This is a genomic window from Gardnerella piotii, assembly GCF_003397585.1.
Taxonomy (GTDB): domain Bacteria; phylum Actinomycetota; class Actinomycetes; order Actinomycetales; family Bifidobacteriaceae; genus Bifidobacterium; species Bifidobacterium piotii.
In genome coordinates this window covers 1,268,770-1,384,112 of the sequence record NZ_QJUV01000001.1, presented here as the reverse complement: position 1 = coordinate 1,384,112, position 115,343 = coordinate 1,268,770, and the positions used below count along the sequence as shown (strand labels likewise).

The 115,343-nt window shown below is 45.1% G+C and carries 71 protein-coding genes and 4 tRNA genes (2 of these 75 only partly in view); 56 read left to right on the top strand and 19 right to left on the bottom strand.

Annotated elements, in window-relative coordinates:
* The 10 genes from D0T20_RS05870 to D0T20_RS05820 all read left to right on the top strand — a co-directional run.
* A protein-coding gene (locus D0T20_RS05870; protein WP_240320598.1) for an Rne/Rng family ribonuclease crosses the window boundary here: on the top strand, positions 1–3,264 show its 3' portion. It extends 96 nt beyond the left edge of the window; the window shows 3,264 of its 3,360 coding nt (coding positions 97–3,360); the start codon falls outside the window, past its left edge; its stop codon occupies positions 3,262–3,264.
* Between the two features lie 184 nt (positions 3,265–3,448).
* The gene (rplU, locus tag D0T20_RS05865) at positions 3,449–3,757 is read left to right on the top strand and encodes a 50S ribosomal protein L21 (RefSeq protein WP_004111933.1); all 309 of its coding nucleotides are present in this window, start codon (positions 3,449–3,451) and stop codon (positions 3,755–3,757) included.
* A gap of 33 nt (positions 3,758–3,790) precedes the next feature.
* Positions 3,791–4,042: a 50S ribosomal protein L27 gene (gene rpmA / locus D0T20_RS05860; RefSeq protein WP_004106248.1), complete on the top strand. Its 252-nt coding sequence runs from the start codon at positions 3,791–3,793 to the stop codon at positions 4,040–4,042.
* Positions 4,043–4,397: 355 nt separating this feature from the next.
* Entirely contained in the window at positions 4,398–6,062 is a 1,665-nt protein-coding gene (gene obgE / locus D0T20_RS05855) for a GTPase ObgE (RefSeq protein ID WP_115761708.1), read from the top strand.
* Positions 6,063–6,072: 10 nt separating this feature from the next.
* On the top strand, positions 6,073–7,218 hold the full coding sequence (gene proB / locus D0T20_RS05850; protein ID WP_016790710.1) for a glutamate 5-kinase: 1,146 nt from the start codon (positions 6,073–6,075) through the stop codon (positions 7,216–7,218).
* A gap of 610 nt (positions 7,219–7,828) precedes the next feature.
* Entirely contained in the window at positions 7,829–9,133 is a 1,305-nt protein-coding gene (locus D0T20_RS05840; RefSeq protein WP_116438678.1) for a pyridoxal phosphate-dependent aminotransferase, read from the top strand.
* A 135-nt stretch (positions 9,134–9,268) separates the two neighbouring features.
* A tRNA-Trp gene (locus tag D0T20_RS05835) sits at positions 9,269–9,344 on the top strand.
* A 38-nt stretch (positions 9,345–9,382) separates the two neighbouring features.
* Positions 9,383–9,598, top strand: coding sequence for a preprotein translocase subunit SecE (gene secE / locus D0T20_RS05830; RefSeq protein ID WP_004111941.1), 216 nt, complete (start codon positions 9,383–9,385; stop codon positions 9,596–9,598).
* A 28-nt stretch (positions 9,599–9,626) separates the two neighbouring features.
* Positions 9,627–10,448, top strand: coding sequence for a transcription termination/antitermination protein NusG (nusG, locus tag D0T20_RS05825; RefSeq protein ID WP_116438677.1), 822 nt, complete (start codon positions 9,627–9,629; stop codon positions 10,446–10,448).
* Between the two features lie 77 nt (positions 10,449–10,525).
* Complete coding sequence (locus tag D0T20_RS05820) at positions 10,526–11,416, top strand: biotin--[acetyl-CoA-carboxylase] ligase (RefSeq protein ID WP_116438676.1); 891 nt, start codon at positions 10,526–10,528, stop codon at positions 11,414–11,416.
* A 222-nt stretch (positions 11,417–11,638) separates the two neighbouring features.
* Here D0T20_RS05820 and D0T20_RS05810 read toward each other — a convergent pair whose 3' ends face one another.
* A complete protein-coding gene (locus tag D0T20_RS05810) occupies positions 11,639–12,304 on the bottom strand; it encodes a biotin transporter BioY (protein ID WP_162862701.1) in 666 nt (221 codons plus the stop codon).
* A gap of 150 nt (positions 12,305–12,454) precedes the next feature.
* Here D0T20_RS05810 and D0T20_RS05800 point away from each other — a divergent pair, with 150 nt between their 5' ends.
* The 7 genes from D0T20_RS05800 to D0T20_RS05765 all read left to right on the top strand — a co-directional run bounded on the left by D0T20_RS05800 (position 12,455) and on the right by D0T20_RS05765 (position 35,002).
* The gene (locus D0T20_RS05800; protein WP_116438673.1) at positions 12,455–14,302 is read left to right on the top strand and encodes an ATP-binding protein; all 1,848 of its coding nucleotides are present in this window, start codon (positions 12,455–12,457) and stop codon (positions 14,300–14,302) included.
* Positions 14,299–15,960: an acyl-CoA carboxylase subunit beta gene (locus D0T20_RS05795; protein WP_116438672.1), complete on the top strand. Its 1,662-nt coding sequence runs from the start codon at positions 14,299–14,301 to the stop codon at positions 15,958–15,960. Before D0T20_RS05800 ends, D0T20_RS05795 begins: the two co-directional genes overlap by 4 nt.
* A gap of 187 nt (positions 15,961–16,147) precedes the next feature.
* Entirely contained in the window at positions 16,148–25,741 is a 9,594-nt protein-coding gene (locus D0T20_RS05790; protein WP_116438671.1) for a type I polyketide synthase, read from the top strand.
* A gap of 325 nt (positions 25,742–26,066) precedes the next feature.
* Entirely contained in the window at positions 26,067–31,916 is a 5,850-nt protein-coding gene (gene pulA / locus D0T20_RS05780) for a type I pullulanase (protein ID WP_162862700.1), read from the top strand.
* A gap of 238 nt (positions 31,917–32,154) precedes the next feature.
* A complete protein-coding gene (locus D0T20_RS05775) occupies positions 32,155–32,628 on the top strand; it encodes a holo-ACP synthase (protein WP_116438669.1) in 474 nt (157 codons plus the stop codon).
* A 216-nt stretch (positions 32,629–32,844) separates the two neighbouring features.
* Positions 32,845–32,918: transfer RNA gene (locus D0T20_RS05770), tRNA-Gly, on the top strand.
* A 125-nt stretch (positions 32,919–33,043) separates the two neighbouring features.
* The gene (locus D0T20_RS05765) at positions 33,044–35,002 is read left to right on the top strand and encodes a GH25 family lysozyme (RefSeq protein ID WP_162862699.1); all 1,959 of its coding nucleotides are present in this window, start codon (positions 33,044–33,046) and stop codon (positions 35,000–35,002) included.
* A 114-nt stretch (positions 35,003–35,116) separates the two neighbouring features.
* Here D0T20_RS05765 and rfbA read toward each other — a convergent pair whose 3' ends face one another.
* The 5 genes from rfbA to D0T20_RS05740 all read right to left on the bottom strand — a co-directional run bounded on the left by rfbA (position 35,117) and on the right by D0T20_RS05740 (position 40,394).
* Positions 35,117–36,016 carry a glucose-1-phosphate thymidylyltransferase RfbA gene (gene rfbA, locus D0T20_RS05760; protein ID WP_016636204.1) on the bottom strand — a complete coding sequence of 300 codons (900 nt, stop codon included), beginning with the start codon at positions 36,014–36,016 and terminating at the stop codon, positions 35,117–35,119.
* A gap of 14 nt (positions 36,017–36,030) precedes the next feature.
* Positions 36,031–37,473, bottom strand: a complete 1,443-nt coding sequence (locus D0T20_RS05755; protein ID WP_116438667.1) for a sugar nucleotide-binding protein — start codon at positions 37,471–37,473, stop codon at positions 36,031–36,033.
* A gap of 118 nt (positions 37,474–37,591) precedes the next feature.
* Positions 37,592–38,626 (bottom strand): dTDP-glucose 4,6-dehydratase, encoded by a 1,035-nt coding sequence (gene rfbB / locus D0T20_RS05750; RefSeq protein WP_004129905.1) that lies wholly within the window; start codon positions 38,624–38,626, stop codon positions 37,592–37,594.
* 80 nt (positions 38,627–38,706) lie between these two features.
* Positions 38,707–39,378, bottom strand: coding sequence for an ABC transporter ATP-binding protein (locus D0T20_RS05745; protein WP_373271617.1), 672 nt, complete (start codon positions 39,376–39,378; stop codon positions 38,707–38,709).
* Between the two features lie 152 nt (positions 39,379–39,530).
* Complete coding sequence (locus D0T20_RS05740; protein ID WP_162862698.1) at positions 39,531–40,394, bottom strand: ABC transporter permease; 864 nt, start codon at positions 40,392–40,394, stop codon at positions 39,531–39,533.
* 177 nt (positions 40,395–40,571) lie between these two features.
* Here D0T20_RS05740 and D0T20_RS05735 point away from each other — a divergent pair, with 177 nt between their 5' ends.
* Positions 40,572–41,414, top strand: a complete 843-nt coding sequence (locus D0T20_RS05735; RefSeq protein ID WP_116438665.1) for an NAD-dependent epimerase/dehydratase family protein — start codon at positions 40,572–40,574, stop codon at positions 41,412–41,414.
* 65 nt (positions 41,415–41,479) lie between these two features.
* The gene (locus D0T20_RS05730; protein WP_116438664.1) at positions 41,480–42,451 is read left to right on the top strand and encodes a glycosyltransferase family 2 protein; all 972 of its coding nucleotides are present in this window, start codon (positions 41,480–41,482) and stop codon (positions 42,449–42,451) included.
* A 39-nt stretch (positions 42,452–42,490) separates the two neighbouring features.
* Here D0T20_RS05730 and D0T20_RS05725 read toward each other — a convergent pair whose 3' ends face one another.
* Positions 42,491–44,185, bottom strand: coding sequence for a glucosyltransferase domain-containing protein (locus D0T20_RS05725; protein ID WP_116438663.1), 1,695 nt, complete (start codon positions 44,183–44,185; stop codon positions 42,491–42,493).
* A gap of 154 nt (positions 44,186–44,339) precedes the next feature.
* Here D0T20_RS05725 and D0T20_RS05720 point away from each other — a divergent pair, with 154 nt between their 5' ends.
* The 6 genes from D0T20_RS05720 to glf all read left to right on the top strand — a co-directional run bounded on the left by D0T20_RS05720 (position 44,340) and on the right by glf (position 52,186).
* Complete coding sequence (locus D0T20_RS05720; protein WP_116438662.1) at positions 44,340–45,626, top strand: glycosyltransferase family 2 protein; 1,287 nt, start codon at positions 44,340–44,342, stop codon at positions 45,624–45,626.
* A gap of 92 nt (positions 45,627–45,718) precedes the next feature.
* Positions 45,719–47,653, top strand: a complete 1,935-nt coding sequence (locus D0T20_RS05715) for a rhamnan synthesis F family protein (protein WP_116438661.1) — start codon at positions 45,719–45,721, stop codon at positions 47,651–47,653.
* Entirely contained in the window at positions 47,646–48,791 is a 1,146-nt protein-coding gene (locus D0T20_RS05705) for an acyltransferase family protein (protein ID WP_162862697.1), read from the top strand. The genes D0T20_RS05715 and D0T20_RS05705 overlap by 8 nt, the downstream gene beginning before the upstream one ends.
* A 1-nt stretch (position 48,792) precedes the next feature.
* The gene (locus D0T20_RS05700; RefSeq protein ID WP_116438660.1) at positions 48,793–49,689 is read left to right on the top strand and encodes a glycosyltransferase; all 897 of its coding nucleotides are present in this window, start codon (positions 48,793–48,795) and stop codon (positions 49,687–49,689) included.
* 19 nt (positions 49,690–49,708) lie between these two features.
* On the top strand, positions 49,709–50,881 hold the full coding sequence (locus D0T20_RS05695) for a glycosyltransferase family 2 protein (RefSeq protein ID WP_116438747.1): 1,173 nt from the start codon (positions 49,709–49,711) through the stop codon (positions 50,879–50,881).
* A gap of 78 nt (positions 50,882–50,959) precedes the next feature.
* On the top strand, positions 50,960–52,186 hold the full coding sequence (gene glf / locus D0T20_RS05690; protein WP_116438659.1) for a UDP-galactopyranose mutase: 1,227 nt from the start codon (positions 50,960–50,962) through the stop codon (positions 52,184–52,186).
* Between the two features lie 89 nt (positions 52,187–52,275).
* Here the strand turns inward: glf and D0T20_RS05685 are convergent.
* Positions 52,276–52,360, bottom strand: a tRNA-Ser gene (locus D0T20_RS05685).
* Between the two features lie 228 nt (positions 52,361–52,588).
* Here D0T20_RS05685 and D0T20_RS05680 point away from each other — a divergent pair.
* The 9 genes from D0T20_RS05680 to D0T20_RS05635 all read left to right on the top strand — a co-directional run bounded on the left by D0T20_RS05680 (position 52,589) and on the right by D0T20_RS05635 (position 74,672).
* Positions 52,589–53,536: a DMT family transporter gene (locus D0T20_RS05680; protein ID WP_016786684.1), complete on the top strand. Its 948-nt coding sequence runs from the start codon at positions 52,589–52,591 to the stop codon at positions 53,534–53,536.
* 11 nt (positions 53,537–53,547) lie between these two features.
* A complete protein-coding gene (locus D0T20_RS05675) occupies positions 53,548–54,216 on the top strand; it encodes a tRNA (cytidine(34)-2'-O)-methyltransferase (protein ID WP_082258759.1) in 669 nt (222 codons plus the stop codon).
* A 64-nt stretch (positions 54,217–54,280) separates the two neighbouring features.
* Entirely contained in the window at positions 54,281–55,057 is a 777-nt protein-coding gene (locus tag D0T20_RS05670; RefSeq protein WP_116438658.1) for a peptide ABC transporter permease, read from the top strand.
* 200 nt (positions 55,058–55,257) lie between these two features.
* Complete coding sequence (rpoB, locus tag D0T20_RS05665) at positions 55,258–58,824, top strand: DNA-directed RNA polymerase subunit beta (RefSeq protein WP_060785614.1); 3,567 nt, start codon at positions 55,258–55,260, stop codon at positions 58,822–58,824.
* Positions 58,825–58,915: 91 nt separating this feature from the next.
* Entirely contained in the window at positions 58,916–62,935 is a 4,020-nt protein-coding gene (locus tag D0T20_RS05660; RefSeq protein ID WP_116438657.1) for a DNA-directed RNA polymerase subunit beta', read from the top strand.
* A gap of 616 nt (positions 62,936–63,551) precedes the next feature.
* Positions 63,552–64,319, top strand: coding sequence for a hypothetical protein (locus D0T20_RS05650; RefSeq protein ID WP_102704916.1), 768 nt, complete (start codon positions 63,552–63,554; stop codon positions 64,317–64,319).
* 419 nt (positions 64,320–64,738) lie between these two features.
* Positions 64,739–69,640 carry a PD-(D/E)XK nuclease family protein gene (locus tag D0T20_RS05645; protein ID WP_116438656.1) on the top strand — a complete coding sequence of 1,634 codons (4,902 nt, stop codon included), beginning with the start codon at positions 64,739–64,741 and terminating at the stop codon, positions 69,638–69,640.
* Positions 69,630–73,889 carry an ATP-dependent DNA helicase gene (locus tag D0T20_RS05640; protein WP_116438655.1) on the top strand — a complete coding sequence of 1,420 codons (4,260 nt, stop codon included), beginning with the start codon at positions 69,630–69,632 and terminating at the stop codon, positions 73,887–73,889. Before D0T20_RS05645 ends, D0T20_RS05640 begins: the two co-directional genes overlap by 11 nt.
* Positions 73,890–73,991: 102 nt before the next feature.
* The gene (locus D0T20_RS05635; RefSeq protein WP_116438654.1) at positions 73,992–74,672 is read left to right on the top strand and encodes a GNAT family N-acetyltransferase; all 681 of its coding nucleotides are present in this window, start codon (positions 73,992–73,994) and stop codon (positions 74,670–74,672) included.
* A 312-nt stretch (positions 74,673–74,984) separates the two neighbouring features.
* Here D0T20_RS05635 and D0T20_RS05630 read toward each other — a convergent pair whose 3' ends face one another.
* Complete coding sequence (locus D0T20_RS05630) at positions 74,985–76,376, bottom strand: MFS transporter (protein WP_116438653.1); 1,392 nt, start codon at positions 76,374–76,376, stop codon at positions 74,985–74,987.
* A 415-nt stretch (positions 76,377–76,791) separates the two neighbouring features.
* Here D0T20_RS05630 and D0T20_RS05625 point away from each other — a divergent pair, with 415 nt between their 5' ends.
* From D0T20_RS05625 to D0T20_RS06410, 6 genes are all read left to right on the top strand, one after another.
* Complete coding sequence (locus D0T20_RS05625) at positions 76,792–76,935, top strand: hypothetical protein (protein WP_020973320.1); 144 nt, start codon at positions 76,792–76,794, stop codon at positions 76,933–76,935.
* A gap of 208 nt (positions 76,936–77,143) precedes the next feature.
* Positions 77,144–79,099 carry a ribonuclease J gene (locus D0T20_RS05620; RefSeq protein ID WP_016636387.1) on the top strand — a complete coding sequence of 652 codons (1,956 nt, stop codon included), beginning with the start codon at positions 77,144–77,146 and terminating at the stop codon, positions 79,097–79,099.
* A 96-nt stretch (positions 79,100–79,195) separates the two neighbouring features.
* The gene (pepN, locus tag D0T20_RS05615; protein ID WP_116438652.1) at positions 79,196–81,808 is read left to right on the top strand and encodes an aminopeptidase N; all 2,613 of its coding nucleotides are present in this window, start codon (positions 79,196–79,198) and stop codon (positions 81,806–81,808) included.
* Positions 81,809–81,943: 135 nt separating this feature from the next.
* Positions 81,944–83,524: an aminopeptidase P family protein gene (locus D0T20_RS05610; RefSeq protein ID WP_409256832.1), complete on the top strand. Its 1,581-nt coding sequence runs from the start codon at positions 81,944–81,946 to the stop codon at positions 83,522–83,524.
* 276 nt (positions 83,525–83,800) lie between these two features.
* Positions 83,801–84,697, top strand: a complete 897-nt coding sequence (locus tag D0T20_RS05605) for a carbohydrate kinase family protein (protein WP_004132728.1) — start codon at positions 83,801–83,803, stop codon at positions 84,695–84,697.
* A 26-nt stretch (positions 84,698–84,723) separates the two neighbouring features.
* On the top strand, positions 84,724–84,900 hold the full coding sequence (locus D0T20_RS06410) for a hypothetical protein (RefSeq protein WP_155237437.1): 177 nt from the start codon (positions 84,724–84,726) through the stop codon (positions 84,898–84,900).
* A 287-nt stretch (positions 84,901–85,187) separates the two neighbouring features.
* Here the strand turns inward: D0T20_RS06410 and D0T20_RS05600 are convergent.
* Both D0T20_RS05600 and D0T20_RS05595 read right to left on the bottom strand, forming a co-directional pair.
* A tRNA-Ile gene (locus D0T20_RS05600) sits at positions 85,188–85,261 on the bottom strand.
* 147 nt (positions 85,262–85,408) lie between these two features.
* The gene (locus tag D0T20_RS05595; RefSeq protein WP_102704924.1) at positions 85,409–86,125 is read right to left on the bottom strand and encodes an ECF transporter S component; all 717 of its coding nucleotides are present in this window, start codon (positions 86,123–86,125) and stop codon (positions 85,409–85,411) included.
* A 459-nt stretch (positions 86,126–86,584) separates the two neighbouring features.
* On the opposite strand from D0T20_RS05595, the gene D0T20_RS05590 reads away from it, so the two are divergent.
* Positions 86,585–88,039 carry a bifunctional folylpolyglutamate synthase/dihydrofolate synthase gene (locus D0T20_RS05590; protein ID WP_032839658.1) on the top strand — a complete coding sequence of 485 codons (1,455 nt, stop codon included), beginning with the start codon at positions 86,585–86,587 and terminating at the stop codon, positions 88,037–88,039.
* 105 nt (positions 88,040–88,144) lie between these two features.
* Here the strand turns inward: D0T20_RS05590 and D0T20_RS05585 are convergent, their stop codons facing one another.
* The 6 genes from D0T20_RS05585 to D0T20_RS05560 form a co-directional block, all read right to left on the bottom strand.
* The gene (locus D0T20_RS05585; RefSeq protein WP_116438650.1) at positions 88,145–89,926 is read right to left on the bottom strand and encodes a UDP-N-acetylmuramoyl-L-alanyl-D-glutamate--2,6-diaminopimelate ligase; all 1,782 of its coding nucleotides are present in this window, start codon (positions 89,924–89,926) and stop codon (positions 88,145–88,147) included.
* Positions 89,927–90,061: 135 nt separating this feature from the next.
* Positions 90,062–90,832, bottom strand: a complete 771-nt coding sequence (locus D0T20_RS05575) for an exonuclease domain-containing protein (protein WP_116438648.1) — start codon at positions 90,830–90,832, stop codon at positions 90,062–90,064.
* A 155-nt stretch (positions 90,833–90,987) separates the two neighbouring features.
* On the bottom strand, positions 90,988–91,062 hold the full coding sequence (locus tag D0T20_RS06545; RefSeq protein WP_369803150.1) for a 50S ribosomal protein bL37: 75 nt from the start codon (positions 91,060–91,062) through the stop codon (positions 90,988–90,990).
* A 69-nt stretch (positions 91,063–91,131) separates the two neighbouring features.
* Positions 91,132–91,632 (bottom strand): Cys-tRNA(Pro) deacylase, encoded by a 501-nt coding sequence (gene ybaK, locus D0T20_RS05570; protein WP_004130002.1) that lies wholly within the window; start codon positions 91,630–91,632, stop codon positions 91,132–91,134.
* Positions 91,633–91,759: 127 nt separating this feature from the next.
* Complete coding sequence (gene gap, locus D0T20_RS05565; RefSeq protein WP_004130004.1) at positions 91,760–92,815, bottom strand: type I glyceraldehyde-3-phosphate dehydrogenase; 1,056 nt, start codon at positions 92,813–92,815, stop codon at positions 91,760–91,762.
* Positions 92,816–93,011: 196 nt separating this feature from the next.
* Entirely contained in the window at positions 93,012–93,749 is a 738-nt protein-coding gene (locus D0T20_RS05560) for a thiamine diphosphokinase (protein ID WP_116438745.1), read from the bottom strand.
* A 245-nt stretch (positions 93,750–93,994) separates the two neighbouring features.
* Here D0T20_RS05560 and infC point away from each other — a divergent pair, with 245 nt between their 5' ends.
* The 5 genes from infC to D0T20_RS05535 all read left to right on the top strand — a co-directional run bounded on the left by infC (position 93,995) and on the right by D0T20_RS05535 (position 97,956).
* Positions 93,995–94,762: a translation initiation factor IF-3 gene (gene infC / locus D0T20_RS05555; RefSeq protein WP_016636400.1), complete on the top strand. Its 768-nt coding sequence runs from the start codon at positions 93,995–93,997 to the stop codon at positions 94,760–94,762.
* Positions 94,743–94,937 (top strand): 50S ribosomal protein L35, encoded by a 195-nt coding sequence (rpmI, locus tag D0T20_RS05550; RefSeq protein WP_004132712.1) that lies wholly within the window; start codon positions 94,743–94,745, stop codon positions 94,935–94,937. The genes infC and rpmI overlap by 20 nt, the downstream gene beginning before the upstream one ends.
* Positions 94,938–94,991: 54 nt before the next feature.
* Complete coding sequence (gene rplT, locus D0T20_RS05545) at positions 94,992–95,375, top strand: 50S ribosomal protein L20 (RefSeq protein ID WP_004114536.1); 384 nt, start codon at positions 94,992–94,994, stop codon at positions 95,373–95,375.
* A 242-nt stretch (positions 95,376–95,617) separates the two neighbouring features.
* A complete protein-coding gene (gene glmM / locus D0T20_RS05540) occupies positions 95,618–97,030 on the top strand; it encodes a phosphoglucosamine mutase (RefSeq protein ID WP_116438647.1) in 1,413 nt (470 codons plus the stop codon).
* 272 nt (positions 97,031–97,302) lie between these two features.
* The gene (locus D0T20_RS05535; RefSeq protein ID WP_116438646.1) at positions 97,303–97,956 is read left to right on the top strand and encodes a peptide deformylase; all 654 of its coding nucleotides are present in this window, start codon (positions 97,303–97,305) and stop codon (positions 97,954–97,956) included.
* 100 nt (positions 97,957–98,056) lie between these two features.
* Here D0T20_RS05535 and glnA read toward each other — a convergent pair whose 3' ends face one another.
* Entirely contained in the window at positions 98,057–99,493 is a 1,437-nt protein-coding gene (gene glnA / locus D0T20_RS05530) for a type I glutamate--ammonia ligase (RefSeq protein WP_016819218.1), read from the bottom strand.
* Between the two features lie 144 nt (positions 99,494–99,637).
* Between glnA and D0T20_RS05525 the strand changes: the two genes are divergently transcribed.
* The 5 genes from D0T20_RS05525 to D0T20_RS05505 all read left to right on the top strand — a co-directional run bounded on the left by D0T20_RS05525 (position 99,638) and on the right by D0T20_RS05505 (position 107,161).
* Complete coding sequence (locus D0T20_RS05525) at positions 99,638–101,302, top strand: AI-2E family transporter (RefSeq protein WP_116438645.1); 1,665 nt, start codon at positions 99,638–99,640, stop codon at positions 101,300–101,302.
* Positions 101,299–102,525 carry a glycosyltransferase family 2 protein gene (locus D0T20_RS05520; RefSeq protein ID WP_004130024.1) on the top strand — a complete coding sequence of 409 codons (1,227 nt, stop codon included), beginning with the start codon at positions 101,299–101,301 and terminating at the stop codon, positions 102,523–102,525. Before D0T20_RS05525 ends, D0T20_RS05520 begins: the two co-directional genes overlap by 4 nt.
* Positions 102,526–102,831: 306 nt before the next feature.
* Positions 102,832–103,695, top strand: coding sequence for an ABC transporter ATP-binding protein (locus tag D0T20_RS05515; protein WP_116438644.1), 864 nt, complete (start codon positions 102,832–102,834; stop codon positions 103,693–103,695).
* 20 nt (positions 103,696–103,715) lie between these two features.
* The gene (locus D0T20_RS05510; RefSeq protein WP_162862696.1) at positions 103,716–105,368 is read left to right on the top strand and encodes a hypothetical protein; all 1,653 of its coding nucleotides are present in this window, start codon (positions 103,716–103,718) and stop codon (positions 105,366–105,368) included.
* A gap of 140 nt (positions 105,369–105,508) precedes the next feature.
* The gene (locus tag D0T20_RS05505) at positions 105,509–107,161 is read left to right on the top strand and encodes a D-alanyl-D-alanine carboxypeptidase/D-alanyl-D-alanine-endopeptidase (RefSeq protein ID WP_116438643.1); all 1,653 of its coding nucleotides are present in this window, start codon (positions 105,509–105,511) and stop codon (positions 107,159–107,161) included.
* A 189-nt stretch (positions 107,162–107,350) separates the two neighbouring features.
* Here D0T20_RS05505 and tilS read toward each other — a convergent pair whose 3' ends face one another.
* Positions 107,351–108,445 carry a tRNA lysidine(34) synthetase TilS gene (tilS, locus tag D0T20_RS05500; protein WP_116438642.1) on the bottom strand — a complete coding sequence of 365 codons (1,095 nt, stop codon included), beginning with the start codon at positions 108,443–108,445 and terminating at the stop codon, positions 107,351–107,353.
* Between the two features lie 69 nt (positions 108,446–108,514).
* Between tilS and hpt the strand changes: the two genes are divergently transcribed.
* The 5 genes from hpt to D0T20_RS05475 form a co-directional block, all read left to right on the top strand.
* On the top strand, positions 108,515–109,069 hold the full coding sequence (gene hpt / locus D0T20_RS05495) for a hypoxanthine phosphoribosyltransferase (RefSeq protein WP_116438641.1): 555 nt from the start codon (positions 108,515–108,517) through the stop codon (positions 109,067–109,069).
* Between the two features lie 233 nt (positions 109,070–109,302).
* Complete coding sequence (gene ftsH, locus D0T20_RS05490; RefSeq protein ID WP_116438640.1) at positions 109,303–112,155, top strand: ATP-dependent zinc metalloprotease FtsH; 2,853 nt, start codon at positions 109,303–109,305, stop codon at positions 112,153–112,155.
* Positions 112,155–112,664 (top strand): DUF3180 domain-containing protein, encoded by a 510-nt coding sequence (locus D0T20_RS05485; RefSeq protein WP_116438639.1) that lies wholly within the window; start codon positions 112,155–112,157, stop codon positions 112,662–112,664. The genes ftsH and D0T20_RS05485 overlap by 1 nt, the downstream gene beginning before the upstream one ends.
* 118 nt (positions 112,665–112,782) lie before the next feature.
* Positions 112,783–114,459, top strand: coding sequence for an energy-dependent translational throttle protein EttA (ettA, locus tag D0T20_RS05480; RefSeq protein ID WP_004130043.1), 1,677 nt, complete (start codon positions 112,783–112,785; stop codon positions 114,457–114,459).
* Between the two features lie 193 nt (positions 114,460–114,652).
* Positions 114,653–115,343: the 5' portion of a lipid II:glycine glycyltransferase FemX gene (locus tag D0T20_RS05475; RefSeq protein WP_116438638.1), read on the top strand. 398 nt of this gene lie beyond the right edge of the window; the window shows 691 of its 1,089 coding nt (coding positions 1–691); it begins with the start codon at positions 114,653–114,655; its stop codon lies off the right edge, out of view.

Below are 115,343 nucleotides of genomic sequence, written 5' to 3'. Positions count from 1 at the left end.
GCTGGTGCTAATGTTAGCGTAAATCCTAATGCTACTTCCGCTAGAGTTGGCGGCGTTGTTAATGTTGTTTCTGGCGCTAACGATGCTGCTAACGGAGTTCGTCGCAGGCGCACTGGAAGGCGTGTAGTCAGAGTTGCAGGAGCTGCTGGCGAATCGATGAAGTTGCACGTTGAAGGCGGAGATAATCAGGATTTGCGCAATGGCGTAGCGGCGGCGGATTCTGCTCCTTTTGTTGCGGATTCTGCGGCAGATAGTTCTTATGCGCAGCAGCAATCTCAAGCGCATTTACGCCCAATAACATCGCTTTTATTCCAAGAGCCAGTTTTGCCTCAGCGCGAGCATTCTGCTGAAAGCCGCGAGACGGATTCGGATTACGAAGATTCAAGCAGTAGTAAGCGCGATTCGCGCAGCCGTCGTGATTCTCGTGATTCTCGCGATTCGCGCGATTCGCGCAGCAAAGACGAGAGTAGGCGAAATAGCCGAGAGTCACGCAATAATCGCAAGTCAACAGACAACAGTTTAGACTTTAGCGAATCACTTGAAAACAAAGACGATTTTAGTGAAGACACAAATCGCAATTCTAAAAAATCGCGTAAAACTCGCTCGAACAAGTCTTATGCCAAAGCTAAAAGCGGCCGCGAAACTTTTGACGATAATTATGATTTGCAAGACGACGATACGCAATTGATTCGTGTGCGTTCTAGAGCAAATCGAGACGAGAAAAACGCGCAAATTGAGCGAGATAAAAATGCGAATCAAGATGAATCGCAAGCAAGTGAGCGCGGCGAGTATGGAAGCCAGAACGCCCGAAAATCGCGCAAAAATCGCAGACTTAACGCTGCAGAGCGCAGAGCTGCTGCCGAGGTTGAGCAAATCGAAGAAGACCTTGAATACGACGACATAACTTACGCGCCAATAGAAAATCGTAAAGCTGGAAAAGCCTCTAGAAGACTTGACTATAGCGATTTTGAGGATGATTTTAGTGGAGATTTTGCCCGAAATCGCGTTGATAACTTTGATAGCGTTGACGATGCTTATAGCGCAGATAACGCAGATAACGCAGATTCAAATGAAGTCTACGCAAAAGAATCCGATTTGCAAGACGACGAGGATGGCGTTGTAACAAGGCGCAGGCGTCGCAGGCGCTCCTCTAGAGTAGATAGGGCAGATAGAGCAGATAATGCCAATAAATCTGCCGAATCCGAAGAATCTTCTTCCTTTAATTCAACGTCTAGCAAGTACAGCGTAGACGAAATTGAGGTTTCTCAAGAAGACCGAGATTTGATTCCAGACCCAGAAGAATTGCGATCTCAAGACGAAGAAGTTTACACGCGTAGGCGCAGGCGTCGCAGATCCAAGATTGCAGATGACTCAAGCGCTAGTGAATCGCGATTTGACTCTGCAGAGACGGATTCGCAAAGTCGAAGGTCTAGAAAACAGCAATATATTGACGAAATCACAGATATTGAAGGCTCCACAAGGCTGGAAGCCAAAAAGCAGCGCCGCCGCGATAATCGCAGAGAGCGCAACCGCCAGAACTTGCTTATGGAGCAAGACTTTTTGGCAAGGCGAGAAAACGTTGACAGACTTATGGTTGTGCGCGAACGCGATCGTCACACGCAAATATCTGTAATCGAAGACAACATTCTTGTAGAGCATTACGTTTCCGACATTCAAGAAGTTGCAACCGTTGGGAACATTTACCTTGGCCGCGTGCAAAACGTGCTGCCAAGCATGGAGGCTGCGTTCGTAGACATTGGTCAGGCTAGAAACGGCGTGCTTTACGCTGGCGAAGTCAACTGGGATACAACCAGGCTAGAAGGTCAGCCGCGAAGAATGGAGCTTGCGTTTAAGGCGGGAGACCCTGTTCTAGTGCAAGTTACTAAGGACCCTATAGGCCATAAGGGTGCGCGACTAACATCGCAAGTAACGCTTGCTGGAAGGTTCTTGGTGCTGGTGCCGTCTGGAGCGATGACGGGTGTAAGTCGCAAGCTATCCGACCGCGAGCGAAGCCGACTTCGCGCAATCGTAAGCAAAATCGCGCCTAAAGACATGGGCATAATCATTAGAACTGCTGCCGATGGTGCTAGTGAAGATGCGATTGAAAAAGACCTTGAGTCGCTTGTAAAACAGTGGGATCGCATAGAAGCAAAGCGCCAGGAATTCTTGCATGGAAAGCGTCCAAAGCTGTTGCAAGGCGAGCCAGACGTGGCAATTCGCGTTGTTCGAGACATTTTTAACGACGACTTCCAAAAGATGATTGTGGAAGGCAAGGGCGCGTACGACCGCATTTGCGAATACTTGGAGATGATGGCGCCTGATTTGCAAAGCAAGATTGAGTACTGGGATCCTGCAGAGCATGAAGGTAAAGACGTGTTTGACAAGTGGCAAATCGACAGCCAGCTTAGAAAAGGCATGGAGCGCCAGGTTTATCTTCCTGCAGGCGGGTCGATTGTTATTGACCGAACGGAAGCAATGACAACGATTGACGTGAACACGGGTCGTTTTATTGGCCGCGGAAAGTCTTTGGAAGAGACTGTGACTCGTTGCAATTTGGAAGCTTCCGAAGAGATTGCGCGCCAGCTGCGACTTCGCGATATTGGCGGCATGGTTATGATCGACTACGTAGACATGGTTATGCCAGCAAACCGCGATCTTGTTTTGCGCCGTCTTGTTGAGTGTCTTGCGCGAGACCGCACAAAGCATCAGGTTGCGGAGGTTACCTCTCTTGGTCTTGTGCAAATGACGCGTAAGCGTGTTGGGCAGGGGCTTGTTGAAGCGTTTTCGGAGGAGTGCCCAACGTGCAAAGGCCGTGGGTTTATTCTTCACGACGAGCCGACTGTGTCTTCGGAATACGCCGATCCGTACGCGCTTAAGGGCGGAGATCCGTTTATTAAGACCAATAAGCACGGCCACGGAAGCATTGCAGACACTGCGCCTACAGTTAAGCAGGAGTCTAGTGCAGATGTTCGCGCTAAGTTGGCGAAGATTGCGGCTGCGGCTGCGTCTTCGGCGTTCTTTGAGGAGTCTTTGCGCAGAAGTTTGGACGGCGGTAAGGATGATGCGGATTCTGCGGATGTTGCTGATTCTGCGATTAGTGTGGATTCTGAGGGTGCTGCGAATGCGGCGTTTGCTGGCGATTTTTCAGTAGATGAGCCAGTAGATAAGCCAGCGGAAGAGTCGCAAGCAACCGTTGAATCGCAAGAAGCAACAGACGAGTCGCAAGAAAAAGACGAGTCGCAAGAAAAAACAGACGAATCATAAAACTAAAAACGCCCAAAGTATAAGGCTTGAGTACAATAGTTTCTACTGTTTAGCTCGACTTTATAGATTAGCTCTTGACGTTAGTACAGGGGTAGGTGTATTTTTGATAGTCGGTGTCTTGCCGCATGTTCAATGCTGCGCGCGAGGCAAAAGTAAAGCTTTCAATTTAGCTAAGGAACGAATTATGTACGCGATTGTGAAGGCCGGTGGCCATCAAGAGAAGGTTGAGGTTGGAGACGCCATCCTCGTAAACCGTCTCGATGCAAAGAAGGGCGATACCGTGGAATTCCCGGTCGCGCTCGTTGTTGACGGTGCTAAGGTGACCTTAAGCGCTAAGGATCTTGCAAAGATCACAGTTAAGGCAGAAGTTCTTAACGACGAAGCTAAGGGTCCAAAGATTAGCATTATGAAGTATAAGAACAAGACTGGCGTGGCTCGCCGCAAGGGTCATCGTCAGAAGTTGACTCTCGTCAAGATCACGGCCATCGCCTGATTGACGGTGTTATAAACCTGAAAGGACAGCAAGATGGCACATAAGAAGGGTGCGTCCAGCTCGCGCAACGGTCGCGATTCGCAGGCGCAATATCTTGGCGTTAAGAAGTTCGGTGGAGAAGCTGTTGTGGCTGGAAACATTATTGTTCGCCAGCGCGGCACCAAGTTCCATGCAGGACAGAACGTTGCTTTGGGCAAGGATCACACGCTGTATGCTTTGGTAGACGGCAATGTGAAGTTTGGCATTCGTCGCGATCGCAAGGTTGTAGACGTAGTTACCGCCTGAGTAACCAATAATCTTCTAGCCGCACCCCGTTCGGTGCGGCTTTTTTGTTTTTGCAAATCTGGCGAGTATTGACGCTTTTTGTTGTTGATTTTGGCGTTTTGAGCTACAAAGTGCGTAAGTGTTTTCCGCTTTTTGTACCAAATTTGGCCTAAATTACGTACAAAATGCGGAAAGGCAGGTCAAGACGTTCGCGCGTTACAACGCGCGAACGTCTTCGCCGCGCGTAAAGTCCACTGGACTTTACGCTTAAGCGGCTCAGCGCTTTGAAGGAGCTTGAAATGCGTTATGCAATTTCAAGCTCAGTCAAAGCGCAGGCAAATCTGGCGAGTATTGAGTATCAAGTAAGGTAAAAGTTATGAGCGATTTTGTAGATCGAGTAACAGTACATGTTAAAGGCGGCGACGGCGGCAACGGTTCCGCAGGCGTGCGTAGAGAAAAATACAAGCCACTTGCAGGGCCAAATGGCGGCAACGGCGGCAACGGCGGAAGCGTTATATTCGTAGCCGATCGCAATGCAAATAGCTTGCTTGATTACCGATTTATGCCACATCGAGTAGCGCAAAGTGGCACAATGGGCTTGGGAGATACAAAAGACGGCTCCAAAGGAGAAGACCTTATACTGCCAGTGCCAGTTGGAACCGTGATTTTTGAGGCAAAGGGCGCATCGGGCGCGCAAAAAAAGCCTGGCAACGTTTTGGCGGATTTGCAACACGTAGGAGACACTTTCGTAGTCGCAGCAGGAGGTGCTGGCGGCCTTGGAAACGCAGCTCTTGCAAACAAGGTGCGTCGCGCTCCAGGATTTGCGCTGCTTGGCGAGCCTGGCGAAGAGCGAGACGTAATCCTAGAGCTAAAGTCGATAGCAGACGTGGCGCTAGTTGGATTCCCATCTGCAGGAAAGTCAAGTCTTGTAGCATCAATCAGTGCTGCAAAGCCAAAAATCGCAGATTACCCGTTTACAACTCTTGTTCCAAATCTTGGTGTAGTCAGCTTTGGCGAATACCGCTACACAATCGCAGACGTGCCAGGATTGATTCCAGGTGCTTCCGAAGGAAAAGGACTTGGTCTAGAATTTTTGCGTCACATTGAGCGCACGGAAATAATCGCCCACGTAATCGACTGTGCAACGCTAGAGCCAAATCGCGACCCAATCAGCGATTATAAGGCTTTGGAACACGAGCTTTCGCAATACGCAAACAAGCTTGATTTGCCGCTTGGAGCGATTCCAATTCCCGAGCGTCCGCGAATTATTGTGCTCAACAAGATTGATGTGCCAGAAGCAAAAGAGTTGGCAGAATTTGTGCGAAGCGACTTTGAAAAAATGGGCATGCCAGTTTTTGAGATTTCTACTGCTTCTCACGAAGGCTTGAAAGAGCTTGGTTTTGCGCTTGGAAAGATGGTGGCTAGTATGCGCGAAAAGCTTGCCGAGCAAGAGGCTGCGCGAGAAGAAGAACGCGTTGTTATTCAGCCGCTTGAGCAGCCAGCATTACGACGCCGCAGAGATGATGGACGCGGAAGTGCTAGCGACTTTACAATCGAGCGCGAAGAAGACAAAAATGGCGACTTTTGGTTTACTGTTACGGGTGCTAAGCCAGAGCGTTGGGTTGTGCAAACAAACTTCGACAACGACGAGGCAGTGGGCTATTTGGCGGATCGCTTAGCGAAGCTTGGCGTAGAAGACGAGTTGCGCAAGAAGGGCGCGCGACCAGGAGACGAGATTAGGATTGGCCGCGGAAACCGCATGGTTTGCTTCGACTGGGATCCAAGCATTGCAGCAGGCGCGGAAGGTTTGGATGGCGCAAGCCTTGGTGCGCGCGGAAAAGACTTGCGACTTGAGGCAAATGACCCGCGTGGCGCAAGGCGCACTAATGCGGAGCGCCGCCGCGACTACCACACAATGATGGATGCAAAGAGTGCCGTGCGAGACGCTATGATGGCGGAACGCAAGCAAGGGCATTGGGCAGATCCATCGGTAGATGACGATAAACACGATGAGCAGAGCCTATTTGGGCGTGGAGAGTAATTGATTAATAATGGTTAATAAAGCAATTGAGCCTACCGAAAACGGGGTTCGGCGTTCAATTAGCAATGCGCGCACAATAGTCGTAAAAGTGGGGTCTAGCTCGCTAACTTCGCAAAATGGTCACTTAGATGTGCAAAAGTTGCGCTCGCTAGTAGATGCCATTAGTCGCACGCAAATTAACGGCGCGCATGTTGTGCTTGTGTCTTCTGGCGCAATCGCAGCAGGATTTGGGCTGCTCGGCTTTGATTCTAGGCCAAAAGACGTTCCAACGCAGCAAGCTACGGCTTCGGTTGGTCAGGGTTTGCTTATGGCGCAATACGAGCAAGCATTTGCAAAATATGGTCTAAAAGTAGGGCAAATGCTGCTAACGGCAGACGTTACTATAAGTCCTTCGCGCTACCGCAATGCTCAACGCACAATGCTTAGGCTGCTGGAATTAGGCGTTGTGCCAATCGTAAACGAAAACGATGCTTTGTCTAGTAACGAAATACGTTTTGGAGATAACGATAGGCTGGCGGCGCTTGTTGCAAACATTGTTCGCGCAGATGCGCTGGTGCTTTTAACAGACGTAGACGCGCTTTATACTGCTCCGCCCAGCGAGCCAGGTGCCAAGCGGATTAGCTTTGTTGCAGATGTTACGCGCGCGCTAGACGATATTAAAGTTGGCGAAAGCGGATCGGGCGTTGGTACAGGCGGAATGGTAACCAAGATGGATGCGGCGCATATTGCTGCTGTTTCTGGAATCCCAACGCTTTTGACATGTGCGAGTAGCGCGGAGAGTGCGCTAGCTGGCGATTCGGTTGGAACCGTTTTTGCGCCACTAAACTCGCGCGCGTCTTCTAGAAGACTTTGGATTGGTTTTGCGTCTAATCCGCATGGTGCGATTATTGTAGATTCTGGTGCTGCTGCAGCCGTTTGCGCAGGGCGAGCAAGCCTGTTGGCTGCTGGAATCGTAGGGGTTACTGGCGATTTTTGTGCGAGCGACCCAGTGTGGATTGATGATGAGCATGGAAACCACTTAGCCAAAGGGCTAGTTGCATTTGATTCAGACGAGATACCTCAGGTAATGGGTCTTACTACGGACGATTTAGAGGCCACTTTGGGGCGGCAATACGCGCATCCTGTGGTGCATCGCGACAATCTTGTGCTTTTATAGCATTTGCTTGCTTTTCTTCATGCTCCTTGTGTTTGTTGCGCGGCTTCCTATTTGGTGTTGCGCGAGGTTTGAGTATTTCTCTCCTCGCAGGCGCGCCAATCTGCCTTCGAGCTTAGAGCGTAGCGCGAGAAGGCAATTTGGAGCGCTGAGCAGCTCAAGGCAGAAGCACTGCTTCTGCGCTGCGAAGACGTGAGTGCGGCTAATCCGCGCGAGCGAAACACTTTTACGTATAGCTTATGAACGTTAATATTCTAAGGCCTCAGTATGGCGCTATTTATTGCTCGTAGAGAAATACATCAAACCTTCTGGATATCTAGAACTTTTGCGTATTGCTTAATCGCCGAGATTCTCGATTTTTCTTGCTACTTCAGCGAATCACCATCGGAGGACTGCGAATCGACTTGCATGAGCGCTTAAAGAGTAGCGCGCGAATGCACTTCGATTCGCTGAGCCGCTCAAACGTAAAGTCCAGTGGACTTTACGTGCGGCGAAGACGCGAGCGCGCTTAGACCGCGCGAGAGAAACGCTTCATCCGCTGCGAAAAATCTCGAATCTCTACCCAATTTATGCGCAAAATCGGGAAATAACGTGTAATGGTTAAACTGTAAGTATGGCAGAAAATATCGCAGCAAATATTGCAGAAAACGAATCGCAAGTCGCAGAAGGTTCGCAACAAATCGCAGCAAATACATCAAACTCCCAATGGCGCTCTATGAGCAATCGCATTAACAAAGTGGCACCGAGTGCAACGCTTGCTGTAGATGGCAAAGCAAAAGCGATGAAAGCCGCAGGAATCGACGTTATTAGCTTCGGCGCAGGCGAGCCTGATTTCCCAACGCCACTCTACATTGTTGAAGCCGCATCCGCCGCATGCAAAGACTCAAAAAACTACAAGTACACAGCTACGGCTGGCCTTCCAGAGCTGCGCGATGCGATTGCGCGCAAAGTTAAGCGCGATTCTGGCTACGATGTTTCCCCAAATCAAGTTGTTGTAACGAATGGCGGCAAACAGGCTGTTTACGAAGCATGCCAGATTTTGCTAAACGATGGCGACGAAGTTATAATTCCAGCGCCATATTGGACAAGCTACCCAGAGGCAGTAAAACTTGCAGGCGGCGTTCCTGTGCCTGTTATGTCTGGAGCGGATCGCGGTTTTGAGCCAGATATTGAGGCGATTGAGGCGGCTCGCACACCGCGCACGCGTGCGATTATTGTAACTTCGCCTTCTAATCCAACAGGCGCTATTTGGAGCGCGCAAACAATTCGCACGATTGGCGAATGGGCTGTAAAACACCACATTTGGGTGCTTTCCGACGAAATCTACGAGCATTTGCATTACGATGGCGTAAAAACTTCGTACATTGGCGTGGAAGTGCCAGAAGTGCGCGACCAGCTTCTTGTTTTGAATGGCGTTGCAAAAACGTACGCAATGCCAGGTTGGCGTGTTGGATGGATGGTTGCGCCGCTTGAGGCCGCAAAAGCCGCGATTAAGCTTCAAAGTCACATGACGTCTAACGTTTCTAATATTTCGCAGCGCGCAGCTCTTGCAGCAGTTGGCGGACCATTAGACGAAGTCGCAAAAATGCGTGATTCCTTCGACGCTCGTCGCAAGGCGATTGTGCAAGCGCTGAACAGCATGGAGGGCGTAACTTGCCCTCTTTCGCACGGAGCTTTCTACGCGTTTGCAAACGTTGAGGCGCTGCTTGAGCGCCCACTTGGCAAGGATTCTAAGATTCCAGGCACATCGTCTGTGTTCGCACAAATGCTTCTTGACGAAGCGCATGTTGCTGCTGTTCCTGGCGAGGCTTTTGGCGCGCCTGGTTACTTGCGATTCTCGTGCGCTTTGGCGGATAGTCAGCTTGCTGAGGGCATGAGGCGCATGAAGCAGTGGATTGAAGGCGGTAGCGCGCTTTAAAGTCGGAAGCTTCCGCGCGTTTAGCGACACTCGCTAATCATAATAAAACCCCTTAAATCTTGCCCTTCCGCTATCATGAATATTCGGCGGTTTTGCCAAGTCAATCTTTTTAAGGTATGATTAGCAAGTTCACCTAGGGATGTGGCGCAATTGGTAGCGCAACGGTCTCCAAAACCGTAGGTTGTGGGTTCGAGTCCCGCCGTCCCTGCCAGTTTTATTGTTAACAATTTTCAAACGAAGGATTCAAGCATGGCCAAGGCAAAAGAGAAGAAGCCAAATTTGTTCATGCGTATTGGCATGTTCATTAAGCAAACTATTGACGAAACGCGCAAAGTCGTAGCTCCACACGGCAAAGAGTTGTTTGCTTGGTCTGCTTCCGTGTTTATTTTTGTTATTTTCTTGATGGTTTTTGTCACTGTTATGGACTTCGGTTTAGGCAAGTCCGTTATGTGGCTGTTTGGCTGATTTAAACGAATTTTGAGGGTGTGCAAATATGACTGACGAGTTGAATCTCGAAAATGTTGAGTCTGTAGAGAATTTTGCTGATTTAGATGCAGCTTCTGCTGCTGCAGATGCGCCTGAGCAGGCTGAATCTACGGTTGCTGGCGATTCGCCAGTGGAAAATAGCGCTGATTCTGCCGACAATTCTGCTGATTCTGCTGAAGATTCCGAAGATTCTGCAGACGTAAATCCTACAGACGCTGGCGCCGCTGCAGTCGCCGAGTTTTCCAAGACTTTGCGAACTCTTGAAGGCAAGTGGTACGTTCTTCACACCTACTCTGGCTACGAGAAGCGCGTTAAAACTAACGTTGAATCTCGCGTTCAAAGCTTTGGTTTGGAAGATAAGATTTTCCAGATTGAAGTTCCAATGGAAGAGGTTGAAAAGCACACAGACAAGGGCAAGAAGGTTATTACCCGTGTGCGCGTTCCAGGATATGTGCTTATTCGCATGTGGCCAGACGAGAATGCTCGCCGCATTGTGCGCGAAACTGAAGGCGTTACTGGTTTTGTTGGCCCATCTAAGGATCCAGCGCCTCTTAGCCGCAAGGAAGTTATTGATATGATGGCTCCTATGATTGCGTCTGAGGCGTTGAAGAAGGCTGGAGATAAGCCAGCTGCTGCTCGCAAGCGCAAGGTGGAAGTTGCTTACAAGGTTGGCGATCAAGTTACAGTTACAGACGGCCCATTTGCAACTATGGCTGCTGTAGTTTCGGACGTAGATCCTACAACGCAAAAGCTTACAGTTCTTGTTTCTATCTTTGGCAGAGAGACCCCTGTGGAGCTTGGCTTTGACCAGGTAGAGCCTATTGTTTGATAGTTGTTGTTTAAATAGCTATTAAATAGGTTTAGGCTTTTAGGCGATTTTATGGATTTTAAGGGATTTAATTCTCGATGAATTTTATCTTTTTAGACTCTGTTGATTCTACGCAAAATATTGCGCGAAAAGAGCTTCTTAATTGCGATTTTGAAAGCTCTTCAATTTTGAATCCGCTTGTTTGTGCGATTATTGCAAACAATCAAAGTGCTGGCAGAGGCCGTCTTGGTCGCAAGTGGGTTAGCGAATCGGGGCAAAGCTTTCTAGCATCTTATGGTGCTATTTTGCCAAAAAGCGTTGTTATGGATTCAAAATACAACGGTTGGCTGCCTATGATTGCAGGGCTTTGCGCAAGAGACGCGTTGATTGGCGCGCTTAAAGAAGTTGGTGCGCGCAAAATCTGCGAAGTCGGCGAAATCGGCGATTGCGAAAATAAAATTTGCGATTTTGGTCAAGAAATAAAAATCAAATGGCCAAATGACATTTTTATTGGCGATTGCAAAGAAGGCGGAATTTTAACCGAAATCGCAGCTATTGCAAATCATAGCTCTTTACAACAAAATATTGGCGTGATTTTTGGAATCGGCCTTAATCTTAATGTGTCTAAAGAGTCGCTTCCAATTGAGCAGGCAACATCTTTACAAATGCATTACGCGAATCTTCCAGACGCTATGGAGTTAAGGGATATTATTGCTAAGCGTTTAGCGAAAAACTTAAACAATAGACTAGCGAGTTTTGTTCAAAATCCTGCGCAAAGCGCATTGTGCTTGCGTGAGGAAGTTAGCGCAGTTTGTTGGACTCTTGGGCGCAAAGTTAGCGTGTATGCGCCAGAAGTTAATAGTGAGCTAAATAACGGTGAATGCGTAGAAGGCGTTGCGCAGAGCATTAATGATGATGCTTCGCTTTTGATTCTTAAAGACTCGGGAGAATCTGCGATTGTGCACACGGGCGACGTTCACGCGCTTTGACCGCGCGAACGATATTTCCGCATTTTGTACGTGATTTAGGTCAAATGTGGTACAAAGTGCGGAAGTTTTTTCCCGAGTTTGTACCATTTTCGGGTCAAATTTGGTACAAAAAGCGGAAAGGCAGGTCGTCGCGCGGCAAAGTGATATTGATTTTGATACAAAAAAGACCGCAGTCTCGTCACTGCGGCCTTAGAATAGTTAGCGCGTTGCGCTTGCGATTAATCATGCATTGGTGTTGTGCTTAAACGCGCCATACAATCCTGCGTAAGCGGCGCTAGCGATTGCAGCTTTAATAATATCGCCCACAATAAAGCCAGTAGAAGCCACGGCGATTGCCCAAACAGGCAAGTGCATCATAAGCGATTGGCCTACAAATCCAAATGCGTAAATCACAAGAGAACCAACAACGGATGCTGCAAAATACGCGCCAAATCGTGCAAATTTCTTAGCAACAGAATCCTCTGGCATAGCAGCATTAACAACGCCTTCGAGCGCAGACTTTACAAGCGCAATCGCAGCTACACCGAACACGAATCCAACAAGGAATCCAACGCTAGGACCTGCAAAAGCCACAACGCCGCTCTTTCCGCCTGCAAACACTGGCATTCCAGCAGCACCAATCGCAAGGTACATAAGCACAGAGCTAACGGCTTGGCGCCAAGTCAAAGTAAGACCTGCCAAAGCCAAAACCAAAGTTTGCAAAGTTACAGGAACAGGAGTTCCAGGAATTGGCAATGCGCCAGCCATAGTGGCAGCGCTAATAAGAACAGTAAACAAAAACGCCTTAGCAAATGGAACAGCCAAACGATTAACATCAAAAGCCTTAGATGCAACTGCGCTAGAGCCTGCACCAGTGTTTGCACCAGAGTTAGATTCAAAATTAGCCACGATATCCTTCTTTCGTATTGTTTTTCGTTGCTGAATCAAAGATTAGACAAAAATCACCAGCCGCGCGTTGGAGAAGTTTACAAAAAATCGCATAATGTTTTGTTCAAATTCACGGATACTATAAGTCAAATTTCCTATAACTTGTAACGTATGGTTACGAATATCAAAAAAATACTTGTGGCAAATCGCGGCGAAATCGCGCTTAGAGTGATTCGCACTGCTCAAGAGATGGGAATACAAACTGTAGCTATTTATGCGGCATCCGACCGCCAAGCGCAGTATGTTGAGATGGCAAGCGAAGCGTACGCGCTTTCTGGAGACACGTACAGAGACACTTATTTAAACGAAGACGCGATTATAGACATTTTGCATAAAAGCGGCGCAGATGCTGTACACCCTGGTTACGGATTTTTATCGGAAGTAGCGAGTTTTGCGCAAAAGGTGATTTATGCTGGCGCTGTGTGGATTGGCCCGAAGCCAGAAGCGCTTATTGATTTGGGGGATAAAATAACCGCGCGGCGCGTTGCAACTCGCGCTAAAGTGCCGCCCGTGCCAGGCATATCGGAGCCTGTAAAAGACATTAGAGAATTGTTGACTTTTGCGCAAACACACGGCTACCCAGTTATGATGAAGCGCACAGATGGCGGCGGCGGCCGCGGAATAACCGTTGTGCACAACGATGACGAGCTTCGCGGATTCTACATGAACCACGACGCTTTGCAAGGCGGCGACCTTGACGAGTACTTTATTGAGCGTTTTATAGACAAGGCTAGGCATGTGGAAACGCAGGTTGGCCGCGATTCGCATGGAAACTTCACCATATATTCCACGCGCGATTGCTCGGTGCAGCGCCGAAACCAAAAGTTGGTTGAGGAAGCACCAGCGCCATTCCTTACCGATGACGAGAACGCGCAGCTTCACCGATATTCTCGTAACCTATTTGAAGCTGTTGACTACGTTGGTTTGGGCACGTGCGAATATATGGTGACATCTCAACACAAAGTTTACTTCTTGGAAGTGAATCCACGATTGCAAGTGGAGCACACGGTTAGTGAGGAAGTTAGCGGACTAGATCTTGTGCGCGAACAGCTTACGATTGCCGACGGCGGTGAGCTTACGCAAAATCACCCTTCGCGCGGGCATAGTTTTGAGCTTAGAATCACTTCGGAAGACCCAGCAACGAATCTTACGCCTAGCGCAGGCACGCTAACAAAAATAGAGTGGCCATCTGGTCCTGGAATTCGTGTGGATTCTGGCGTAGAAGTTGGAGATAGCGTGTCTCCAAAATTCGACTCCATGATGGGCAAGCTTATTGTTACGGCGCAAAATCGCGATGCGGCAATTGCTCGCGTAAGGCGTGCGCTTAAGGAGCTTTGCATTGAGGGCGTGCCTACTCCTGCTAAGCTTTTTGAGCAAATTTTTAACGACCCTGATTTTACGGCTCAAGATCACGATTTTGATATTTCTACAAAATGGCTTGAACGCAAGTATTTGAACCGCACTGCTGCAGCGGCAAATGGCGGACAGCCTGCTTCTTTGGATTCCAATAAGTATGGTGAAGACGCGCAAAATAAGCCAACTAAAATGGAGTCTTTTGTAATAGAAGTAGATAATAAGCGCGTAAAACTTACGATTCCGCAAGATATTGTAGACAATCTTACTGGCTCTGCACGAGTTAGAAGCACGGTTCGCGCATCGCAGCCGCTTAGAGGGCGAGGCTTAAGAGGAGATACTCACAAGTCGGAAATGCCAAAGGACGCTCCTGGCGTGATTTCTGCTCCAATGCAAGCTGTGATTACGCGCGTAAACGTTGCAGAAGGTCAGAGCGTAGCTAAAGGCGACCTACTTGCTGTTCTTGAATCCATGAAAATGGAAAACTACGTTTACGCACCTGCAGCTGGCGTAGTTACTGGCATTTTTGTAGGGCCTGGAGATGGTGTAGAAGCAGGCGAAAAGCTTGTAACAATTGACGTAACTAAAGGCGGTAGTGCAAAATGAGTGCGCTTACTAAAGATGCTACACAAGTTGCAAAAGATGTTAATAGAGATGATACGCAAGTTAATAAAAATGCGCAGTCTGCTCAGTCTACTCAAACTACGCAAAATACGCAGCCTCAGCGCGGAAAAGCAGCCGTAGAACACGCGGCTCGCCTTGCTAGAAACGCCGAGCAGAATGCGCTAGAACGCCAGCATGCAAAAGGAAAATCCACTGCCAGAGAGCGTTTGGATTTGCTTTTTGACACGGGTACGTTTGAAGAAATCGGCCGCTTTAACGGCGGAGACATAAATAACGATGTTGCAGGATGCGCTGTAATCACTGGCTTTGGCGAAGTGTACGGAAAAAAAGTGGCCGTGTATGCGCAGGATTTTTCCGTTCGTGGCGGCACGCTTGGACGCGCTGAAGGCCAGAAAATTTGCCATCTTCTAGACATGGCGTTGCAGCTTGCAGTTCCAGTTGTTGCGCTAATCGACTCGGGTGGCGCTCGCATTCAAGAAGGCGTTAACGCGCTTACGCAATATGGCAGAATCTTCAAAAAAACTTGTGAAGCAAGCGGTTTAATTCCGCAAATTTCCTTGATTTTAGGACCTTGTGCTGGTGGCGCAGTTTATTGCCCTGCTCTTACGGATTTTATAATCATGACTCGCGAGCATTCCAACATGTTTGTAACTGGTCCAGATGTTGTTAAGGCAGCTACAGGCGAATCGATTAGCATGGACGATTTGGGCGGTGGATATGTGCATAACTCCACTTCGGGCGTTGCTCACTATTTGGGCGAAGACGAGGCAGACGCCATTGACTACGCGCGCACAATCCTTGCTTATTTGCCGCAAAATTGCAATCAAAATCCGCCAACATTCGCATACGCTGCCACTCGCGCAGACAGAGAAACTGCTAAGCAGCTTGCGACTATTGTTCCGAGCAATGATCGCCAGCCGTACGACGTTTTAGACGTTATTCGCGCAATCGTAGATTATGGCGAATTTGTGCAAGTTCAGGAGCTTTATGCTGCATCCGCGGTTGTTGGTTTTGCGTGCATAGACGGACATCCTGTTGGAATAGTGGCAAATCAGCCTAAGGTAAACGCGGGAATTTTAGACGTTAATTCTTCCGAAAAAGTAGCGCGATTTGTGCGATTGTGCGACGCGTTTAATCTTCCTGTTGTAACTCTTGTAGACACTCCTGGATACAAGCCAGGATCGGACCAGGAGCATGCTGGAATTATTCGCAGAGGCGCAAAAGTGATTTACGCGTACGCAAACGCGCAAGTTCCGCTTGTTACCGTGATTTTACGCAAGGCTTTTGGTGGAGCATACATTGTAATGGGCTCAAAGTCTATGGGCGCAGACTTTAACTACGCTTGGCCTACCAGCCAGATAGCGGTTTTGGGCGCTCAAGGAGCTGTGAACATTATTCATCGCAAGGATTTGCAAAAAGCAAAAGAGCGCGGTCAAGATGTTGACGCTTTAAGAAAAAAGCTTGTTGAGAATTACGAAAATACCACTGTAAACGCGAATCTTTCGCTGGAAACTGGCCAGATTGACGCAATGATAGATCCGGAGCAAACAAGAGATGTTATTGCTAATTCTTTGAAGATTTTAAGAAGTAAAAAACGTGTTTCGAGAACGGGGAAGCATCATGGAAACCAGCCAATGTGATTTTAGGGTGATTTTAGGGTGATTTGAGAATGATTTGGCAGCCGCGCAAAAGTCGCAAGCAGCCGCGGACGCGACTAGCAACAAGTTCAAATAATCAAAGTCACAAATAATCAAAGTCACAAATAAATCAAAACACAAAACACAAATCTTAAAACTAAAACGTAAACCCACAAACAAAGGAAATAAAATGACAAAATACTTATTTGATGAGCTTGCACAAAATCCACATATTTTAGTTTTTGCAGGGCAATCCACGCCGTGGGTTCAAGCGTTAAAAGACGCGCAAAAAGATGAAGACTTAAACGCGCAGCTTCGCGAGTATAACAATTGCGCCAAAAAACTTCTAAACAACATATATGCGCAGCTTTTAGCAAACGCAGGAAAAGACATAAACGTATTCGACGCTTTAGAATCTGCAAACGAGCGCACGCAAGACGCGCAAATAAGCGTTCCAGGAATCGCCTTGGCGCAGCTTGCAGCTGTTAGTGATTTTACAAATCTTGGGTACAATTTTGAAGTTTGCAAGCCAATCGCAAGTCTTGGTCATTCTCAAGGCGTGATTGCTGCAAAAATGGTAGAAGCGCGATTAGAGGCTGGTTCTTGGCAGGCAGCGCAAGGCAAAATCGCGGAACTTTTGGCGATTGCATACATAATTGGAGCGGCTGCAGATCGCGAAGCGCGGCTTTTGGAAATAAGCGGAAACGGCTCTGCAACTCCAATGCTTTCGTTAAAAGGTGTAACTCAAAAACAGGCAGAAGTTTTGATTTCGCGCGTGGATCGTAAGCGTGCTGAAGTTTCGATAGCAGTTAAAAATTCGCGAAATCACATGGTGTTATCTGGCTATCCGCAAGACATGGAGGCCGTTTTAAGCGAAGCGCAAAAAGAAGCGGCTCATTCTAAAAAATTACGAGATATGAAGATGCGCGGCGGATCTGTTTTTGCGCCAATCGCAGAGTACTTAGACGTTACAGTGCCATTCCATTCGCCAATGATGAGCAAAGCGGTAGATAACGCTGAAAAATGGGCAAAAGAAGCTGGATTAAATGCCGAGCTTACTAGAAGTCTTGCAAATCAAGTTTTAGTAGAACAAGTGGATTGGGCAAGTCAAATCAAAAAAACTTTGGCAAATCTGGGCGAATCTGCTAAAGATTTGTGTATAATCGACATGGGCCCTGGAGAAGTGCTTGGAAAGCTTACAAGCGTGCTAGTTCAGGGAAGTGGCGCTGGAATTGTAGAAGCTGGAACAATGGCGTATCGCGCTAATGCGTCTACAATGGATGCTTCTTCCGCAAATTCTCTGCGAACGGGATGCTGGGCGGATTTTGCACCACGCGTAGTAGAAACGCCATTAGGGCGCAAAGTAGTTACAAAGTTTAGCAAGCTAACAGGCAAGGCTCCTGTTCTTCTTGCAGGCATGACTCCAACAACCGTAGACCCGCAAATCGTTGCGGCTGCTGCAAACGCGGGATACTGGGCGGAGCTTGCAGGCGGTGGCCAAGTAACAGAAGAAGTGTTTAACAAGCATGTTGAAATGCTCCAAAAGCAGCTAAAAGAGGGAGCAACTGTAGAATTCAACGCCATGTTTATGGACCGCTATTTGTGGAATTTGCAATTTGGCGCCAAGCGTATAGTTCCAAAAAAGCGCGCTTCGGGAGCGCCAATCGACGGCGTTGTTATATCTGCAGGAATCCCAGAGTTAGACGAAGCGAAGGAACTTGTTAAAACTCTTCAAGAAGATGGATTCCCGTATGTTGCTTTTAAGCCAGGAACAGTAGAGCAGATTCGTCAAGTTATTCGCATTGCAAAAGCTGTTAAGCCAGCAACGATTATTGCGCAAGTAGAAGGCGGATCTGCAGGCGGCCACCACTCTTGGGAGTCGCTAGACGATTTGCTTATTAGCACTTATGCTCAAGTGCGCGAATGCAATAATTTGGTGCTTGTAGCAGGTGGCGGAATCGGCACTCCTTCGCGCGCTGCCGACTACATTAGTGGCGAATGGTCCAATAAGTACGACTTGCCAAATATGCCAGTAGATGCTGTGATGATTGGCACGGCAGTAATGACAGCAAAGGAAGCGCACACAAGTCCGCAAGTTAAGCGCATGTTGGTGGAGACTCCTGGAATCACAGAAGCAAATGATGCATGCGTGGAAGGTCTTGGTGCGAGTGACGATCCGTTTGCTCCGATTGGCGAGCGCTGGGTGCCGTCTGGAAAGGTTGTTGGCGGAGTAACAAGCGGATTAAGCCATTTGCACGCAGATATTTACGAGATTGAGAATGCGTCTGCGCGCTGTGGAAGGCTTCTTGTGCATATAATGAAGCATCCAGAAGAGCTTGAGTCACGTAAAGACGAGGTTATTGCTGCTCTTAACACAACAGCAAAGCCATATTTTGGCAATGTTGAAAGCATGACATACAAGCAATTTGCTCAGCGATTCCTCGACTTATGCTACCCGTGGGCAGATTCCACGTATGCGGATCGATATGCTCATTTGCTTAAAAGAATCGAAGCGCGTTTTGCGTTGCAAGATTCTGGCGAATTTGAGTCAAGCTTGCCTTCTTCTAAAATCATTTTTGAAAATCCTCAAGAATCTTTGAACAATCTTATTGAAAAGTTCCCAGATGCAGCGCAAACAAACGTTATTCCAATGGATGCCGCATGGTTCCCAACTTTGGTGCGCGAATACCCTAAGCCAATGCCGTTTGTGCCAGTAATCGACAATGATTTGCTTCGCTGGTGGGGCCAAGATCAGCTTTGGCAGTCGGAAGATTCGCGCTACTCGGCAGACGCTGTTCGCGTAATTCCAGGACCGATTTCTGTTGCTGGAATAACAACAATGGACGAGCCAATCGCAGATATTTTGGGAAGATTTGAAGATGCGGTTATAAAACGTTCGGCTGCTGTCGATTCTAGAGTTTCTCTTGCGCAAAGCGCGTTTAGTCAAAGCGCGTTTAGTCAAATCGCGTGCGCAAAAAATGTTGAAGAATACGTGCGCGCATGCCCGAATATATCTTGGATTGGTCACCTAACTTCTAATCCTGCTTATAAAACGCAAAATAATAGCGAAAACTACGTTATAAGCGTTGTTAGTGAAGAAGATAGCGTAATTAAGCTTGATTTAGATATTAAATTAGACACATTCTGGGATGATTTAAGCGGCAATGATTCAAGTGCTAACGATTCAAGTGCTAACGATTCAAGTAAGGCTGATAATAGCAATAAGAATCACGCTGTGCGAAGCATTGTGATTCCGCTTATTGTAGATGCGAATCGCGCAGGGGGCGTGCCAGTAGTAGATAGAGATCGCTTGCCAAAGCACGTTTATAAGATGCTTGCAGCTACAGCAGGCATTGGAAACGTTGCGATTACGGGAGATGCTTTAAGCGAAATGCCTAAAGTAGATGAAAGCAGCAAATCGCAAGAAGCGCCATTTGGCGTAGTAAAGTCTTCGTACACGCTTTCTAGAAATCTTGGAATCGATCACGAATCTGCTACAGCTGGGCGACTTTCTGGCGGATTGCAGCCGTCTAGAATTGTTCCAGACGCGCTAGTTGGTCCTGCTTGGCCAACAATTTATTCTGCTTTGGGATCCGTAATGGTAAACGGGTACCCAGTAATCGAAGGCTTGCTTAACGCGGTTCATTTAGACCATTTAATAGAGTTAGATGTATCTACAGACGACCTGCAAAAATATGTTGGAACACGCATAAACCTCACTGGTTGGGCAGAAGATTATGCCGAATCAGCTTCTGGGCGAGTAGTGACAATACACATAATTCACAATGCGCAAGACGGAACGCATCTAGCTCACGAAACAGAACGATTTGCGATTCGCGGTCGCAGCTACAGTGCGGCGCTGCCAAAGCCTGCTGCGCAATACGGAGATGCAGCGGATTTGCACGAATATGATGTAGATGCAACTCCTAGAAGAATGCTTAGAAGAGTTGTTTTGAGCGCGCCTAAAGACATGACGGCGTTTGCGCGCACTTCTGGCGATTTTAACCCAATTCACACTTCTTACAGAGGCGCTGCAATATCTGGGCTTAAAGCGCCGCTTGTGCACGGAATGTGGCTTTCGGCAGCAGCTCAGCACGTTGCGCAAGCCTTGGATGAAAAAGGCGCGCGCTACGAGTTGATTGGCTGGACGTACAACATGTACGGCATGGTGCAGCTTAACGATAAGGTTGAGATAACTGTTGAGCGCGTAGGAAAAGTTCGACGCGCAGGACTTGCGCTAGAAGTAACATGCCGCGTAAATGGGCAAGTTGTTTCTAAGGCCAGCGCTCTTACAGGCTCGCCGCGCGCCGCCTTTGTATACCCAGGTCAGGGTATTCAAAAGCAAGGTATGTCGCTAGATGAGCGTGCAAAATCGCCAGCTGTGCGCGAAACTTGGCAGCGCGCCGATAAGCTTACTCGCGAAAAGCTCGGATTCTCAATTCTTGCTGTTGTTCGAGATAATCCTAAGGAACTAACAGCAAATGGCGTAACGTATCGTCACCCAGAAGGCTTGCTTAACTTAACGCAATTTACGCAAGTTGCGCTCGCTACTGTTGCTTTTGCACAAACTGCTCGCTTGCGTGAAGCTGGATGCGATATTTGGCCTGCCTACTTTGCTGGCCACTCGCTTGGTGAATACAATGCGCTAAGCTCTTTCGCTCAAATTATTCCGCTAGAAACCGTGTTGGAACTCGTGTTCCATCGCGGATCTACAATGCATCATTTGATTGAGCGAGATGCGCAAGGCCGATCCAACTATAGAATGGGAGCTTTGCGTCCAAACCAGTTTGGCGTAGGAGACGATGGAGTAAACGCGTATGTTGAAGGGATCTCTAAGCAAACTGGCGAATTCTTGCAAATCGTAAACTACAATTTGGCAGGTCAGCAGTATGCGATTGCAGGAACAATAAAAGGTCTTAAAGCTTTGGCCGAAGATTCCGCTAAGCGTGCTAAAGAATATGGTGGAAAGCCGCCGTTTATTTTGGTTCCAGGAATTGACGTGCCATTCCATTCCAAGCTGCTTAGAAAAGGTGTGCCAGAGTTCCGCGATAAGTTGGATTCGCTTCTTCCAAAGCATATTGATTACTCGGTGCTTGTTGGCCGCTACATTCCAAACTTGGTTGCGTGCCCGTTTGAGCTTACGCGCGAATTTGCGCAAAAGATTCTAGACGTTGTGCCTTCAGAGCGAATTGAAGCGGCTTTGCAAGATGATGCAACTTGGGATTCTTATGCTGCAGACGAGCAAAAGCTTGGCAGATTGCTTCTTACGGAGCTTCTTTCTTGGCAGTTTGCTTCCCCTGTTCGCTGGATTGAAACGCAAGCGCTTATGTTCTCTAGCACTTCTTGCGGCGGATTAGGTGTAGAAGAATACGTTGAAGTTGGTTTAGCGAATGCTCCAACTTTGGCAAATCTTGGCGCAAAAACGCTTGCATTGCCAGAGTTTAGTAGTCAGCGTGTTGCTGTTTATAACGTTGGACGAGACGAGAGTCGTGTTTATAAAACAGATACAGATTCGCTTGTGCCAGAAGTTTTTGAAGACGATGAAAGCGCGTCTAATGATGCGTCGGTTGCTGGCGATTCTTCCCAAGAGGCCGCACAAAAGTCGGAAGCTTCCGCAACGGCAAGTGCTGCGTCTGCTCAAATAAATGCAAATAATAATGCAAATAATTCTGTGCAAAATGTGCCATCTGATTCTGTTGAAGATATTGCATTTAAGGCGTCGGATGCTATTGAAATGCTGATTGCATACAGTGCTAAGATTCGCGCTGACCAAATTGGCGCTGCCGACACAACGGATACGTTAACAAACGGCGTATCTTCTAGGCGAAACCAGCTTTTAATGGACATAAGCTCCGAGCTTGGCGTGCCTAGCGTGGACGGCGCTGCGGAAGCTCCAATGAGTGCTCTTAGCAAGCTAGTAAACTCTGCAGCTCCTCGCTACAAGGCTTTTGGTGCCGTTCTTAGCGACATTGTAAGGCAAAGTTTGAGGTCGCTTTTTGGTGCAGCTGGTGTAAAGCCTGCTCAAGTAGATAAGCGAATTACGGAAGTCTATAAGCTTGGCGAAGGCTGGCGTGCGCACGTTTTGGCGGCGCTTGTTTTGCAAACGCGCTCTGGCGCAAGCGTTCGCGGAGGCGATTTGGCGCAGCTCTCTACGCAGCCAGCAAAGAACGCTTCTGCAGCTCAAGCGTTGATTGATTCTGCGATTAATCAAGTTGCTAAACAGCATGGAATTACTCTTGCTCAGCCAGGTTCTGCAGGATCTGGCACTGCAGGTGGCGCGGTTGTTGATTCTGCAGCGCTTGACGCTTTTGCGCAGCAGGTTGTTGGCGCGGATGGCGTTTTGGCTGCCACTGCTAAGTTTGTGCTAGCAAAGCTTGGTGTTGAGGCTCCTCAAGTAAAAGATGAAGCGGATGAAAATGCGGCTATTGTTGCAGCTGTAGAAGCTGAGCTTGGAGCAGATTGGCCAAAGCAAGTGGAGCCTCGATTTGATGAGCGCAAGGCGATTCTTTTCGATGACCGCTGGGCTAGCGCTCGCGAAGATTTGGCGCGTATCTACTACAATTCTGGGTATGATTCTTGCGCGAATAATTCCGAAGATCTTAAGCAAGTTAGCGAAATTTTGAACCGCTACGGTAGCTTTGTTGGATTAGGGATCGCAACCGCTCGCGAAGCTGAGTGGTTTGCTAAAAAGTGCAAAGATAATAAATTCAACGGTAATAATCGCAACGTATTGTCTTCTATTTTTGAGCAAGTTGCAAAAGATGCGCTAAAGTCTACTGGCGATTTGCCAAAGTCGCGTAATCATGAGCATTATGGAGACGATTCGCAAATCTTCTCAAATTGCTTTGAAGGAGATGTTGCTGTTGTAACAGGCGTTGCGCCAAATTCGATTGCAGCACGAGTTGTGACTGGTCTTCTAGAAGGCGGAGCTACGGTTATTTCCACTTCTCACAGCTTTAAGCCGAGTGTAAAAAAGTGGGCTAAAGAAGCTTACAGACTTCACGCAACAGCTTCGGCTAAATTGTGGCTTGTTCCAGCAAACTTGTCTAGTTATAGAGATGTTGACGCTCTTGTAAAGTGGGTTGGCACAGTTTCTAAGAAGGTTAGTGGCGCTACAACCACCATTTTGAAGCCTGCTTACAATCCAACTCTGTTCTTCCCATTTGCAGCTCCGCCAGTTAGTGGAACTTTGGCGGATTCTGGTGCGCTTTTTGAATCGCAATCCAGGCTTATGCTTTGGGGTGTTGAGCGCGCAATCGCAGGATTTGCGCAAATCGGAGCAGATACAGATGTAAAGCATTGTATGCACGTTGTGTTGCCAGGATCGCCTAATCGTGGTATTTTTGGCGGCGACGGAGCTTATGGCGAAGTCAAGAGCGCATTTGATGCCATTGTTAACCGCGCGCATGCAGAAAAAGTGTGGTCGAATCGCGTAACTTTTGCTCATCCAAAGATTGGCTGGGTGCGTGGAACTGGCTTAATGGGTGCAAATGATCCTCTTGTGGAGGCTGTTGAAAGCCGTGGCTTAAAAACCTTTACAACAAGCCAGATGGCAAATCTTTTGCTTGACTTGTGCACTAAAGATGCGCGCGAGCTTGCTGCAAAGGCGCCTCTAGACGTTGATTTAACAGGTGGATTAGGCTCGGAGCCTCTTGACTTGAACGAGCTTAAAGCTCAAGCTTTGCAAGAGAATAGTCGTAAGCAGGCTAATCAGAATGCTTCAAACGATTCTTCAATCAAGTCTGAAATCAAGTCTATTAACAAGGCGCTTCCGTCTCCAAATATTCCAACTCAAGCAATCGTTAACTTGGAAGATTGGAAGAACGTAACAGCAAAGCCTAAAGACCAAATCGTTATAGTTTCTGTTGGCGAGATTGGCCCGTGGGGCTCTGGTCGTACGCGCTTTAGTGCCGAGCAGTCAATCCAAGATGACGGAACGGTTTCGCTTTGTGCAGGCGCTGTTTTGGAATTGGCTTGGAGTATGGGCTTGCTCACTTGGCAAGATTCGCCAAAGCCAGGATGGTACGATGCGGAAGGCACGCTTGTGCCAGAAGAAGACATTGCAGAAAAGTATCGCGACGAAGTAGTGGCTCGCTCGGGAATAAGGCCGTTTGAGACTGGTATGGGCGGCGACTACAAAGACGGAGCAGACGAAGAAGAAGCCGAAATCTTCCTCGACCACGATGTATCTTTCAACGTTGCTACAGAGCAAATTGCGCGCGAATATGTGGCGCTAGACGAAGAGCACACCGAGATTTCTAGCGACCCAGAGTCTGGCGAATGGATTGTTACGCGCAAAGCTGGATCCATGATTCGCGTGCCAAGGCGAGCAGCCATGACGCGCACTGTTGGTGGGCAATTGCCTAAGGGCTTCGACCCATTAAAGTGGGGTATTCCAGCTTCGATGGTTGGAAGCGTAGATCCGATTGCGCTTTGGAACATAGTCTCTACTGTTGATGCCTACATTTGCGCAGGATTTACGCCTTCGGAAATTTTGCAAGCTGTGCATCCGTCTCTTGTTGCATCGACTCAAGGCACAGGATTTGGCGGAATGACGTCTATGCGAAAGCTGTATTTGGATAGATTCCTAAATCACGAAATTCCTACAGACGTGCTTCAAGAAGCGTTGCCAAATGTTGTTGCAGCTCACGTAATGCAAACGTACATTGGCGGCTATGGAAACATGATTCAGCCAGTATCGGCATGCGCCACTGCTGCAGTTTCGCTAGAAGAAGGCGTTGATAAGATTGCGCTTGGCAAAGCCGACTTTGTTGTAACAGGCGCGATTGACGATATTGGCGTTGAGTCCGTTGTTGGCTTTGGCAATATGAACGCTACTGCAAACAGCGAGGAAATGTACGAAAAGGGCATAAATCCGCGATTCTTCTCGCGTGCCAACGATCGCAGGCGCGGAGGATTCCTGGAAGCGCAAGGCGGCGGCACGATTCTTATTACGCGAGGAGATATTGCGCTTAAGCTTGGCTTGCCTGTTGCTGGCGTAGTTGGATTCATTCACTCATACGCGGATGGTATTCACACTTCGATTCCAGCTCCAGGATTGGGTGCGCTCGCTGCAGGATTGGGCGGCCGCGATTCCAAGCTTGTGCACGATTTGGCGGCTCTTGGTGTTACTCCAGACGATATTGCTGTTGTTTCTAAGCACGATACGTCTACAAATGCAAACGACCCGAACGAGTCTGAGTTGCACAATACGCTTGCACACGCGATTGGGCGCACAAGCGGAAATCCGCTATTTGTGATTAGCCAAAAGTCGCTTACTGGCCACGCAAAGGGTGGCGCATGCGTGTTCCAGATTAATGGCTTGACTCAGCTGTTTAGAAGTGGTTGGGTTCCAATCAACGCTTCGCTTGATTGCGTGGATCCTAAGCTTGCGCGCGACGACCACATGGTGTGGTTGCGAAAGAGGATTCACATTGGCTCTGTTAAAGCGGCTCTTGCTACATCGCTTGGATTCGGGCATGTTAGCGGATTTGTGGCGCTTGTGCATCCTGGCGCGTTTGAGGCGGCTGTAGCAGCTAGCGCTGGCGTGGATGCGCTTAACGAGTGGCGAGCAAAGGCAAATGCGCGTTTGGCTGCGGGTCATCGACTTTTGCAAGAGGGCATGATGGGTCATGTGCAACTGTTTGAGCCTGTGGAAAATCGCCGTTTGCTTAAAGACGGCACGCGCATGCCAGATGGATCGCGCTACGATGGGCATGAAGCAGAAAAAGCTATGCTGCTAAACCCAGATGCTCGCTTAGATGCAAGCGGCTATTATTGCTAACGCTCAGATAGAATCTTGAAGGTAGGTCGTGGCGTTCGCGCGCGACGACCTGCCTTCGCTCTTAGAGCGTAGCTAATATGGCAGTTATATTTTTGACTTTTGTAAAAATTGCAAAAGTGTTATAATGGCTCCTTACGTGCAAAATTGCGGAAAATTCAAGGTGCTTATGGCGATTTGCGTTCAAAATAAGCAATCTTATGCGTAAACCAAAGTTGGTTTGTAATAATAAGTGAAACATAGTTGTGTCACCATTAATTTTCATGTTTTGCATGGCAATAAAACAATATAGAAGCATGTTTGTGCCAACGGAGGAAAGGATATGCAGATGGTCGCTCATCGCCACCTTGCGTCGAAAATAGTTTCTATGATTGCAGCGAGTGCAATGTTAATAACAGGTTTTGCTGTTGTTGGCAATGCAAGCGCTAGTAGTGAGTCTAGTAATTCTCAATCTAGCAATCTAACTCTTAACCGTAAGGGTGTTATTGTTACTGCATTTCAGCAAAATTGGAAGAGTATTGCTCAAGAGTGCAAAACAACTTATGGTCCTGAGGGCGTGAGTTATGTGCAGGTGTCTCCTCCAAATGAGCATGTAAGTGGTACTCAGTGGTGGACTTCTTACCAGCCTGTGAGCTATAAATTAAAGTCAAAGCTTGGCGATGAATATGGCTTTAAGAAGATGATTACTGCTTGCAATGCTGCAGGTGTTGGGATCATTGCTGATGCTGTTATTAATCACATGACTGGTGCTGGTGACACTCATACAGAGGGTGTTGGTGGAAGTAAATATAGCGCTAAAGATCAGTCTTTCCCAGATGCTGGATATAAAAAGGATGATTTCCATAAGAGTACTGAAGATATTAAAGATTATACGAATGCTGAGGAAGTTTGGACTCACAGGCTTGTTGGTTTGCTCGATTTGGATACATCAAAGCAGAATGTGCGCGAGACTTTAGGTAAGTACTTTGCTTATTTGCTAGAGCTAGGTGTTGCTGGCTTCCGTATTGACGCAGTAAAACATATTTCTCCAACAGATATGGCTGCGATTAAAGCTGAAGCTGCAAAACAATCTGGTAAAAATGCGGATGAGATTTGGTGGATGCAGGAGACGATTGGTGATCCTTCTGAAGCTAAAGAAATACAGCCAGATCAGCATTTAAAGGAAGGCGAAGTTAACGAATTCCAATATTCGTACCGATTAAAGAGTGATTTTTATGGCTCAATATCGAATCTAAAGAATATTACTGATGGACTTGTTCCAAGCGATAAAGCTTCAATTTTTGTTACTAATTGGGATACTCCTCGAGAAAATTATGTGCGCACGCTTACCTATAAGGATGGTCCTCGCTACGAGCTTGCAAACGCGTTTATGCTTGGCTACCCGTATGGGAATCCAAACATTTACTCGGGGTATAGGTTTGAGAATGGTCGTAAGGATGATGGTGCGCCTGGAGCGACTGAAGATAAAGTTGAAGATGTAGATTGTTCCCCAACAACTGGTTGGCAGTGCACTCAGCGTTGGACTTCTATTCGCGGAATGATTGGATTCTTTAATGCTGTAAATGGTGCTCAAGTCACTAATTGGCAAGATGACGGCAATAATAACATTGCTTTTAGTCGTGCAGGCAAGGGATTCTTAGCAATAAACAATACGCCAAACGCAAAGAAAGTTTTGTATAATACTGATTTGCCAAATGGTGACTATTGCAACGTTTATGAGGCTGGAAATTGCTCTAAGACTGTTAAAGTTACAGATGGCAAAGTTGCTGCGACTATTGCTCCTTATTCTGCAATTGCTTTGCATGTGGATGCGCTTAAGGACAATATTTATGAAAAAGTAAAATCTAATACAGCACGTGATGAATCTGATACAAAATACAATGTTGACGATGCTAAAGACCAGTCAACAACTGTCTATTTTAATGCTAAAAATAAAGCAGGTAATCCAAGCTCAGTAAATATTCATTATCAAATCGGCAATGGATCTTGGACTGCAGTTCCTGGTAGACCAATGCGCAAAGTTTGCAATGATTGGTTTGCAAGAACAATTCCTAATAATGGCAAGCAAATTACTGCTGTATTTAATGACGGTGGAGATAAGTGGTATCACTTAAATAATTCAAATAATTCAAATAATGGTAATTTTACTATTCCAGCTGGCGCAAAGAATTATGTAGTAGATGCAGATTTGAAAGGTTCTGAATCTGCTGAAATTCCTTGCAAAGCAGAATCTTCAAAACCTTCTGCATTAAAGACGAAGATTGTTATTCACTACAATCAAAAAAACACGAATAAAGGTGTCTATATTTGGGGTCTTAAAGATGCTCAAGGTAATGAAATAGATGGTGCTTGGCATAAGTTCAATGGTCAAGACGCTTTTGGTAAGACTTACACAGTTGAGGCTGATGGCACTTACGAGGGTGGAAAAGTTGGATTTATTATTACCGCTGATCCAGGATCTGATAATAAAAATTGGCATAAAGACGGAAACAAAGATCGTTATATCTGGCAAATCGAAGATGGTGTTGGCGAAGCTTGGGTTATAAGCGGGAATGAAGATACTTTTGCTGAACCGCCATCTGAAGTTGCTGAAAAGCTTAACAAGATTCAAACCTTGAACGTTACTGTTCACTACCGCAGAACAAACAAGGATTACGCTGGTTGGAATCTTTGGACTTGGTATAGTGATAAGAGTGGTGTGAAGCAAGATTTTACGGCTCATGATGATTTCGGAAAGATTGCAGAATATACGTTCCACAATGATTCTGGTGTGAAAGATCCGAAGTTTATTGTGCGCTATTCCATGCAAGGAAACGATTGGGTTGCTAAAGATCCTGGCGAAGGCGATCGTTCGATTCCTGCAAAGGCAATCACTTTAAGCCAAGATGGTCAAACTGGTAACGCTGAAATTTGGCTTATGCAGGGAGATAGTAGAGTTTACTTAAGCCCAAACGTAATCAACACAAAGGCTAATGCTTTTAACGCTGATATTACGTCTTTTAAGGAATTTACTGTAAATGTGAGCGGCGACCCTTCAGAAGTAAAGAAGGAAAATGTTACTGTAACTGATGTTACAAGTAAAGATGCCAATAGCCACAAGCCAATAGATATTTCGCAAGTTGCTGTTGTGGATAATAGGATCGTAATCACTGCAAAGAACGAATTAGATCTTAAGAAAATGTATGAAATCAACATTAAGGGTGTTGGTGGAATGCCTAAGACAGTTTCTGCTTCAACTGTTAAAGGCTCTAAGATTGTTCGCACTGATGAGTTCGATCAAAAGTATGCGTACACAGGCGATGACTTGGGTGCTGTTGTAAATGGTAATTCTACGACTTTCAAGCTTTGGGCTCCAACTGCTACAAAAGTGGAGTTAGTAACTTATAAGTCAACTGATGAAAAAGCACAAGAAGATAAAACGCAAGATCTGACTCTTGGTACAGAAGCTGGAAAGCTTGGCGTGTGGAGTATTACTACAGGTGATGCAAAAGCTGGCACTGCTTACACATACAAGGTTCATTTTGCAGATGGCACTGTAAATAATTCTCCAGACCCTTATGCAAAAGCTGCCGTTAGAAACGGAATGAGATCCGTTGTATTCGGTGGCAATATGGCAACACCTGTATCTCGTAAGGCATCGTTTGATAAGCGCCCAACTGATGCGACTATTGCAGAGATGAATATTCGCGACTTCTCAATTCACGAAAGTTCTGGAGTAGATGTTGCAAAGCGCGGAAAGTATCTTGGTGTAATCCAATCTGACACTAAGAATGGGAACAAGCCAACTGGTTTGGATTATTTGAAGTCTCTCGGCATCACTCACGTGCAAATCATGCCAATGTATGATTTTGGTTCTGTGAATGAAGATTTTAAAGTTGACTATGTAGAGAAGAACGACAAAGATAATCCTCACCAAAACTGGGGCTATGATCCAATAAACTACAATGTTCCAGAAGGATCGTATGCATCTGATTCAGCAAATCCTGCTAAGCGCATTACGGAACTAAAGCAAATGGTTAAAGGCCTGCATGATGCTGGCTTGCGCGTGATTATGGACGTGGTTTATAACCATGTTTATAACGCGCAAAAGAACGCTTTTGGCCAAACTGTGCCAGGTTACTACTTCCGTTACAACGATGACGGCAGCTTGTCTAATAGATCTGGTTGCGGAAACGATACTGCTTCAGAGCGCAAAATGATGCGAAAGTATATTGTTGACTCTGTAAAGTATTGGGCTAAAGAGTACGGTATTGACGGCTTCCGTTTTGATTTGATGGGATTGATTGACCTTGAAACCATTAAGGAAGTGCGTGAAGCTGTTTATGCAATTGACCCGAACTCGATTATTCTTGGCGAAGGCTGGGATATGAGCCAATTGCCTTATGGAAACCGCACTATTCAGCCTAATGCGTATAAGCTTGCTGGCAATAATGGCGTTGCGTTCTTTAACGATTCCTTCCGTGATGTTGTAAAAGGCCAGGGAGATGATGGTGTTACTGGATTCGTGTCTGGAAACAGATATAGCGACAATCTGGTAATGCAAAATCTTTACGGCTGCCAGCCTGGAAATGCAAGCTGCACTGGTAGGCGCTACGCGAATTCTGGTCAGACTGTGCAATATGTTGAAGCTCACGACAATCTTAATCTTTACGATAAGTTGAAGAAATCCTTGCCTAATGAGACAGAAGAGAATCTTAAGAAGCGAGTAATGCTTGCTAATTCGCTTGTAATGTTTGCGCATGGTATGCCATTCTTCGAGCTTGGTCAAGAGTTCTTACGAAGCAAGAATGGTAATGCTAATAGTTACAATGCTGGCGACGGCGACAATTCCGTTAAGTGGGATTTGGTTAATAAGAATTCCGATGCTGTTGAGTACTTCAAAGAGTTGATAAAGCTAAGAAACGAGATTCCAGCGTTACGCGATTCCGAATATTCTGATGTTAATAAGAATATGCATTGGATTAAGAGCAGTGATGGAATTAATGCGTTTAGCGTTGATAGCAACAATAAAACGTATGTGTTTATTTTCAATGCTAATAGTAGTGAATCTACTGTGAATATTGGCAAAGGAAAGTATCGTGTGCGCATTGCCGATGGAAAAGCTAACAGCGATGAAGTATCAAAGTGTCCTGAAATTACTGTAGATGACAATGGAAATTACAAGGTTTCTGCTCTTTCGACTGCTGTGCTTGTGAAGGATGCTGAAAAGAAGGACGATAATCCTTTTGCAAATCTTAAGGCTGATGATGTTCTCAAATATAAGATGAATCCTTTAGATATTAATAAGTTGAAGGATAAATCTAAGCCTGGTACGCAGCCTGGTACGCAGAATCCAAATCCATCTGCGCCTGGGCATGGGCAAACGCCTGGTACTGTGACTCCAACTCCTGAGCCTGGTCCAAAGCCGGCTCCTCATCCAGCGCCAGCTCCGGCACCTGGGCATGGGCAAACGCCTGGTCAAGTGACGCCTGCTCCTGCTCCGTCTCCTTCACCAACGCCTCAGCACAATCCGTCTGAGCATGAAACTCCGACTAAGCCAGGTCAGACTAAGCCAGGTCAGTCTAAGACTGAAACTCCAGCTGAGCATTCTGCACCAGCTAAATCTGAACAGTCTGAGACAGCTAACTCAAAGCAAACTCGTCAAGATAAGCAAAATCATTCTGCACCAGCTAAACCAGCAGAATCTGCTCCAGTGCCTGTTGCTCCACGAACAGTTCAGCAGCTTAATCCAGAATTAAAGGGAACTCTTAGTGTTGGTAACAATAACGTTGCAACTGCTGGAGTTGTTAACAGTGTGAAAATTAAAGTTGTGAACAGCGAGTTTACTGAGCGTTTGAAGCGTGATGGAGTAGTTTATGCTTACGCGTACATTTACTCGTCTCCACGCTTGCTTAAGGGTGCCGATGGCTCAAAGTTTGTTGCTGTTCGCATGGTGAATGGCAAGCCTCAATTTGATGCTCAATTCCCATCTGGGTACTCTGGTAAACACACTGTTTTGCTTGTAGACGAACATGGAAAGCAGCTAGCATGGACGGATATTACTGTTGTTAACAATAGTGATTCGAGACGTGATAGTTTCCATTTGCAAACTGGCAGTAGTGTTATTGCTGTATTTGCGGTATTCATTGTGCTTGCTTTTGCTGCAATTATTGTTCGCTATAAAGTTGCATTTAGATAGATTTGTGACTTTGGGTTTTAGAGCAAAGCGCTTTGACTGCGTTTCCGCACTTTGTACCAAATTTAGGGCAAATTTGGTACAAAGTGCGTCACATCATTCGCGCTCTACGCTTGTGTTATATTTGTCTCAGCCGTGAGACGTTTGTAACGTTTTTTGGCCAAAATTCGTTATATTTGCATCATTGATGAGACAAATATAACGCAAGTGTAGTGCCCAGAGTAGTTAGGAAGTGAGTTCAATGATTGCAGGCATTGGTTGCGATGTTGTTAATGTTGCGGATTTTGCGCAGCAAATGCAAGATGGCAATGGGTGGCGCTCGCTATTTTCTACGCGTGAGCTTAGGCAGTGCGCTATGCGAGCACACTTAAAAAACGACGCTGAGGCGATTCATATTGCGGCTCGCTGGGCTGGTAAAGAGGCGGTTATAAAAGCGTGGTGCGAAGCGATGAGCACTCTTGGTTTGCAATATCCGTATACTTTAGACAACACTCCTTGGGCAAGTATTGAGATTTTAGATGATTCGCATGGATGCCCAAGCGTTCATCTTGATACTGCTGTTAACGAGAAGCTTATGCAATCTTTGAGCACGGTTCCTATGATTAAGACGCAGAATGGTCTTTCTATTAGATGGCATGTTTCTTTGAGTCACGATGGTTTGCTTGAAGACGCATCTGCAATCGCCTTTGCGTTTGTGATTCTAGAAATAGCTTAGATATTTTGCGATTTGCACTGCCTGGTTTTGTTTCTTTTCCCGCGTTTGTTCCTTTTTTGGGTCAAATGGTAAACAAAAGCAGGCATGTCATCGTGTGTTACAACGCTCTTGAGTATCTAAGTGGAGTGTCGAAAGTTGATTTAGGTCTAAGTAGTCTGTATAATTGTTCGAGTTGCTGTTTTGCAAGGTATTAATAGCTTGCAAAATTTGCATATTGCGGATGTAGCTCAATGGTAGAGTATCAGTCTTCCAAACTGATGACGCGGGTCCGATTCCCGTCATCCGCTCCACTTTTATTCTTACTTTTGTTCTTATTTGATTCCATTTTGTTTTCATACACACATGTTTTAAGCTGTTTGCGCATGTTGGTATTGTTGTAACAGTTAAACACGTAAAACATGTGTCTGGAGGGATTTTGGGACAGTTTATTGTACGTGTAATTGCAAGTTTAGTTTCTATAGCAACAGCTCTTGTTGTAAATTCTGCTCCTGCGTTTAAAGTAGAAAATCGTTTGGATTTTAAGAATGTTGCTTCCAAAGTCGCAGATGTCGCAGATGGTGAAAATAGTGCGGAATTGTCAGATAATGGCACTAACACTGTTGAAGAAGATCAATTAAATGCGTTTTCTAATGGCGATTCACGCAATGATTCTAAGTTGCCTAAAAAAGTGGCATCTTCCTTTACAAACAAAGACGAAGTTGTTTCTTCAAAGTATGCGATTGCAGATAATGGAGAATTAAAGTCACTTAAAACTGGCCAAACTGTTACCGACTCTAAGCTTGTTGGAACTAAAGATAAGCAGCCAGATCCACTAGCTAAAAGTAACGGTGAGCGCTTTACGCCTATAACTGTTGGCGATTTGCGAAAAGAGATAAAGCGCGAAAATTCGGGCAGCACTAATGCTGATTCTTCTACCACCAATAACACTCCGATTTCTAGCAAAAAGCGTGTTGAAAATAAGCGTTCTCTTAGAAGAAACAAGGTTGTTCTTATAAGCTCTAATCAAAAAAATCCCGAAGAAACTGACTCAAACGAAAAGAGCCAGGAGTCACAAGCTTTAGAATCTAGAACCTCCACGTATACAACTTATGGATCGGTGCGTAAGATTTCTTTGCCAACAAACGGCTTTGGCACTAGGTGGGGAGACTACAACGGAACTCAGGCATTCTATGATGGCAATGGAAGCCTGTTTGCATACAATGCTAGTGGCGTGATTGATGTTTCCGAACATCAAAAAGAAATTAACTGGGCTGCAGCTAAGGCAGCTGGCGTAGAAGGCGCGATTATACGTATTAGTTACGGCTGGGAAAACGGCTACGATAAATACGCTTTGCGAAATATTAGAGAGTGCAAGCGTTTAGGTATTCCATTTGGAATCTACATGTATTCTTACGCCGAAAAACCAGAAGATGGTGCTAACGAGGGCGCAGACGTTGCAAGTCTTCTTAGGCGTGCAGGCGTTAGCCCAGGCGACCTTTCTTATCCTGTTTACTACGATCTTGAAAAATGGGTTTGGGCTGGCCACACTGCTCCAACTAGCCCATACGTTTACCAAAACATTGTTTCGTCTTGGTGGAATCAGCTGTATAACGCAGGATACACAAATCTTGGCATTTACTCGTATGCAAACTATTTGAAAGGCCCGCTTAATTCTCAATACATTCACGATCGAGCAAGTTGGGTTGCTAGCTACGGCGCAACTCCGCTATTTAACATTAGAACGGCGTTGCGCGGATGGCAGTACACGTCTAAGGCTCGCATATCTGGTATTGATGGAAATGTTGATGTTAGCGCGTTTGGAACTGGTCCAAATTCTCCAGTAACGCAAACTAGCGTAGACTTTACGTGGATTATTCGCAATAACGATATTGCTGTTGGAGCTGCTGTTACAGGCAATTTGAATAGACGCTTGGAATATCGTTGGCTTTCTTACGATTTATCCACTAAGCAATGGAATACAATCTCTGATTGGAGTGTTGGCAATTGGGCATCTTGGGTAACAAGCAATGGCGATTATTGGCTTCATTGCGAAGTTCGCGATGCTTACACTTATAAGTCTCTTGGAACTAAAACAATTGCCTTCCACTACCAAGTAAATAATCCTGTTGAGCCTGAGTTTGTTGGAAAAACGATTGTTTCTGGAACTTACGCAGCTTGGCAAGGAAGTAGCGTTCTCTTAGGCGCTGTAACGAATAATCCTAGTGGATATACGATTATTAAGATTTACGATTACAACGCTAAGCAGTGGGTGAGCCAATTTAAGGGGCCATGGGCTTTGTGGAGTCCTCATCCTGGAATTTATTGGACTCATTTCGAAGCGTATTCAAAAGATGGTAAGCTTCAAGACACTAAGACTTATGCTTTTGGAGTGTGATTCTTAATCTTTATGTAACTTTATGTAAAGATAGAAAAAGTCAGTAAATAAAATAAAAAGACCGTGCGTAAACAGCTCGGTCTTTTTGTTAAATTAAGTTATTAATTTATTTTACTAATCTTCAAACAAATCTTTAGATATAATAATGCGATTTTCAGCAACCTGCTTTAAGTGCTTGCCATAGTTGCTTTTACCATATTTTTCTGCAGACTCAAGTAAACGCTCGCGACTAATCCACTGATTTTCGTACGCAATCTCCTCAAGCACTGCGATTGGCAGCCCTTGCGCTCGCTCTATTGTGCGCACAAATTCGCCCGCTTCGTAAAGCGAGTCCATTGTGCCAGTGTCTAGCCACGCGTATCCGCGGCCAAGAGTCATAACGTTTAGAGAGCCATTTTCTAAGTACATTTTGTTAAGGTCTGTAATTTCAAGTTCTCCGCGCGCGCTCGGCTTAACTTGTTTTGCAAACTCTGTAACTCTGGAATCGTAGAAGTATAAGCCTGTAACAGCATAATTCGATGCTGGATGTTCCGGTTTTTCTACTATGCTAACGGCCTTGTGATTTTCGTCAAATTCCACAACGCCGTATCTTTCTGGGTCGTCTACGTAGTAGCCGAATACTGTAGCGCCGTGTTCTACGTGTGCAGCGCGCTTTAGAATTGCTCCCAAGCCATTTCCGTAGAATATATTGTCTCCAAGAACAAGCGCGCAAGAATCGCCATTTATAAACTCTTCTCCGATTATAAATGCTTGAGCAAGTCCGTCTGGCGATGGCTGAACTTTGTAAGATAAGTTGATTCCAAATTGCTCTCCGCTTCCAAGCAGCCTTTCAAAATTCGGCAAGTCTTGAGGAGTGGAAATCACAAGAATATCTCGGATTCCAGCCATCATAAGCACGCTAAGAGGGTAATACACCATTGGCTTGTCGTAAACTGGCAAAAGCTGCTTAGACGTTACTGTAGTAAGTGGGTATAGGCGTGTGCCAGAACCGCCAGCAAGAATAATGCCTTTCATCTTTGAAACATCCTTTACTTGTTGTTTTGTTCAATTCTATTTACGTAAGATTCAAGCAAATCTTCCCAATCGCCTGGCGTAAATCCAGTGGACTCGATTTTTTGCAAGTCAAGTGCGCACTTGTGTGGTCTAGGAGAGCCATTAGATATGCGCGTGTAATCGTCTACGCGATTTGCTTCGATTTTGCTTGTGTCTACATTAAGTTGTGTAAACACTTTTTTAGCAATATCGTGCCAAGACGCGATTTTGCCAGATCCTGTAAGATTGTATGTTCCGTATTGTGCCTGAGTGTTTAGAAGATGGAACATGCCTTTTACTAAGTCGCTTGCAAAAGTGAGTCTGCCAGTTTGATCTATTGGTGCTTGAACACTAACAGATTCGCCATTTTTGCAACGGTTTGCAAAGTCAATCATTCGCGTTACAAAGTTTCGTCCTTGCCCAACAATCCAGCTTGAGCGAATAATATAATGCTGTGGAACATTTGCTACTAGAGAATCTGCTGCAGCTTTTGTTTCGCCGTACACGCCTAGTGGCGCAAAGTCTTCGTTTTCTTTGTGATTTTCTTGAGTGCCGTCAAAAACATAGTCGCTTGAAATATGCACAAGAGTAATGTGGTGTTCTTGCGCAATTTTTGCAAGATTTGCCACTCCTTTAACGTTGCTATTCCACGCGGCTCTTCGCCCTTGTGGCGTTTGCGCGCCATCTACAGACGTGTATGCTGCAGTGTTAATAATCGTTCCGTACAAATCCCAGTCGTAGCTGTTGTAATCGTCTTTATTTGCTATATCGAAGCTATCTAAGTCTACGTACTCAAATCCTTCTAAATCATGCTCTTTAGCATAGTTTTGTATTGCGCGACCAAGTTGACCATTGCATCCAGTTACAAGAGTGCGCTTTGGCGCCATTGGCTTTGCGTCTTTTAGCATTGGATGGTGTAAGTCTGCTTCGCTGCGCTCGGATTCTTCGAGCGGTATTGGCCAGTTAATGTGTAAATCTGGGTCTGCAAGGTTTACAAAAGTGTATGTTTTCTTTTGCTCTAGCGACCAATGTGCATTTACTAAATAAGTGTATGCTGTGCCGTCTTTCAAAGCTTGGAAGCTGTTTCCTACGCCTCTAGGCACGTAGATTGCTTTGCTTGGGTTTAGTGTGGTTGTGTACACTTGACCGAAGCTTTGCCCTGGTCTTAAATCTACCCATGCGCCAAATACTTCGCCAGTAGCAATGCTTATGTATTTATCCCATGGTTCTGCGTGGATGCCTCTGGTTACTCCGCGTTTTTCGTTGAACGAAATGTTGTTTTGCACAGGTCCAAAGTCGGGGAGACCTAGAGCCGTCATTTTGGCGCGCTGCCAGTTTTCTTTGAACCATCCGCGGTTGTCTCCGTGCACTGGAAGATCGAACACGATTAAACCTGGAATATTGGTTTTTGTAACGCTTAGTTCTTTTTCAAATTCCATAGCATCCTGCAAATTCTTTATTTTTATTAGATTTATGACTATTTTTGGCTAGATTTGCAAACTATTACATACAAGTTGCATGCAATCTTCGTACAAGCAAGCTTGACTTTTATGCGATTCACTGTCCTTGTGCTTTATATTTCGCTTCGGTTGCGCTTTTAGCGCCTTCCCACCATGCTCGATTTTCTGTGTACCATTTGATTGTTTGCTCTAAGCCTGTTGTAAAGTCTGTGTGCTTTGGCTTCCATCCAAGCTGCGTTTGCAATTTTGTGCTGTCGATTGCATAACGGCGATCGTGGCCTGGGCGATCTTTTACAAGGTCAAAGTCGTCTGCATCTTTGCCCATCATTTCTAGAATCATGCGCAAAACTGTTATATTGTTTTTCTCACCGTTCGCGCCAATCAGGTATGTGTTTCCAAGTTCTCCCTTTGTTAGGATTGTCCAAACAGCGCTGCTGTGGTCTTCAGTGTGAATCCAATCTCGCACGTTTAATCCTTGGCCGTATAGCTTTGGTCGAATACCCTCTAAAATATTTGTGATTTGTCGAGGAATAAACTTTTCAACATGCTGGTATGGTCCGTAGTTGTTTGAGCAGTTGCTGATTGTTGTGTGCAAACCGTATGTGCGGGTCCATGCGCGTACCAGCATATCGCTTGCAGCTTTTGTGGAGCTGTATGGGCTGGATGGGTGGTATGGCGTTTCCTCTGTGAATTTGGCTGGGTCATCTAATGCCAAATCTCCGTACACTTCATCTGTGGAAATGTGATGGTATCGAATGCCGTACTTTCTAACTGCTTCTAGAAGTCTAAAAGTGCCTTCAACGTTGGTTTTAAGGAATGGTTCAGGGTCTGCAATGCTGTTGTCATTATGCGATTCTGCAGCGTAGTGCACAATCGCGTCGTGCCCTGGAACAAGCTTATCTAAAAGCTCAGCATCGCAAATATTGCCGTGCACAAAATCAACTCTGTCTTCTGGCAATCCTGCAATATTTTCAATATTTCCAGCGTACGTTAACGCGTCTAATACTGTTACGTGCGTTTCTGGGTGATTGTTCACTACGTAGTGCACAAAATTAGACCCAATAAAGCCACATCCGCCAGTTACAATTATGTTTTTTGGCTCAAAGTTTGTTGTGTTACTCATGTTTTCCATAATATCCTCTTATATGCCTTTTGCTTTTTAGTTTTGATTATTGTTTATGTTTTTTAAGTTTTATTGCTTAAGATTTTCGTTTATGCTTTATTGTTTAAGCTTTCTCGCATTGCGTTAAATGCTGGCTCGGCTTCACCGTCGTAAATCATGTGTGAATGAGACAGCACTATGCAGCGAGAGCAAAGTTGCTTAATCTGATCTTCGCTGTGCGAAACAATTACCATTGTTTGCCCTCGTTTTTGCTGCTCTTTAAGCCTAGTAATGCACTTGTGTTGGAAAGCTTCGTCTCCAACTGCAAGAATTTCGTCGATTAAGAATATGTCTGGATCGCTGTGCGCTGCTACAGAAAACGCCAATCGTAAGAACATTCCAGAAGAGTAGAACTTAACTTCTGTGTCCATAAAAGGCTCTATTTCGCTAAAGTCTACTATTGATTGGTATTTATCGTCTATTTCTTCTTTTGTCATTCCAAGAATTGCGCCGTTAAGATACACGTTTTCGCGACCAGTTAAGTCGGCAGCAAATCCTGCTCCAACTTCGATTAGTCCTGCGATTCTTCCGCGCGCGCAAACTTCGCCTTCGTCTGGTTGCATAACTCCAGAAAGCATTTTAAGCATAGTGGACTTTCCAGAGCCATTCATGCCTATTAGTCCAACAGTTTCGCCGCGTTTAATAGTAAAACTAACATTGCTTAAAGCTGTAAAGTTTTGTGTCTCGTGCTTTTTAGACGGCGGTGTTAGCAAGTTTACAATCGACTCTTTAATCGAATGATTTGCTCGCAGCGAGAATCGTTTAGTAACGTTAGAAACGCTTAACACAACGTCTTCTGGAAGTGTGTTATAAGGCTTATTCATATATAACTCCTGCTGCTCTTAAAAGTAAAATCCACAAAATCTTAGTAAGCTTAAATTTCTTGAGCAAACTTGCCTTCAAGATGTCTAAATGTAACTTCGCCAATAAGTAGTACAGCAAATGCAACTACAAGGCTTTCGCAAAGTCTTAAAGACCAAGCTCCTGCAAATTGGAAAGTGCGATCTGTGGCATTTAGCCAGAATCCGCGGTGGAATGCTTCAACGCTTATTGCAATAGGATTTGCATAATACATCTCTAAAACCCATCGTGGTGCGTGAGCTGCAACCATCTGCCACGTGTAGAAGCACGGCGCAAGCCATACAGCAACCATTGCTACCAAGTCTGTAATGTTTTCTGCATCTCTATAAAAAACGTTTATTGCTCCAAAGAATAATCCAAGACCAAACGCAAACGTACACACGCTAATAAATCCGATTATTGCCACTATTACGCCTGCAAAATCTGGAATCCACCCCATGCATAATGCTCCGATTATAAGCACGATTACTTGTGGGAAAAAGTGTACAAAAGCAACTCGTAGCGATGCAAGTGGGAATAGTTCTCTAGGAAGATAGATTTTTTGTATTAAGCCAGCATTAGAAAGTATTGATCTTGTGCAATTAGAGAATGCTTCTACAAAAAAGTTTGTTACTATGATTCCGCTAAAAAGGTACAGTGGGTAGGCTTGAATGCCACCTCCGCGGCCAAGTCCTAAGAAAATTCCCATTGCAACGTAGAACACTACAAATTGTGTTATTGGCTTTACGTACGTCCAAGCCATACCGAGCCAAGAACCGCGATATCTTATGCGTACTTCTTTTTTTACAAGTAAGCCAAGCAAATAAAGGTATCTTGGAATGTCAATCAGACCTTTGCTTCTACCAGGGTGATAGATGGCGTCAGACTTTGTTGTCATCGCTGCCTTTCTTACAAAATTTGCAGTGTGCATGCACGTATAACTTTGTTAAGTTTACATTTGGGGATTGATTTGTGCTAATAACTATCACGTGTTTTGTGTTAGTTTGCTTTTGTTTATAGCTTTACTGTGCTTGGCATGTTTGAAAGTTTTTATACGCTGCTAAACTGAAAAATTATGAGTAAGCGAATTCTTGTTACTGGTGCTGGTGGATATATTGGTCGTCACGTTGTTAAAGCTCTTTTAGATGCAGGCGCTAGCGTAATTGCTTCCGACTTGCGTTTAGATGGTGTTGATGAGCGCGCAACGCGTATTGAAGCGAATATTTTTAGCGATGATGCTGATTTGTTTGCAAAGCTTGGGTCTCCAGACGTTTGCTTGCACATGGCTTGGCGCAACGGTTTTAAGCATGCTGCAGACACTCACATGGAAGATTTATCGAATCATTATCGATTTATTCGTCTTATGCTTTCGGGTGGCTTAAAGCAGATTGCTGTTATGGGTTCTATGCACGAAGTTGGCTACTGGGAGGGCGCTATTGACGAGAGCACGCCTTGCAAGCCAGCTTCTATGTATGGCATTTCTAAGAATGCTTTGCGTGAAGCTACTTTGCTTTTGGGCAAAGAGTATGATGCCACTGTTCAATGGATTCGTGCGTACTACATTGTTGGCGACGACGCTCGTGGAAACTCTATTTTCTCTAAGCTCCTTCAAGCGTCTCTTGAAGGAAAGAAGACTTTTCCGTTTACTACTGGAAAAAACAAGTACGATTTTATTAATGTAGACGTGTTGGCTAAGCAAATTGCTGCAACCGTTTTGCAAGATAAAGTAAATGGCGTAATTAATTGCTGCACGGGTGAGCCTGTTTCGCTTGCGGATCGCGTTGAGCGCTACATTCGCGAGAATAATCTTGATATTTCGCTTGAGTATGGCGCATTCCCAGATAGACCATACGATTCTCCAGCAGTTTGGGGAGATAATAGCAAAATCCAAAATATTATGAGTGATTTTCTAAAATAGTTATTGCAAATCGTAACTTTTCTGGATTTTTAATGCTAAATTATGGTTTTTAGAAAGGATTAACATTGCGTGAAACATTGCAAAACGTTAAGCGCCCATGCATATATTTTGTTCTTCCTTGCTACAACGAGGAGCCTGTTCTTCCGCAGACTTCTAGTATTCTTTTAAGCAAAGTTACTTTTCTTATTGAAAATAAGATTATTTCGGATTCTAGCCGTATTCTTTTTGTGGATGATGGTTCTAGAGATTCAACTTGGAATATTATTTGCGATTTACACCAGTCGAATCCTTCGCTTTTTGGCGGTGTAAAGCTTGCGCATAATCGCGGTCATCAAAATGCTTTGCTTGCTGGCTTAACTACAGCATATAAATCGGGTTGCGATGCTGCAATTTCCATGGACGCTGATTTGCAAGACGATGTTGATGTTGTTGATCAATTTATTGCAAAATATGTGGAAGGCTACGAGGTTGTGTATGGCGTTCGCTCGTCTAGAGAAACAGACACGTGGTTTAAGCGCAATACTGCATTAGCTTTTTACAGTGTTTTTAAGTGGATGGGCGCAGAAACCGTTCCAAATCATGCCGATTATAGACTTATGGGCAAGAATGCGTTGAAAGCTCTTTTGGAATACAAAGAAGTTAATCTTTTCTTGCGTGGCATAGTGCCGTCGATCGGCTTTAAGTCAACAAAAGTTGAGTATGTACGCGGTAAGCGCAAAGCTGGTGTGTCTAAGTATCCGCTTAAAAAGATGATTTCGTTTGCTGTAGACGGCATTACGTCTTTTTCTACTAAGCCTTTGAGTTTTGTAACATTTGCAGGATTCGCGTCTATTTTAGTTTCGCTATGCGTATTTGTTTACGTAATAGTTTCCGTTTTGCAAGGGAAAGCAGTTGCTGGTTGGGGCTCTGTTATGTTCTCAATGTGGTTTATTGGCGGATTGATTATGCTTTCAATCGGCATTGTGGGCGAATATATTGGAAAGATTTATATGGAATCTAAGCATCGCCCACGTTACGAGATTGAAACTACTATTTAGGTATTTAGGTATCTAGGTATCTAAATTCTTAACTTCTACTTAGTGCTTATTTTGCACTGGTTCAGAGAATTTTACGACTATATACTTGTTATCTAAAACAGTAGTGCATTTATTTGAAGGCCAAGAAGGCAGATTTTGTACGGCCTTTTCTGCGTTTATATAAGCGGATTCTAATACAGGAGTTTCCATCTTAAATCCAGTAGCTGAGCGTATAAAACCAGCTTTTACCCATGTGCCGTGAAGAGTTGAGAATCCAATCTCAAACATTGATCGCCCAATAAGTTCAAGCTGATCTGACTTAAATTCACTAGGATTGTAGTCTGCTATGTGATTGCCAACGAATACTACTTTAAGCGGATTTTTATGATTTGCTTGTATTGCTTCTATTCTTCTAGCAACATCTTGAGCAATGTAATAGTCTTGGTTGTAAGTCATGTATTCCGTGTAATACAAGCGATTTACTGTAAACGACTGACTTAATCCAATAATTGCAAGAAGAACGCACGCAATAATCGTTGTTAAAGTCTTTTTGCTAAATTGCATAATGTAATGCAACAAATACATGCATGCAAAAGCGCCAGCAAGAGGGTAGGTTAGTTCCGTTCGTGCTATTCCAGATGTGCCAAGTATTACGCTCATCATCATAGGGCTTGCAACTATAGCAATAGCAAAAATAATAGTAAAAGCGTTAAGCTCTTTACGAATCACTTGAACAATAGTTAATAACACTAAAGCGATTAATGCGATTGTTATAAATACGCTATGGAATATTGTTCTTCCTAGATACATGCTTTTTGCATGCGAAAGTATAGCATGAATGATTGTTGATATAGGGTCTTTACCCCAACGCATTTGTTCTTTAATGTACGGATCAACGAAGGTGTGGTTAGTGGCGATAACAATTTTGTTCAAAATCGCATAGCATGCATAGCTTGCTATAAACACGCAAATATATGTAAAAACGTAGGCTACTATGTTCTTGAATTTGCATGCATAGCTTCCTTTAACCATTAATGCAATCATTGCTGTTCCAGCAACAAAAACAGTAGTCATTGCTAAGTAGAGAGTAAAACCAAAAATTGCAAAAATAAGTGCCATTAATGTGTACGTTAAAAGAGTCTTAAGTTGCTTGCGATTTTGGTACGCGTTATGCGCACACATAAGCGATATGCTAACAAACATTAGCGCACAAGCTACGTCATCTCCCATAAGCAAGAATCCAAGCATTTCTGCAAGAATAGGAGCGCTTATAAACGGAATCATAAATAAAGCTGGGTGGAATTTTGTTCCTAAATTGTGCGCTTTGCTAAACAAATATGCCCATGTTGTTGCGGAGGCAAAAAGCGCAAGAATCATTAAGATTCCAGCTAATGAATTGTTATACCAGTATCTTCCTGTAACGTACTTAAAAGCTAGCAATCCAAAGCGTTCTAGGCGTATCCAAGAATTGTAAAGAGCCTTAGATCTAGAGATCATCTCTTCTGTGTCTATAGAAAAAGTATTAGAAAAAGCTTTTTGACCGTATGCAATAATCAAAAAAATTGCGCTTATTGCAAGTTCAACAACATTAGATTTACAAAAATAAATGAAGTCTTTAAAAGAATATGTTTTTTCTATAATTGCTCTAGTTGTGCTAGTTGAGTTGCTTTTTTTGCCGCATTTTGCAAGTGTAGCTGAATCTTGTAGTTGATTAGTGTTTAATTCTTTAATACAACTAGAGTCTGCTTGATTCATACTACAACCCTTCTATGCGTTTAATCTACATGCGCTACTTACAATTGTATTATAAGATTCTATACATGCTCAACAAGCTATAAGGATTACGTTTAGTAGTACAATAGACATGGTTTGTGCTGTTTTACTGATTAGTGTGCAATGGAGACGATTTATGAATCCTGCAATTTCCATAGTTGTTCCTGCGTATAACAAGGAGCCGTATATTAAGCAATGTATGGATTCACTTATTAATCAAACTCTTAAAGACATTGAGATTATTGTTGTTGACGACGCTAGTACAGATAATACTTTGCAAATTCTTCGCGATTACGAGAAAAAAGATTCTAGAGTAAAAATTATTGCTAAGGCTTTGAATGGCGGATTGCACATGGCTCGTAAAACCGCTGTTAAGGCAACTAGCGGAGATTACGTTCTTTTTGTTGACGCAGACGATGAGATTGAGCTTAAAACTTGCGAAGTTCTTTACTCGTACGTTAGTAGTCATCCCGCAGATATATTGCATTTTGGTGTTTCTATTCATCCAGAAGGCAAATCGGACGAAGATTTTGCATACAGTTACGATCAAATGTATGCGCAAACCAATGGGGATCAATCGGGAGACAATATTATAAAATCGTCGTTCTCTAGCGATTTTCCGCATTGGATGCCTTGGAATGTAATAACAGCACTTTTTAATGGCGATTTAATACGCGCTTCTTTTGAAAAAACAGTTTCTACTAGACTCACTAAAGTCGAAGACGCATACGAATACTTTGTAACGGCATCTTCTGCTAATACTTTGAAGGACTTAACGGCGTTCCGCGCGCTTAAATACCATATTGGCAGAGGAATTTCTGGAAGATCTAAAATAAGCGTTGAAAGATTTAGCACGGAACAGCAATACATTAAAGATGTTGTAAGCGCTGTTTACGATTTTGCTGGCGATTTTGCTAAAGAGTCTTCGATGAAAAGTCACAAGCAAACCGTTGAAGAAGCTGCAAAATGGTTTAATAATCGCGCTTTGAAAATAGTAAAAGATGAGTTCTTTACACGTCTAAAAGTCGAGGATTTTCAAGAAGCCATAAACGCTGTTATTGAAACATGGGGATTAGAGCGTGCGTGCTTGATTGTGCTCGAAGAGCTTGTGCACCTTATGAATCAAGTTGTAGAAGATGATTGCGTAATAAAACACGGCTCCGTTTGTGATGCTCTTCTTAACGTTTACCGAAACATTAAACCAGATAGTTTTAATGGTTCACAGAACGCAACTTATGCTGAGCAAGTAGACTTAATGTCTTTGCATATTATGCAGGTTCATAAGCAAAGATATGAAGAAGAACAAAAGCGTTTGCAAATTGAAGCGCAAAAACGTTACGATGCAATGCCAGCGTATAAGCGTTTTGCAAAAAAGATAAAAAAGTCAATTAAAAACTTAACTAAACCAAATAATGATAAGTAAAAGTTAAAAAATAAATAAATTTGCGATTAAACAAATTACAAAATTACACAATAGAATAATCAAGGATAATTAAAGGTAAATCGGGAGATAACATGATTTTGGAAAATCCAAAGCGCTTGGGCATTTTCTTCTTCTACGATGCGCAAGGTCACGCAGACCGTTATGTGTCTACGTTGCTTGATGGATTCAAACCATTCTTTAACGAGCTTGCGATTGTAGTAAACGGCAAAATCGACGAACCAAGCAAAGCAATGCTTAAAAGCTATGCGAATAAGTTTATTTTGCGCGAAAACAAGGGTTTTGACGTGTGGGCGTACAAAACTGCAATGGATTCTTACGGTTGGGAGAATCTGGAAAAGTTTGACGAAGTAGTGTTATTTAACGCTACGATTATGGGGCCAGTTTATCCGTTTAGCGAAATGTTTAACGCTATGAACGCAAAAGACCTTGATTTTTGGGGCATAACAAAGTTTCATAAGGTTAATGGAGACCCGTTTGGATACAGTCCGTACGGATATTTGCCAGAGCATATTCAATCGCATTTTCACGCATACAGAAAAAGCTTTGTTCAATCCAAAGATTTTCAGGATTATTGGAATAATCTTCCACCAATCAACAGCTACTTTGAGTCGGTTGGATTACATGAATCTGTGTTTACAAAGCGATTTGCAGATAAGGGTTACAAGTGGTCTGTATACGTTGATACGAGTGATTTAGAAGGCTACTCTTACGGTCCAATAACGTATGCTGCAAGGCAGATTGTGGAATATAAGCGTTGCCCGATTTTTAAGCGCAGGTCTTTCTTCCACGATTATTCCGATGTTTCTACGCAATCTGTTGGAAACCAAGCATTAGACTTATACGAGTATTTGCGGGATCACACCGATTACAACACGGATTTGATTTGGGAAAATGCTTTGCGAAGCATGAATATGGCAGATTTGATGAAGAATCTTCATTTGCGATACATTTTGCCGCAAAATCAGATTGTAGAAAACTCATCAACAGCTACATCAACATCTACTGCAACTGCTGCTAAGCCTACATCTAAGCCAAAAGTCGCGTTGTGTATGCATTTGTATTACATGGATTTGCTTGAAAAAACGATTCAATATGTGCAATCCATGCCAGAAGGATCGGATATTATCCTAACTGTAGGATCGAAAGAAAACCAGCAAATCGTGAAACAACGCGTGAAACAACTTCCGTATAACGTAGACGTGCGGTTGATTGAAAATCGCGGTAGAGATGTGAGCGCATTCTTAGTGGGCGGCGGCGCAGATCTTATGAAGTACGATTACGTATGCTTTGCTCACGATAAAAAAGTAACGCAATTATCTCCTCGAAGCATAGGCGACGGATTCGCATACAAGTGCTTTGAGAATATTCTTGCAAGTAAAGAGTATGTGCAAAACGTTATAAATCTATTTGAAACGCATCCGCGACTTGGAATGGCAATGCCAACGCCGCCAAATCACGCAGACTACTTCCCAGGATTTACATACACTTGGGGTCCAAACTTTGAAGGCACAAAGAAATTCCTAGAAAAAACGTTAGGAATTAGCGTTCCGTTAGACGAAAACAAAGACGCTATAGCTCCGCTTGGCACAATGTTTTGGTTCCGTACAAAAGCACTTCACGGGCTATTGGATAGAAAGTGGACTTACGAAGATTTCCCAGCAGAACCGCTAAAAATAGACGGAACGTTGTTGCACTTTATAGAGCGAGCATACGGGTATGTGCCGCAAGCCAACGGATATTACGACGCATACATATTCTCCGACCACTTTGCGCGAATAGAAATGACGAATCTAGAATTCGATGTTCGAGAACTATCAAAATCTGTTAGCACGCCGTGGATTAAGCACAATTTGGAAGAAACTTGTAGAGAAGTAATGCGCGGAAAGCGCTTCCGCTACACTGTTTTAAGAGTGCTAAAAAGTATTGCAAAACGCGTATTTTATAAGGCTTTGTACATAGCTCAAAGAATTGTACACATTGGTCGTAAAGGTAAAGAAGATGAGTGATATAAGCGTAGAAACATCGTTGCCAAAACTCGTGCGCGCAAAAAAACCGCGACTTTTCTATTTGGATTGGATTCGCGCAATAGCTGCGATTTTGATTGTTGTAACTCATTTTAACAATCCGTATTTGGAGCCTACGCGATTCTTTGTAAATAGGCCATTTGGAATTTACATTGGCGGATTAGGAGTATCGCTATTTTTGATTATTTCTGGCGCTGCTCTTATGTACAACTATGGCGATAGAGAAAGCCTGGATTTGCGCACATTCTACACAAAGCGCGCAAAAACGTTGTATCCAATGTTCTGGGTGGCATTTGTAGTGGCGAATATTTTACTGTTTATTCGCAATAATGGCTATATTTTTGTACCAAGGCATAAAATAACAGCAATTTTTTCGCTTTTTGGAATGGATGGCTACGCTTCTGCATTCGGTGTAGGCACTTTTTATGTTCTAGGCGAGTGGTTCTTAGGGTTCATAATACTGTTTTACATAGTGTTTCCACTTTTAAGAGTTGGCGTAAATAAAATGCCAATAGCAACTGTTTGCATTGTGTTGGCTCTATATGTTGTAACAGTTGTGTTCTTTATGTTTTACCAGATTCCGCGAGTGCCGTCCGACATTCTTTTAACAACAAGATTGCCAGAATTAGTATTTGGCATGATTTTTGTAAAGTTCATAAAGAAAGTGCCGCATTGGCTTGCTGCAGTATCTTTTGTGATTCTTGCAGCACAACAATTAACGCATGTTTTGCAAGGCAATATTGCCGTTACGATTGTAGGAATATTTGCATTCTTGTTGCTTTCTTATATTGGCGAACTTGTTAAAAGTTTTAAGCCACTAAGCGCGTGTACAAAGTTTATATCCGCATATTCGTACCCGATTTTTTTGGTTCACCACGTGTTAATAATGCAAGTGTTTACAGTAATATACCCTGTGTGGCTTAATCGCTGGCAAGCGTACGGATTGCTAATCGCAGAGTTTGTGGTGATTCTTGTGCTTTCTGTAATGCTCAAGCGTTTTACAAACTTGATTGTTGGTTTTGCGAGCAAATATTGCGTGAAAAGTAGTAGCAAGAATCGTGTTGAAAGTGCTGTGAGAAATCGCAGTGATAGTAGCAGCACGAATCGCAGTTTGGACTAAGATGCGTATTTGTTCTGGAATAATCACCTATAATCCAACTTTAACAGACGTAAGCACGTGTTTAGAAGCGCTATGCAATCAAGTAGAGCGCGTAATAATCGTAGACAATGCGTCTAAAAATGTTAAAAGTTTGCAGGAAGTTGTGAGCAAATACGCAAACGTGACTTTAGTTAAAAACAGTCAAAATATTGGTTTTGCAAAAGCATTGACGCAAGTGTTTGAATGGGCAAAATCGCAAGGTTTCAACTGGGTTCTAACGCTTAACGACGATTCTGTTGTGCCAAACAACATGATTAGCGAATACAAGAAAATCCTGGAAAATCAGGGAAGTCTTGTAAATCAAAAAAATGCAAAAAATGCAAAAATCGCAATTGTATGCTCTTTGCTAAAAAACCGTTTAGACGGCACGATTTTACACAGCAAGTGTCACGAAGACGAATGCATAACGTCTGGAAGCTTAACAAGCGTAGAAGCGTGGGCTAAGATCGGCGGATTTGACGAATGGTTGGAAATTGACGGAGTAGACTTCGACTTTTCAAGGCGACTAGTGCGCGCTGGGTGGAAAATCGTAGAGTGCCAAAACGTTATAATGGAACACCAAATCGGCAAAGCGCGCTCAATAAACTTGATTATAAAACACCCAATCGTGTGGAATCACAACGCAAATCGCAAGTACTACATAGCGCGAAATATGCAAGTAGTGGACTACAAAATGGGAACATACTCGTACGCTAAGTCGTTGCGTGCAGTTGTGCGAGATATGATTTTTGTTGCGCTGTGGGAAAAGAATAAATTTGCTAAGATTCACGCGATGATACGCGGATTTAAGGATGGGCAGCAAAAGATTCGTCAAATGCGCAAAATCTCATCTTGTAAAGCAGAGCAGAACGCGGTTTGAAAGGATAGCAATGATAGCAATGGAAAATTATGCTAAAAACGAAAATCCGCTAGTTTCTATAATCGTGCCAGTCTACAATTCTGCAAAATATTTGAGCGGATGCGTGGACTCGATTCTTGCGCAAACTTACAAAAACATAGAGCTGATTTTAGTAGACGACGGATCCAAAGACGACTCGGGTAAAATTTGCGATTCATACGCATCAAAAGATTCGCGAGTTAAAGTAATACACCAACAAAATGGCGGAATATCGCGCGCGCAAAACGCAGGGCTTGATGCAGCAAGTGGGGAATTTATAGCGTTTGCAGACAATGACGATATTCTAGATTGCAAAAATATTGAGATTTTGTTAAACGCGCTTTTGCAAAGCGGAGCTAGCATGAGCAAAGCAAAATGGCAGCAATTTGGGATAAGTAGCTTAGAGCAGATTAAAAGAGAAGCTGGCTTGGGTGCGCGTGGCTTGGGTGCGCGTGGATTGGGTGCGCGCGGTTTGAGCGCGAGCGGATTAGGTACGGAAAAATCGCAAGCAACCGCGCGTTTAGAGAGCGCGACTCAAATAAAAATCGTAGAAAATCCGCTAAAAGCGTATCAAACTGTATTTTGCAAAATATTTAGAATAATCGGAAACAAGCTGGGCAAAAACAGCGAAGCGCTCTACTTTAACGAAGCGAATTGGTGCAGGCTGTACAAGCGAGAGGTTTGGCAGGGAGTGCGATTCCCAGAAGGAAAGTTTGCGCAAGACACGGCGATGGCAAGCGTGCTGTACTCGCGCATGAATTGCGTGGCACATGTGGACGAAGTGCTGTATTACTGGCTGCAACGCACGGATTCCGTAACGCATAAAATGCGAGACGCGGGCTTTTACCACGATCATATAGACGCAGTTCGAGCAAATTGGGATTTGTGCTTAGAGCACAACGTTTTGCCAGCAAGAAGCTACTACACAATGGTTGGGAATTTGCGTTACGAGCGATGCGCGATGAAAAGCGGAGAAAATACGCTTAATGGCGGAAAAAATAGCGACGCAGAAATCCAAAAAATATACGAAAAAAATTATGCTAAAGACGTAGAATTTGCTAAATCAGCTGTTAAAAAGCTTACGATTTTACAGCGCGCGCAATGTTTTACGATGGCGTGTGTTAGGAATCTTGAAAAAATAATCTACGATTGCAAAATCAAAAATATGAAGTAATGCATTAAAAACATAAAGTAATGCAATTAAAAATCGAAGAGTAAAGTGTAAATCAGAAAGCAAGAAATGAGTGGGAAAATGAGCGAATACCCAGATTTAGTGGTTGTTGGAGCAGGATTATTCGGCTTAACTGTAGCTCAGCAGGCTGCAGAACGCGCTGGCGCTCGCGTTGAGATTATTGACGTGCGTAATCACATTGGCGGCAACGCTTACTCGTATTTTGACGAGCAAACGGGAATTGAAATTCACAAGTATGGTGCGCATCTTTTCCACACAAGCAATAAGCGCGTGTGGGATTATGTGAACCGCTTTACAACGTTTACTAACTACGTGCATCGCGTTTATGCAACGCATGATGGCGAAGTGTATTCGTTGCCAATCAACTTAGGTACAATTAACCAATTTTTCCACGCGCATTACACGCCAGAAGAAGCAAAGGCGCTTATTGCAAGTCAAGCAGGGGAGTTTGCTGGTAAAGATCCGCAAAATCTAAACGATAAGGGTATTAGCCTAATTGGGCGCCCGCTTTACGAGGCGTTTATTAAGAATTACACGGCAAAACAGTGGCAAACGGATCCTTCTAAGCTGCCTGCTGGAATTATTAAGCGCTTGCCTGTGCGATTTAACTACAATAATCGCTACTTTAAAGACACTTGGGAAGGATTGCCAACGGACGGATATACGGCTTGGATGCAGCGCATGATTGATAATCCGCTAATTCATGTTTCGCTTGGCGTGGACTTTTTCGACGAATCGCAGCCGTTTAACAAGTGCGCGCTGGCGGAAGCTGGAGTGCCAGTGGTTTATACGGGGCCAGTGGACAGGTATTTTGACTACGCGCTTGGCGAGTTAAAGTGGCGTACCGTTGATTTTAAGGAAGTGCGTTACCAGGAGAGCGACCACTTTGGCTGCCCAGTTATGAACTATTCGGATGCTGATGTTCCGTTTACGCGCGCGATTGAGTTTAAGAACTTTAATCCAGAGCGCGAGGAGGTTTCTACGGAGGCTAGCGGTGAAGCTAGCTGCGATGCTGATTTTGTGCCAGGTAAAAGCGTTAAAGCTGGGGAGACTGTTGTTTGGCAGGAGTATTCTCGCGCAGCCAGCCGCGAGGATGAGCCGTATTACCCTGTGAATACTGAGGAAGATAAAGCATTGTATGCGCGCTATGCGGAGCTTGCAGTGGCTGAGCCGAACACTGTTTTTGGTGGTCGATTGGGAACGTACAGTTACTACGATATGCACAATGTGATTGATATGGCTTTGCGCGCTTACGAATCGCAAGTAGCGCCACTTATTGCGCGTTAAGCGTAAGTAAAAGTCAGCGTAAGTAAGGCTGGCGCAAAGTATATAAGTATGAAAAAGGGCTTCTAGCGATTGGCTAGAAACCCTACTCGCGGAGAATACGAGATTCGAACTCGTGAGGCTGTCACACCAACACGCTTTCCAAGCGTGCGCCATAGACCACTAGGCGAATTCTCCACGTCAATCATTGTGCTAAATCGCATAACAAAAGACAACTTAAATAAGATAACATAGTGTGCGGATAATGCAAAATCGCGTGTTGTTGATTATGTGCGTGTTGTTGATTATATGATAGTGTAGATTTTTCATATGTAGTAAGCGATTTGCGATTTGCGACTTACTACAGATGCGCAAAACTACAGGATTATTAGCAAATACAGGATTTAAGTTTAGAAGGTGTTTAGCATGGATGTTGGTTTTGTAAAGAATATCCAAAAAATAAAACCTAAAAAACCGAATCCTGCAGTTGATCATAGTCCGCGCACAATGATGATTGGCATAATCTTAACAATTCTTGGCGGCGCGCTTTGGGGCACAAACGCTACTGTTTCTAAGATTCTAATGTCTAAATACCTTGTAAGTCCGCTGCAAATCGCGTGCGTTCGTCAGCTTGCTGCAGGCGTGCTATTCGTAATTGTTGCCTCAATTGTTAATCGCAAGCAACTCGTTGGCGCATTAAGCACAAAAAAATCATGGCCAATGCTAGTCGTAACAGGTATTGTGTGCGTGCTTTTAACGCAAGTTGCGTATCTTTTTACAATCGACTGGACTAACTCTGGAACAGCTACCGTTTTGCAAAGCCTCAATCTGCTTTTTGTTCTTGTTTACGTGTGTTTGCGGTCAAAAAGAACTCCGACTTTGCGCGAAAACATTGGTGTTTTGCTTGCGTTTGCAGGAACTGCGCTTATGGCAACGGGCGGCAATTTTAGCTCGCTTTCGCTGCCGTTGATGGGACTTTTGTGGGGATTAGCAGATGCTGCGAGTACGGCGGCGCTTGCGATTATGCCAGTTAAATTGATTGCAAAATGGGGAAATCTTACTGTAAACGGAATCACGTTTATTATTGCAGGTCTTATTATGCTGCCATTTGTGAAGCCATGGCAAACAATGCCTCCTTTAGATTTGAGCGCGTATTTGCTGTTTACTTTTACAATTGTTGGCGGAACTTTTGGCGCATATTGGATGTTTTTGGCTGGCATTATGCGAGTTGGATCTGTGCGCGGAACGCTTTTAGGCGCGAGCGAGCCTGTTATGGCTGCAATCACGGCTGTTGTGTTTACGGGAGCTGTGTTCTCGTGGGCTGATTTTGCAGGATTTGCGCTTATTTTTATTATGATGATTTTATTGAGGTGATTATGACGAATATGCAAGATGCACAAAACACGGATTTACAAAACCCAGATGCGCAAAACCCAGTCAATCGAGTAGAGCAGATGTATGAGTACGGCTACCGAAAGTCAAACTACGGCCCAGACGAGCTTGTAACAGACGCGCACGGAAATCCAATCAGCGTTATGGATGCCATGCTAAGCGCTCAAGATGCAAGCACTGCGCAAACTCAGACTCCGCACTTGTGCTTCTATTCGCCTAGAATCCCAGGGAATACAGGCTCTGCGATTCGCCTTTGCGCGGTAACTGGTACGATTTTGCATCTTGTAGAGCCGCTTGGATTTAATCTTCAAGACACAAAGCTTCGTCGCGCGGGTCTTGATTATCACGATATGGCACACGTTGTTATGCATCCGAATTTTGAAAACCTTGTTGAGTCAATGCCAAATTCTCGCATAATTGCGTTTACTGCAAACGCCACAAAACTTTACACAGATATTGAGTATAAGCCGAACGATATTTTGCTTTTTGGACCAGAACCAGGAGATATTCCAGATCCAATGGATATTATGGCAGGCCCGCATGTTGCGGAACAGGTTCGCTTGCCAATGCGACCTTCGCTTAGAAGCTTAAATCTTACGAATTGCGCATCAATCGCCATTTATGAGGCGTGGCGTCAGCTTGGATTTGAGGGCGGGAAGTAGTTATAAATAGCTAGAAATCGTCATAAATAGCCAAAAATAGTCTTAAAACTACTCATGCATTACAATGGTTAATATGCCTGTGTTAAAACGTAAACCGAAGCGGAAGATTAGTGCTGCGCGCCGCCGCATGTACATTCGCCGCCGAATCGTAGTTTGCGTGGGGCTGCTGGCTGTTTTAGTATTCTGCATTTTTTGCATAGTCAGCATTTTTAAGGGCATTAGCGCAATCGGAACCGCTATAAACAAACATTCAGACGTTACTCTATCTAAACAGCTTGTGCCAGATCCAAGGCCTGTTGGAGTCATAAAAAAATGCAGTGCAAAAGACGTTAGAATTGAGCTATCTTCTTCGTCTCAAGCTGTTCCAATGGGTGGAACTTTAGAGTTTAACGCTCACATTGTTTACGAAGGCGATGATTCATGCAGGATTGACGCTTCGAGCGGAAGAATGGTGTTGAATATAGGCCAAAGCGCAGGCGGTTCATCGCAAGCAGCTGGCGATTCTTCTGGCGCAAAAGGCGATAAGTCAAATAAGCAAAATAAGCAAAATAAGTCGAATCAGTCGAATAAGTCGAAAGACAAGTCTGCACAAGCAGTTGTTCCGCAATGGCAATCAGATATGTGCATAATTCCACTCAAGCCGCTACTTATGGCAAAAGGCGATTCGTACGATAAAAAGTTTACTTGGAATGCAAACGCTACGATTGGCACGCCAAGTGGAGAAAATTGCGCGAATGACTCCGATTTGCCTAAAGTTTCGCGCGGAACATACATTGCGCAAATCGAGCATAAAGACGTAGCAGGGTTGCAAAGCAATCCCGTGGTTATTTCTGTTCGCTAGTGCCTGCATAAATGACGCTAAAAAGTCGAAGCGAAGGGGTAAAATCGTTTCTTTGTACACGGTGTGTCATATAGCGGGCATACTCAAGGAACCGAAGAAGGCGCCCGCAAACCCAAAATCATTGATTTTAAGCGCGTTTGCTGCGATTTTCTAAAGCTCCCAAGGATTAATAAAACTAGCTAGCGATAAAGGAACGTCCATTGGCTGCTGAACAAGCTACGACGAACACCACCAAAGTCATCGCGCGTGCCGACGAGCACAGCATTAAGTTGCACAAAGCGTCGGATCGTGTGAATTTCGGCTCCATTTGTGAGCCAATCGATGTGCCATACCTCCTCGGTGTGCAAACCGACAGCTTTGACTGGCTGATCGGCTCCGAGCGTTGGAAGAAGCGCGTCGAAGAAGATGAGGCAAATGGCACTCACACTGTGCCACACGTCTCTGGTCTAGAAGAAGTGTTCCAAGAGATTTCTCCAATCGAGAATTTTGCTGAGACAATGAGCCTCACATTCTCGGATCCATATTTTGAAGAGCCACGTCACACTGTGCTTGAGTGCAAAGAGAAGGATTACACATATTCCGCTCCTTTGTACGTAAATGCAGAGTTTGAAAACGGCGAAACTGGCGAGATTAAAAGCCAGACTGTTTTTATGGGTGATTTCCCATTACAAACCCCACACGGAACATTCATTATTGGCGGCACTGAGCGCGTAATCGTGTCTCAGCTTGTGCGTTCCCCAGGCGTGTACTTCGATCGCACGCAAGATCGCACTTCCGATAAAGACGTTTTTGGCGCAAAAATCATTCCAAGTCGCGGAGCGTGGCTTGAGTTCGAGATTGATAAGCGCGATGTTCTTGGCGTGCGCGTAGATCGAAAGCGCAAGCAGTCTGCAATCGTATTCTTAATGGCAATCGGCATGACTAAGCCAGAAATTGCCGAAGCATTCCAGGGTTATCCTCTTGTTCTTGACGCTCTAGAAAAAGAGCCAATCGATACTCAAGACGATGCTCTTACAGACTTGTACAGAAAGATTCGTCCAGCAGATACCGCAACTGCCGACGCGGGTCGCAATTTGCTCGAATCCTTCTACTTCAACACAAAGCGCTACGATTTGGCGCGCGTTGGTCGCTACAAGATTAATCGCAAGCTTGGTTTGGAAGCGGATTACAACGATCGCAGCTTGAATCGCGAAGACATTATTGCCACAATCAAGTATTTGGTTACTTTGCATGCTGGCGAAAAGACCTTCCCAGGCAAGCGCGATGGCGAAGATGTGCAGTTGCGTGTAGACGTAGACGATATTGATCACTTTGGAAACCGCCGAATCCGCCAGGTTGGCGAGCTTGTACAGAATCAGATTCGTACTGGCTTAAGCCGCATGGAGCGCGTTGTGCGCGAGCGCATGACAACTCAAGACGCTGAGGCTATTACACCACAGTCATTGATTAACATTCGACCAGTTAACGCTACGATTAAGGAGTTCTTCGGAACTTCCCAGCTCAGCCAGTTTATGGATCAAAACAATCCTTTGGCAGGCGTTACGAACAAGCGTCGTCTTTCGGCTCTTGGTCCTGGTGGTCTTTCTAGAGACCGCGCATCTATGGAAGTTCGAGACGTGCACCCATCCCACTTTGGTCGTATGTGCCCAATCGAATCCCCAGAAGGTCCAAACATCGGTCTTATCGGTTCGCTTGCAACCTTTGGTCGCATTAATCCATTCGGCTTTATTGAAACGCCTTATCGTAAGGTTGTTAACGGTCATGTGACTAACGAAGTCGAATATATGACTGCAGACCGCGAAGCAGAGCATGTTATTGCTCAGGCAAACCAGGAACTCGACGAAAATGGCAACTTTGTTGGCACGCAGGCGCTTGCTCGCGTGGACGAAGAAGAGGCAGTCGATGTGCCTGTAAGCACTGTTGACTACATGGATGTTTCTCCACGTCAGATGGTTTCCCTTGGCGCAAGCTTGATTCCATTCTTGGAGCACGATGAAGGCCACCGTGCTTTGATGGGTACCAACATGCAGCGCCAGGCCGTGCCTCTTATTAAGTCGGAGCGTCCACTTGTTGGTACGGGTTCCGAATGGCGTGCTGCAGTTGATTCTGGAGACGTGATTCTTTCCGAAAAGCCAGGCGTTGTAACCTACGTTTCTGCGGATATTATTCGCGTTATGAACGATGACGGAACTCAATCTAGCTACAAGCTTTCTAAGTTCCAGCGCTCCAACCAGACTACTTGCTACAACCAGGTGCCGCTTATTAAAGATGGTGAGCGCGTGGAAGCAGGAACTGTTTTGGCTGATGGCCCTGCAACAGACAAGGGTGAGCTTGCACTCGGCAAGAATTTGCTCGTTGCGTTTATGCCTTGGAACGGCTACAACTACGAGGACGCTGTGATTATTTCTCAGCGACTCGTGCAAGACGATACGCTTTCTTCGATTCACATTGAAGAGTACGAGATTGATGCTCGCGAAACCAAGCTTGGTGCCGAAGAGATTACTCGCGACCTTCCAAACGTTGGCGAAGACGCTATTGCAAACCTCGACGAGCGCGGTATCATTCGCATTGGTGCCGAGGTGGAAGCTGGCGACATTTTGGTTGGTAAGGTAACACCTAAGGGCGAGACCGAGCTTACTCCAGAAGAGCGCTTGCTTCGCGCAATCTTTGGCGAAAAGAGCCGCGAAGTTCGAGACACTTCGCTTCGTGTGCCTCACGGCGAAACTGGTACTGTGATTGCTGTTAAGGAAATCACTCGTGAAGACGCTGAAGACGATGGCGATGAGCTTCCAAATGGCGTAAACCAAATGATTCGCGTGTACATTGCTCAGCATCGTAAGATTACGCAAGGCGATAAGCTTTCTGGTCGTCACGGTAATAAGGGTGTTATTTCTCGCATTTTGCCAGAAGAAGATATGCCATTCTTGGAGGATGGTACTCCAGTAGACATTATGCTTAACCCGCTGGGCGTGCCTTCTCGAATGAACCTGGGCCAGGTGCTCGAGCTTCACTTGGGTTGGATTGCTCACGCAGGCTGGGATATTAACTTGGATCCAGACCTTGAGGCCGCTTGGAAGAAGTACGTGCCAGAAGGCGCCGAGCACGGCGATCCATGCACTCCTGTTGCAACTCCAGTGTTCGACGGCGTGCGCCCAGAGACCTTGAAGGGTCTTTTGAGCACTACGCTTGCGGACCGCGATGGCAATAAGCTTGTTGGCTCCGACGGTAAGGCAACATTGTTTGACGGCCGCACTGGTGAACCATTCCCTAAGCCAATTTCTGTTGGTTACATGTACATCTTGAAGCTGCATCACTTGGTTGATGATAAGATTCACGCTCGTTCCACTGGTCCTTACTCTATGATTACCCAGCAGCCGTTGGGTGGTAAGGCTCAGTTCGGCGGCCAGCGCTTTGGTGAGATGGAAGTGTGGGCGCTTGAGGCTTATGGCGCTGCGTACACATTGCACGAAATGATGACCACAAAGTCTGATGACGTTGACGGTCGCGTGCGCGTGTATGGCGCTATTGTTAAGGGCGATAATCTTCCACCTGCTGGTATTCCTGAGTCCTTTAAGGTGTTGCTCAAGGAAATGCAGTCGCTCTCCTTGAATGTTGAGGTGCTTAACTCCGAAGGAGTGGCAATCGACATGAAGGATGAAGATGATGATCCGGTGTCGTCTTCTGAAAATTTGGGCTTTAATATTGGTGCACGACCAGATTCGTCTGCCAAAGAAGACCAAGTTATTCAAGAACCTGAATACCAGTGATACAAGTGTTACAAGTGTTTTAATCACTAATCACTAATCACTAATCATTAAGAAACTTAGAAAAACAATTTCATGAGACAGGACGATAATAGTGCTGGACGTCAACGCATTTGACAAACTGAGGATTGGACTGGCCACTGCCGAAGACATCCGTAGCTGGAGCCACGGCGAAGTTAAGAAGCCAGAAACCATTAATTACCGTACCCTTAAGCCAGAGAAGGATGGTCTGTTCGGTGAGCAGATTTTTGGTCCTACTCGCGATTGGGAGTGCGCGTGCGGCAAGTATAAGCGCGTGCGCTTTAAGGGAATCGTGTGCGAGCGATGCGGCGTGGAAGTTACACGCAGCCGCGTTCGCCGTGAACGCATGGGTCATATTGAGCTTGCGGCTCCTGTAACACACATTTGGTTCTTCAAGGGTGTGCCAAGCCGCTTGGGATATTTGCTCGACATTGCTCCAAAAGACTTGGAAAAGGTCATCTACTTTGCAGCCTACATGGTTACTAAGGTAGATGAAGAGCAGCGTCACCAGGATCTTCCAGACTTGCAAGACGAGTTTGATACCGAGATTGGCAATCTTCGCAAGCGCCGCGACAACGAGATTGATGCGCGTGCAAAGAAAGCAGAAGAAGATCTTCACGAGCTAGAAGAATCGGGCGAAGCAAAAGGTAGCGCAAAGTCTAAGTTGCGTGCTGGAGCTGAGCGCGAAATGTCTGCTATCCGTACTCGCTACGACGAGCAAATTCAGCGTTTGAACGCAGTTTTCGATCGCTTTAAGGGCTTGCGTGCAGGAGATATGGAAGGCGATGTTGATCTTTGGCGAGAGATGGAAGACCGCTATGGCGACTACTTTGAAGGATGCATGGGCGCGGAAGCAATCAAGAAGCGCTTGCAAGACTTCGATCTTAAGTCGGCTGCTGTAGAACTTCGCGAAGAAATCGACAATGGTACTGGTCAGCGCAAGGCGCGCGCTTTGAAGCGACTTAAGGTTGTGAACGCGTTCTTGACTACTGGAAACAAGCCAGAAGCAATGGTTTTGGACGTTATTCCAGTAATTCCACCAGACTTGCGACCAATGGTTCAGCTTGATGGTGGCCGCTTTGCAACATCTGATTTGAACGATTTGTACCGTCGCGTAATCAACCGTAATAATCGTTTGAAGAGGTTGATTGAGCTTGGCGCTCCTGAAATCATGCTTAATAACGAAAAGCGCATGCTTCAGGAAGCTGTTGATTCACTCTTCGACAACGGTCGTCGTGGCCGCCCAGTAACTGGCGCATCCAATAGGCCATTAAAGTCGCTTTCCGATATGCTTAAAGGTAAGCAGGGTCGATTCCGCCAGAACTTGCTCGGTAAGCGAGTGGATTATTCTGGCCGTTCCGTAATTGTTGTTGGTCCAAGCCTTCGCATGCATCAATGCGGTTTGCCTAAGCCAATGGCGTTGGAGCTGTTTAAGCCATTCGTTATTAAGCGTTTGGTAGATCAGGGCTTTGCACAGAACATGAAGAGCGCCAAGCGCCTTGTGGATCGCGGAGATTCCGAGGTTTGGGGCGTGCTCGAGGAAGTTATTTCCGAGCATCCTGTTCTTCTTAACCGCGCGCCTACGCTTCACCGCTTGGGTATTCAAGCATTTGAGCCAATCTTGGTTGAAGGTAAGGCAATTCACTTGCCACCACTTGCTTGCGCAGCATTCAACGCCGACTTCGATGGTGACCAGATGGCAGTGCATTTGCCACTTTCCGCAGAAGCTCAAGCAGAAGCTCGCAGCTTGATGATGGCATCCGACAATATCTTAAAGCCAGCAGATGGTCACACTGTTACAATGCCATCTCAGGATATGATTTTGGGCTTGTACTACTTGTCTACCGTAATCGACGGTGCAAAGGGTCAAGGCCGAATCTTCTCTTCGCTTGCAGAGGCGCAAATGGCGCTCGACAAGCACGAGATTGACATGCAAGCTAAGGTGTTAATTCGCGTTCCTGCAGACTTTGTTTTGCCAAAGGATTGGCAGCCTAGCGATCTTAAGGTTGTAGACCCAGAGCCAGGCAGCCCAGATGTTGTGCGTGAAGAGCGCTTTAAGGATGGAACTGTTCTGTTTGCAACGTCTTGCGGTCGCGTGCTGTTTAATAGCACTCTTCCAGAGGATTATCCGTTTGTAAACCAGCAGGTTCCAAAGGGTGTTCTTTCTAAGATTGTTGACGACATTGCTACGCGATATTCCACCGCTCAGGTTGCCGCAAGCCTCGATGCTTTGAAGGATCTTGGCTTTACGCGCGCACCTTGGTCGGGCGTTACAATGGCATTCTCCGACATTGTGCTTCCTCCAAATCGCGAGCAAATTGCGCAAGATTACGAGGATCAGGCTGCAAAGATCAACTCCCAGTACGATATGGGTCTTCTTACAGACGAAGAGCGCCGTCAAGAGTTGATTAACTTGTGGACTGAATGCACCGATAAGGTTGCAGACGCAATGCGTGAGAACTTCCACGACGACAACAATGTGAACATTATGGTTCAGTCTGGCGCACGTGGTAACTGGATGCAGATTCGTCAGATTGCTGGTATGCGAGGCTTGGTGGCAAATCCTAAGGGCGAGATTATTCCTCGTCCTGTTAAGTCAAACTACCGCGATGGCCTTTCCGTGTTGGAGTACTTCATCTCGCAGCACGGTGCTCGTAAGGGCTTGGCAGATACCGCACTTCGTACAGCAGAATCTGGTTATTTGACTCGTCGTCTTGTGGACGTTTCTCAGGAAGTTATTGTTCGCGAAGAAGATTGCGGCACAAAGCGTGGTCTTGTTATGAAGATTGCAGACCGCGACGAAAATGGCAATTTGACGCTTGTTAAGGCTGCTGATGGTGGCCCATACTCGCGCTTGCTCGCTGCAGACGTGCTCGATCCAGCAGACAGTACAACAGTTTTGGCAAAGTGTGGAGACGCGCTTTCTATGGACGTTTTGCGCAGCTTGGTTGCTCACGGCGTTGAAGAGGTTAAGGCTCGCTCTGTGCTTACTTGCGAATCTAAGCGTGGCGTTTGCGCAAAGTGCTACGGCTGGTCTTTGGCTACAAGCCGACTCGTGGATGTTGGCGAGGCTGTTGGTATTGTTGCAGCACAGTCCATTGGTGAGCCTGGTACGCAGCTTACGCTTCGTTCCTTCCACTCTGGTGGCGTTGCTTCTGCAAGCGATATTACGCAGGGTCTTCCTCGTGTTACCGAGCTTTTTGAGGCTCGTACTCCTAAGGGCGAGGCTCCAATCGCAGAGTTCCCAGGCGTTGTAAAGGTAGAAGATACGGATCACGGTCGTCAAGTCACTTTGACTCCAGACGATACAACCGTTGAGCCAATCGTTTACCCAGTAACTCGCCGTGCTCCAATGCTTGTTAAGGATGGCGACCACGTTGAGGTTGGCACGCAGCTTATTGAGGGTTCTGTGGATCCTAAGAAGATTTTGCGAATCCTTGGCCCGCGTGCAGCTCAGGTGAATATTGTGGAAGAAGTTCACAACGTTTACCGTTCTCAGGGCGTTGATATTCACGATAAGCACATTGAGGTTATTGTTCACCAGATGCTTCGCCGTATTACGGTGATTGATTCTGGAGACACTGAGCTTCTTCCAGGTGAGCTTGTGGATCAGGCAAAGTTCCGCGAGGCAAATCTTGCTGCCGTTAAGAATGGCGGTAAGCCTGCTGCTGGTCGACCAGAGCTTATGGGTATTACCAAGGCTTCTTTGGCTACGGATTCTTGGCTTTCTGCCGCATCCTTCCAGGAGACTACACGCGTGCTTACTGAGGCTGCTTTGAGCCAGAAGGAAGATGATCTTAAGGGTCTAAAGGAGAACGTGATTATTGGTAAGCTCATTCCAGCTGGTACTGGTTTGGCGCGCTACCGTAATGCGGATGTGTCTGCGGATCCAGAAGTTCGTGACGCTATGTATCCAAATCTTGCTGTGACTGCTGAAAATAGCACTCCATCAAACTTTGGTGAAAGCGACATGGCAGATGTTGACTTCTCCAACATTGATTTTGGAGACATGAAGCTCGGTGATGATTTTAATCCAGATGATTATCTTGACGATCAAGGTGGTCAGAGTGATTACGATGATGACATTGAGTAATCATGTGATTGCTTAATTGTGTGATTGCTTAATCAAGCAAATCTGCTTCGACTAGCCGTTGCAAGTTGTTTTACGCATCTTGCAGCGGCTTTTTTGTTCGCTTTGACTGAGCTTGAAATTGCATAACGCGTTTCAAGCTCCTTCAAAGCGTGATTTGGCTCAGGCATAAAGTCCAGTGGACTTTATGTGCCAAATCAGCCGAGCGGCTACTAATAGCCGTGCGCTCTGACCTGCCTTTTCGCTTAAAGCGTAGCGCGAAAAGGCAATTCGGAGCGCTGAGCCGCTCAAAGCAGAAGCACTGCTTCTGCGCGGCGAAGACGCTCGCGCGCTTAGCTGCACTACAGATTTGCGTGTTTATGTAGTGCGATTGTATGGCGACACGCCGTAAATTCGGTACAAACGCACTACAAGGTAGGTCGTGGCGTTGCGGCAGATTGTTTGGCATTATCTACAAAAATCGCCATTGAATTTTGCACGTTTTGCTATTTATAGATCGGAGTCAAGTATAGTAAATCTTATTTATGTAAAACGAAATGTGTTTATGTGAAAAATCGAAGAACATAAATAATCGAAGAACATAAATAAGAATTAAAACTTATTTGAAAGCGAGCTTAAAATGAGCGAAACACTAGTCCTAACGCGCAAAGATTACGTTACAAGAACCATAATTCGAGTTATTGCAATAGTTTCATCCATTTACGGAATGGCAATGTCTTGGGATTCAATGGCGCTAACGTATTTTACGAATCTTTCTAACTTGATGATTTGCGCGGCGCTGCTTGGCTCGCTGATTCTAGACGCGCGAAGTGCGCTTAAGTCTAAAAGCGATGAGCAGGGTGTGCAGGCTGAGCGCACTGGCGGCTGGGTAGATTCAAAGCCAAACGCATGGTACGTTTTTAAATTTATGATGACGATTTCGATTGCCGTCACGTTTACGCTGTATCTGTGCTTTTTGGCTCCTACAAATAAGCTCGGATTTGTTGGCGCGTACATGAACAATGGGTGCTCAAGCTTATGCGTGCATTTTATAACGCCGTTGCTTGCGATTTTTGACTTTATTCTTTTTGACTACAAATACAAGTCCAGCCGTGCGCACGTTTATTTTGCTACGATTCCGCCGCTCACTTACGTTGCGTACGCTGTTGCTCTAAGCGAGTTTGCTGGCGTGCGTTGGGGAGAGCATGCTATGGCAGCGCCGTACAATTTTTTGAACTACAAAGCGCCTGCAGGGTGGTTTGGTTTTGCGCTAAACACGTTTAATTCCACAACTCTTGGAGTTGGTGTTGTTTATTTGCTTGCCATTTTTACGCTGATTTTTATTGGCATTGGAATAGCATTTCTTGCGATTAAAAACGATCGCGCGACGACCTGCCTTCGAGCTTAGAGCGTAGCGCGAGAAGGCAATTCGGAGCGCTGAGCCGCTCAAGGCAGAAGCATTGCTTCTGCGCGGCGAAGACGTGAGCGCGGTTAATCCGCGCGAGCGACCTTCCGCGTTTTGTACCATTTTTGGGTCAAATTTGGTACAAAGTGCGGAATCAAGCGACACGACACGCGCGCGAATCTACTTGCATGGGCGCTTTGACTGAGCTTGAAATTGCATAGCGCATTTCAAGCTCCTTCAAAGCGTGATTTGGCTCAAACGTAAAGTCCAGTGGACTTTACGTGCGGCGAAGACGTGAGCGCAGCTAATCTGCGCTAACGACGACCTGCCTTGTAGTGCGATTGTATCTAATTTGGGCATTTTTTGGTACAAACGCACTACTAAGTTACATACAAACTAAGCCAGTTGGTAGAATTGTGTTTATGTGTACGGAAGAATCTGCGCTAACAGACGTTCAGTCGTTGCTTGAAGGCACTCTTAAAAACGCGCATGAACGCAACACCAATGTTTTGCTTGTTTTTGGAGCACCAAACGCTGGCAAGTCAAGCTTTGCGCTTAGCGCGTTGCTTTTGGGTTTGCGTTTTGATTGGAGCGCGGCATCTGATTCGCCTTGCTCGCTCAATAATCGCGCTGCGCAGCTTTTGCTAAAAAACGCTATTCGTGGTGATATAGCTGTTGCCGCTGCTCAAAATCGCTCTACAGCTGCACGAATGTCGGATTACGTGATTCAAAACTTGGGTGTTTCGCATCAATCGCGCCCAGTTGGCACACTTTCCGCGCTTGCGTTTAGTTTGATTTCCGCGCGAAACAAGCTTTTTGGCATGCCTGCACCTAAGTTGCTTAATGGCGCTGAGCAAGATGCGCTTCTTCGCGAAGTTGTGCGCGTACACGTTAATCACGTTTTGCAAGGCGATAGTGGCAATTGCAAAGTTTGCGCTCTTTTTAGCGAGTATTTTGCTAGCGACTATTCTAAAGATTCTTCTTCTAAAGATTCTTCTAGCGATTCTTCTAAAAATTCTTGGATTTACACAATTTCTAAATTACAAAACGCGCAAAATAGCGATGATTCGCTCGATTCACCTGATTCGCTAGATTCTAATTACATCTCTAACATCTCTGTAAATAGCGCTTTTATTCACCAACTTCGAGATATGCTCGCGCGCTTAGACGAGATGGGCATTGTAAGCGATTTTGCGGAAAAAAATATGTTGAACAGTTTGGACTCGCATCTTAGTGTTAACTCGGATTTTGTATCGTCTATTATTGTTAGCCGCATTAGAACTCAATGGAATTTGGCTTTTGCTCTTAGAAGCGAGTATGCGGATTGCGTTCTCAAAAAGTATCCGAACGCTTTTAGGCTTGATTCTTCTAGGCTTTTGGCAAGTGGCGTTCAAATTTTGAACGATATTTTTAATAATTTACATTGCAATAGTGCTAATGAATCTTGCGATTCTTCCCTTGAATTTTACGCTCTTAAGCTCTTCCTTCCGCGCATGTTAGTTGTTGACGATTTTCACGACGTAACGCTTGCTGGTTTGGCTTTTCTTGAGTCGCTAGCGCGCTTGGGTGTGAAAATTGTTTTAACGGCGAATCCCGACGAATCCGTTCAATCCTTCCGCGGATCGTACCCAGATTACGTTGTTGAATCAGCGCAAAATGGCGTTATGCAAGCTGCTGTTTCTAAAATTTGCGATTATAAGCTCGAAGGATTTGGCGAAGATTTTGCAAAACAGACATCGCAAAATGTAAAGCGCCAAGAATCGCAAAATATACGCGATTTTCTAAACCACTCCAATCGCTCAATTGCGCTAAATCTTTTTTCTGCACGCGTTTCTCTTTCGATTGCTTCGCTTATGCCAACGCAAACGCCAATGGCCCGCAGGGCTTGGAAAATGGCCAATATTCAAGGTGCTTTTCCTATAGAAAAAATCGAATTAAATTTGCAAAAAACAGAAAATTCTTCGGTTTCTGGCGATTTGTACAGAACTCCTAGCCAAGAGATGGATTGCGTTATTTGGCAAATAAAGCGCGCTCATCTAGACAATAAGATTCCGTGGAAAGACATGGCTTTAATTGCGCACGATAATGCAACAGTTCGCGCGTTTGGCGAGCGTCTTAGAAAAGACGGAGTTCCTGTGCGCTACTCGAGCGTCACGCGCGCGCTTAGAGACGAGCTGTTTATTAAAGCGCTTTTTGCGATTATTGAGTTAGCGCAATTTAGTCAAAAAAGTGTTGACGATTTAGCAAAAAGCGTGCATTCTGGCAATTACACGCTTTATTCGATTGCGCATTTTGTTCGTTCTAGAATAAAGACCGTTTTGGAAAGTCCGCTTGTGGATTCTGGCGACTACAATTGCGCGGATTTGGCGGCTGTTGACTCGCTTATGCGCTCGATCTGTTCACTTAGCGAAGTGATTTCAGGCGCAAATGCAAGTGGCACAAATTCGCCGTTGAGTAAGCTTATAGAGCAATGGGAAGTGCTTAGCAATCGCATTTTAAGCGCAAATGAGCCATCTACATCTGCAGCCCAAAGCACAAACGTTACGGTTGACAATCGCGTTTTTAACGCGCAACCAAACGCAAATAGCACGCAATTTAGCATTGAGTCGTGCTACATTTTGATTCTTAAGGCGTTTATTGACGGCTGCTCTTCGGTTGCTGGCGATTCTGGCGATTCCGTGGATTCTGGCGATTTAGAAGACGAAGAGACTCAAGGCGCAAAATCTACAGAAATCTTTTCTGTTTTGCAAAAAATGCGCCCAAACAGTGTTCATACGCGTGCGTTAATGCGCGTGTTTAATATTGTGCTAAGACTTTCTAAAAACCTAAAAAATAACCTTGAAAAAGTTAAAAATAGCGGAGAAAATCAAGTTAGCTACGTTTTGAGTAAAGCTTGGAATCTTTGCAATTGCGCTAAAAAGTGGCAAATTCAAGCGCTTAGCAACAACGATGAAGGTCGCGCTGCAAACGATAGGCTAGACGCTGCAATGCGGCTTTTTGAGTACGCGGATTCGTTCTCGTATACAGTCTCGCAAAGCCAGCAGATGCCTAATGGAGTCTCGGCTGCTCCGACAATCGCGGAGTTTATTGATCAAGTTTGCCAAATGGAAATCGAAGCGGATTCGCTTGCAAGCGTGGCCCCTCTTCCAGACGCTGTGACTCTTACAACGCCTTCTGGTTCGGTTGGAAGACTTTGGGATTACGTGTGGATTCCAGCTGTTCAGCAGAGAGTTTGGCCAAATACTGCCGCTAGAAGCACTATGTTTGCTTCGGAAACGCTTGTTGATATTGTGCTAAATAGCAGGATTTTGAGCAGCGATAGTAATGATATTAGCGATATAACGTACTTCTTTGACGCGTATTCTAAAAATCCTAATGGCATTTGCGTAAGCGATAAACAAGCGATTTTTACTGGCGAACAGCGAAGTTTGCTAATGGCAATTACGCGCGCTCGCAAGCATCTTTGCATAAGTGCGGTTAATAGTGATGATTGCGTTCCTTCGGACTTTTTGTACTACTATTTGCCAGAGATTTATTGGAGAAATCAAGACGGAAGCTGCGATTACACAGATTTTTGTGGCGATTTTGCGGCGGTTGATGCCGATGCAAGAGGTCTTGTTTGTGCGTCTAGAATCACGCTTGCTAAAGAGGAGTGTGGCTCTAATGATGGCCATAAATTGGCAAAAAATTCTACGATTCAAGATGCGTTAGATGCGTTAAATCTGTTGAAAAACAACGGAGTTGATGCAGCAAATCCAGATAATTGGGATTTTATGCGTAAAAATTACGATTCTGCGATTGATTCTGCGATTGATTCTGCGAAGCCAGAATCGCAAGCAACCGCAAAGTCGCAAGTAACCGCAGAATTGCAAGAAGAATCGCCACTAAAATCACAAGAAAAGTCACAAGAAAAAGTCTCCACTAATAAAAATCTTGTAACTCTATCTCCTTCGATGGTAGATAAACTTTGGTCTTGCCCAGTTTGTTGCCTTTTGGAAAGTAAATTTGCGGGGCCTGCCGTAGGAAGTACGGCAGCACAATTCGGTACGCTTATTCACGAAACTGCAAGGTGGGCAAGTCAAGATGAGCATTTAGACAACGATTATTTGCGCAAAAACTACCCACAGCTTCAAGCGTTTGTTAGCGGGTTTGTTGGCACTCGCGCGCAGGAATCTGCGGACTTTGATTTTTCGTTTGATTCGTTTAGCGCTTTGCAAAAAAAGGCGATTGAAGACGTTGCAAATAAGATGATTGAGCATTATTACTCGATTTGCCCGAGTGATTCTAGTATTTCTAACGTAAAAGACCGCTACCGTTTTATAAAAAACGATTTGAATGTTCGCCGCGCGCTTTACACGATTGCTCAATATTTTGTAGGCTCGCTAAACGGGCAAAATTACCCGATTCTTGTGCAAAAAGACGAAGATGGTGTTGTAACAAAGATTCTGCCTGCACCCGAAAAGTCAAAGACAGCTAAGCCGACTATTGCAGATGTTCCTTTGGGTAGTCTTGAGAAAGCTTATTGCGAGTGCAAAATAAACGCCACTTTTGGCTTTGACGATATTCTAAACGCGTACAATCTTGCTGCTAAATCGCAAACAAGTTTGGAAGATCTTTATTCAATAATGGGATTTTTGGTAGGCGGATGGCCTAATGGCGGCTCATGCGATTTGCGCGTTAGAATCCAGGGGCGAATCGACCGCATGGAGCTTAGAAAGTTAAACGACAACACGCAACAAATTCGCCTAATCGACTATAAAACAGGAAAAGTTCCTAAAACACAGCAAGTTTTTAACGATTTGCAACTTATTTGCTATCAACTAGGAATTGTTTTTTGCTCCGAAAACAACAAAGATTATGAGCAACTGCTAAAGCTTAAGCACACAAAAATCGCGCGAAGTGCGCTGTTCCACGTTGTGTATAAGGATTCTCCTGCGCAAGATAATGGTGTTGCGGAGAATATTTGTCAGCCTTCGCTGTTTGACGAAGATGGCTCGCTAAGCGCTAGTGAAATCATAAGTCGTTACAGATATTCTAACAATAATCGACTTTACGATCTTCCAAGTATTGATGAGCAAAATCCTGCGCAAGGCGTAAGTCAAAGTGCGTGGGCGGATTTTGTGAAATTGCCAATGCGCGCAAAATGGTCGCTTATGATGATATCTCGCGTATTTTTTGCCGCTGCTGCTGTTAAGTCAACAAGTTTTGCTGTAGAGCCAAAAGCGGATCATAAAAATTATTGTAGATGTTTAGACGTTTGCCCTGCGTGTGCGGAAAAAGTGGACACTGTTTACGAAGTGATTGAAGGTAAAAATGAGCAATAACAACGTTAGCGCCGTAAAATCCACACCTAATAGTGGTCCAAGTTTAGAGCAAAAAAACGTTATAGAAGCGCCGATTAATCAAGACGTGCTAATAGTTGCTGGAGCTGGCAGCGGCAAAACGTACACTATGACTCGTCGCGTAATACATTTAATTAAAAGCAAAGTTCCGCCAGAGTCCATATTGGGTTTAACCTTTACAAATAAAGCTGCTGCGGAATTGCTAAGTCGCGTTTCGGCGGAGGTTAGTGCAAGCGGAGCAAATGGTGCAAGCGGCGCAAAGTCATTCTTAAAGCCAGAAGTTATGACGTACGACGCGTTCTTTCAATCAATCGTAAGAAGATACGGGCTTTTGGTTGGCTTTAATCAAAACACAATGCCATTAAGCGATGCTGGCGCGATGGAAATCATAAAAAGTATAATCGGAAAATATTTAGATAATCCACAAAATAACGCTAAAAATTTAAGTAAGCTATACAATTTTGACACTTTGTGCGCTGATGTTATTAATCTTTGCTCCGAAATATCGTGCTCGATGATTGGAGTAGATAGTGTAGGCGCAACGTGCTCAAGCGTGCCTCAAGCTGTTCAAAAAATACGCGAGTGGAATAATGAGTTTGCAAAACACTTAAAAAACGTTATTGCAGATAAAAAAGTAGAATCGCCACTAAGCGCAAAAGCTCCAGCAATTCCAAAATACAAAAAAGTCAAAAAAACAGCTGGAATGAGCGAGCAAGACGTGGAGAAAGCGTCTGCGGAAAAATTTAAGGATGCGTGTAAAAGTTACGAAAAATATTGGGATGATTCGTGCTTGCAATTTTGCATAAATCTATACAACGCTTGCCTAAAACGAGACATTTTGCTAGATCTTGTTTTACAATTTGACGCCGAAAAAAAGCGCGTAAACATGGCGCAATTTAGCGATTTTACGATTGCAGCTTACTATTTGGTTACGCATTTTCCTTCGATTTGTGCGCAATACAGGAATCAATATTCGCAAGTTCTTTTAGATGAGTATCAAGATACTTCTACAACGCAAGCAATGCTTATAAATACGCTGTTTTATGACGATTTTGATGCTGCAGAGGGGAATCGCACGCATGTTATGGCAGTAGGCGACCCGTTCCAAGCAATCTACTCGTTTAGAGGCGCTTCAACTGGAGCTTTTTGCAAGTTTGAACAAGACTTTAACATAAGCACGCAAAACAAGTATTCGCTAACTGTTACGCGCAGAAATTCGCTGTTTATACTAAAAGTTGCAAACGCGCTAACTGAGCCAATGCGCGTAGAAAATGGCGATACTTCAACGCAAAACGCAAGTCGTAGGTTTAGCAGCATTGACGATCGCGAAGTGCAAGTGGAAACCTTAAAGCCAAAAGATGATGCGCCAAATGGCACTGTTGGTGCGTTGTTTATGCCAAATCAAGGTGAAGAAATTGATGCAGTTGTGCGATTCGCTAAGAAAATCGTTGAAAAATATGGCGAAAATCCGCTCGAGCCGCAACTTGCAATTCTGTTTAGAAGTAAAGCAAAAATGCCACAATATGCTCAAAAACTGGAGGATGCTGGGATTCGCACAAGCATAGTTGGCTACTCTTCGATTATTGAAAAGCCTGCAGTTAAAGACGTTTTGAGTTTGCTAAGAGTTGTTCAAGATCATAGCGATTCAAATTCGCTTATGCGTCTTCTTGCCACTCCTCGTTTTGCGCTATCTACTGCGGATTTGAGCACATTGGCATCAATCGCAAATAGTGCGAATATGGAATATCTTTACAACGTGTATGCATCGGCTGGGCTTGTTGAGGAGGGATTGCCTAGAAGCCAGTGGGATTCTGCTATTCGCAATCTTAGAAATAAGACAAATAGTGGGGAAATATCTGGGCAAGTCATAAATATTTATGGCGGAGTGTATTTGGCAGATTTGATTATGCGCGATTTTGGGGCGAGTGGCGATTCTGGTAAGTCTGCGGTTGCTGGCGATTTTGGCGATTATTGGGTTAGTCGAATGCGAGAGAAGCTGAGCGAGCATGCATTCGCTGCCGTAAGCCGACTTAGTAAAATCCTAAATAAAGTTGATCGCGTGCAAAGAAATTCGCTAACAAGCGTTATGCAATCAGCTGTTGAAGCGCTTAACGTAGACATTGATAGCGCTGTTGGAGCGGCCTTAAAATACAAGGATTTTAGCAATCAAACAATGCTTAACGACATGCACAATGTGCTAGATTCGCTAAACGCGATTGTAGAAACGTATGTGCAAGAGATGGGCGAGTGGCAAGATGTTAGTTTGCGTGGACTAATAAGCTGGATTGACTCAGCAAAAACGCTTGATTCGCAAGCATCTATAACAGAGCAAAATAGCGCGCAAGTTGTTTTAATGACAGTTCACCAATCAAAGGGTTTGCAATGGCCTGCAGTTGCTGTAGTTGGGCTAAACGAGGGCGCTTTTCCAAGCAATCAAGGCGATTCGCTAAAAGTTGATGATAATGGGCAAGCCAGCGCTCGCATACCGATTGAGTTTGCTGCAAGCGTGCCTTCTGCGTTGCGCGTGGATGCCAATATTTTGCCGCATTTTCCGCATACAGTAACGCGCGCGGAGGCAATGCACCCAGAAAAAGCAATGCAAGACTTGGATAGTGTGCAAAAGATTTTTGACGAGATTAAGCCAGATAGAATCAAAGCTTTGTGTGATTTTGCGCAGGCTGTTCAAGAGGTGGATGCTGGCTCTGCGGATGCTTGTGATTCTTCGGATTCTGGCGATTTTTTGAGCGAAGAAACTCGCCGTGTGTATAATGCGTATAAATCCCAGCAAAGCGTTGATTTTATGCCATTTACGCAAAGTGAGGAGCGCGGAATTCAGCTTCACATGGACGAGCGACACCTTATGTACGTTGCTCTTACTCGCGCAAAGTTTGCAGCGCTTTTAACTGGTTCAGCAAATTCGGGAGATTCGGAAGAAAATGGGCGAAAGCGTGCAGCTTCGGTGTTTCTTAAGGAGTCGATGGAAGCTATAAAGTCGCTTAATGGTGTGATTGAGGTTAAAAGATGCGAGGCGGAAAATTCTGGCGATTCTGCGGATTCTGTGGATTCTGTGGATTCTAGTAATTCTGATGATTCCAGTGAAGACGTTTCCAGTGAAGACGTTTTTGGCTTTATTGCAGGCGATTTTGCGCATGAGTTTGCTAAAGATTTTGGAAAAATTAAAGTTCAAAGCGATTCGCATACTAAAGAAAGCGTGCTTGAATGGCCTTGTGCTTTGAGCGAAGATGTAGAAAATGCGCTTCAAGAATCTGCAAAGCTTGTTAAGAGTGAAGATTTTACTGGCGATTTTAATGGCAAATCTTCCTTAATATCTTCTCAAAAATCTCTTTATTGCCGCGCAAAAGCGTTTGTTCAAGATGCCGATTTAACTGCGCAAAATGCTGGCGATTATTCACTAGAAGACTTGGCAAAAAAGGTGGAAAAGATTTCCAACGGATCTAGGCTTAACGTAACGTCTTTGCAAAAAATAAGCAAAGTTGCGCCTGGTGTAAACGCAAACGCTAGCGCGCGCGCAAACAATCGAGTTTACAACAATCTATTGGCTTGCATTCGACCAATTCCGTCCATTTCGTCAATTGATGCAAATCTTGGCACCAAGTTCCACGCTTGGGCGCAACAATTTGTAGACTCTGCAGTGCCTTCTAGCGCATGCGAGTGTGCTAAGTGGCAGTCAGTTGTAGAAAGCGGAACTTTGTTAGATGAGCAATTTGTTCCTCAGACTCGCAAAGATTTGCTTTACGAATTTAATCAAAGTCGCAAGAATGCGTACTTTGCTAATGATTTGGCCAAATCTCAAGACGCTCAACTAGACGAATGGAAGCAACGGCTTATAGAATCGCGTTGGGCAAAACGAGTGCCGCTTGCCGCAGAAACGCCGATTTTAATGCAAATCGATAATGCAGAATTTGCAAATAGAATCATCAATGGCACTTTGGATGCTGTTTTTGCAGGGGGATTAGACGCTAACGACGAATCAAAACTCTACACAATCGTTGACTGGAAGACGGGTAAGCGGCCAAAAAGTGCGGAAGATATTCGCCTAAAACTTGAGCAGCTTGACTGGTATAGGCTGCTGCTTGCGCGCGCAACAAACGTTGATTTAAGATGCATTGACGCCACTCTTTACTATGTTAGCGAGGCGCGTGCGGAAAATCGCGAGATTCACGCGTTGTGCAAAACTCGTGACGAGATTTTGAGCGAGGCGTCTTTTTAGAATCAACGTATTTGGTAATCTAAAAGTAGAGCATAAGCCGATTTAAGTTAGTAAAAGTAAAGTTAGTAAAAGTAAAGTTAGTAAAAGTAAAAGAAGGACAAAATGACGGTTGAGTTTCGTCCAGTTAAAATTAACGACATTGACGCAATCGTAGAAGAATACGAGCGCACATGGGGGATCGCGAATGCTGTTGGAGCAGACGCTTCGCGCAATCTTTCTAGGCGATTTGTGCTGCACTATTTGGAGCCTTCTACTTACGGAACTGTTGCAACAATAAACGGCAAATTTATGGGGCTGCTTCTTGCGCGCGTGTACGGAGATAAAGTGCTGTTTAAGCAAGTTCAGAAGATGTTAGAAGAGCAAGAAGCAAAGATGTCTAGCAAAGGCGATTCTTTGCACGCAAAAGCGTTGGATTCTGCGATTGGCATGGGCCAGATTGAGCGCAAGTTAGAGGCGATGAGCCATGTTAACGACTTAACGCAAGCAGAGTTGGAGCTTTTTATTGTTTCTCCAGACGCTCGCGGGCACGGAGTCGGCGGCGGATTGTGGAAGCGCACAATGCAACATTTGCGCAGCCGCGGAGTGAACCGCTACTTTTTGCACACAGATACAGCTTGCGATGTTAGTTTTTACGATTATCACGGGCTTAGGCGAGATGCTACGTGGGCTAAAAAAGATCACGAAAAGTACGCGGATCGCGTAAAAGACCTTGTTGAAGACTTGTACATATACTCTGGCGAGCCGTTTGTAAACCGCACCAGACGCACGCATCGGTCGCGCTGATTAACTCCGCTTTTTGTACCAAATTTGACCAATCGTTCGCGCGGTCTAAGCGCGCTATTCCTCGCGGCTATTAGTAGCCGCTCGGCTGATTTGGCATGTAAAGTCCACTGGACTTTACATTTGAGCCAAATCACGCTTTGAAGGAGCTTGAAATGCGTTATGCAATTTCAAGCTCAGTCAAAGCGCTTTGCAGCGCAGAAGCAATGCTTCTGCCTTGAGCGGCTCAGCGCTCCGAATTGCCCTCGCACGCTACGCTCTAAGTGCTCAGGCAGGTCGTCGCGCGTACAAAATGCGGAAGAATGCTTGCGCGTATTAACTGCGCTTGCGCGTTACAATAATCCACCCAATTGACGCGATTGGAATCGCAACAAGCGTAGAAATCCACGGAACCATCATTCCTCCGCGCGAACTCCACGCGTCAATCGCAAATCCCGCAACCATGGATCCAAGCGAGGCGCCAGTCGCGGATGCTGTTGGAAGCCACGATAATCCTTCAGTAAGCGAATGCTCGGGAATTGTGTCTTTAACAATAAGGTTTCCAGTTGCAAAAATCGGCGAAACGCATAGTCCACTTAAAAGCTCAAAAATGCTTAGAAGCACAAGCCTATCTATGTTAATGTTCATAAGAATAAAGCCAATAGTAAGCAGGCTTAGAAACACGATTAGATGAGACCAGTTGGATCCGCGGAATTTATGCGAGCCAAAAATAACGGCTCCAACTAAAGACACGCATGCAAACAGCGCAAGTTGCAAGCCAATCAGTTTGTCTAATCCTTGCGCGCGCATTGCTGCTGTAACAGATACGTCAAAGGCGCTAAAACTCATGTTAAAAACAAGGAACATAACAACAAGCGGTATAATTCCGCGGTATAGAAGCACGTTTTTTGGCTTGTTTTTGCGATTTGTGTTCCTCAGCTGTTTTAGTGAAAGCCTATCTCTAAGATTTTTTGCGATTAGTTTCTTGCCATTTTTCGATGAGTCCTCACTTGCTGTGTAAGGGCCATTTTCCAGCGCGACTTGCACATCTTCATCATTTGCGGGTGCGCTTTCTACTTGCACGATTTTAACAACCGCAGGCTGCGTGTTTTTAAGCGATAAGAACCATGCTCCGCCTAGTCCGCTTGCTAGAACTGGCACAAAAAGCTGAGATACAGGGTGAACGCTAGTGGCAAGCCATGCAGCAAGAATTGGTCCGAATATAAACACAATCTCGTCAATTCCAGATTCCAGCGCGTATGCAACGTTTAGCAAAGTGTCGTCGCTTTGATTTTTAAGCGTATATGCCCAGCGAGTTCTAACAAGCGCGCCGAACGCAAATTGTGTAACACCCATTAAAATTGCAAGCGCAAATAATATTGGCAAAGGTATGTGGAAAAGTGCGGCGGTTGCAAACGACAGCATGCAAACAACTTGCGCACTTAGGGCGATTACGCCCACTTTTCGCTGGCCGAATCTATCAAAAAGCTTTGCGTATAATGGCGTTACAGCTGCTTGCGATAGCACGTATGCTGCGCTCATTGTGCCTGCAATTGTCCAATTGTTGTAAATGTGGTTTAATGCCAGAACAATTCCTAAGCCCATCATCGAAATAGGCAGCCTTGCTATTGCTCCAGATATGCAAAACGCTCGTGTTCCTTCAAAAGAGAACAATCTTACGTAGTTTGACATAGGCGAAGACTTTGGCTGCGCCGATTTCGATGACATATTCACTTCCCTTAAATTTGTACGCGCTTAACATGTTTAACATGATTAACATGATTGATTTTTGAGTGTCTTTCTAGTCTACATTATGGCGTCAAAGTTTGCCGATGTTGTTTTGTTTCTTCCCGACTTTGTACGTGATTTGGGTGGAATTTGGTACAAAGTGCGTTAATTGGTTCCGCTTTTTGTACGTGTTTTAGGTCAAATTTGGTACAAAGTGCGTTAATTGGTTCCGCTTTTTGTACGTGTTTTAGGTCAAATGTGGTACAAAGTGCGGAAAAGCGATTCCGCAGATTAGTCGCGTCTATTGTGATGTGATTGTTTTTACGATTTTTGCGATTGTATATAGCGATTATCTTTTGAAGAAAAGTATTGTAGAATTGTGTTATAGGTTTCAAACAAACTGGGAAGGCAAGAAATGTTTGGTTCACTTATTTGCTCGGCAGCTGGATTCGCTAACACTCAATCGGGTTCTGCAATACTTGGCTCCATGATTTTTGCAATCGTGGTTGTTCTTGTTGGTATTGGAATTAAGATTTGGAAAAAATACGGCAAGCATTAGAGTATTAGAGTGCTAGAGCACTAGATTTAGCTTAATATTTTTGACTTTCATTTTTCGCGGCATTTTTGTTGGCATTTTAAGACAGCCTTGTAAGACAGCCTTGTAAGGCAGCCTTTTAAGACGGTATTTTTGTGATTGCCATTTTTTATTGCACGCGCGAAGTCGCAGTTTTGTAAATCCGTTGAGGCTTAACGCTACAATAGAGCAGATGAGTGATACAACGACGCAATCGACGGATAAGATTCTTGCAGAGATTGTAGACTCTGTAAAAATTCCTCAATCCCCAGATATAAACAATAAAAAGTCAATAAAAACTGTGAAAAAAGAAAATAAAACTACAAATAAAAATACAAAAACTAAAAAAACTAAAGACTCTGAATCGAATAAGGTGAGTAGGGCATCTAAAGGATTTAAGTCTCCTAAAAGCTCTAAAGCCACTTACAATGCGCTTCCGCCAGTTGTAAACGATCAGCGAGAGGGCGCGCTTGTTGCGCCTCCAAAGTATCGCAAGGGGTCAATGCGAATCGTTCCGCTTGGCGGCTTGGGTGAGATTGGCCGAAATATGAACGTTATTGAATATAACGGCCATATTTTGCTTATAGATTGTGGCGTATTGTTCCCAGAAGAAGAGCAGCCAGGCGTGGATCTGATTTTGCCAGACTTCCACTACATTCAAAACAGACTAGATAAAGTAGACGGGCTAGTTTTAACTCACGGCCACGAAGACCACATTGGCGGCGTGCCGTATTTGCTTAAAATGCGCCCAGATATTCCGCTAATCGGCTCTAAGCTCACTCTTGCGTTTGTTGAAGCAAAGTGCGAAGAACACAAGATTAAGCCAAAAACAATTCAAGTAGAAGGCCGCTCAAAGCTAAAAGTTGGCCCATACAATTTGGAGTTTATTAGCGTAACGCACTCGATTCCAGACGCTCTTGCTGTATGCGTAAAAACTCCTGCTGGAACGATTATAGATACGGGAGATATTAAGCTAGATCAGCTTCCATTAGACCATAGAATCACCGATTTGGTTGAATTTGGAAAGCTTGGCGAGCAAGGAATTGACCTATTGATGGCAGACTCCACAAACGCCGAGGTTCCAGGCTTTGTTAAGCCAGAAACTTCGATTGGCCCAGCCTTGGATCAAGCGTTTGCTAACGCATCGCGCAAGATAATCGTAGCAAGCTTCTCTAGCCATGTTCACCGCGTTCAGCAAGTGGTAGATGCTGCGCACAAGTATGGCAGAAAAGTGGTGTTTGTTGGGCGATCAATGGTTAGGAATATGTCGATTGCGGCCGATCTTGGCTACTTGCATATTCCAGAAAATACTGTTGTAGATCTAAAGCAAGCAAAAGATATTCAAGACGACAAGCTTGTTTATATGTGTACAGGGTCTCAAGGCGAGCCAATGGCAGCACTTGGGCGAATTGCAGACGGAATACACAAAGATATTACAGTTAACGAGTTTGATACCGTTATTCTTGCAAGCTCTCTAATTCCAGGAAACGAGCACGAAGTTTATAAGGTTATTAACAAGCTTGTGCAAATGGGCGCTCGCGTAATCAACAAAGACAATGCTGCGATTCACGTTTCTGGTCATTGCAATGAGGGCGAGTTGCTCTATTTGTACAACATTGTTAAGCCAAAGTGCGCTATGCCAATCCACGGCGAACACAGGCATCTTGTTGCAAACGGTTTGATTGCTGTTAAAACGGGCGTGGACCCTAAGAATGTTGTTTTGGCAGAAGATGGCGATGTTGTGGACTTGTACCACGGAAATGCCGCTGTTGTTGGCTCTGTTCCATGCGGATATGTGTATGTTGACGGCGATTCCGTTGGTGAGCTTACCGACGAAGAACTGGAAAAGCGCAGAATCCTTGGCACAGAAGGCTTTGTGTCTAGTTTTGTAGTTGTAAATACAGATAGCGCAGACGTTGTAGCAGGTCCAAAGATTTACTTGAATGCTGTTGCAGAAGACGAATCTGATTTTGAAAAGGTTCGATCTCAGATTGTTTTCCAGCTTCAAGATGCCATGATGCACGGCGAGAAAGACACGCACAAGCTTCAGCAGATTATGCGCAGAACGCTTGGAAGTTGGATTGCGCGCGCGTTGCGTAGAAAGCCAATGATTGTGCCTGTTGTTGCGGATCTTGCGCAAAAGGATTAGTCAAGTGATTAGTCTGCGATTAATCAAAACTAATCAAGAATCAGAAAAATAGTCAAAAATATAAGAAAAAATAAAGGAAGATATAAGGAAGTTAATATGCCAGGAGCAAATCTGACTCGCGTAGAAGCTGCGGAACGTTTTAGCGCTATCCAAATGCCAATTCACTACACTGTTGCACTTGATTTAGGCAAGGGTGGCCGCGATTTTAAGTCGCACACAAAAATTGAGTTTGGCGCAAAAGTTGGTGGAACAAGCTTCCTCGATTTGATTGCAAACAGTGTTGAATCCGTTGTGCTTAATGGCGTTTCTCTTGACGTTTCTAAGGTTTTTGCAGATAGTCGCATCGAGCTTGCAAATTTGGCCGAGCAAAACACAGTAGAAGTCGTAGCAAATTGCCAATATTCCAACACGGGCGAAGGCTTGCACAGAAGCGTTGATCCTTCCGACGGCAACGTTTACCTTTACACGCAATTTGAGGTTCCAGACGCTCGCCGAGTTTATGCAGTGTTCGATCAGCCAGATTTGAAGGCTGTTTTTGACTTTAGTGTGGATGCTCCAGAAAGTTGGATTGTTACTTCCAACATGCCAGTTAAAAGCGAAACTGCGATTGAAGGCCGTAAGACGGAAGACGGCACTTTGGAAAATGGCGCTGTAGAAGGCATGAAGCGCTGGGTGTTTGAGTCAACTCCAAAAATGAGCTCCTACTTAACTGCGATTTGCGCAGGTCCTTACGCGCAATGGCACACGTCTTACAACAATGAGGACGGCCGCGTAGTTCCAATGGCAATGTACTGCCGTCAAGCACTTAAAGACGCGTTTGCAAAAGATGTTGACTACTTGTTTGACATTACAAAGAAGGGCTTTGCTTTCTACGCTAAGACTTGGGGAGTGCCATACCCATACGCAAAGTACGATCAGATTTACGTGCCAGAATACAACGCTGGCGCTATGGAAAACATTGGTATGGTTACCATTCGCGACCAGTACGTGTTTGAATCTAAAGTTACGGACGCATACGCTGAGCGCCGCGTTGTAACAGTCTTGCATGAGCTTGCACACATGTGGTTCGGTGACTACGTAACTATGAAGTGGTGGAACGATCTTTGGCTCAACGAGTCTTTTGCTGAGTTTACGTCTACGCTTGCAACGGCTGAAGCAACCGAATGGCACGACGCTTGGAGCACGTTTAATTCTGGCGAAAAGAGTTGGGCGCTTAATCAAGATCAGCTTCCAACAACGCATCCGATCGTGGCTCCAATCAACGATTTGAACGACACTTCCGTTAACTTCGATGGCATTACTTACGCAAAGGGTGCTTCTGTTTTGAAACAACTTGTAGCGTATGTTGGACGTAAAAAGTTCTTTGAAGGAATTCACAACTACTTAAGCAAGCACGCCTATAGCAACGCAACTTTGGCTGATTTGTTGCACGAGTTGGAGCTTACAAGCGGCCGCGATCTTAAGGCTTGGAGCGCGCAATGGCTTGAAAAGGCTGGAATTAACACGATTTCTACGGAAGTCGAAGAAGCTAGCGACGGCACTATTGCTTCTTTGCGTTTGCGTCAGAGCGCGCCAGTTGAGCATCCTGTTTTGCGCGCACACCGCTTGGCTGTTGGATTCTACAATGTGGACGAAGCAAGTGGCGAAATTGTGCGCACAAAGCGAATCGAACTAGATGTTGATGGCGAAGTGACGGAAGTGGCGGAAGCGCGCGGATTGCAAAGGCCTGCGCTTATTCTTGTAAACGACGACGACTTGACTTACACAAAGCTACGCTTTGACGAAAAGTCGCTTGAATTTGCTGCAGAAAATCTCTACCGCTTTAAGGATTCTTTGACTCGCTCGCTTATTTGGCTTGCATTGTGGGATATGACTCGCGATGCAGAATTCCCAGCAGAGCGCTTTGTGGAACTTAGCCTTAAGGCCTTGGCAACAGAGCACGAATCAACTACTTTCCGCTATGCTCTTGGTCAAGTAAAGGTAACTGCAAGCCACTATGTTGTGCCTGAGCGTCAAGCAGAAGTTGCAAAGCATGTTGCTCACGAACTCTGGCAGTTGGCTTTGGCAGCTAAAGCAGGATCGGACGAGCAGTTCCAGTTGCTAAAGGCTTATCTTGGCTACGGCGAAGTTGGAGATAGTGAGTTTGTGCAAATCGCTAATGGATTGCTTGACGGTTCTGTGCGCTTAGAAGGTTTGGAAATCGACAACGACTTGCGTTGGAGTATTCTTATTGCTCTTGCAGGCGTGAACGTTTTGGACGAAGCTGGAATTGATGCGGAACTCGCTAAGCGTGATACTACCGAGAATCGCGAATACGCATACCAGGCTCGTGCGGCTCGCTCAACTGCAGAAGCTAAGGATTGGGCTTTTGAACAGGCTTTGCGCAATCTCAATTTAACTAATATGCAAATGGGTGCTGTTGTTGCTGGATTTGCAAGCACTGCTAAAGGTGATTTGGTTAAGCCTTATGTTGAGCGCTACTTTGCGGAAGTTGAGTGGATTTGGAAGAATCGCACATTCCATATGGCGGAAACTTTGATTGAAGGCTTGTATCCAAATTATGCGGATGTAGACGAGTTGGTTGAGCGCGGACAGCGCTGGCTTGATGAGCATAAGGATGCCGACCTTGCTTTGCGTCGTATGGTGCTCGGCAAGCTTGATTCTTCTCGCCGTACGCTTAAAGTGCAGCATTACAACGCTTCGCTCTAGTTTTTTGCAATCAAATAGCAATTTTCAATGTACATTCCTAATAAGAAAATAGGGAAATGTAGATTGTGAATCTAAGTTTATTAAAGATTAGGTTGATTAAAGATTAATTCAAGGAGTCGCAAGATGGCAGAAGATATGCACCAATCAACGCCAACAATACATGGTGAGCAACTAAACGCGGATGGCACGCAAAAAGCACAAGACCGCGTAAATAATCGATCTTTGCGCCCAAACAGCGATTCCTTTAAAGAGTTTATGACTAGCGGCTGGGATAACCAGGAGCCTCAAATCGAACCGCTTGAATCGTCGAAATACACACCAGCGCGTCTAGAGGCGCTTGGCAAGCGATTCCCAGGCGAGCGCCTTGTTATTCCAGCAGGCCAGCCAAAAGTGCGCAATAACGATTGCGACTACGCTTTTAGGCCAGACACAACTTTCGCATATTACACTGGCTTGGGCCAGGATTACGAGGCAGGCGCTGTTCTTGTGCTTGAGCCAGTGCAAGCAGGCAGCGAAGAGGAAGCGGCGGGCAAAACCCACGTTCCGCAGCTTTTTGTGGCACCTCGCGCAGACAATAGCACTGCAGCATTCTATAAAGACCCGCACTACGGCGAATACTGGGTTGGCCCTCGCGCAGGACTTAAAGAGCTTAAGGCTATGACTGGCATTGAAACGCGCGATATTGCCGAGCTTGACGACGCGATTGCAAAAAACGTTAGCGACGATAATAGCTCTGCCGAAAGCGTGCGCGTGCGAATTGTGCGAGAAGCGGATGCTGATCTAACTGCGCGCGTAGATGCTTTAAGAGAAGCGAGCGGATTTAGCGACGAAGATGCAAATATTGCTGCAGACGATAAGTTGCACGAAGTGGCTGCCGAAGCGCGAATGCTTAAAGACGCCTACGAGATTGGCGAAATGCGCAAAGCTGTTGCTGCTACAAAGTTAGGCTTTGATCGCATGCTTACGCGTTTGCCTCAAGCTTTGGGCAAGGATCATTCTGAGCGAATGATTGAAGGCGCTTTTAACTCCGTTGCTCGAGAAGTTGGAAACGAAGTTGGCTACGATACAATTGTTGCTTCTGGCAAGCACGCTCCAATTTTGCACTGGATGCGCAACACGGGCGTGGTTTCTAGCGGCGAACTTTTGCTTATTGACGCAGGTGTGGAAGTCAACAGCCTTTACACAGCAGATATTACGCGAACTTTCCCAACTAATGGCAAGTTTACGGATTTGCAAAAGAAGCTTTACCAGTGCGTTCTCGACGCTCAGCAAGCTGGTTTTGAGGCTGCTAAGCCAGGTGCTACCTACAGCGATATTCACCACGCTTGCATGCGCGTGCTTTCAGAGCATTTGCACGAGTGGGGCATTCTAAAGGTTAGCGTTGAGGAATCGCTTTCTCCGCAAGGTCAGCAGCATCGTCGCTGGCATGCGTGTGGTGTTGCTCACCATTTGGGTCTAGATGTTCACGATTGTGCTCAAGCTCGCTACGAGGCTTATCAGGGTGCGAAGATTACTCCAGGAATGATTTTTACAATCGAGCCTGGCTTGTACTTTGCTGCCAATGATCTTATGCTTCCGCCAGAAATGCGCGGAATAGGAATCCGCATTGAAGATGATGTTTTGATGACGGAGAATGGTCCTGAATGGCTTTCTATTGATATTCCTAAGCAAATCGAAGATGTTGAAGCTTGGATGGCTCAGCGCGCTGCTAAATAGTGTGCTGCTATCTAAACGAATTATCTAGGATTATTTAGAATCATCTAAGACTATCTAAATTAATTATCTAATCTTTACGCAATAATGTTGTTATAGCACTTAGTTGTTATAACAACATTACTTTATTGCGGCTTATGTGTCTTGTGTGCTGCATATGCTTTATATGTTTCATGCGTTTTATACATTTGTGTTTTATACATTTATGTGACTTGTTGCAATAAAGATGTTGATTAACGAGTCGCAGCCAAAATCATCGATACTCTCGAAAGGAATACAATGACTAAGCCAATCGTTCTTTCACTTGGAGAACTACTGTGGGATTTGCTTCCCCAAGGAAAACGAGTTGGAGGTGCTCCAGCAAACTTTGCGTATCACGCGCAATGCAATGGTGCAGAAAGCTACGTTATTAGTGCTGTTGGAGAAGATTCTCTTGGCAATGAACTTGTTGAAGAAGTTGAAAAAGCAGGGATTAAGCATGTTATTCAGCGCAATGCTTGGCCAACTAGTACGGTAGATGTTTCGCTTAGAAATGGCATTCCAGAGTACACGATTGTGCGAAACATTGCGTGGGATCATATTGTTTATACGCGTGAACTTGTGGATCTTGTTAGCAAAGCAGACGCGATTTGCTTTGGCACTCTTAGCTTAAGATCGCAAGAAACGCACGACACTGTTTTGGAGCTTTTAAAGCATGCAAAGCCAAACGCCATGAAGTTCTTCGACATAAACATTCGTAGCGATCATTATTCAAAGGATTTGATTGACGCTCTTCTTAAAGAGGCAACTGTTTTTAAGCTTAACGATTCCGAGCTGCTTCTTCTTAGAGATATGTTCAATATTCGCGAAACTTCCGACAATGAGGCTTGCAAATGGTTCCAAGCTCGCTATGGTTTGGATTACGTGATTTTGACTGGCGGATCTACTTTTAGCGCAATCTTTACTAAGAATGGCGAAAGCTCTACCTACCCAACTCCTCATGTGGAAGTTAACGATACGGTTGGCGCTGGAGACTCATTCTCTGGCACGTTTACTGCAAGGATTTTAGCTGGCGATTCGCTTAAAGACGCGCATCGTGCTGCAATCAACACCGCTGCGTACGTTTGCACTCAAGCAGGAGCGTGGCCAGAGTACCCGAGCGAAATCCCAGACTATCTTTCTAAAGCAGGACTGTAGGCTGCAAAGAATATAAAGGTATGCTCATGGCTGATTTTGTTTGGGACGATAATAAGGCTAAGCACTATGATGGCAAAGAATCCGAGCAGATGATTCAAGCAATGTTTATGCGCGCAGCAGATGATGCGCCAGACATTGATACTGCTGTAAGGCTTCTAAGAGCTGGACGGCCGCGGCAAAATCCTGGACGACACTACTACTGAAAATAAGTGGCGCGCAATATGCTCAAAGTATTCTCTAATTGAGAATACAAGTTGAAAATTAGTAATTACCCCTCGCTCCATGCGGGGGGTAATTTTTTATACTCTTAACTTTTTGTGAAAATGATATAATAGAAGTAGGTTCTTTTTGGCGTGTCACACGCGGTTTTAAGAGCAGTTTAATCGCTTAAACATGCTTAAACATAGTAGTCTAGGTGTGTCGTTTGGTGTGTCGTTACTGTTTGTGACTTGCTGAAAACGTTGAAATAAAGCCATTTTGAGTTATTTAGTGGGGCCTCAGGGGCTTGAACCCTGGACCGACGGATTATGAGTCCGTTGCTCTAACCGACTGAGCTAAAGCCCCACGCTAACAAAGTTAGCAACGACTAGATTAGCACACACCCATAAACGTTTAACACGCTGTTTAACACACTACGATTAACGCGTTGTTTAGCGCGCAAATCGCATGGGTGCGCGCAAGACAAGTCGCAAGCAGCTTTAGAGTAAATAGTTATGCTACTACTTCTTGGTCTCTTCCAGAAGCAAAATTGCTCAAAGCTCCAGTCTTACGAACTGCAACGAACAGAAGCCAAGGAACAATGCCTGCAATCACAAAGCCGCTTATAAGTTCGCAAATCATGTGAATTGTAAGATAGTTTGCGCTCTTGCCCTGGTAGACCACAAACATCAAGTAAATACCATATTCCAGCGCAGTGAGAGTGCCAGAAATTACGCTTAAAGTAAGATTGTACTTTTTGTAGCGAGCGATAGCAAAAGGAAGCTCGCTAAACATGGCTTGCAAGGCGGCAGAAGCTAAAACCATAAATGCAGAGAATTGCTGGCCAAGAATGTTCTCAAACACGGCGCCAACAACGTTTACGTAAATTGCAGCACCAGGCTTGCGGATTAAAAGAAGAGCAAGCGGACCAGACATGTACCAAACGCCGTGCAAAATGCTGCCAAATCCAGGCAAAACTGTGCGCAAAATAGGGGAGATTTGGGAGAAGAACACAATGGTAAAGCCCCAGTAGATTATGCCAAACAAGGCGGCTAGAGCGGCGCCGAGCGATATATCTGCAACGCGCCATTTAAGACTTGCGATTGTTGTTGGTGCAGGATTTGCGTTTGCACGAGCCTTGTCGGTTATTGGAGTTTCGGATTGTGCGGAGTATTGTGCGTTTTCTTCGCTTTGATTGTTTGCGGATTCGTTGTTTAGAATATCACTCATTAGTGTTCCTAACTATTGATTGCTGCGCATTGTAATTTCTTTGAGCGTTTCTCGACCTACGCAGCCTGGGCAGAAACGCCAACGTGTACTTTACCATTTAATAGCCACTAACACGCCTTTATGCGCTAGTTTTGTGCGATTTGTAACGTTTTTGATTATTGCAGAAATCTATAACGCGCTATAAAACCGATTATTCAACGCAAGCAAACATGTTCGCGCGACGACCTGCCTTTTCGCTTGAGAAGCGTAGCGCGCGAGCGATATTTCCCGAGTTTGTACGTGATTTGGGTGGAATGTGGTACAAAGTGCGGAGTTGTTTTACGTGTTTTGTACCACGACACGCCGTAAATCAGGTACAAAAACACTACAGTTATTAATCTAGATAGTTGGAAAAATTAGCGAAACGTAAATCTGAAAACGTAAATCCGAAAACGTAAATCAAAAATAGGGGAGCACAAAATGTCGATGGAACATCCAAATCGCACCAATGAGCGAATTGTTGACGTTGAGCGAGATATTATGAGCCGCGCTCCAGAGCATAACAAGACAAATCTTGATTTAGATAGAATGCGCTTAATTCTTGATATTTTGGGGCATCCAGAGCAGTCTATGCACGTGATTCACATTACTGGCACCAATGGCAAAGGCTCCACGGCGCGCATGGCGGAGGCGATTTGCCGCGCGTACGGTTTGCGCACGGGTCTTTACACTTCGCCGCATTTGCAACGCGTAAATGAGCGAATTATGATTGACGGTCAAGAAATTAGCGATGACCAGTTTGTTGACGTGTTTGATCAAATGAAAGACATTATAAACATGGTTGACGCTCGCATGGATGCTGATGGCAAGCCGCGCATGAGCTTTTTTGAAGTGCTTACAGCTATGGCGATTTGGGCTTTTGCTGACGCTCCTGTAGATGTTGCTGTGATGGAAGTTGGCATGGGCGGCGAATGGGACGCCACTAATGTTATGAACGCGGATGCTGCGATTATTGGCCCTGTAGACATGGACCACATGCAATGGCTTGGAAACACGGTTGAAGAGATTGCGCGCACAAAGGCTGGGATTATTAAGCCAAATTGCACTGTGATTTTGGGGCCGCAGCCACACGAATCGCAAGTTTTGCCGATTATTCAAGAGGTGGCAAATCGCAATAATGCCAAGCTTTTACGCGACTTTAGTGACGGAAGCGGCGAGTTGGAGGTTGTTTCGCGCACTCCAGCTGTTGGTGGTCAAGTTGCCACTTTGCGAACTCCAAATGGCACTTATGAAGATGTTCCAATAGATAAGTTTGGTGTGCATCAGTCGCATAATGCTTTGGCGGCGCTTGCTGCTGCGGAGGTTGTTCTGCCTGTAAATGGCGCTTTAGACGGCGATTTGGTTGCCGAGGCTTTGAGTCAAGTTAAGGTTCCTGGCCGAATTGAGCAAGTTCGCACTTCTCCAACGATTATTATTGACGGCGGCCACAATGTTAATGCTGCTGAGTCTCTTCGTAAAACAATCGAAGAAAACTATAATTTTGAGCAGCTTATTGGCGTTGTGGCAATGATGGCAGATAAGCAAGTTGAAGAATATTTAGGTGTTCTTGAGCCGATTTTAACTAAGATTATTGTTACGCGTAACTCTTGGCGCGACCGCGTGATGGACCCTAAAGACCTAGAGAAGATTGCGATTGGCGTGTTTGGTAAAGATCGCGTGATTCGCGTTGACGATCTTCCAGACGCTATTCAAACGGCAGTGAATCTTGTTGACGAAGACGATGAGCTTGGAGTTGGGTATGGTCACGGAGTGCTGATTTGCGGTAGCTTTGTTACAGCAGGAGATGCGCGCACTATGCTGATTGAGCGCGTTAATCCAGACTTAAAGAAGCCAAAAGATCAACGCGCTAACGTTCATCCAAATCTTGCGGAATGACTTTAGCTACGGATTGACTTGAGCTAAAGAGTTGCTAGCTAAAGAGCCGCTAGCTAAATAGGCGCTTAGCTAAAGAGCCGCTAGCTAAATAGGCGCTTAGCTAAACTAGCTAAATAGGCGCTTAATAACAAGCGAATCGCTTTCGTAAGGAACGTGCTTGTTGTTGTGCTTAATCCAGCGCTCGTCGCCCTTTCCAATAATGAGGATTACGCTTAATAAGTCGTTATCTTCATCGCGTTTGCTGTGCTCGCCGCGCTCTCTAGCTTCGTTTACGCTGTGCTCAATCGCTTGCGTTCTATCGATTATTATTTGCGACTTAACGCTTGGGATTGTTATGCAAGATTGCATATCGTTGCAAATATCCATTGGATCTTCGGTGTTTGTGTCTTCGATTGTAAACACAAACTCGTCGATTCGATTTTGCGCAGCTTGAACAATCTCTTTGCGTCTGTCGTAAGCTTTGTTTCCAGCAGACCCCGTAACAAGAGTAGTGTATAAACTCTGGCTTGCGTATCTTTCTTCAACAAAGTCCAGTAGCGCTTTTACAGAAACGTAATTATGCGCGTAGTCAACGATTGCAATCGTGTTGGATTTTGGATCCTCAAAAATCTCCATGCGCCCTGGAATTTCAACGTTTTCAATCGCGTGCAAAGCTTCAACATTGTTGATTAAATCTGGTTGCGCGTTTTGTGCAATTGCAATCGCAGCCAATGCGTTCTCGTAGTTAAAGTCGCCAGCAATCTTTAGATTGAATTTGTCTATAGCGCTGTAATTAGGCATGTCTTGATTTACGTACTCGCTAGCTTCGCCTTCCAAAATCGCAATACAATGCTCTTGCGAACTTGGTAATTCTTGCGATTCTTTCAACCCTTGCGGCTCTGGTATCGCTACATACCTTGGCAAAACAAGCTCTGGGTATTTTTCGCTGTTTTCGTAAGGATGAATATCGGAATAATCGCTGCATTCTGGGCAATTGCAAGTATTTCCGTCTAGTTCTTCTTTGTGTATTCTGGAAAAAGTCGTGACTTTTACGCCATTTTTTTGTGCGTCTTGAAGAAGCAAATCCGCATGCGCGCAATCCGCATTAAGCACAAGTGCATCCGTATTTTTTACGATTTGACGCTTGCAATACAAATAATCTTCAAAAGTCGGGTGTTCGATTGGGCTTATGTGATCTGGGCTAATGTTCAAAAATGCCGCAACATTAAAGTGCAATCCATACACGCGGTTGACTTTGTACGCTTGCGACGAAACCTCCATAACAAGGTATTTCATGCCATTTTCTACAGCCTGGCTCATCATTCTAAACGCGTCTAGACTTTCTGGCGTAGTCAAGTCCGACTCAACATATGTTTTACCATCTAAACAATTGTCTACCGAAGAGAATAGCGCAGCTTTGCCATTAGAATGTGCGTTCAAAATAGCATGAGTAAAGTATGCTGTGGTTGTTTTGCCTTTTGTTCCCGTAATGCCAATAGTCGTAAGCTTTTCTTGCGGATTGTTAAAGAATGCAGCCGAAAGTACGCTCATTGCTTTACGAACGTCTGTTACAATCAGCCCAACCGCATTTGTGTATTCCGCGTAGCAATCCTGCGCAACGTATGCATTTAAGCCGTTTTTATCTGCGTCTTTAAGGTATTCTGGCTTAAAATTGCCCTTAATAAAAAGCAATGTGTTTGGCTTAATATCGCGCGAATCGTATGTTATGTGGTTGTACGGCTTTGAGTGGCCATTAAAATCGCTAGCATCTATTGACCAAGTTTGGTCGTTTTCGTGCGTTAAATCGTCATGTTTTTGTGCACTTTTATTTTGTATTATTTCTCGCAAAAGATTTTGCTTTAACAAAATATTGCTTGCTTCGTCTAAAGATAATTTTTGTAAAGACATTTCGCTTTTCCGTGTTATTTTCCGTGTTGTTTCTGTTATTTGCGTTTTTTATTTTATTTTATTTTAGTTGTGCTTATTTTATGTGCGGCTGCTTGCGATTTTTCCGCGCGCAAATTGCACAAGAATCGCCATTAATCACAACCAGCTTCCTTCGCTAGCTGGTCTTCCTTTAGACTTAAGCCAGCTATCAAAGCTTAATTTCCACTTTGCGTAAGCGTCTCGCTGCCAAGCCATAATCTCGCATAACTTAAGATTTGCAACGTTTTCGTGCAACTCGCTTATAGGCTCAATCAAATCAACTGCAGCAACTGTATCTGCTGTAGCATCGTGAAAATTGCCAATTGGCTCCACTCCATAAAATTGCGTTGTGTAAGTAAGAGTTCGTTTGCCAGTTCGCTTAGAAATGGCTCTATCTATAACAAGCGGGTCTACAACAAGCATCTCGCCGCCATTAATCGTGCTTTTTGGGCGATTTTGCAAAGAGTCAAGACTCCATCTTTGCAAATCATGATTTAGCATTTTAACGTCAAAAGGCGCATTGTATGCAAGAAGTGGAATATTCTTGCTTTGTGCAAGGCTAATGGCTTTTCCAAGCAATTCGATTTCTTGAGTTGGATCGCCTCCGTTTTCTTGCAAAAACTCGTTTGTAAAGCCGTTTACTTCGCTTGCTTTAGGGTTGATTTGCTTATGCGGGTTTACAAGCCACGTTGCAATAACGTCATTGTTACGCCCACGCGCTGGGTCTCTAAAAACGAGCGTTGCAGAGCATATTGAATCACTGCCAATAATTGCGCCCGTTGTTTCTGTGTCGAAGCCAAGCAGCATTGATTTGCACAATGTTGTGTTTTTATCTTGCTGCGGTGCTTTTTCTAGTGCTTCTAGCAACTCATCTATGTTCTTTGCCATGCAATAATCCTAGAATGCAGCGAAGACCCTTGCGTGCGTTTTTGAGTCGTTTGGTTGTTTGATTAAAAATCACGTAAACAAAAAACCCACGGTAATAAATCCGTGGGCTTTTAGTTACAAATTTATACGCAAATCAAACGTATTAAGCATTTGCATTAAGCATTTGGCCTTTTGCCGTGATTTGCTGCCTTTTTGCGGCGAGCCTTGCGCTTACGTCCACGCATACCCATAATAAACTCCTAACGATTAAAATGAACAACCTTACGGATTATCGCACGTTGCCACGACGTTTGATATCTTTAAGCTAGAATATTTGCCACAGTCGCGTTAAGCAAGCTAACCAAATCGTTTGGATTTAGAACAACGTCTAGTCCGCGTTTTCCTCCAGAAACAAGAATCTCGTCAAAGTGCATAACGCTAGCGTCCAACACAGTTTCGTGATGAGTGCGCTGACCAAATGGGCTGATTCCGCCAACAACATAGCCACTTTCTCGTTGAGCTACATCTGGGCTTGTCATGCTGGCTTTTTTGGCATTTACTGCGCTCGCAATCGCCTTCATGCTTAATCGAGCGTTTACTGGCACAATACCAACTACGCGCTTTTCGCCTGTGTCTACCATAAGCGTTTTGCAAACTTGTTCAGCATTTACGCCTAACTTTTGCGCTGCTTCCATGCCGTAGCCGTCGTCCATGTGATCTGCATCGTGCTCGTAATCAACAACGCGGAATGTGATTCCAGCATTTTCTAGCTGTGCGATTGCTGGCGTTGCTTTGCCTGTTGCAGCATGTTTTTTGCCCATTTTTACCCCCGTGTGCAATGCGTTGCGAAAACCCCCTGCGATGAGTCACCGCAAGGGGTTTGTAGCTTTATTCAGCTTTACTAGGCTATCCTGACTAGCCTATTTAGCTTTATTTGTTTCGCTAATTTTACTCAGCAATCTCAGCAAAGTAAAGCAATGTGCGAATCATGTTAGCAGTAAAGCCATACTCGTTGTCGTAGAAGGTAACGGTACGAGCCAAAGTTACGCCGTCAACAGTGTTAACGTCGGTCTGAGTTGGATCGAAAACGCCACCGTGGGTATCGCCAATAATGTCGGAAGACACAATGCTATCGGCGTTGTAGCCAAAGTAATCGCAGTTTTCGAATGCCTTCTTAAAGGCTTCGTTGATTTCTTCGGTGGTTGCTGGCTTCTCGAGAACAGTAGTCAACTCGGTAACAGATCCATCTGGAACCTGAATACGCTGAGCATGACCCTGAAGCTTGCCGTTAACTTCTGGAACAACCTTGCCGATTGCCTTAGCAGCACCAGTGGAGTGCTCGATTGTGTTGCAAGCAGCAGAACGGTTGTTGCGTGGCTTGGAGCCGCGTGGGCCGTCGAGAATCATCTGGGTGCCAGTGTAAGCGTGGATAGTGGTCATAAAGCCAGACTTAATGCCCCACTTATCTTGCAAAAGCTTAACCATTGCAGCCATGGAGTTAGTGGTGCAAGAGCCAGCGGACACAATGTTATCGGTTGGCTTTAAGATCTCTTGGTTTACACCAAACACAACGGTTGGGGTTGTTTCGTCTTTAGCAGGAGCAGAGATAAGAACCTTCTTAGCTCCAGCGTTCAAGTGAGCCTGGGACTTTTCTGCAGAAGTGTAGAAGCCAGTGCATTCGAGCACGAACTCAACGCCATCGTTCTTAACCCATGGAATGTTGTTTGCGTCTTTTTCGGCGTAAACCTTGTAGGTCTTGCCATCTACTACGATTGCGTCTTCGGTGGAAGTCACCTCAACTGGGGTGCCATCGTCGTGGCGGAAAGTGCCATGAGTGCTGTCATACTTAAGCAAGTAAGCAAGCATTGAAGGAGTGGTCAGATCGTTGATGGCTGCGACTTCAATATCGCCAGCTTGACCGCCACGAGCTTGAAGCTCAAAAATACGACGGAATGCCAAACGGCCGATACGTCCAAAGCCGTTAATACCAATCTTGACTGTCATGTGGAATCTCCCTTGAGTGAAACCTCAACGCACGGTTTTGCGATTTTTCGCGATTTTTAACAATACGTTTTCGGTTTTCGTTATTAAACTAACGTGTCCATTTTAATGTGCGGTATGTACTACGTTAGTGCATCATTTTGTACTACACTTGCGCAAGATTTTGCCTTGCTGCATCGCGCATTTGCGATTATTCGCACTATTTTGGCGAAACGGCGAGAGCGCTTGAAATGCTAGTGTTTATATCTCCCAAATCGCCAACTGGTCGCTTAAACCAGCTGACTTGCGGAAGTGGAGCGTCTATAGGGAATGTGATTACAAGAGTGCCTTCGTGAACGTCAATGTGCGCAGGAGTGTCGTTTAGTAATTCGTTGCTTAAGCCTTGAACGGCATCGCCATACATAGTTGCGTGCTGAAGTTGATATTTAAGACCAATCTCGTTTACATCGCTAGAAATAGGCGTGTGCGAGAACACAGAAACCATGCGGCCTTCGGGCCCATTGGACGCAGGAAAGTCAAGGGAACCGTTGTGAATTGCTGTAACAATCGTGCCGTCTCCATACAAGAATCCAATTCCGCCTCTAACTGCAAGTCGAACCATAAGCTGAATATTGGAAATCGTGTGATCAACGCGGCCACCTAAGCCGCCAAAAATATGGAATTCTCTAGAGCCTTTAGACCAGCCAACTTTAAGAGCAGAAAGCAAATCAGGGTCATCTTTTTCGGCAGGAAGTCGCGTAATCGCAGCGTCTGTTGGGAGCTTTAATCGCACAGAGTCAAAATCGCCAATTAGAGCATCAACGTGCAAACCAAGCCTGCACGCATGATCCCAGCCACCATCTGCAGCAATAGTTAAAGCGCGATCAGGAACGTGTTCGCGCGTATGGTCGTAATAATCTCCAGCTGCTAAAACAACGCAGCGCTTCAAAGGCTCCATAGTCATATAATATCGCGCGCGCGGAATTGCGATTATATCGCGTGTTTTGTTGCGATTTGATGCGACTTGTTTAGTATTTTTGAGCATGGTTGATTATTGTCAAGGCTCCAAGTAAAATAGACATTTGGCTTGAGTAATCAAGAAAGTGGTATATCCCACCTGGAAGCCTAAAGGGTTTCGGGTTCATGACTTCGGTCACGTAGCAATATGCTTGCTATAGCGCTATTCTTGAGCGCATTTGATTGATGTTTGAACTTGAATTTATCTTTGACCTTTTGGTGCGCTGTTCCACTGTTTTAACAAGGATTGGAGTCATCATTAGCGACGAACCACGCATTAACGAAGAGATTCGCGTCTCACAAGTACGCCTTATCGGTCCGAAAGGCGAGCAGGTGGGTGTTATTGCGACCTCGGTAGCGTTGAACCTAGCAAAGGAAGCAAACCTCGATCTTGTAGAGGTTGCGCCTACTGCTAAGCCTCCTGTAGCCAAGCTTATTGACTACGGTAAGTACAAGTACAACGAGAAGATTAAGGCTCGTGAAGCGCGTCGTAATCAAAGTACGGCCGAGATTAAGGAAATTCGTTTCCGACTCAAGATTGACGATCACGATTTCGACGTTAAGAAGGGTCATGTTCTTCGATTCCTAAATGGTGGAGACAAAGTAAAAGTCACCATTATGCTGCGCGGCCGCGAACAGTCGAGGCCTGTAGGCGGAGTTGAGTTATTGCGTAGGCTTGCAGATGAGGTTTCCGAAAGTGGAACCGTGGAGTTTGCCCCTAAGCAGGAGGGTCGTAACATAATAATGACTCTTGCGCCTAAGGGTAAAAAGATTCATACTCAGTCTGAGCAGCGTCGTAGAGGCGCTGAATCGCGCGCAGAGCGTCAAGCTCGTCAAGCAGCACGACTTGCGGCAAAGCAAGGAGCTCAGGCAGCGGCCGATGTGTCCGCAAAAGCTTCTGTAGAATCTGATCAGAATCATAAGGAGGGCAGCAATGCCGAAGATGAAAACTAATTCCGCAGCGTCCAAGCGCGTTCGCCTCACCGGCACTGGTAAGGTAATGCACGATGGTAGCGCAATGCGCCACAACTTGGAGCATAAGTCTGCTCGTAAGCGTCGTGCTTTGTCTGCAGATAAGGTTTTAGCTACAGCACAGAGCAAGAATTTGAAGGGCTTGCTAACTAAGTAAGTGCAGTAAAACGAAGACGCAATTAAAAATTTTTAAGAAAGCTGAGGAATACTTATGGCACGAGTAAAACGCGCAGTTAATGCTCACAAGAAGCGTCGCGTTGTTCTTGATAGGGCTTCGGGTTATCGCGGTCAGCGTTCCCGCCTTTATCGCAAGGCAAAGGAACAGCTGCTTCACTCATTTACTTATAACTTCCGCGACCGCAAGGCTCGCAAGGGCGACTTCCGCAAGTTGTGGATTCAGCGCATTAACGCTGCTGTTCGCGCAGAAGGAATCACCTACAACCGCTTTATTCAGGGTTTGCGCTTAGCTGGCATCGAATTGGATCGCCGCGCTTTGGCAGAGCTTGCTGTTAGCGACGTCGAGACCTTTAAGGCAATCGTTGAAGCTGCTAAGGCTGCTTTGCCTGCAGATGTTAATGCTCCAGTAGAAGCCTGATTCTAGTTTATAGGCTTTATTTGAGTGATTTAATCACTTTAAGCATTAAATAGCATTAAATATTAAGTCCGTCTTTTTAGGCGGACTTAATTGTTTTTGTGCATATATTAGGTTCATAACCTGGTTTTGTGTTTAATTATTAAGTGCTTAAGTCGTAGCGTGAAACTGTGGCGCGTCTAGCGCATTGCAGAGTAAAATGGAGCACAGTGTGTTTTTTGAAATCTAATTGAAAGAGTCTGATTATGCCAAATATGTTCGGTACCGATGGTGTTAGGGGATTGGCCAATCGCGATTTAACCGCGCAATTAGCGCTAGATTTAGGCGATGCTGCCGTTCGCGTTTTAGGAGAAGCAACGCATAGCAGTGATTCAAATAGCGAAGATACAGGGAAGAAAATGCACGCTAGGAGAAGGGCGCTGGTTGGTCGCGATACTCGCGTTTCTGGCGATTTCCTAGCATCCGCTTTGGCAGCAGGCATGAGTGCAGGCGGATTTGACGTTATAGACGCTGGCATAATCCCAACTCCTGGCGTGGCCTTTTTAACTTCTGTGCTAAACGTAGAGATGGGTGCAGTAATATCTGCTTCGCATAATCCAATGCCAGATAATGGAATCAAGTTCTTTGCGCGCGGTGGTTTTAAGCTTCCAGACAGTAAAGAAGACGAGATTGAGGCGGTTTTAGGCAAGGATTGGCAGCGTCCTACGGGCAGTGGTGTTGGGCGAATCAGCCACGATACCACTACAGCTACGAATCTTTATATTGATCATCTTGTTTCTTCTGTAGCGCCTTTAAGCAGTGAGTCTTCTACTCGTCCTAAGCCTCTTGCAGGTCTTAGAGTAGTGGCAGATTGCGCAAATGGCGCAACGTCTGTAGTAGCTCCAGAAGCATTGCGCAGGGCTGGCGCAGAAGTGATTGTTATTAACGCTTCTCCAGATGGCTACAACATTAACGATCATGCTGGTTCCACGCATCCCGAGCAGTTGCAAGCTATGGTTAAGGCGTCTAAGGCCGATTTAGGAGTAGCTTTCGACGGAGATGCAGACCGATGCTTGGCTGTAGACGAAAACGGAAACATGGTTAATGGCGACCAAATTATGGGCATTCTTGCGCGTTCTAAGAAGGCCGAAGGCAAGCTGAATCACAATACTCTTGTTGTTACTGTAATGAGCAATCTTGGATTAAAGCTTGCGCTAAAAGACATGGGCATCTCTACTGTTCAAACAAGCGTTGGAGACCGTTACGTTCTAGAAGAGATGCTTAGAGGCGATTATTCTCTTGGCGGCGAGCAGTCGGGGCATGTGATTAATCGCGAGTTTGCAACCACGGGAGATGGCACTCTTACAGCGCTTACGTTGTGTCGAGAAGTTGTGCGAGAGGGCAAGAAGCTTTCACAAATGGCTGCCGACTTCCCACAGCTTCCGCAATGCTTAGTAAATGTGCCAAACGTAGATAAGATGGCTGCTAAAACTAATGCTGATGTTCTTAATGCTGTAGAGAAGGAAAGTGCGCTTTTGGGAGACACGGGTCGCGTTCTTCTTAGACCAAGCGGAACGGAGCCACTTGTGCGCGTTATGTGTGAAGCTGCAACGCAAGAGCAAGCAGATGAGGTTTGCGCGCGACTTGCACAAGTTGTAACGGATAATCTTAAGTTGTAGTTTTACCGACTTTGTACGTGATTTGGGTCAAATTTGGTACAAAGTGCGGAGTTGTTTGACGGGTTTTGTACGTGATTTGGGTCGAATTTGGTACAAAATGCGTCAATTGGTTCCGCTTTTTGTAGCTCAACACGCCGTCTAGAACTACAAAAAGCGGATAATCTTGATATACTAGCTCTTTTGGTATTGTTGTTGATATATGCCATTAGCAATAGTCAAATTTAGACTTATAGAGTTAGAAGTTTTGTAGAATCGCCTTGTAAAGGAGTCCTATGTTTACGCATCACGCAAGTGTCGACACTAAGCTTAGCCGCGCAGTAGGGCGCCTTTTGGATTCTGCTACAGAAGATGGCGTTTTGTCGATTGTTCAAGCAGGGGAGCCTGTTTTAAGGCAGCGCACGGTTGCTTACGATGGTCAGCTTACGCGCGCAACGCTTAATAAGCTTATTTCGCTTATGCACAGCACTATGCTAGACGCTCCAGGAGTTGGTTTGGCCGCTCCGCAAATCGGTCTTGGCTTAGCGATTGCGGTTGTAGAAGATCACGTTAGAGACGACGAAGACGACCCTAGAGATATTGCGGAATTGCCATTTAGGGCGATTATTAACCCGCATTATGAGCCAATTGGCACGCAAACGCGCAGCTTCTATGAGGGCTGCTTAAGTGTTGCAGGGTATCAAGCTGTTCGTCAGCGCTGGCTAGACATTCAAGCCACTTGGCAAGACGAGGATGGAAAGCAACATTCGCAGCGTTTGCACGGTTGGCCAGCGCGAATCTTCCAGCACGAGACGGATCATTTACGCGGTGAGCTTTACATTGATCGCGCAGAAATGCGCTCGCTTTCTAGCGACGAAAACCTTGAGGATTATTGGGCAGATGAGGCTGTTCCTGTAAACGCTGCTAGAACACTAGGCTTTGCGATTTAAAATAAAAGACGAATGCAAAATAAAATCCCCCACAAGTTTTCTTGCGGGGGATTTGCTTATCGCTTATCGCGATTTATTACGCATTGTTACGTAGTTACTATCAGATATGGAAGTAAAGCTCGTACTCAAGTGGCGTTGGAGCCAAGCGAGCCATATCCATCTCTTCGTGCTTTAGATTAAGCCAAGTCTCAATCAAGTCGCTAGTAAAAACATCTCCTTGCATAAGGAAGTCGTGATCTTCTTCCAAAGCCTGCAAAGCCTCACCAAGCGAAGAAGGAACCTGCTTAATGCCGTCGTGCTCTTCTGGAGGAAGCTCGTAGAGATCCTTATCAACAGGAGCAGGAGGCTCAATGTGGTTCATAATGCCGTCTAAGCCAGCCATAAGCTGAGCAGAGAACGCCAAGAACGGGTTGCAAGAAGGATCTGGCGCGCGGAACTCAATACGCTTAGCAGCAGGAGCTTCTCCAGCAAGAGGAATACGAATAGCTGCAGAACGGTTACGAGCCGAGTAGACCAAGTTTACAGGAGCTTCGTAGCCTGGAACCAAGCGGTGATAAGAGTTAAGCGAAGGATTCGTAAAAGCGAGCACAGAAGACGCGTGCTTGATCAAGCCGCCAATGTACCAACGCGCAATATCGGAAAGCTGAGCATAACCAGTTTCCGCATAGAACAATGGCTTGCCATCTTTCCAAAGCGACTGATGGCAGTGCATGCCAGTGCCGTTGTCTCCAGCAATTGGCTTTGGCATAAACGTTGCAGCTTTGCCAGCCAAAGCAGCAGTCTCGTGAACAACGTACTTGTACTTCATTAAGTCGTCGCCAGCGTGAACAAGCGTATTGTAACGGTAGTTAATCTCCTGCTGACCTGCGCCGCCAACCTCGTGGTGAGAGCGCTCAAGAATCAAACCAACCTTTTGAAGATTGTAAACCATGTCGTCGCGCAAGTCTTGATTGTGATCAACAGGTGGCACAGGGAAGTAGCCATGCTTTACGCGATTCTTAAAACCAATGTTGTTGCTGCCATCGTCTTCGGTGTCTATGCCAGAATTCCATGGAGCCTCGTTGGAATCCACCTCGTAGAAGGAGCGCTGCATATCGTTTGCAAAACGCACTTTGTCGAAAATAAAGAATTCGGCTTCTGGAGCAAAGCTTGCGGTATCGGCAATGCCAGTGGCCTTTAAGTAGGCTTCTGCCTTAATTGCCACTTGGCGAGGATCCCTAGAATAAGGCTCGTCTGTTACAGGATCCACAATCGAAAAAGCAACGTTCAAAGTCTTGTGCTTGCGGAATGGGTCAATGTAAGCGGTGTCTACGTCTGGAATAAGCTTCATATCGGACTCGTTAATAGCCTGGAATCCTTGCATAGAAGAGCCGTCGAAGGCCATTCCATCTGTAAATGCGCTGTTTAAGAACTCGCTTGCAGGCACAGTAAAATGCTGCTGAACGCCAATCAAATCAGTAAATCGAACAGATACGTACTCAATGCCTTCTTGCTTAATCAAAGCCTCGGCATCTTCTTTAGTTTGCAAAGTGGTCATGCCACGATCCTTTCATAAAAATCTCAGTAAATAGTTTAGATTGTTGTATATGATTTTGGATTTCAGCGACTCGACTATCTGGTTACGATTGTGTTACACGCTTTGTTGATTGTGTTACACGCTTTGTAAAGTACAATGGAATTTATGACAAATAAAGAAAACGACGAAAGCCGTATGGATAGCAACGGCACAAGCGCCAAAATCGACTTAGCTTCGATTTTTCCAGCTAAGGGAGATAATCGCAGGCCTCCTGATTGGCTAAGTCGCGCGCTTATGTATGCTGTAATCGCCGCGTTTGTTGCGATTTTTGTTTGGTTTGCGTGGGGAAGTATAGCTTTTATAATTTTCGACGTTGTAATCTCCATTTTTATAGCGTTGGCAATAGAGCCACTTGTTGTGCGCCTTATAAAACACGGTTGGAGTAGGGCTTTTGCATCTTTGGCAAGCTTGGTTGGGCTGCTTGCGGTTATTATTTTGCTGCTTGTTCTTTTCGGCAATCTTTTTGTGCAACAAGCTGTTTCTATGGTTCTTGGTTTGCCTGATTTATACAACCAATTTGCGCATTTTGTGTTAAATTCCACTGGATTTAAGATGCCAAATATCGAGCAGCTTGGAATGGAGATTTTGCGCAACATTCAAACATCGTGGGTTGTGGATTTTGGCGGTTTTGCACTTAACACTACCTGGGGTTTGATGGCCGCTTTGCTTGATTTGCTTACCATTTTGATGGTTACTTATTATATTTCGGCGGCTGGTCCTGCAATGCGTAGAAGTGTTTGCCGTTTGCTAAATCCTAAGTCTCAAAGGCGATTTTTGTTTATATGGTCGGTTGTTCAAGAGCAAATATCGAGCTTCTTGTTCTCGCGCACAATTTTGGCTGCGATTAACGCAACGGGTACTGCGGTTTTCCTAATATTTATGAAAGTTCCGTACTGGCTTCCGCTTGCGCTGTTCTGCGGAATAGTTTCGCAATTTGTGCCTACGATTGGTACGTATTTGGGCGGAGCTTTACCAATTGTGTTTGCTTGGAGTTCCAACGGTTTTGCAGCGGCATTGGCTGTTCTTATTTTTGTTACAATCTATCAGCAGATTGAAAACATGGTGATTTCTCCTAAGATTTCCGAAAAAACAATGGACCTAAATCCTGCTGTAGCATTTTTGTCGGTGTTAGTAATGGGTGCTGTTTTTGGGGCGCTTGGCGCATTTTTGGCGCTTCCTGTTACTGCCAGCTTGCAAGCCATTCTTAAGGTTTGCACAAAGCAATACAAGCTTGTTGATTCTCCATTAATGAACGATCCAAAGCCTAATCGCAAGTCGATTATGGTTACAAGTGTTGAAGCGATTGGCAATAGTTTTGTAAAGCCTGTTAAAGACAAGGTTCTTCGAGTTATGAAAGGCTCATCTTCTAGAGTTTCGATTAATGAAGACATTATGTATTGGTATAAGCAAGCTTATGTTTCTTCTAGTGATTCTAGCATTTCTTCTAGTGATTCTAGTGAAAATCAAAATTCTCAAGAAGATTCTGGATATATTGCTACTATGGCGATTTCGCGCGATGTTCTAGATGCAGTTAATCGCGATATTGCTAAGAAACGCGCGGAAAATGCGGATTTGGATAGTGGGCAAGCGGATCGCGAATCGCAAGCAGCCGACGGGTTGCATGCAAATGCTAAAGATAAGTCGCAAGCAACCAATCAAGATAAGGAACAATTAAAGTCAAAAACAAATAAATCTGGTACAATTCCAAACGAAAGTAAAAACAAAAAATCGAACACAAACACAAATCCACGAAGCGGGTGGAATAAATGATTCTTTTGTCTATTTTCGACGTTTTAGTAATCATAATCGGCGTTAGCAGCGTTATTTACCAAGGCGTTTGCGCAGTGGCGTCGCTTGTTGCAAAGCCAGTAGTGTTTCCGAATGCTCCAATGGACAAGCATTACGCGGTTTTAATATCTGCGCGAAACGAGGAAGCTGTAATCGGAAATCTTATAGAGTGCATACAGCATCAAACTTATAACCAACAGCTAATAGATATTTGGCTAGTTGCCGACAATTGCACAGACAGCACGGCGCAAGTTGGAAGAAAGTATGGGTGCAATGTTATAGAGCGATTCGATAAGCAGCATATTGGCAAAGGTTACGCGCTTAGCTACCTTTTGGACCACATAATGGAGCTTGGAAAAGACAAAGATTACGACGCGTACTTTGTTTTTGACGCCGACAATAAGCTGGATTTGCATTATTTTGAAGAGATGAATAAGGGCTTCCATGCTGGGTATCAGATTTTAACAAGCTACAGAAATTCCGTTAATTTATCGGATAATTGGGTGTCTTCTGGGTCTGCATTGTGGTTTATACGCGAATCGCGATTTACTAACAATTCGCGCATGCTTTTTGGATCTAGCTGCCACGCAGGCGGAACGGGATTTATGTTTTCGCGCGAGATTATGCACAGAAATCGTGGGTGGAAGTTCCACCTGCTTACCGAAGATCTTGAGTTTACAATGGACTCGATTTTGCACGGCGACAAAGTGGGCTATTGCGGGTCGGCTGTTCTTTACGACGAGCAGCCTGTATCGTTTAGGCAAAGCTGGAGGCAAAGGCTGCGTTGGAGTAAGGGCTTCTTGCAAGTATTTCGATATTACGGAGCGGCTCTTATACGCCACGGAATCCGCGAACGCGATTTTTCGTCGGTTGATTTTACGCTTATGCTTTGCCCGTTTATGGTGCTTGCGATTATTCGCCTTATACTCGGATTTATATTTGCAGCATTTGGATTTGTTACGTGGGCAAGTCAGATTGATTCAACGCTTAGCTTTATAACTACTACTGTTACAAGCGTTTTGGGCATGATGGTGTTTGTTTCGCTTACTATTCTTGTAGAACACGATAAGCTTGGAGCCACTAACAAAGAGCTTTTTGCGTACGTGCTTAGCTTCCCGATTTTTATGCTTTCGTATGTGCCGATTGCGTTCCAAGCTGTGTTCTCTAAGAGCGAGTGGAAGCCGATTCATCACACGGGTCGATAGCGCGCTGTAACGCGCGAACGACGATCTGCCTTCGATCTTTGTCTCAGATTCGTTAGATTTGTCTCATCAATGATGCAAATATAACGAATTTAGGCTAAAAAACGTTACAAATGTCTCACGGATGATGCAAATATAACGAAAATCAGATAAAAAGCGTTACAAATGTCTTATGAGTGATACAAATCTAACGAATTTGTAGTGTGTTTATACGCAAGATATGAGATAATGGAAGCCTTGGTGTAAACATGCGATTGCGCAATTAATGTGGCGCAATACGTGCGTTTATCTGTATGTTGCGAGGTTTATATGGTGGATTCTGTTCCAGTTTTTGGTGCAAACACTTATTCGAGCGATTCGAGTGATAGTAGTGCAGAAGTTCCTGCGGTTTCTATTCGCGGATTTGTTAAGACTTTTGGCAAAAAAGTTGCTGTAGATAATCTTTCGCTAGATATTCCAGCAGGATCCTTCTATGGATTAGTCGGCCCTAATGGTGCTGGCAAAACTACTACGATTAAAATGCTTACGGGCTTGCTTATGCCAGATGCTGGCTCGGCTTCGATTTTTGGCAACGATGTTTGGAGTGACGTAAATAGCGCTAAGCGTGCAATCGGTTTAATGCCTCAAGCAGACGAGATTTTTAAGACGATTACTGGCCTTCAGCTTTTAACTTACGCTGGCATGCTTCGCGATATGAGTCGCGCGGAATCAGTAAAGCGCGCGAACGACTTGCTTTCTGCTTTCGACTTAACAGAAGCTGAAAACACTATGGTTTCGGACTATTCAACTGGTATGACTAAGAAGATTTGCCTTGCAACAGCTATGATTCATAGCCCTCGCGTGCTTGTGTTGGACGAGCCTTTTGAGGCAGTGGACCCTGTTTCTAGCGCAAATTTGAAGGATATTCTAGTCGAGTATGTTTCTACTGGCGGTACGGTGATTATTTCTTCGCACGTTATGGAATTGGTTGAAAAAATGTGCTCGCACGTTGCGATTATTAACGAAGGCCACGTTGCAGCTTCTGGCACGCTTGAAGAAGTTGCTCAAGGCAAAGATCTTGAAGATCGCTTTATGGAGCTTGTTGGTGGACGTCATTCTGCTGCGCGCATTGATTGGCTTAACGGCGGCGAGTCTTATAACGCAACTCCAATCGCAAGCAACCACAACGCGTGAGCGAAAGGCGGTAAGTAATCATGTCTATGATTTTTACAATGGTTCGCCTTCGTTGGGCGCTTACTTTTTCTGTTATGCGAAAGTCAATTTGGCAAAAAATCGGCTTTGGTATATCAATTGTTTTTGGACTTGCGATTATATGCGCTCTTGGTTTTGCAGGCTGGGAAGCAGGAAAGTATCTTAATCCAGGAATGCTTGCAGACGCTAAAGATTGGCAGGAATTCCAATTGATTCCAATAATGATTGCGTCGATTGTTTCAATTTTTACGCTGTTTATAAACTTGTTTATGTTAGGCAGCGACACAACACTAAAATCGCGTAGTTTTGCGCTTTACGGTATTCCTCACGTAAAGCAGCAAGCTGGCATGCTTCTTGGCTCCCTTTTTGGAGCGATTTCAATAAGTTGCACAATCGCGCTTGCTTTGTGGTCTTTAGCGTACAGAAACTTTGGAATTGTGCCGGTTTTAGTAAGCGTAATTGCGGCTCCGCTTTACGTTGCAACAATCGTGTCTTTAAGCAAAATGCTTATTGAGCTTTTGGACACTATTTTAATAAACAAGCGTTCAAGAAACATTTTTTACTTTGTTATTTTCGTAGCGTATATGCTTTTTGTTGCGTCAATGAATACGCATAGCCCCTCGCAAATTGTAATTTCGCTAGGTACAAGTTTCTGCGCTGTGTCTGCTTTTACTCCATTAAGTGCGGCTATTGCTTTGCCTCTTGACGCCATCAATGGCAATTGGCTTGCGCTTGTTATTCGCTTCCTTATTTGCGTTGTGACGATTGCTGCTTGCTTTGCAATCTCTGTATTTTGCGCAAAATTAGAGCCTAAGCTACTTCGCGGTGAGCAAAAAACAGTTGTTAAAACTAAGGGAATCGGCTTCTTTGCAGCAGTTCCAGACAACATAGTTGGTGCTATTATTGCTCGAATTGTTAGCGTTATGAGAAGAGATATGCGTCAACTGTTTTTGCTTATTGCGCCGCTTTTTATGCTGGTAGTTGCAGGAGGAACTAGTTTTAATGCTAAAGGATTTGGTTCTATAGCACAGGACATAGGCGTTTCTGGATGGATGATATATGCTGCGACGCTTATGGGAATGGTTGTTGGAAACAATATTGCATACGATGGAACAGCTTTTACTATGCATGCGATTATTGGCGTAAAAGGTTTGCACGATCGTTTAGCGCACGCAATAGTTTGGTCCGTGATTTGCGCTGTGTACTTTGCAATTCTTGGAATAGGGGTTTACGCTTTCCTTTTCTTTGTAGCAAATGTCCAGCAAAATATGAATGCAGTTATGTTCCAAACTCTTTCTCCAATCGGAGTAGCTTTTGCTACCATAGGCATTGGCTTAATTTCTTCGTGCATTGCAATGTACCCTGTAGCGTCAATCGAAAAGCCATTCTCTAGGCCGCAAGGTTCTGCTGGCGGGCGAAGTTTTGCAGCTATCGGCTTTATGCTTCTTTCTGTAGTTTGCATTATTCCTTCGGTTGCGGCTGTGATTGCGTTTATTATTCTTGCGCCGCAACTGCTGTGGATTGCATGCATTCTGTTCGTAGTGAACGGCGCAATTGTGTTGGCTGTTGGCGTAATTATTGGCGGCAAAGTAATGGATAAGCGCATGATTCGTATTGTAGAAAACTTGCGCAGATTTGCGTCGATTACTGCTTGAGTATTAATGCGCACGTAAGATCTGCGATTTATGTGTGCAAGCGTATAGCTTATGTAGGCTTTATGTAGTTCTTATATAGTCTGCACGGCTTGTATAGTTATACAGAGTTGCAATTAATCGGTAAAACAGGCGGCGTGCGCATGCAAGACGATGAAAACGTTAAGAATCCAGATAATATAATCGAGATTCCAGAAGATGCTTTTACGTCTAAAGAATCAAGAGAAAAAGCTGGATTTACGTCTAGCTTAGGTGCGCAAAAGCCGCCAAAGTCACGTAATCGCGCTGTTGTGTGCTTAATCGCAGCTGCAAGCGTTGTATCACTAATGTGCGGATACATCCTGTTTGATAGCAAAGATCTTTTGCAAAATCGCGATTTTATTCAGTCGCGAATGGCAATTAAAAACAATAAATCTTTGCAAGAGTTAAGCAGTCCAAAACCTAAGAAAATAGCGCATTACGCGTCTTTAATAAAGCAATTAGATAAAAACAAGCCAGTTGACAAAGCTGCTGCGGAAAAGGTTTTGCAAACATTCCTTGAAAATCCCGCGCTTGGGCCAAATGCGGCGGCTGTTATAGCTGATGCAAACGGGAAGATTATTGCTGCAAAAAACGAAGATCTTGCTTTGCAACCAGCGTCTACAATGAAAACGCTTACAGCACTAGCTGCCTCGCATACTTTAGACATGGCTTCAACGCTAGATACACTGGTTTATGCAAGCTGCGACGAAGGTGGGAGTGTTGCGCGAATTGTTTTGCGCGGCGGCGGAGACATGCTGCTTGGGGCTGGGCAAAGCGACCCGAATCACGTAAACGGTAGAGCAGGTTTAGAAACTCTTGCAAATAAAACGGCTGCAGCTCTTAAAAAGCGGGGCGTTAAGATTGTTCAGTTTGCTGTTGACGATTCGCTATTTGGAGCAAAAAGATATCCTGAGCTTATTAACGAGAACGACGAAGAAGGTAGATTCTACGCTCCAACTTCGTCTGTTGCAGTAGATGAGGGGCGAAATCGCGATTTTGCGGCGTGGGTTTCGTACGGAAACGACGCGGACGATACCGACGATTATCCGCTTTTAGACAGGCATCCTGCTGTTAGTGCGGGTTTGATTTTTGCAAATTTGCTGCAAAAGTCTGGCATTGACGTTCGCGAATGGAAGAGTGATTCTGCAAAAATCGCTAAGGCGGCTAAGGTGTCTGGCGCAGATTCCATGTATGTTAGTTACAAAAAACCGCTTATTTCCGCCGATTTTAGCCCGATTGCGCGCGTTTGTTCTGCTCCGCTAAGCGAGATAATGGCGTATATGCTTAGGCATTCCGACAATTCCCTTGCAGAAGAGTTCGGGCGTTTAACTGCGCTCGCAATGCGCAAGCCGAATTCTCCAAAGGGTGCGACTTTGGCTGTGCAAGATGTTTTGCGTGATTTAGGTATTGATATAAACGGATTGCACATGTCGGATTGCTCGGGACTTTCGCCTAAATCAGCTGTTCGCGCGGTTACTTTGATTCAGGTTCAAGCGCAAAATCTTAAGGCGGGGCTTGGTGCTGCTGCGGCAGAAGGCTTGGCTTTGCCAGGCGTTTGGTGTACTTCTGCTAGAAAGCGTCTTGTTGATAAGTCGGCCGCTGGATTGATGCGTGTTAAAACTGGATTTTTGGGTGATGTTTCGTCTATGGTTGGCAACGTTTCTAGAAAGTCGGGAGGCGCGCTAACCTTTGCGGTTGTTGTTAATCCTCCTGGAGATGTTAACTACACTTATGTTGGCGTTAATAAGATGATGGCGGAGCTGACTAATCTTTAGTTGCTCGCGTCTTTGCTTGTTGTTGCGCGAGGGCTGGGTGTTTCTACGTTTGCGCGTTACAGCGCGCGAACGACATGGTCTGATGTTCCGGGTTTTGTACCATTTTTAGGTCAAATATGGTACAAAGTGCGGAAGTTTTTCCCGAGTTTGTACGTGATTTAGGCCAAAATTGGTACAAAGTGCGGAAAATCACTCGCGCGGATTAGACGCGTGTGAGGAAATCGTTATAGTCTGCGATTTTCTGCTTGCTTCATATCCTCCTGGAAGCGCAATCGGCTTTTGACCATGCCAGTTTGTTATTAACTCGTCGATTGATTCTATATGATTTGACGAAAAGCGTATTCCAGCAGCACTTAGCGCGCGAGCTATGATTCTCCGCCTAATCGAGATGTGGCTATTTGCTAGAGTCGCAAGTTTGATTTTGACTTTGCAATCCTCTTTTACAATCGCCTCTTTTTCTACAAGATTTACTTGCGAGTTTATGTAGTCTAGGTCGTCTTGAGCAAATTTTGCTCCTTTTGCAAGCAGCAAAGTCATATCTGAGTCAAAAAATCGCGAAATATACGGCATAAGTGTATGCCTGATTCTAGAGCGCAGCGGGTAGGATTTTGGCAGCTCAACATCGATTGGCGATGAATCGCCGTTTGTTGGATCGTCCCACCATTCAACGCCCAAATCCTTGCAAATCTGCGTGGTTTCAAGCCGCGTAAGATTAATCAGCGGCCGCGCAAATAGCACATTCTCCCTAACTGTAACGTCTTTCATTCCAGCCACGGCCTCCAAGCCAGCAGAATCGCGCAATCCCATTAAAACCGTTTCTGCTTGGTCGTTTGCTGTGTGTGCTAAAAGAACCGCCGACGCGCGCAAGTCTTTTGCAACTTCAATAATCGCAGCGTATCTAGCATCTCTGGCTGCGCTTTCTTCTCCCTTTTCGTTATCTTTAACTTGCACAGATTTAACAAATACAAGCGACTCGTCTACTCCAAGTTTTGCAACAGTTTTAGCAGCATTAAGCGCCACTTTGCTGGAGTCTTTTTGAAGATTATGATTTACGATTATTGCTGCGCATTGAATCCCTCTGCTTGCGCACACTTTTGATGCAAGCGCCGTTAGCGCAAGTGAATCGCGACCGCCAGAGCATGCGACCAACACAATAGGAGCGGATGGCAAAGTTGCATGCTCGCCGTGTTGCAAGAATTGCGGGTCTTGCACGTTTAACCCTATGTTATTAAAGCAACGTTTTACTTGGCCGATTCCTTTGCGCCAACAAGATGAGTACACCATGCTTATAGTCTAAATCCTAATGTGTAAGTTGTAACATGTCCGTCATTCTCTTATGCAATTATAGTTAGCATGCAAGTTGCAGATATAAGAGATGATATTGATTACGAATTAATCAGCCACGAAGAGCTTATGAAGCGCATTCGCGAGGTTGCTACTCAAGTTAGCAAAGACTACAAAAACCGCGATATTTTGCTTGTTGCAGTGCTTAAAGGCGCTGTAAACACGCTTGCTGTTTTCTCGCAGGAGCTTAGCCTTAACGCGCCGATGGACTTTATGAGTCTTTCTAGCTACGGCAGTGGCACTAAGACCAGCGGCCAGATTACGGTTCGCGAGGACTTAACTACAGATGTTCGCGGTCGAGATGTGCTGATCGTAGAAGATATTGTTGATTCTGGCAAGACTTTGGACTGGCTTGTTAGGGAGCTTAAGGGCAGGGGAGCTGCAAGTGTAAAGGTGTTTGCGCTTTTAACAAAGCCAGCTCGCCGAGAAGTGGAAGTAGATATTGCGTACACTGGTTTTGAGATTCCAGACGCGTTTGTAGTCGGTTTTGGCATGGACTACGACGAAAAGTACAGAAATCTTAATTCTATTGCGGTTCTTAAGCCTTCTGTATATGAGTCTTGATTGGTTCTTTATTAGCGGTCTTGATTAGATGGTTGCAATTGAGTAATCTTGATTGATTACATGCTATTTATTTAGCGATTAATTACAGCGATTAATTACAGCGATTAATTAAAGGGATTAATTCAAGCGATTAATTACAGCGATTACAGCGATTACGCTTTGGTTGCTTGCGATTAGTGATTACGTGTTTAGACGAGTGTTGTTAGTTAGAATCCTGAAAGGAGTCTGATTGTATGGGCGCTTCTCCAATGTCGCCTCGCGGACCTATGGGTGGACCTATGAAAAGTCCTATGGGAGGAAACGGCAACAATCCGTTCTTGCCTCCTAATTTCGGAAACAATTCAAATAAGAATAAGAACAAGAATCGTAATAAGAATAATGGAAATCAGAATAACGCCAATCCAAAGGATGGCAATAATTCCGATTCCAATCGTAAATTCTTTAAGTCGCCTTGGACTTGGATTGTTATTTTAGTTTTGCTTTCTGTAGCTGCATTCCAAATGTTTGTGCATAATGGTTCGCAAACAATCGACACTCAAGACGGATTAGAGTTGCTCGATAATCGTAGTGCAAATTACGTTGAGGTTATAGACAATAAGCAGCTTGTTAAGCTTACTCTAAACAATAAGTACGTTAAGTCAGATAAGCGAGATAAGCAAAAGCACGATTACGGAAAAGACGTTCAGTTCTACTACACGATTGCTCAAAGCAAGACAGTTGTGCAAAAGATTCAAAAGGCTAAGCCAGCAAACGGTTGGACTGTTAGCATACAAACTTCTAGCTTTTTCTCGTACTTGATTACGTCTATGCTGCCGATTTTGATTCTGCTTGGACTTGTTTGGTTTATGTTTGGCAGAATGGCAAGCGCAGGCGGCGGAATGCTTGGCATGGGTGGCGGCCGCGGCCGTGGAAAGCTTTTGGAAGGTCAGACTCCTAAAACTAAGTTCGCGGATGTTGCAGGAGAGCAGTCTGCTGTAGAAGAAGTTGAGGAGATTAAGGAATTCCTTAAGGATCCTTCTCGATACAAGGCTTTGGGCGCGCGCATTCCGCGTGGCGTGCTGCTTTATGGCCCTCCAGGAACTGGTAAAACTCTTCTTGCGCGTGCTATTGCAGGCGAAGCTGGCGTTCCGTTCTACGCAATGGCTGGTTCGGACTTTGTTGAGATGTTCGTTGGTCTTGGCGCGTCTCGCGTGCGCGAGCTGTTTGATGAAGCTAAGAAGAACGCTCCAGCAATCATCTTTATTGACGAGATTGACGCTGTTGGACGCCGCCGCGGAAGTGGCATGACTGGCGGCCACGATGAGCGTGAGCAAACTCTTAATCAGCTGCTTGTAGAGATGGATGGCTTTGATAACGACACTAATTTGATTATTATTGCCGCTACAAACCGACCAGATGTACTTGATTCTGCGCTTTTGCGCCCAGGGCGATTTGATCGCCAGGTGGCTGTGGAAGCTCCAGATTTGGAAGGCCGCGAGGCAATTCTTAAGGTTCACGCTAAGGGCAAGCCTTTTGTTCCAGACGTGGATCTTCATATGGTTGCTGTTCGAACTCCTGGATTTACAGGCGCAGATTTGGCTAATGTGCTTAACGAGGCGGCTTTGCTTTGCGCTCGCTCTGGCGCTCAGCTTATTGACAATCGCGCTATTGACGAGGCTATTGACCGCGTTCAGGCTGGCCCTAGAAAGAAGTCTAAGGGCATGGCTTTGGATGAGTTGCGTAACACGGCTTATCACGAAGGTGGTCACGCGCTTGTTGCTGCGGCCTTGCATCACACGGATCCTGTTACTAAGGTTACGATTTTGCCTCGCGGCCGCGCTCTTGGATACACGGCGGTTATGCCAACTAGCGACCGCTATTCTCAGTCGCGAAATCAGCTGCTTGATCAAATGGCGTATGCTATGGGCGGCCGCACTGCGGAAGAGGTTGTGTTCCACGATCCAACTACTGGCGCTTCTAACGACATTGAGAAGGCTACAGCAATCGCTCGCAAGATGGTTGTTGAATATGGCTTCTCGTCTAAGCTTGGTGCCGTAAAGTGGATGGATGCAGATCAGGATTCTTCTGGTTCTTTGGATTCTTTGCAATCGCGTAAGTTCTCTAATAAGACTGCGGAAGTGATTGACGAAGAGGTTCATAAGCTTATTGAAACGGCTCATACCGAGGCTTGGCAGATTATTAACAATAATCGCGATATTCTGGATGAGCTTGTTAGCAAGCTTCTTGTTAAGGAGACTCTTAACGAGAAGGAACTTGAGCAGATCTTCTCTAAGATTCGTAAGGCGCCAGAGCGCGATTTGTGGCTTTCTAATGCGGATCGCCCAGATTCGCCGCTTCCTCCTGTAGAAATTCCAGAAAGCTTAAAGAGGAATGTTTCAGATGCGCGTTTAGAGAAGAGTACTAAGGATTCGGATTCTAAGGCGGATTCTAAGGCGGATGCTGCAGCTGATTCTGCAGTGCAAAAGTCGCAAGCAACCGCAGAAGTGCAAGCAATCGCAGAAGTGCAAGAATCGCACGAGTCTTCCTATAACTCAAATATCGCAAATACTACAAATGCCCTAAATAGTCCAATGCAAACAACCACAGTGATCTCTATGCAAGGCAAAAAAAGCGATTCAACAATGCACGCAATGCTAAACGTATTAAGCGGACTTGAGTATAAAGATTCGCATAGCGTAACTCAAGTTGAAGGCGTTTCGGCGCTTTACCAGGCAAGCAATGCAAACGGTGAAGATTTTTGCGCGGTTGTAGTGGCGTCTACAACAATGAGCAATCAGGAATTTGCGCAAAGAATCGAGCAAATGCAGCGCGATCAGAATTCTGCCGATTCTGGCGATTCTGCAAACTCTTTGGATTTGCGATTAAACGTTGTTGGAACAAGAGAATACGGCTTAGACAGTGCGTCTACAAAGTCAATGGATTCTAGCAATCCTTTGCACTTAAGCGCCGCGCAATTGGAGCCGTGGATGCAAGTTGAGCCAGATGCTGCAATTGATGGAGAGCCAGTCTCTTACAAACTTGCGCTTTTGCAAGATGCTTCGCAAGTTGGCATTTATTCTGAGCGCTGGATTATTGGGGAGTGCTGATGAAAGCTTATCGTACGCCTTGGTGGTATTTTGCGCTTGGACTATTGTTTGGATTTGTATTCGGCGCGTTTTTGGTGTCGGTTACAGAATCGAGCGCAATATCGCTTTCGGGCGCTCCTTGGATTGTTTTGGCTGTTATGATAATCGGCGGAATAGTAACGTTTGTTCTTGCTTGGCAAACGCATCAATACGCTACTTCTAAGCCAAAAGATCGCAAGCCTTTTAACATGCAAATGGCAGTCTCGGCACTCATGCTTGCAAAATCGCTTGGAATGGCTGGCGCTATTTTAACGGGCTGGTATGCAGGTCAGATTTTTGTTTGCTGGCCGCATGCGGATATTCCGCTTTATTCCAACGTTATTCGCGAATGCGTTATTGCTGGAATTGTGTGCATTATAGACATGATTATTGGCATTGTTGGAGAATGGATGTGTCAGATTCCTCCGGAAGATGGAGCGGATGCTGCTGGCGATTCTTCGGATCGAGCGCAGAAAGCGGCGGCGGTTTAATGGCGTTTAGCTGCGATTAATGTAGAAAATGGCAACTAACGGCGCTTAGTGGCAATCAAAATAGCAATCAAAATAGCAACTAAAATAGCGGTTTAACAATTTTAAGAAAGGTATTACTTTGGCTGAATTTATTTACCAAATGATTAAGGCACGCAAGTCTTACGGAGATCGCGTAATTCTAGACGACGTTACCTTAAGCTTCTTGCCGGGCGCAAAAATTGGCGTTGTTGGCCCTAATGGCATGGGTAAATCAACGTTGCTAAAGATTATGGCTGGATTGGAAAATGTTTCAAACGGCGAAGCTTCGATTACTCCAGGCTACACCGTTGGCATTTTGCAGCAGGAGCCGCCGCTGGATGAGACTAAAACCGTTGGCGAAAACATTAAGATGGCTTTTGGTGAGATTGCTCAAAAGGTTGATCGATTCAACAAAATCGGCGAAGAGATGGCAAATCCAGATGCCGACTTTGATGCATTGATGGAAGAAATGGGCAAGCTGCAAACGGAGATTGATGCAGCTAACGGTTGGGATTTGGATTCTCAGCTTGAGCAGGCGATGGACGCTTTGCAATGCCCAGACCCAGATTCGCCTGTTTCTGTGTGCTCGGGTGGTGAAAGACGACGAGTTGCATTGTGCAAGCTTCTGCTTGAAGCCCCAGATTTGCTTCTGCTTGACGAGCCTACAAACCACTTGGATGCGGAGTCAATTCTTTGGCTGGAACAGTTCTTGCACAAGTACGAAGGCGCTGTTATTGCTGTGACTCACGATCGCTACTTTATGGATAACGTTGCAGAGTGGATTTGCGAGGTGGATCGCGGTCAGCTTTACCCATACAAGGGCAATTACACCACTTACTTGGAGACCAAGGCCAAGCGTATGGAGATTCAGGGCGCTAAAGATGCAAAGCTTGCTAAGCGCTTAAAGAATGAGCTTGACTGGGTGCGCAGCTCGCCAAAGGCTCGCCAGGCCAAGAATAAGGCTCGTTTGGAGCGTTACGACCAAATGGAGCAAGAGGCACGCAATTCCAAGAAGCTTGATTTTTCGGAGATTCAAATTCCAGCAGGCCCACGCTTGGGATCGCAAGTTTTGGAAGCGAAACATATTCACAAGGCTTTTGGAGATCGCGTGTTAATCGACGACTTGTCGTTTACGTTGCCTCGTAACGGCATTGTTGGCGTGATTGGCCCGAATGGCGTTGGTAAGTCTACGCTTTTCAAGACGATTGTTGGTTTGGAGCCACTTTCTGGCGGCGAGCTTACTGTTGGAGACACTGTAAAGATTTCGTACGTAGATCAAAATCGCGCAGGCTTGGATCCAAATAAGAATCTGTGGGAAGCTGTTTCTGGTGGACTTGATTTTATTGAGGTTGCAGGCGTTGAGATTCCTACTCGCGCATACGTTGCAAGCTTTGGTTTTAAGGGTTCGGATCAGCAAAAGCTTACGGGTGTGCTTTCTGGCGGCGAGCGTAACCGCTTGAATTTGGCTTTGACTCTTAAGCAGGGCGGCAACTTGCTGCTGCTTGATGAGCCTACTAACGATTTAGATGTTGAGACCTTGGAAAGCTTAGAGAACGCTTTGCTTGACTTCCCAGGATGCGCTGTGGTTGTTTCGCACGATCGCTGGTTCTTAGACCGCGTTGCAACGCATATTCTTGCTTGGGAAGGCACAGACGAGAATCCTGCAAATTGGTACTGGTTTGAAGGTAACTTCCAAGCGTACGAGGAAAACAAGATTGCGCGCCTTGGTGAGGAAGCTGCTCGCCCGCATCGCTTGCACAGAAAGCTTACGCGTTAGAAGTTGTGGGTTGTTGCGGCTGGTGGCTAATCGCAAGCTGTTGGTGGCAAGTCGTTAGTCGCTGGTCGCAAGCTTCTACTCGCAAGTCGTATAAATCGTGTAAATCGCCTAAATCACCTTGTAAAACGCTAAAGCAAATATCTTAAACGGTAGTCGCGCTAAAATCGTGTATTGAGCTAAAAAAGGAGTGCAAATGCCAATACTAGATAAAAATGATTCTGCTAAAGTTAAGGAATACGAGGACTTTGTAAAAAATTCTCCGTACACTAATGCAATGCAAGACATGGCATGGGCAAAGGTTAAAAACAACTGGTCTAGCGAATACGTTTATCTGGAAGAAAACGGCAAGATTACTGCTGCAGTCTCTATTCTTGGCATTAAGGCTGTAGACGATAAAACGCTGTTTTACGCTCCTAGAGGCCCAGTTTGCGACTTTTACGACGTTGAAACCACTAAAAAGCTAATCAACGAAGCAAAGCCACTTTTTGAAAAGTACAACGCGTTTTTGCTTAGAATGGACCCTTGCGTTCAAACCGACGAGGCTCTTATAGAAAAGTACAGGGCAGCTGGCTACACGTTTAGAGGACAAGGATTCCACCCTAAGTCTTACTCCAACCCGCTTCACGAGATTATGCTTAAGGTTGAAGGCAAAACCGAAGAAGAGCTTATGGCTGGTTTTAGCACGCTTACAAGAAGGCATATTCGTGCGGGCATTAAGGCTGGTGTTGTAACTCGCTGGAGTAGGTCGGAAGAAGACTTGAAAACCTTCTACGAGCTTACAAAGATTATGGCCAACAGGCACGGCATTAAATATAGGCCATTTGAATACTTTGAGCGCTTGCTTGCTGCATACCCGCAGATTGAGATTTGCACTTGCGAGTACG

What these genes read in the sequence shown, in the direction of transcription:
- D0T20_RS05525 (WP_116438645.1), top strand. Translation starts at nt 99,638, where the DNA reads ATGACAAATAAAGAAAACGACGAAAGCCGTATGGATAGCAACGGCACA.
- D0T20_RS05635 (WP_116438654.1), top strand. Translation starts at nt 73,992, where the DNA reads ATGACGGTTGAGTTTCGTCCAGTTAAAATTAACGACATTGACGCAATC.
- D0T20_RS05620 (WP_016636387.1), top strand. Translation starts at nt 77,144, where the DNA reads ATGAGTGATACAACGACGCAATCGACGGATAAGATTCTTGCAGAGATT.
- D0T20_RS05605 (WP_004132728.1), top strand. Translation starts at nt 83,801, where the DNA reads ATGACTAAGCCAATCGTTCTTTCACTTGGAGAACTACTGTGGGATTTG.
- D0T20_RS05755 (WP_116438667.1), bottom strand. Translation starts at nt 37,473, where the DNA reads ATGGAATTTGAAAAAGAACTAAGCGTTACAAAAACCAATATTCCAGGT.
- glmM (WP_116438647.1), top strand. Translation starts at nt 95,618, where the DNA reads ATGCCAAATATGTTCGGTACCGATGGTGTTAGGGGATTGGCCAATCGC.
- rplT (WP_004114536.1), top strand. Translation starts at nt 94,992, where the DNA reads ATGGCACGAGTAAAACGCGCAGTTAATGCTCACAAGAAGCGTCGCGTT.
- D0T20_RS05820 (WP_116438676.1), top strand. Translation starts at nt 10,526, where the DNA reads ATGAATTTTATCTTTTTAGACTCTGTTGATTCTACGCAAAATATTGCG.
- D0T20_RS05510 (WP_162862696.1), top strand. Translation starts at nt 103,716, where the DNA reads ATGTCTATGATTTTTACAATGGTTCGCCTTCGTTGGGCGCTTACTTTT.
- pulA (WP_162862700.1), top strand. Translation starts at nt 26,067, where the DNA reads ATGGTCGCTCATCGCCACCTTGCGTCGAAAATAGTTTCTATGATTGCA.
- D0T20_RS05800 (WP_116438673.1), top strand. Translation starts at nt 12,455, where the DNA reads ATGGTTACGAATATCAAAAAAATACTTGTGGCAAATCGCGGCGAAATC.
- rpmA (WP_004106248.1), top strand. Translation starts at nt 3,791, where the DNA reads ATGGCACATAAGAAGGGTGCGTCCAGCTCGCGCAACGGTCGCGATTCG.
- D0T20_RS05595 (WP_102704924.1), bottom strand. Translation starts at nt 86,125, where the DNA reads ATGAGTGATATTCTAAACAACGAATCCGCAAACAATCAAAGCGAAGAA.
- D0T20_RS05670 (WP_116438658.1), top strand. Translation starts at nt 54,281, where the DNA reads ATGGTTAATATGCCTGTGTTAAAACGTAAACCGAAGCGGAAGATTAGT.
- D0T20_RS05725 (WP_116438663.1), bottom strand. Translation starts at nt 44,185, where the DNA reads ATGAATCAAGCAGACTCTAGTTGTATTAAAGAATTAAACACTAATCAA.
- ybaK (WP_004130002.1), bottom strand. Translation starts at nt 91,632, where the DNA reads ATGGGCAAAAAACATGCTGCAACAGGCAAAGCAACGCCAGCAATCGCA.
- infC (WP_016636400.1), top strand. Translation starts at nt 93,995, where the DNA reads ATGTTTGAACTTGAATTTATCTTTGACCTTTTGGTGCGCTGTTCCACT.
- D0T20_RS05625 (WP_020973320.1), top strand. Translation starts at nt 76,792, where the DNA reads ATGTTTGGTTCACTTATTTGCTCGGCAGCTGGATTCGCTAACACTCAA.
- D0T20_RS05505 (WP_116438643.1), top strand. Translation starts at nt 105,509, where the DNA reads ATGCAAGACGATGAAAACGTTAAGAATCCAGATAATATAATCGAGATT.
- proB (WP_016790710.1), top strand. Translation starts at nt 6,073, where the DNA reads ATGGTTAATAAAGCAATTGAGCCTACCGAAAACGGGGTTCGGCGTTCA.
- obgE (WP_115761708.1), top strand. Translation starts at nt 4,398, where the DNA reads ATGAGCGATTTTGTAGATCGAGTAACAGTACATGTTAAAGGCGGCGAC.
- D0T20_RS05515 (WP_116438644.1), top strand. Translation starts at nt 102,832, where the DNA reads ATGGTGGATTCTGTTCCAGTTTTTGGTGCAAACACTTATTCGAGCGAT.
- D0T20_RS06410 (WP_155237437.1), top strand. Translation starts at nt 84,724, where the DNA reads ATGGCTGATTTTGTTTGGGACGATAATAAGGCTAAGCACTATGATGGC.
- D0T20_RS05700 (WP_116438660.1), top strand. Translation starts at nt 48,793, where the DNA reads ATGCGTATTTGTTCTGGAATAATCACCTATAATCCAACTTTAACAGAC.
- gap (WP_004130004.1), bottom strand. Translation starts at nt 92,815, where the DNA reads ATGACAGTCAAGATTGGTATTAACGGCTTTGGACGTATCGGCCGTTTG.
- D0T20_RS05590 (WP_032839658.1), top strand. Translation starts at nt 86,585, where the DNA reads ATGTCGATGGAACATCCAAATCGCACCAATGAGCGAATTGTTGACGTT.
- D0T20_RS05840 (WP_116438678.1), top strand. Translation starts at nt 7,829, where the DNA reads ATGGCAGAAAATATCGCAGCAAATATTGCAGAAAACGAATCGCAAGTC.
- D0T20_RS05535 (WP_116438646.1), top strand. Translation starts at nt 97,303, where the DNA reads ATGTTTACGCATCACGCAAGTGTCGACACTAAGCTTAGCCGCGCAGTA.
- D0T20_RS05650 (WP_102704916.1), top strand. Translation starts at nt 63,552, where the DNA reads ATGAGCGAAACACTAGTCCTAACGCGCAAAGATTACGTTACAAGAACC.
- D0T20_RS05790 (WP_116438671.1), top strand. Translation starts at nt 16,148, where the DNA reads ATGACAAAATACTTATTTGATGAGCTTGCACAAAATCCACATATTTTA.
- rpmI (WP_004132712.1), top strand. Translation starts at nt 94,743, where the DNA reads ATGCCGAAGATGAAAACTAATTCCGCAGCGTCCAAGCGCGTTCGCCTC.
- tilS (WP_116438642.1), bottom strand. Translation starts at nt 108,445, where the DNA reads ATGGTGTACTCATCTTGTTGGCGCAAAGGAATCGGCCAAGTAAAACGT.
- D0T20_RS05775 (WP_116438669.1), top strand. Translation starts at nt 32,155, where the DNA reads ATGATTGCAGGCATTGGTTGCGATGTTGTTAATGTTGCGGATTTTGCG.
- nusG (WP_116438677.1), top strand. Translation starts at nt 9,627, where the DNA reads ATGACTGACGAGTTGAATCTCGAAAATGTTGAGTCTGTAGAGAATTTT.
- D0T20_RS05695 (WP_116438747.1), top strand. Translation starts at nt 49,709, where the DNA reads ATGGAAAATTATGCTAAAAACGAAAATCCGCTAGTTTCTATAATCGTG.
- D0T20_RS05485 (WP_116438639.1), top strand. Translation starts at nt 112,155, where the DNA reads ATGAAAGCTTATCGTACGCCTTGGTGGTATTTTGCGCTTGGACTATTG.
- rfbB (WP_004129905.1), bottom strand. Translation starts at nt 38,626, where the DNA reads ATGGAAAACATGAGTAACACAACAAACTTTGAGCCAAAAAACATAATT.
- ftsH (WP_116438640.1), top strand. Translation starts at nt 109,303, where the DNA reads ATGGGCGCTTCTCCAATGTCGCCTCGCGGACCTATGGGTGGACCTATG.
- D0T20_RS05585 (WP_116438650.1), bottom strand. Translation starts at nt 89,926, where the DNA reads ATGTCTTTACAAAAATTATCTTTAGACGAAGCAAGCAATATTTTGTTA.
- D0T20_RS05560 (WP_116438745.1), bottom strand. Translation starts at nt 93,749, where the DNA reads ATGGAGCCTTTGAAGCGCTGCGTTGTTTTAGCAGCTGGAGATTATTAC.
- D0T20_RS05680 (WP_016786684.1), top strand. Translation starts at nt 52,589, where the DNA reads ATGGATGTTGGTTTTGTAAAGAATATCCAAAAAATAAAACCTAAAAAA.
- D0T20_RS05740 (WP_162862698.1), bottom strand. Translation starts at nt 40,394, where the DNA reads ATGACAACAAAGTCTGACGCCATCTATCACCCTGGTAGAAGCAAAGGT.
- secE (WP_004111941.1), top strand. Translation starts at nt 9,383, where the DNA reads ATGGCCAAGGCAAAAGAGAAGAAGCCAAATTTGTTCATGCGTATTGGC.
- D0T20_RS05630 (WP_116438653.1), bottom strand. Translation starts at nt 76,376, where the DNA reads ATGTCATCGAAATCGGCGCAGCCAAAGTCTTCGCCTATGTCAAACTAC.
- D0T20_RS05715 (WP_116438661.1), top strand. Translation starts at nt 45,719, where the DNA reads ATGATTTTGGAAAATCCAAAGCGCTTGGGCATTTTCTTCTTCTACGAT.
- glnA (WP_016819218.1), bottom strand. Translation starts at nt 99,493, where the DNA reads ATGACCACTTTGCAAACTAAAGAAGATGCCGAGGCTTTGATTAAGCAA.
- D0T20_RS05795 (WP_116438672.1), top strand. Translation starts at nt 14,299, where the DNA reads ATGAGTGCGCTTACTAAAGATGCTACACAAGTTGCAAAAGATGTTAAT.
- D0T20_RS05520 (WP_004130024.1), top strand. Translation starts at nt 101,299, where the DNA reads ATGATTCTTTTGTCTATTTTCGACGTTTTAGTAATCATAATCGGCGTT.
- rplU (WP_004111933.1), top strand. Translation starts at nt 3,449, where the DNA reads ATGTACGCGATTGTGAAGGCCGGTGGCCATCAAGAGAAGGTTGAGGTT.
- pepN (WP_116438652.1), top strand. Translation starts at nt 79,196, where the DNA reads ATGCCAGGAGCAAATCTGACTCGCGTAGAAGCTGCGGAACGTTTTAGC.
- D0T20_RS05735 (WP_116438665.1), top strand. Translation starts at nt 40,572, where the DNA reads ATGAGTAAGCGAATTCTTGTTACTGGTGCTGGTGGATATATTGGTCGT.
- rfbA (WP_016636204.1), bottom strand. Translation starts at nt 36,016, where the DNA reads ATGAAAGGCATTATTCTTGCTGGCGGTTCTGGCACACGCCTATACCCA.
- D0T20_RS05705 (WP_162862697.1), top strand. Translation starts at nt 47,646, where the DNA reads ATGAGTGATATAAGCGTAGAAACATCGTTGCCAAAACTCGTGCGCGCA.
- D0T20_RS05720 (WP_116438662.1), top strand. Translation starts at nt 44,340, where the DNA reads ATGAATCCTGCAATTTCCATAGTTGTTCCTGCGTATAACAAGGAGCCG.
- glf (WP_116438659.1), top strand. Translation starts at nt 50,960, where the DNA reads ATGAGCGAATACCCAGATTTAGTGGTTGTTGGAGCAGGATTATTCGGC.
- D0T20_RS05610 (WP_409256832.1), top strand. Translation starts at nt 81,944, where the DNA reads ATGCACCAATCAACGCCAACAATACATGGTGAGCAACTAAACGCGGAT.
- hpt (WP_116438641.1), top strand. Translation starts at nt 108,515, where the DNA reads ATGCAAGTTGCAGATATAAGAGATGATATTGATTACGAATTAATCAGC.
- D0T20_RS05575 (WP_116438648.1), bottom strand. Translation starts at nt 90,832, where the DNA reads ATGGCAAAGAACATAGATGAGTTGCTAGAAGCACTAGAAAAAGCACCG.
- D0T20_RS05675 (WP_082258759.1), top strand. Translation starts at nt 53,548, where the DNA reads ATGCAAGATGCACAAAACACGGATTTACAAAACCCAGATGCGCAAAAC.
- D0T20_RS05645 (WP_116438656.1), top strand. Translation starts at nt 64,739, where the DNA reads ATGTGTACGGAAGAATCTGCGCTAACAGACGTTCAGTCGTTGCTTGAA.
- D0T20_RS05640 (WP_116438655.1), top strand. Translation starts at nt 69,630, where the DNA reads ATGAGCAATAACAACGTTAGCGCCGTAAAATCCACACCTAATAGTGGT.